Annotated in this window: 94 protein-coding genes, 1 tRNA gene, 1 rRNA gene and 1 other RNA gene (1 of these 97 only partly in view); 60 read left to right on the forward strand and 37 right to left on the reverse strand. The window is 73.1% G+C overall.

Going from position 1 to position 114,153, the window contains the following annotated elements; all coding sequences use genetic code 11:
- Window positions 1–87, forward strand: a 5S ribosomal RNA gene (rrf, locus tag ACIQUQ_RS23985); the annotation flags it as partial.
- 128 nt (window positions 88–215) lie between these two features.
- On the opposite strand, the gene ACIQUQ_RS23990 is transcribed toward rrf, so the two are convergent.
- Genes ACIQUQ_RS23990 through ACIQUQ_RS24010 form a run of 5 tightly spaced genes read right to left on the reverse strand, consistent with a single transcriptional unit; the run spans window position 216 to window position 5,703 of the window.
- Window positions 216–1,526, reverse strand: a complete 1,311-nt coding sequence (locus ACIQUQ_RS23990; protein WP_403979254.1) for a DUF58 domain-containing protein — start codon at window positions 1,524–1,526, stop codon at window positions 216–218.
- The gene (locus ACIQUQ_RS23995) at window positions 1,526–2,509 is read right to left on the reverse strand and encodes an AAA family ATPase (RefSeq protein ID WP_403979256.1); all 984 of its coding nucleotides are present in this window, start codon (window positions 2,507–2,509) and stop codon (window positions 1,526–1,528) included. Before ACIQUQ_RS23995 ends, ACIQUQ_RS23990 begins: the two co-directional genes overlap by 1 nt.
- Window positions 2,506–3,717 (reverse strand): DUF4350 domain-containing protein, encoded by a 1,212-nt coding sequence (locus ACIQUQ_RS24000; protein ID WP_403979258.1) that lies wholly within the window; start codon window positions 3,715–3,717, stop codon window positions 2,506–2,508. The genes ACIQUQ_RS23995 and ACIQUQ_RS24000 overlap by 4 nt, the downstream gene beginning before the upstream one ends.
- Complete coding sequence (locus tag ACIQUQ_RS24005) at window positions 3,714–4,409, reverse strand: DUF4129 domain-containing protein (protein WP_403979261.1); 696 nt, start codon at window positions 4,407–4,409, stop codon at window positions 3,714–3,716. Before ACIQUQ_RS24005 ends, ACIQUQ_RS24000 begins: the two co-directional genes overlap by 4 nt.
- 4 nt (window positions 4,410–4,413) lie before the next feature.
- Complete coding sequence (locus tag ACIQUQ_RS24010; protein WP_403979263.1) at window positions 4,414–5,703, reverse strand: hypothetical protein; 1,290 nt, start codon at window positions 5,701–5,703, stop codon at window positions 4,414–4,416.
- Between the two features lie 268 nt (window positions 5,704–5,971).
- On the opposite strand from ACIQUQ_RS24010, the gene mtrA reads away from it, so the two are divergent.
- From mtrA to ACIQUQ_RS24040, 6 genes are all read left to right on the forward strand, one after another.
- Window positions 5,972–6,661 (forward strand): two-component system response regulator MtrA, encoded by a 690-nt coding sequence (gene mtrA / locus ACIQUQ_RS24015; RefSeq protein WP_399944632.1) that lies wholly within the window; start codon window positions 5,972–5,974, stop codon window positions 6,659–6,661.
- 1 nt (window position 6,662) lies between these two features.
- Window positions 6,663–8,618 (forward strand): MtrAB system histidine kinase MtrB, encoded by a 1,956-nt coding sequence (gene mtrB / locus ACIQUQ_RS24020; RefSeq protein ID WP_403979266.1) that lies wholly within the window; start codon window positions 6,663–6,665, stop codon window positions 8,616–8,618.
- Window positions 8,608–10,530, forward strand: coding sequence for an LpqB family beta-propeller domain-containing protein (locus tag ACIQUQ_RS24025; protein WP_403979269.1), 1,923 nt, complete (start codon window positions 8,608–8,610; stop codon window positions 10,528–10,530). Before mtrB ends, ACIQUQ_RS24025 begins: the two co-directional genes overlap by 11 nt.
- A 273-nt stretch (window positions 10,531–10,803) precedes the next feature.
- Complete coding sequence (locus ACIQUQ_RS24030; RefSeq protein ID WP_403979272.1) at window positions 10,804–11,553, forward strand: ComF family protein; 750 nt, start codon at window positions 10,804–10,806, stop codon at window positions 11,551–11,553.
- 328 nt (window positions 11,554–11,881) lie between these two features.
- Window positions 11,882–12,571 carry a ribosome hibernation-promoting factor, HPF/YfiA family gene (gene hpf, locus ACIQUQ_RS24035; protein ID WP_403979625.1) on the forward strand — a complete coding sequence of 230 codons (690 nt, stop codon included), beginning with the start codon at window positions 11,882–11,884 and terminating at the stop codon, window positions 12,569–12,571.
- 205 nt (window positions 12,572–12,776) lie between these two features.
- Entirely contained in the window at window positions 12,777–13,511 is a 735-nt protein-coding gene (locus ACIQUQ_RS24040; protein WP_399944646.1) for a response regulator, read from the forward strand.
- A gap of 60 nt (window positions 13,512–13,571) precedes the next feature.
- On the opposite strand, the gene ACIQUQ_RS24045 is transcribed toward ACIQUQ_RS24040, so the two are convergent.
- From ACIQUQ_RS24045 to ACIQUQ_RS24055, 3 genes are read right to left on the reverse strand one after another with little or no spacing between them, the layout of a single operon-like run.
- A complete protein-coding gene (locus tag ACIQUQ_RS24045; RefSeq protein ID WP_403979627.1) occupies window positions 13,572–14,732 on the reverse strand; it encodes a winged helix-turn-helix domain-containing protein in 1,161 nt (386 codons plus the stop codon).
- A 53-nt stretch (window positions 14,733–14,785) separates the two neighbouring features.
- Complete coding sequence (locus tag ACIQUQ_RS24050; RefSeq protein ID WP_403979275.1) at window positions 14,786–15,367, reverse strand: GNAT family N-acetyltransferase; 582 nt, start codon at window positions 15,365–15,367, stop codon at window positions 14,786–14,788.
- Window positions 15,368–15,373: 6 nt separating this feature from the next.
- Entirely contained in the window at window positions 15,374–15,955 is a 582-nt protein-coding gene (locus ACIQUQ_RS24055) for a GNAT family N-acetyltransferase (RefSeq protein ID WP_403979278.1), read from the reverse strand.
- Between the two features lie 228 nt (window positions 15,956–16,183).
- Here ACIQUQ_RS24055 and secA point away from each other — a divergent pair, with 228 nt between their 5' ends.
- The gene (gene secA, locus ACIQUQ_RS24060; protein WP_403979281.1) at window positions 16,184–18,973 is read left to right on the forward strand and encodes a preprotein translocase subunit SecA; all 2,790 of its coding nucleotides are present in this window, start codon (window positions 16,184–16,186) and stop codon (window positions 18,971–18,973) included.
- Between the two features lie 71 nt (window positions 18,974–19,044).
- Here secA and ACIQUQ_RS24065 read toward each other — a convergent pair whose 3' ends face one another.
- Complete coding sequence (locus ACIQUQ_RS24065; protein WP_403979284.1) at window positions 19,045–19,458, reverse strand: Rv3235 family protein; 414 nt, start codon at window positions 19,456–19,458, stop codon at window positions 19,045–19,047.
- A gap of 274 nt (window positions 19,459–19,732) precedes the next feature.
- On the opposite strand from ACIQUQ_RS24065, the gene ACIQUQ_RS24070 reads away from it, so the two are divergent.
- The 3 genes from ACIQUQ_RS24070 (at window position 19,733) to ACIQUQ_RS24080 (ending at window position 26,238) form a co-directional block, all read left to right on the forward strand.
- Window positions 19,733–20,233 (forward strand): DUF6912 family protein, encoded by a 501-nt coding sequence (locus tag ACIQUQ_RS24070; RefSeq protein WP_403979286.1) that lies wholly within the window; start codon window positions 19,733–19,735, stop codon window positions 20,231–20,233.
- A 34-nt stretch (window positions 20,234–20,267) separates the two neighbouring features.
- Window positions 20,268–20,942: an HAD family hydrolase gene (locus ACIQUQ_RS24075; protein ID WP_403979289.1), complete on the forward strand. Its 675-nt coding sequence runs from the start codon at window positions 20,268–20,270 to the stop codon at window positions 20,940–20,942.
- Window positions 20,943–21,288: 346 nt separating this feature from the next.
- On the forward strand, window positions 21,289–26,238 hold the full coding sequence (locus tag ACIQUQ_RS24080) for an NAD-glutamate dehydrogenase (protein ID WP_403979292.1): 4,950 nt from the start codon (window positions 21,289–21,291) through the stop codon (window positions 26,236–26,238).
- A 105-nt stretch (window positions 26,239–26,343) separates the two neighbouring features.
- Here the strand turns inward: ACIQUQ_RS24080 and ACIQUQ_RS24085 are convergent, their stop codons facing one another.
- Together ACIQUQ_RS24085 and ACIQUQ_RS24090 are read right to left on the reverse strand one after the other, a co-directional pair.
- Window positions 26,344–27,111 carry an ABC transporter ATP-binding protein gene (locus ACIQUQ_RS24085; protein ID WP_403979294.1) on the reverse strand — a complete coding sequence of 256 codons (768 nt, stop codon included), beginning with the start codon at window positions 27,109–27,111 and terminating at the stop codon, window positions 26,344–26,346.
- Window positions 27,104–27,997 (reverse strand): ABC transporter permease, encoded by an 894-nt coding sequence (locus tag ACIQUQ_RS24090; RefSeq protein WP_403979297.1) that lies wholly within the window; start codon window positions 27,995–27,997, stop codon window positions 27,104–27,106. The genes ACIQUQ_RS24085 and ACIQUQ_RS24090 overlap by 8 nt, the downstream gene beginning before the upstream one ends.
- Before the next feature lie 200 nt (window positions 27,998–28,197).
- Between ACIQUQ_RS24090 and ACIQUQ_RS24095 the strand changes: the two genes are divergently transcribed.
- Window positions 28,198–28,821, forward strand: coding sequence for a TetR/AcrR family transcriptional regulator (locus ACIQUQ_RS24095; protein ID WP_403979299.1), 624 nt, complete (start codon window positions 28,198–28,200; stop codon window positions 28,819–28,821).
- Window positions 28,822–28,970: 149 nt separating this feature from the next.
- Window positions 28,971–30,467 (forward strand): hypothetical protein, encoded by a 1,497-nt coding sequence (locus ACIQUQ_RS24100; protein ID WP_403979302.1) that lies wholly within the window; start codon window positions 28,971–28,973, stop codon window positions 30,465–30,467.
- A gap of 76 nt (window positions 30,468–30,543) precedes the next feature.
- Here the strand turns inward: ACIQUQ_RS24100 and ACIQUQ_RS24105 are convergent, their stop codons facing one another.
- The 6 genes from ACIQUQ_RS24105 to ACIQUQ_RS24130 all read right to left on the reverse strand — a co-directional run bounded on the left by ACIQUQ_RS24105 (window position 30,544) and on the right by ACIQUQ_RS24130 (window position 43,414).
- Window positions 30,544–33,939, reverse strand: coding sequence for a CDP-glycerol glycerophosphotransferase family protein (locus tag ACIQUQ_RS24105; RefSeq protein ID WP_403979305.1), 3,396 nt, complete (start codon window positions 33,937–33,939; stop codon window positions 30,544–30,546).
- Window positions 33,940–33,984: 45 nt separating this feature from the next.
- The gene (locus ACIQUQ_RS24110) at window positions 33,985–36,246 is read right to left on the reverse strand and encodes a CDP-glycerol glycerophosphotransferase family protein (RefSeq protein WP_403979308.1); all 2,262 of its coding nucleotides are present in this window, start codon (window positions 36,244–36,246) and stop codon (window positions 33,985–33,987) included.
- 142 nt (window positions 36,247–36,388) lie between these two features.
- A complete protein-coding gene (locus tag ACIQUQ_RS24115) occupies window positions 36,389–37,315 on the reverse strand; it encodes a carbohydrate ABC transporter permease (RefSeq protein ID WP_403979311.1) in 927 nt (308 codons plus the stop codon).
- Complete coding sequence (locus tag ACIQUQ_RS24120) at window positions 37,312–38,625, reverse strand: carbohydrate ABC transporter permease (protein WP_403979630.1); 1,314 nt, start codon at window positions 38,623–38,625, stop codon at window positions 37,312–37,314. The genes ACIQUQ_RS24115 and ACIQUQ_RS24120 overlap by 4 nt, the downstream gene beginning before the upstream one ends.
- Complete coding sequence (locus tag ACIQUQ_RS24125) at window positions 38,622–40,031, reverse strand: ABC transporter substrate-binding protein (protein WP_403979313.1); 1,410 nt, start codon at window positions 40,029–40,031, stop codon at window positions 38,622–38,624. Before ACIQUQ_RS24125 ends, ACIQUQ_RS24120 begins: the two co-directional genes overlap by 4 nt.
- A gap of 125 nt (window positions 40,032–40,156) precedes the next feature.
- The gene (locus ACIQUQ_RS24130) at window positions 40,157–43,414 is read right to left on the reverse strand and encodes an FHA domain-containing protein (protein ID WP_403979315.1); all 3,258 of its coding nucleotides are present in this window, start codon (window positions 43,412–43,414) and stop codon (window positions 40,157–40,159) included.
- 373 nt (window positions 43,415–43,787) lie between these two features.
- Between ACIQUQ_RS24130 and ACIQUQ_RS24135 the strand changes: the two genes are divergently transcribed.
- Window positions 43,788–45,587 (forward strand): protein kinase, encoded by a 1,800-nt coding sequence (locus ACIQUQ_RS24135; protein ID WP_403979318.1) that lies wholly within the window; start codon window positions 43,788–43,790, stop codon window positions 45,585–45,587.
- Window positions 45,588–45,754: 167 nt separating this feature from the next.
- Window positions 45,755–47,008, forward strand: a complete 1,254-nt coding sequence (locus ACIQUQ_RS24140; protein WP_403979321.1) for a serine/threonine-protein kinase — start codon at window positions 45,755–45,757, stop codon at window positions 47,006–47,008.
- A 201-nt stretch (window positions 47,009–47,209) separates the two neighbouring features.
- Here ACIQUQ_RS24140 and ACIQUQ_RS24145 read toward each other — a convergent pair whose 3' ends face one another.
- Window positions 47,210–48,304, reverse strand: coding sequence for an isopenicillin N synthase family dioxygenase (locus ACIQUQ_RS24145; protein ID WP_403979324.1), 1,095 nt, complete (start codon window positions 48,302–48,304; stop codon window positions 47,210–47,212).
- Between the two features lie 326 nt (window positions 48,305–48,630).
- On the opposite strand from ACIQUQ_RS24145, the gene prfB reads away from it, so the two are divergent.
- Complete coding sequence (prfB, locus tag ACIQUQ_RS24150) at window positions 48,631–49,746, forward strand: peptide chain release factor 2 (RefSeq protein WP_403979327.1); 1,116 nt, start codon at window positions 48,631–48,633, stop codon at window positions 49,744–49,746.
- Between the two features lie 125 nt (window positions 49,747–49,871).
- On the opposite strand, the gene ACIQUQ_RS24155 is transcribed toward prfB, so the two are convergent.
- Window positions 49,872–50,054, reverse strand: coding sequence for a hypothetical protein (locus tag ACIQUQ_RS24155; protein WP_399944708.1), 183 nt, complete (start codon window positions 50,052–50,054; stop codon window positions 49,872–49,874).
- A gap of 245 nt (window positions 50,055–50,299) precedes the next feature.
- Here ACIQUQ_RS24155 and ftsE point away from each other — a divergent pair, with 245 nt between their 5' ends.
- The 5 genes from ftsE (at window position 50,300) to ssrA (ending at window position 54,219) form a co-directional block, all read left to right on the forward strand.
- Window positions 50,300–50,989, forward strand: a complete 690-nt coding sequence (ftsE, locus tag ACIQUQ_RS24160) for a cell division ATP-binding protein FtsE (protein ID WP_365035182.1) — start codon at window positions 50,300–50,302, stop codon at window positions 50,987–50,989.
- Between the two features lie 39 nt (window positions 50,990–51,028).
- Window positions 51,029–51,952, forward strand: a complete 924-nt coding sequence (gene ftsX, locus ACIQUQ_RS24165) for a permease-like cell division protein FtsX (RefSeq protein ID WP_399944710.1) — start codon at window positions 51,029–51,031, stop codon at window positions 51,950–51,952.
- Between the two features lie 67 nt (window positions 51,953–52,019).
- Window positions 52,020–53,201: a S41 family peptidase gene (locus ACIQUQ_RS24170; protein WP_403979330.1), complete on the forward strand. Its 1,182-nt coding sequence runs from the start codon at window positions 52,020–52,022 to the stop codon at window positions 53,199–53,201.
- A gap of 18 nt (window positions 53,202–53,219) precedes the next feature.
- The gene (gene smpB / locus ACIQUQ_RS24175) at window positions 53,220–53,705 is read left to right on the forward strand and encodes an SsrA-binding protein SmpB (protein WP_399944716.1); all 486 of its coding nucleotides are present in this window, start codon (window positions 53,220–53,222) and stop codon (window positions 53,703–53,705) included.
- A 121-nt stretch (window positions 53,706–53,826) separates the two neighbouring features.
- Window positions 53,827–54,219, forward strand: a transfer-messenger RNA (tmRNA) gene (gene ssrA, locus ACIQUQ_RS24180).
- A gap of 110 nt (window positions 54,220–54,329) precedes the next feature.
- On the opposite strand, the gene ACIQUQ_RS24185 is transcribed toward ssrA, so the two are convergent.
- The 4 genes from ACIQUQ_RS24185 to ACIQUQ_RS24200 all read right to left on the reverse strand — a co-directional run bounded on the left by ACIQUQ_RS24185 (window position 54,330) and on the right by ACIQUQ_RS24200 (window position 55,440).
- Window positions 54,330–54,752, reverse strand: coding sequence for a type II toxin-antitoxin system VapC family toxin (locus tag ACIQUQ_RS24185; protein ID WP_403979632.1), 423 nt, complete (start codon window positions 54,750–54,752; stop codon window positions 54,330–54,332).
- Between the two features lie 5 nt (window positions 54,753–54,757).
- Window positions 54,758–54,988 carry a FitA-like ribbon-helix-helix domain-containing protein gene (locus tag ACIQUQ_RS24190; RefSeq protein WP_403979333.1) on the reverse strand — a complete coding sequence of 77 codons (231 nt, stop codon included), beginning with the start codon at window positions 54,986–54,988 and terminating at the stop codon, window positions 54,758–54,760.
- 127 nt (window positions 54,989–55,115) lie between these two features.
- A complete protein-coding gene (locus ACIQUQ_RS24195) occupies window positions 55,116–55,298 on the reverse strand; it encodes a hypothetical protein (protein ID WP_403979336.1) in 183 nt (60 codons plus the stop codon).
- The gene (locus ACIQUQ_RS24200) at window positions 55,291–55,440 is read right to left on the reverse strand and encodes a hypothetical protein (RefSeq protein ID WP_403979339.1); all 150 of its coding nucleotides are present in this window, start codon (window positions 55,438–55,440) and stop codon (window positions 55,291–55,293) included. The genes ACIQUQ_RS24195 and ACIQUQ_RS24200 overlap by 8 nt, the downstream gene beginning before the upstream one ends.
- Window positions 55,441–55,670: 230 nt before the next feature.
- On the opposite strand from ACIQUQ_RS24200, the gene ACIQUQ_RS24205 reads away from it, so the two are divergent.
- Window positions 55,671–56,750: a hypothetical protein gene (locus tag ACIQUQ_RS24205; RefSeq protein WP_403979341.1), complete on the forward strand. Its 1,080-nt coding sequence runs from the start codon at window positions 55,671–55,673 to the stop codon at window positions 56,748–56,750.
- Here ACIQUQ_RS24205 and ACIQUQ_RS24210 read toward each other — a convergent pair.
- Window positions 56,708–57,988, reverse strand: coding sequence for an MFS transporter (locus ACIQUQ_RS24210; protein ID WP_403979343.1), 1,281 nt, complete (start codon window positions 57,986–57,988; stop codon window positions 56,708–56,710). The genes ACIQUQ_RS24205 and ACIQUQ_RS24210 overlap by 43 nt on opposite strands.
- A gap of 85 nt (window positions 57,989–58,073) precedes the next feature.
- Between ACIQUQ_RS24210 and ACIQUQ_RS24215 the strand changes: the two genes are divergently transcribed.
- The 3 genes from ACIQUQ_RS24215 (at window position 58,074) to ACIQUQ_RS24225 (ending at window position 61,927) form a co-directional block, all read left to right on the forward strand.
- Window positions 58,074–59,063 carry a LysR family transcriptional regulator gene (locus ACIQUQ_RS24215; RefSeq protein ID WP_403979345.1) on the forward strand — a complete coding sequence of 330 codons (990 nt, stop codon included), beginning with the start codon at window positions 58,074–58,076 and terminating at the stop codon, window positions 59,061–59,063.
- A gap of 213 nt (window positions 59,064–59,276) precedes the next feature.
- Window positions 59,277–60,638, forward strand: a complete 1,362-nt coding sequence (locus tag ACIQUQ_RS24220; protein ID WP_403979348.1) for a nitrate/nitrite transporter — start codon at window positions 59,277–59,279, stop codon at window positions 60,636–60,638.
- Between the two features lie 119 nt (window positions 60,639–60,757).
- A complete protein-coding gene (locus tag ACIQUQ_RS24225) occupies window positions 60,758–61,927 on the forward strand; it encodes a uroporphyrinogen-III synthase (RefSeq protein WP_403979350.1) in 1,170 nt (389 codons plus the stop codon).
- A gap of 57 nt (window positions 61,928–61,984) precedes the next feature.
- Here the strand turns inward: ACIQUQ_RS24225 and ACIQUQ_RS24230 are convergent, their stop codons facing one another.
- Complete coding sequence (locus tag ACIQUQ_RS24230; RefSeq protein ID WP_403979353.1) at window positions 61,985–62,410, reverse strand: PIN domain-containing protein; 426 nt, start codon at window positions 62,408–62,410, stop codon at window positions 61,985–61,987.
- 2 nt (window positions 62,411–62,412) lie between these two features.
- The gene (locus ACIQUQ_RS24235; RefSeq protein WP_403979355.1) at window positions 62,413–62,631 is read right to left on the reverse strand and encodes a type II toxin-antitoxin system VapB family antitoxin; all 219 of its coding nucleotides are present in this window, start codon (window positions 62,629–62,631) and stop codon (window positions 62,413–62,415) included.
- Window positions 62,632–62,789: 158 nt separating this feature from the next.
- Here ACIQUQ_RS24235 and ACIQUQ_RS24240 point away from each other — a divergent pair, with 158 nt between their 5' ends.
- From ACIQUQ_RS24240 to ACIQUQ_RS24255, 4 genes are all read left to right on the forward strand, one after another.
- Window positions 62,790–63,395 carry a CGNR zinc finger domain-containing protein gene (locus tag ACIQUQ_RS24240; protein WP_403979358.1) on the forward strand — a complete coding sequence of 202 codons (606 nt, stop codon included), beginning with the start codon at window positions 62,790–62,792 and terminating at the stop codon, window positions 63,393–63,395.
- Window positions 63,396–63,429: 34 nt separating this feature from the next.
- Complete coding sequence (locus ACIQUQ_RS24245; protein ID WP_403979360.1) at window positions 63,430–65,724, forward strand: HelD family protein; 2,295 nt, start codon at window positions 63,430–63,432, stop codon at window positions 65,722–65,724.
- A 525-nt stretch (window positions 65,725–66,249) separates the two neighbouring features.
- On the forward strand, window positions 66,250–67,674 hold the full coding sequence (locus ACIQUQ_RS24250; RefSeq protein WP_403979362.1) for an NAD-dependent malic enzyme: 1,425 nt from the start codon (window positions 66,250–66,252) through the stop codon (window positions 67,672–67,674).
- Window positions 67,675–67,992: 318 nt separating this feature from the next.
- Window positions 67,993–68,274, forward strand: coding sequence for an HU family DNA-binding protein (locus tag ACIQUQ_RS24255; RefSeq protein ID WP_030875040.1), 282 nt, complete (start codon window positions 67,993–67,995; stop codon window positions 68,272–68,274).
- 114 nt (window positions 68,275–68,388) lie between these two features.
- Here the strand turns inward: ACIQUQ_RS24255 and murA are convergent, their stop codons facing one another.
- Complete coding sequence (murA, locus tag ACIQUQ_RS24260) at window positions 68,389–69,729, reverse strand: UDP-N-acetylglucosamine 1-carboxyvinyltransferase (protein ID WP_399944751.1); 1,341 nt, start codon at window positions 69,727–69,729, stop codon at window positions 68,389–68,391.
- 275 nt (window positions 69,730–70,004) lie between these two features.
- On the opposite strand from murA, the gene ACIQUQ_RS24265 reads away from it, so the two are divergent.
- From ACIQUQ_RS24265 to ACIQUQ_RS24320, 12 genes are all read left to right on the forward strand, one after another.
- Window positions 70,005–70,565 carry a YqgE/AlgH family protein gene (locus ACIQUQ_RS24265; protein ID WP_403979365.1) on the forward strand — a complete coding sequence of 187 codons (561 nt, stop codon included), beginning with the start codon at window positions 70,005–70,007 and terminating at the stop codon, window positions 70,563–70,565.
- Between the two features lie 283 nt (window positions 70,566–70,848).
- Complete coding sequence (locus ACIQUQ_RS24270) at window positions 70,849–71,133, forward strand: DUF3039 domain-containing protein (RefSeq protein ID WP_150207851.1); 285 nt, start codon at window positions 70,849–70,851, stop codon at window positions 71,131–71,133.
- Window positions 71,134–71,316: 183 nt separating this feature from the next.
- Window positions 71,317–72,948, forward strand: coding sequence for a beta-N-acetylhexosaminidase (locus ACIQUQ_RS24275; RefSeq protein WP_403979368.1), 1,632 nt, complete (start codon window positions 71,317–71,319; stop codon window positions 72,946–72,948).
- A gap of 333 nt (window positions 72,949–73,281) precedes the next feature.
- A complete protein-coding gene (locus ACIQUQ_RS24280; RefSeq protein WP_403979371.1) occupies window positions 73,282–74,160 on the forward strand; it encodes an FAD binding domain-containing protein in 879 nt (292 codons plus the stop codon).
- Window positions 74,157–76,976 (forward strand): 2Fe-2S iron-sulfur cluster-binding protein, encoded by a 2,820-nt coding sequence (locus tag ACIQUQ_RS24285; protein ID WP_403979374.1) that lies wholly within the window; start codon window positions 74,157–74,159, stop codon window positions 76,974–76,976. Before ACIQUQ_RS24280 ends, ACIQUQ_RS24285 begins: the two co-directional genes overlap by 4 nt.
- Entirely contained in the window at window positions 76,973–79,285 is a 2,313-nt protein-coding gene (locus ACIQUQ_RS24290; RefSeq protein ID WP_403979376.1) for a xanthine dehydrogenase family protein molybdopterin-binding subunit, read from the forward strand. The genes ACIQUQ_RS24285 and ACIQUQ_RS24290 overlap by 4 nt, the downstream gene beginning before the upstream one ends.
- Window positions 79,286–79,444: 159 nt before the next feature.
- Window positions 79,445–79,969, forward strand: a complete 525-nt coding sequence (locus tag ACIQUQ_RS24295) for a hypothetical protein (protein ID WP_403979379.1) — start codon at window positions 79,445–79,447, stop codon at window positions 79,967–79,969.
- Complete coding sequence (locus tag ACIQUQ_RS24300; protein ID WP_403979382.1) at window positions 79,969–81,417, forward strand: hypothetical protein; 1,449 nt, start codon at window positions 79,969–79,971, stop codon at window positions 81,415–81,417. The genes ACIQUQ_RS24295 and ACIQUQ_RS24300 overlap by 1 nt, the downstream gene beginning before the upstream one ends.
- Window positions 81,418–81,467: 50 nt before the next feature.
- A complete protein-coding gene (mycP, locus tag ACIQUQ_RS24305; RefSeq protein WP_403979384.1) occupies window positions 81,468–82,610 on the forward strand; it encodes a type VII secretion-associated serine protease mycosin in 1,143 nt (380 codons plus the stop codon).
- A gap of 15 nt (window positions 82,611–82,625) precedes the next feature.
- On the forward strand, window positions 82,626–83,009 hold the full coding sequence (locus ACIQUQ_RS24310) for a hypothetical protein (RefSeq protein WP_403979387.1): 384 nt from the start codon (window positions 82,626–82,628) through the stop codon (window positions 83,007–83,009).
- A 9-nt stretch (window positions 83,010–83,018) separates the two neighbouring features.
- The gene (locus ACIQUQ_RS24315; protein ID WP_403979390.1) at window positions 83,019–85,379 is read left to right on the forward strand and encodes a hypothetical protein; all 2,361 of its coding nucleotides are present in this window, start codon (window positions 83,019–83,021) and stop codon (window positions 85,377–85,379) included.
- A gap of 8 nt (window positions 85,380–85,387) precedes the next feature.
- Window positions 85,388–86,110, forward strand: coding sequence for a hypothetical protein (locus ACIQUQ_RS24320; RefSeq protein WP_403979393.1), 723 nt, complete (start codon window positions 85,388–85,390; stop codon window positions 86,108–86,110).
- Between the two features lie 83 nt (window positions 86,111–86,193).
- Here ACIQUQ_RS24320 and ACIQUQ_RS24325 read toward each other — a convergent pair.
- A tRNA-Cys gene (locus ACIQUQ_RS24325) sits at window positions 86,194–86,265 on the reverse strand.
- 219 nt (window positions 86,266–86,484) lie between these two features.
- Here ACIQUQ_RS24325 and ACIQUQ_RS24330 point away from each other — a divergent pair.
- From ACIQUQ_RS24330 to ACIQUQ_RS24355, 6 genes are all read left to right on the forward strand, one after another.
- On the forward strand, window positions 86,485–87,963 hold the full coding sequence (locus tag ACIQUQ_RS24330) for an MFS transporter (protein WP_403979395.1): 1,479 nt from the start codon (window positions 86,485–86,487) through the stop codon (window positions 87,961–87,963).
- Between the two features lie 62 nt (window positions 87,964–88,025).
- A complete protein-coding gene (locus tag ACIQUQ_RS24335) occupies window positions 88,026–88,223 on the forward strand; it encodes a CopG family transcriptional regulator (protein WP_403979635.1) in 198 nt (65 codons plus the stop codon).
- 1 nt (window position 88,224) lies between these two features.
- Window positions 88,225–88,608, forward strand: coding sequence for a type II toxin-antitoxin system death-on-curing family toxin (locus ACIQUQ_RS24340; RefSeq protein ID WP_403979398.1), 384 nt, complete (start codon window positions 88,225–88,227; stop codon window positions 88,606–88,608).
- 333 nt (window positions 88,609–88,941) lie between these two features.
- Entirely contained in the window at window positions 88,942–90,729 is a 1,788-nt protein-coding gene (locus ACIQUQ_RS24345) for a DEAD/DEAH box helicase (protein ID WP_399944788.1), read from the forward strand.
- Between the two features lie 385 nt (window positions 90,730–91,114).
- On the forward strand, window positions 91,115–91,756 hold the full coding sequence (locus ACIQUQ_RS24350) for an IclR family transcriptional regulator (protein WP_399944790.1): 642 nt from the start codon (window positions 91,115–91,117) through the stop codon (window positions 91,754–91,756).
- Between the two features lie 115 nt (window positions 91,757–91,871).
- Window positions 91,872–92,669, forward strand: coding sequence for a S16 family serine protease (locus ACIQUQ_RS24355; protein WP_403979401.1), 798 nt, complete (start codon window positions 91,872–91,874; stop codon window positions 92,667–92,669).
- Here the strand turns inward: ACIQUQ_RS24355 and ACIQUQ_RS24360 are convergent.
- From ACIQUQ_RS24360 to ACIQUQ_RS24375, 4 genes are all read right to left on the reverse strand, one after another.
- Window positions 92,599–93,942, reverse strand: a complete 1,344-nt coding sequence (locus tag ACIQUQ_RS24360) for an MFS transporter (RefSeq protein ID WP_403979404.1) — start codon at window positions 93,940–93,942, stop codon at window positions 92,599–92,601. The genes ACIQUQ_RS24355 and ACIQUQ_RS24360 overlap by 71 nt on opposite strands.
- Window positions 93,939–94,130 carry a hypothetical protein gene (locus ACIQUQ_RS24365; protein WP_403979406.1) on the reverse strand — a complete coding sequence of 64 codons (192 nt, stop codon included), beginning with the start codon at window positions 94,128–94,130 and terminating at the stop codon, window positions 93,939–93,941. The genes ACIQUQ_RS24360 and ACIQUQ_RS24365 overlap by 4 nt, the downstream gene beginning before the upstream one ends.
- A gap of 231 nt (window positions 94,131–94,361) precedes the next feature.
- A complete protein-coding gene (locus tag ACIQUQ_RS24370; RefSeq protein WP_403979409.1) occupies window positions 94,362–95,003 on the reverse strand; it encodes a helix-turn-helix domain-containing protein in 642 nt (213 codons plus the stop codon).
- 95 nt (window positions 95,004–95,098) lie between these two features.
- On the reverse strand, window positions 95,099–95,575 hold the full coding sequence (locus ACIQUQ_RS24375) for an Lrp/AsnC family transcriptional regulator (RefSeq protein WP_403979412.1): 477 nt from the start codon (window positions 95,573–95,575) through the stop codon (window positions 95,099–95,101).
- Between the two features lie 122 nt (window positions 95,576–95,697).
- Between ACIQUQ_RS24375 and hppD the strand changes: the two genes are divergently transcribed.
- Window positions 95,698–96,843 carry a 4-hydroxyphenylpyruvate dioxygenase gene (gene hppD / locus ACIQUQ_RS24380; RefSeq protein ID WP_403979415.1) on the forward strand — a complete coding sequence of 382 codons (1,146 nt, stop codon included), beginning with the start codon at window positions 95,698–95,700 and terminating at the stop codon, window positions 96,841–96,843.
- Between the two features lie 627 nt (window positions 96,844–97,470).
- On the opposite strand, the gene ACIQUQ_RS24385 is transcribed toward hppD, so the two are convergent.
- Window positions 97,471–99,165: a tetratricopeptide repeat protein gene (locus tag ACIQUQ_RS24385; RefSeq protein ID WP_403979417.1), complete on the reverse strand. Its 1,695-nt coding sequence runs from the start codon at window positions 99,163–99,165 to the stop codon at window positions 97,471–97,473.
- 97 nt (window positions 99,166–99,262) lie between these two features.
- Between ACIQUQ_RS24385 and ACIQUQ_RS24390 the strand changes: the two genes are divergently transcribed.
- Window positions 99,263–100,642: an FAD-binding oxidoreductase gene (locus ACIQUQ_RS24390; protein ID WP_403979420.1), complete on the forward strand. Its 1,380-nt coding sequence runs from the start codon at window positions 99,263–99,265 to the stop codon at window positions 100,640–100,642.
- A 76-nt stretch (window positions 100,643–100,718) separates the two neighbouring features.
- Here ACIQUQ_RS24390 and ACIQUQ_RS24395 read toward each other — a convergent pair whose 3' ends face one another.
- Window positions 100,719–101,195, reverse strand: coding sequence for an SsgA family sporulation/cell division regulator (locus ACIQUQ_RS24395; protein WP_403979422.1), 477 nt, complete (start codon window positions 101,193–101,195; stop codon window positions 100,719–100,721).
- A 283-nt stretch (window positions 101,196–101,478) separates the two neighbouring features.
- Here ACIQUQ_RS24395 and ACIQUQ_RS24400 point away from each other — a divergent pair, with 283 nt between their 5' ends.
- Window positions 101,479–103,044 carry an RDD family protein gene (locus tag ACIQUQ_RS24400; RefSeq protein ID WP_403979425.1) on the forward strand — a complete coding sequence of 522 codons (1,566 nt, stop codon included), beginning with the start codon at window positions 101,479–101,481 and terminating at the stop codon, window positions 103,042–103,044.
- Window positions 103,045–103,133: 89 nt separating this feature from the next.
- On the forward strand, window positions 103,134–103,895 hold the full coding sequence (locus ACIQUQ_RS24405) for an RDD family protein (protein ID WP_403979427.1): 762 nt from the start codon (window positions 103,134–103,136) through the stop codon (window positions 103,893–103,895).
- A 61-nt stretch (window positions 103,896–103,956) separates the two neighbouring features.
- Here ACIQUQ_RS24405 and ACIQUQ_RS24410 read toward each other — a convergent pair whose 3' ends face one another.
- The gene (locus tag ACIQUQ_RS24410; protein WP_403979430.1) at window positions 103,957–104,259 is read right to left on the reverse strand and encodes a hypothetical protein; all 303 of its coding nucleotides are present in this window, start codon (window positions 104,257–104,259) and stop codon (window positions 103,957–103,959) included.
- A gap of 442 nt (window positions 104,260–104,701) precedes the next feature.
- Between ACIQUQ_RS24410 and ACIQUQ_RS24415 the strand changes: the two genes are divergently transcribed.
- Together ACIQUQ_RS24415 and ACIQUQ_RS24420 are read left to right on the forward strand one after the other, a co-directional pair.
- A complete protein-coding gene (locus ACIQUQ_RS24415; protein ID WP_403979638.1) occupies window positions 104,702–107,065 on the forward strand; it encodes an immune inhibitor A domain-containing protein in 2,364 nt (787 codons plus the stop codon).
- 141 nt (window positions 107,066–107,206) lie between these two features.
- Entirely contained in the window at window positions 107,207–107,572 is a 366-nt protein-coding gene (locus tag ACIQUQ_RS24420; RefSeq protein WP_403979433.1) for a hypothetical protein, read from the forward strand.
- A gap of 80 nt (window positions 107,573–107,652) precedes the next feature.
- On the opposite strand, the gene ACIQUQ_RS24425 is transcribed toward ACIQUQ_RS24420, so the two are convergent.
- Together ACIQUQ_RS24425 and ACIQUQ_RS24430 are read right to left on the reverse strand one after the other, a co-directional pair.
- Entirely contained in the window at window positions 107,653–108,249 is a 597-nt protein-coding gene (locus ACIQUQ_RS24425) for a nicotinamidase (RefSeq protein ID WP_403979437.1), read from the reverse strand.
- A gap of 136 nt (window positions 108,250–108,385) precedes the next feature.
- Entirely contained in the window at window positions 108,386–109,714 is a 1,329-nt protein-coding gene (locus ACIQUQ_RS24430) for a nicotinate phosphoribosyltransferase (RefSeq protein WP_403979440.1), read from the reverse strand.
- Between the two features lie 108 nt (window positions 109,715–109,822).
- Between ACIQUQ_RS24430 and clpS the strand changes: the two genes are divergently transcribed.
- The 7 genes from clpS to ACIQUQ_RS24465 all read left to right on the forward strand — a co-directional run.
- Complete coding sequence (gene clpS / locus ACIQUQ_RS24435) at window positions 109,823–110,137, forward strand: ATP-dependent Clp protease adapter ClpS (RefSeq protein WP_399944824.1); 315 nt, start codon at window positions 109,823–109,825, stop codon at window positions 110,135–110,137.
- Window positions 110,137–110,748, forward strand: a complete 612-nt coding sequence (locus ACIQUQ_RS24440) for a DUF2017 domain-containing protein (protein WP_403979443.1) — start codon at window positions 110,137–110,139, stop codon at window positions 110,746–110,748. The genes clpS and ACIQUQ_RS24440 overlap by 1 nt, the downstream gene beginning before the upstream one ends.
- A gap of 336 nt (window positions 110,749–111,084) precedes the next feature.
- Window positions 111,085–112,518, forward strand: a complete 1,434-nt coding sequence (locus ACIQUQ_RS24445; protein WP_403979446.1) for an amino acid permease — start codon at window positions 111,085–111,087, stop codon at window positions 112,516–112,518.
- A gap of 113 nt (window positions 112,519–112,631) precedes the next feature.
- A complete protein-coding gene (locus ACIQUQ_RS24450; protein WP_403979449.1) occupies window positions 112,632–113,051 on the forward strand; it encodes a Mov34/MPN/PAD-1 family protein in 420 nt (139 codons plus the stop codon).
- A 77-nt stretch (window positions 113,052–113,128) separates the two neighbouring features.
- The gene (locus tag ACIQUQ_RS24455) at window positions 113,129–113,233 is read left to right on the forward strand and encodes a putative leader peptide (protein ID WP_399944834.1); all 105 of its coding nucleotides are present in this window, start codon (window positions 113,129–113,131) and stop codon (window positions 113,231–113,233) included.
- Between the two features lie 136 nt (window positions 113,234–113,369).
- A complete protein-coding gene (locus ACIQUQ_RS24460; protein ID WP_403979451.1) occupies window positions 113,370–113,648 on the forward strand; it encodes a MoaD/ThiS family protein in 279 nt (92 codons plus the stop codon).
- Window positions 113,649–113,660: 12 nt separating this feature from the next.
- Window positions 113,661–114,153, forward strand: partial view of a PLP-dependent cysteine synthase family protein gene (locus ACIQUQ_RS24465; protein ID WP_403979454.1) — the 5' portion only. Its footprint extends 458 nt past the window's final position; only the first 493 of its 951 coding nucleotides appear in the window; it begins with the start codon at window positions 113,661–113,663; the stop codon falls past the right edge of the window.

Genomic DNA, 114,153 nt, shown 5'->3' on the forward strand with positions numbered 1-114,153 from the left:
GGTTACATTTCGAACCCGGAAGCTAAGCCTTTCAGCGCCGATGGTACTGCAGGGGGGACCCTGTGGGAGAGTAGGACGCCGCCGAACAATCATTGCGGGAAAGCCCCGCACCTGATTCGAAAGAATCAAGGTGCGGGGCTTTTCTGCGTTTCCGTTTCAGGGTGTGTTGCAAGAAAAAAGGGGGGCCCGCCGTTCGGCGGGCCCCCTTCTGCGTTCTACAGGCGGCCGGCTGCCTTCAGGGCCAGGTACGCGTCCGCCAGGGCCGGGGCCAGGGTGTCCGGGGCCGCGTCGACGACCGTGACGCCGTGGCGGGACAGTTGGTCGGCGGTGCGGTGGCGCTGGGAGCGGGACTGGGTGGCCGCCGCGGACTCGTACACCGCGTCCACCGTGCCGCGTGCCTTGGCCATGCGGTCCACCTCGGGGTCGGCCACCGAGGCGACGAGCACCGTGTGGCGCTGGCTCAGCTGCGGCAGTACCGGGAGCAGGCCCTCCTCGATGGGGGCTGCGTCCAGGCTGGTCAGCAGGACCACCAGGGAGCGGCGCGGGGCGCCGGCCAGGATCGTGGAGACCATCGACCGGGCGTCGGTCTCCACCAGTTCGGGCTCCAGGGTGGCCATCGCGTTCACCAGGGCGGGCAGGACGTCGCCCGCCGACCGGCCCTGGACCTGGACGCGCGTGCGCCGGTCGTACGCGAGCAGGTCCACGCGGTCGCCCGCGCGGGAGGCCAGGGCGGCCAGGAGCAGGGCCGCGTCCATCGCCGCGTCCAGCCGGGGGGCGTCGCCCACCCGGCCGGCGGACGTGCGGCCGGTGTCGAGGCAGATCAGGATGTGCCGGTCGCGCTCGGGGCGCCAGGTGCGGACGGCCACCTTGTTCTGGCGGGCGGTGGCCCGCCAGTCGATGGAACGGGTGTCGTCGCCCGGCACGTAGTCCCGCAGGCTGTCGAACTCGGTGCCCTCGCCGCGGGTCAGGACGCTGGTGCGGCCGTCCAGTTCGCGCAGCCGGGCCAGCCGGGAGGGCAGGTGCTTGCGGCTGGTGAAGGGCGGCAGGACGCGGACCGTCCAGGGGACGACGTGGCTGCCCTGCCGGGCCAGCAGGCCCAGCGGCCCGTACGAGCGGATCGTGACCCGGGCCGCCTGGCGGTCGCCGCGCCGGGTGGGGCGCAGCCGGGTGATGACCCGGCGGCGTTCGCCCGGCGGGACGCGGAGCGTGTGGCGGGAGGCGTCGGTCTCCGTGCCGGGGAGCCAGCTGCTCGGTGGCCACGCGTCGCGGAGCCGGGCGCGCAGCGGTCGGGTGCCCGGGTTGGTGACCGTCAGGTGGACCTCCGCGGCCTCGCCGAGGCGGACGTTGGTGTCGCCGGAGCGGGCCAGGCGGAGGGTGCGTACGGGGGCCGCGAGGGCGTAGTCGCAGGCGCAGGCCAGGGCCAGCGGGCCGTTGACGGCCAGCAGGCCCGTCCAGCTGGGTTCCAGCAGGCCGACGGGAATCGAGCCGAGGGCCGCGATGAGCGCGGCGCGTCCGGTGAGGGCCATCAGCGCGGTACGGGGACGTGGGCCAGGATCGCGTTGATGACCGAGTCCGCGGTGACGCCTTCCATCTCGGCCTCGGGGCGCAGCTGGACGCGGTGGCGCAGCGTGGGCAGGGCGAGGGCCTTCACGTCGTCCGGGGTGACGTAGTCGCGGCCGGTGAGCCAGGCCCAGGCGCGCGAGGTGGCCAGCAGGGCGGTGGCACCCCGGGGGGAGACGCCCAGGGTCAGGGAGGGCGACTCGCGGGTGGCGCGGCAGATGTCGACGACGTACCCGGTGATCTCGGGGGAGACGGCGGTCTTCGCGACGGCGTCGCGGGCGGCCTCCAGGTCGGCGGCGGTGGCGACGGGGCGTACGCCGGCGGCGGCGAGGTCGCGGGGGTTGAAGCCCTGCGCGTGGCGGGTGAGGACGTCGATCTCGTCCTGGCGGGACGGGAGGGGGACGGTGAGCTTGAGGAGGAAGCGGTCCAACTGGGCTTCCGGGAGGGGGTAGGTGCCCTCGTACTCGACGGGGTTCTGCGTGGCGGCGACCAGGAAGGGGTCGGGCAGCGGGCGCGGGGTGCCGTCGACGGTGACCTGCCGCTCCTCCATGGCCTCCAGGAGGGAGGACTGGGTCTTGGGCGGGGTGCGGTTGATCTCGTCCGCGAGGAGGAGGTTGGTGAAGACCGGGCCCGGCTGGAAGGAGAACTCGGCGGTGCGCGCGTCGTACACGAGGGAGCCGGTGACGTCGCTGGGCATGAGGTCGGGGGTGAACTGGACGCGCTTGGTGTCGAGTTCGAGGGAGGCGGCGAGGGCGCGCACCAGGAGGGTCTTGGCGACGCCGGGGACGCCTTCGAGGAGCACGTGGCCGCGGCAGAGGAGGGCGACGACGAGACCGGTGACGGCGGGGTCCTGGCCGACCACGGCCTTGCCGATCTCGGTGCGGAGGGCCTCCAGCGCGGAGCGCGCGCGGTCCGCGGTGGCTGCGTGGTCTGCGGGCTGGGCCGTCATGAGGAGCGGACCTCCCTTTCGAGGGCGTCGAGGTGGTCGGTGAGCGCGACGAGGGCCGCGTCGTCGGTGGGTGCGGGCCCGAACAGCAGGCCCGTCAGGTCGCGTCCGTCGCCGGGAAGTTGGGCGGAGACGGCGGGGGTCAGGGTGGCGGGGTCGTGGGCGCCGGCCGGTGGTACCCCGAGGAGTGCGGCGAGGCGTTCGCGGGTGGCGGCGCGCAGCACCTGGGCGGCGCGGTCGCGGGCGTTGGCCTTGCGGTAGAGGCGGGCGCGGCCCTCGGTGGCCTCGGAGGCGCGGATGACGACCGGCAGGTTCTCGTGGACCAGGGGGCCGAGGCGCCGGGCGCGCCAGGCGGCTGCGAGGAGGGCGGCGACGAGGAGTTGGAGCAGCGCCCAGGACCAGCCGTCGGGGATCAGGTCGGAGAAGCTCTGCTCGGTGCCCTCGCCGGTGGCCGCCGGGTCGGCGAGCGTGGGCAGGTACCACGTCACCTCGGGCCGGGTGCCGAGGAGTTGGAGGGCCAGGGAGGCGTTTCCCTCGTCGGCGAGGTTCTCGTTGAGGAGGGGCGCGGGGGAGCCGAGGAGCACGGTGTCGGCGCCGTCCTGGCCCGGCAGGACGAGGAGGGTGGCGGGGCCGCCGTCCGGGTAGCAGGAGGTCGCTCCCTGACGGGTCGTCGTGTACGCGAGGCCCTCGCCGGTGGTGGCGCGGCCCGCGCTGACCGCCGGGGCGTACGCGCACCGCGGGTCCAGTGCCTCGTCGCCGCCGGTGGCCGAGGCGGTGACGCCCGGGACGAGGCCGGCCAGGGCGGTGGGCCCGGGGGAGAGCAGGACGGTGCGGCCGCCGGAGAGGTCCATGGCCGTCTTGAGGGTCTCGCGCTGGCCGTCGGTGAGGAGGCCGGGCGAGGTGACGACGAGGGTGGTGCCGGGGGCGGCCGCGGTGACGGCTTCGGCGGTGGTGGTGACCACGTGGGTGCGGATGCCGTGGCCGGTGAGGAGTTCGGCTACGGCGCGGGTGCCCTGGGGGTCGGCGGAGCGGGGGTCGAGGCGGCCGTGTGCCTCGCCGGAGTTGAGTGCGGCGAGCACGACGCCGGCCAGGAGGAGGGCCGTGAGGGCCAGGAGGGGGCCGCGGGCGCGGGCCCACAGCTGTGCCGGGCCGGGGGCGGTGGAGGTGCGGCCGGGGGTGGCCGCGGGGGCGGGGGCGGTGGTGCCGGTCATCCGGCGGCTCCCGGGGTGGTGGCGTCGAGGAGGGGGCGGGTCCGCTCCAGGACGAGGTCGAGGTCCCGCAGGCGTACGTAGGCCTCCTGGTCGGCGGTGCGGCCGCCGTAGGTGACGTCGTCGAAGGCGCGGGCCGCGGCGCGGAGGGCGTCGGCGTGGGCGGGGAGGGTGCGGGCGGCCTCGGCGGCCGCCTCGTCGGCGGTGCGGCCGGGGCGCGGGTCGAGGAGGGTGCGTTCCTCCAGGGAGCGGACCAGGGCGCGCATCCGCTCCTGGACGGCCTCGGTCCAGCGGCCCGCCGCGGCGTGTGCCTCGGCGGCGGTGCGGTGTTCCGCGGCGCTGCGGGGGCGGTCGTCGAAGAGGGCGGCTGCGGAGGTGGCGGCGCGGCGGGGGGTGCCGAGCCGCCACCACAGGGCGGCGAGGAGGGCCAGTACCAGCAGGACGACCACGACGAGGCCGAGCGTGCCGCCGGGGGTGACTCCGGAGGCGGCGTCCAGGACCTCGCCCACCCAGTCCCAGAAGGCGTTCCAGGCGCGCTGGAGCAGGCCCGGGTCGTTCTCGTGGTACATCGGCTTGGACAGTTCGCGTTCGGCCGCCTCGCGGGCGGGTACGCGGGGTGTCGTCACCGGTGGTTCGTCCGCGCGGCGGGCCAGTGCGGCCGCCGCGCGGGTGGTCGTGCCCCCCGTGGCCGTCACCGCATCAGCCTCCCGCGGCGGCGGTGCCGGGCGGGGTGCCGCCGGGCCCCTGGAGGCCGGCGGCGCGGGCCAGCTCCAGGTCCAGGGCCTCGCGCCGGATGCGCTGGTCGATGTACAGCAGGACGGTGACGCCCGCGCTGATCGGCATGGTGACGGTCAGGGCGATCACGGAGCCGATCGCGGTGATGACCAGGAAGCCCCAGCTGTAGGTGGCGGTGCCCTCGATGATGCCCTGGAAGCCGTCGCCGCCGAAGATCATGCCGGCGATCGTGAAGGGGAAGACGATGATGCCCGCCACGATGCTGGTGATGATGCCGGTCAGGAGCGTGATCAGGAAGATCCGCCACCAGGCTCCGCGGACCAGGCGGGCCGAGCGGGCGAGCGACTTCAGTACGGGCTGCTTCTCCAGCATCAGGGCCGGCGAGGCCAGGCTGAAGCGGATGTAGAGCCAGAGGGCCACGGGGAAGGCGATGAGCATGCCGCCCAGGCCGAGTCCCCAGCTGCCGGTGAGGATGCCGGGCAGCAGGCCGACGGCGAAGACCGCCACGACCATCAGCAGGAGCAGCAGCGTGAGCCCCGTGAGCTTCAGCAGCCGGGGCCGGGCCTCCTGCCAGGCTTCGGCGACGGTGGAGGTGCGGCCGAGCACGGCCCGGCTGAAGACCATCGTCAGGGTCGCGGTGGCGAGGATCGTGCCGATCAGGGTGATGACCTGGGCGACGGCGCTGGCGGCGATGCTGCCGCCGATGGCGTCGAGCTGCTGGCGCAGCGCGGCCTCGGGGTCGCCGGCGGCGGCCGTGTTGAGGTCGTCGAGCGCGAAGCCCTGGACCAGGGTGATCGCGAGCTGGGTGACCACGGCCACCGCGAGGGTGATCGAGAGGACCGTGCGCCAGTGGGCGCGCATGGTGGAGACCGCGCCGTCGAGGATCTCGCCGACACCGAGGGGGCGCAGCGGGATCACGCCGGGCTTGGGCGCGTACGGCTTGGCGCCCCAGGCCGTGTGGGCGCCGCCGCGGGAGGACGGGTCCCAGCCGCTGCCGGGGGCTCCCCAGCCCTGCGCGGGCCCGCCGGGCCCCGGGGCCGGGCCGCCGGGGTTGACGCCGGTCCACTGGCCCGCGGGGGGCTGCTCGGCCGACCACCGCTGGTCGGCGGGGGGCGTGCCGCCGGTGCCGCCGTCGGGCGCGGGGGCCGGGTCGGGGGCGGGTGCCGCTCCGTCCGGCGTCGCCGCCGCCCCGTCGGGGCGTTCGCCGTCCGACGGGGTGGATCCGGGCGAGGCCCAGCCCGGAGAGTCGTTCATCGTCACTCCTTCACGTGCCCGTACGGGGGCGGGGCGCTGGTCGGCTGCCATCGTGCCATGTGGTTGGGCCGATCGGGCGGGCCCCCGGGGTTGTTTCCCGATCTAGGTCAGGGCCGGGGGTCCCGCGGTCCGGGGGGCTCCCGAGCCTTCTGCCGGCACCGGGGGACGGGGCAGACTGAGGGGCCGGATCACGACGGGTGACCGGGGCGAAACCGCTGGTCGCACCGCTGTGTGCCAGCTCACCGCCGGGTAACGATTGGCTAATGGGATGATGTCAGTCATGAAGGGACGCGTCCTTGTCGTCGACGACGACACCGCGCTGGCCGAGATGCTCGGCATTGTGCTGCGTGGAGAAGGTTTCGAGCCGTCGTTCGTCGCGGACGGCGACAAGGCCCTGGCTGCCTTCCGAGAGGCCAAGCCGGACCTGGTGCTGCTGGATCTCATGCTGCCCGGACGGGACGGCATAGAGGTCTGCCGGCTGATCCGGGCCGAGTCGGGTGTGCCGATCGTGATGCTCACGGCCAAGAGCGACACCGTCGACGTGGTCGTCGGCCTGGAGTCCGGTGCCGACGACTACATCGTCAAGCCGTTCAAGCCCAAGGAGCTGGTGGCCCGCATCCGGGCCCGCCTGCGCCGCTCCGAGGAGCCCGCCCCCGAGCAGCTCACCATCGGTGACCTGGTCATCGACGTGGCCGGGCACTCGGTGAAGCGGGACGGGCAGTCGATCGCGCTGACCCCGCTGGAGTTCGACCTGCTGGTGGCGCTCGCGCGCAAGCCGTGGCAGGTGTTCACCCGCGAGGTGCTGCTGGAACAGGTGTGGGGCTACCGCCACGCCGCCGACACCCGGCTCGTCAACGTGCACGTGCAGCGGCTGCGCTCCAAGGTCGAGAAGGACCCGGAGCGTCCCGAGATCGTGGTGACCGTCCGCGGCGTCGGCTACAAGGCGGGGCCGAGCTGAGATGCCGTCCCGCACGGCCTCCCGGGGCGGCCGGCGGTTCCTGATCGGAGCGTCCGGCCGGCCCCTGCTCCGCCTCTTCGTGCGCTGGGTGCGCCGACCGCTGCTGCCGGCGATCCGGCTGTGGCGGCGCAACCTCCAGCTGCGCGTCGTCGCGGGCACGCTGCTGATGTCGCTGGGCGTGGTCCTGATGCTCGGCTTCGTCGTCATCGGGCAGGTCAGCAACGGCCTGCTCGTGGCCAAGGAGGAGGCGGCCCAGAGCCAGGCCTCCGGCGGTTTCGCGGTCGCGCAGGAGAAGGCCAACGCGCCCGCGGTGACCGGCGCCCAGGACAACGCTGCGGGTGACAACCGGGCCGGCCGCAACGCCAGCGCCTGGATGTCCGACCTCGTCGAGCAGCTCGCCAGCAGCGGCCAGAAGGCGTACTCCGTCGTCGCGCTCGGCGCCGGCGAGGCCGAGGACGCGGCCGGCGACCTCGGCTCCGGCGTCCGCGGCCCGCGCGCCTCCGGCGGCGTCGACCCGACCGCGAGCGTGCCGGCGGCGCTGCGCACGGCCGTCGACAGCGGGGCCGGGCCGTACCAGACCTTCTCCAGCATCGAGTACACGACCAGCGGCAAGGCCCCCGAGCCCGCGCTGGTGATCGGCAAGCGCCTGACGGACATCAACGGCGACCCGTACCACCTGTACTACCTCTTCCCGCTCACGCAGGAGGAGGAGTCGCTGAACCTGATCAAGGCCACCATCGCGACCGCCGGCCTGTTCGTCGTCGCGCTGCTGTGCGCCATCGCCTGGCTGCTGGTGCGGCAGGTCGTCACACCCGTGCGGATGGCCGCAGGGATCGCCGAGCGGCTCTCGGCCGGGCGCCTCCAGGAGCGGATGAAGGTCACCGGCGAGGACGACATCGCCCGCCTGGGCGAGGCCTTCAACAAGATGGCCCAGAACCTCCAGCTCAAGATCCAGCAGCTGGAGGACCTCTCGCGCATGCAGCGGCGGTTCGTCTCCGACGTCTCGCACGAGCTGCGCACCCCGCTGACGACCGTGCGGATGGCCGCGGACGTCATCCACGACGCCCGGGTGGACTTCGACCCGGTGACCGCGCGCTCCGCGGAGCTGCTCGCCAGCCAGCTGGACCGCTTCGAGACGCTGCTCGCCGACCTGCTGGAGATCAGCCGGTTCGACGCGGGCGCCGCGGCGCTGGAGGCCGAGCCGATAGACCTGCGCGACGTCGTACGCCGGGTCATCGACGGCGCCGAGCCGCTGGCCGAGCGCAAGGGCAGCCGGATCCGGGTGCTCGGCGACTCCCAGCCGGTGGTCGCGGAGGCGGACGCGCGCCGCGTGGAGCGCGTACTGCGCAACCTCGTGGTCAACGCCGTGGAGCACGGCGAGGGCAAGGACGTGGTGGTCCGGCTGGCCTCGGCCGGCGGGGCCGTGGCCGTGGCCGTACGCGACTACGGCGTGGGCCTGAAGCCCGGCGAGGCCACCCGCGTGTTCAACCGCTTCTGGCGGGCCGACCCCGCGCGGGCCAGGACCACCGGCGGCACGGGCCTCGGCCTGTCGATCGCCGTCGAGGACGCACGGCTGCACGGCGGCTGGCTGCAGGCCTGGGGCGAGCCCGGTGGCGGCTCGCAGTTCCGGCTGACGCTGCCCCGTACGGCGGACGAGCCGCTGCGCGGTTCGCCGATCCCGCTGGAGCCGGAGGACTCGCGGGCCGCCCGCGCCCGCGCGGCGGCCAAGCTGGAGGAGCGGTCCGGCGACCTGCCCCCCCAGGGCGCGGCCGAGCGGGACCGCGACCCGATACCGCCGCGCAGCCTCGTCGCCACCGCCGTGCCCGCCGACCCCACCGCGCTGCCCGGCAACGGCGCGCGGGTGGTGGCCAGGCCCGGCGGCGACCAGGCGGCCCCGCAAGGACAGACAGCCCGGCCGACGGGCACGGACCGGGAGGACGGCGAAGGTGGACGCTGAGGCCCCGCAGGCCACCGAGACCACGAGCCGGAACGGCCGGGACGACCGGAACGGCCGCGGCACCGGCGGTGTCCGGGGCCGTCGCTGGCGGGCGGCGGGAGCCCTGGGCGGCGGCGCGCTGCTGCTGGCCGGATGCGCCTCGATGCCCGACAGCGGAGAGGTCAAGCAGGTCGAGGCCTCGCAGGGCGTCGACTCGCAGGTGCGGGTCTTCGGCGTGCCGCCGAAGGACAAGGCCACCCCGTTCGAGATCGTCGACGGCTTCCTGGAGGCCATGACCAGCGACGACCCGAAGCTGGCCATCGCGCGCGAGTACCTGACCAAGAAGGCCGCGGCGAAGTGGAACCCGGGCAAGGGGATCACGGTCCTGTCGTCCGAGCTCAACCGCCAGCGCCTCGGTGCCGGCAACGACCAGGACGAGGAGGGGCAGCGCTTCGAGCTGTCCGGCAACCGCCTGGCCCGCGTCGACGAGCGCAGCGCCTACCAGCCGGAGGCCGGGAACGCCTCGTACAAGGAGTTCCTCCAGCTGGTGAAGGAGGACAACCAGTGGCGGATCGACGGGCTGCCCGACGGCCTGGTGCTCGGTGAGTCCGACTTCCAGCGGATCTTCCGGTCCGTCAACAAGTACTACTTCGCCTCGGGGATGCTCGTCGCCGACCCGGTCTTCGTGCGCCAGCGCCCCGACCCGGAATCGCGCATGGACGCCATCACCCAGACCGTGCAGTCCCTGCTCGCAGGCCCCTCGAAGTGGCTGGGCCCGGTGGTCGGTTCGAGCTTCCCGACCGGTACGGCCCTGCGCGACGGCACGCGCACGCTCTCGTACGACGGGGACAACGCGCTGCGGGTGCCGCTCAACGGCAAGGCGGACAACGTCGCCGACAGCCAGTGCCGGCGGATGGCCACCCAGCTGCTGTTCACGGTGAAGGACCTGACCGCCTCGCGGGTGACCAGCGTCGAACTGCTGCGCTCCGACGGCAAGTCGGCCCTGTGCCAGGTCGGCGAGCCCGAGGCCACGGTCACCGCGAACCGCTTCTCCAACGTCTCGCCGCAGCACCAGTACTACGTGGACCCCGAGAACCGGCTGCGCAGGATCCAGCTGATGTCCGACAGCGAGGCCAGGCCGGACCAGGGTGAGCCCGTGGCCGGGCCGCTGGCCACCGCGCAGCTCAAGATCGGCTCGGCGGCCGTCGCGCACGACGAGAAGCGCGCCGCGGTGATCAGCGAGAACGGCCGCGAGATGTACGTCGTCTCGCTGACCACCGGCGGCCCGCTCGGCCAGCCCGTGCTGACCAGCAAGGCGCCCGCCAACGCGGGTACCGGGCACCGGCTCTCCGCCCCCAGCTGGGACGGCCGGGGCGACCTCTGGGTGGCCGACCGCAACCCCGCCGATCCGGCGGTGTGGGTGCTGAACGGCGGCGGGGGCACCCCGCAGCGGGTGGACGTGGCCGGGCTGAACGGCGGGCGGATCGAGTCCCTGCGGGTCTCCTCGGACGGCGTGCGCATCGCGCTGCTCATCGAGAAGGACGGCCGGCACACCCTGCACGTGGGGCGGATCGAGCGCCCCGACGCCCGGGGCGGCAGCGAGGAGACCAGGGTGCTGGTGCGCGAGCTGCGCCCGGCGGCTCCCCAGATGGCGGACGTCACCGCCATGTCCTGGGCCTCGCGCGGGCGGCTGCTGGTCGTCGGCCGGGAGGCCGGGGGCGTGGTGCAGGCCCGTTACATGCAGGCCGACGGGTCCGTCGTGGTCTCCGGCAGCCTGCCCGGTGCCACGGGGCTGAGCGCGATCGCCGCCTCGGAGGACGAGAAGGCGCCCGTGGTCGCGTACTCGGGGACGGACGGCATCGTCTGGCTGCCGCCCGGCGCCCAGTGGCGGACCGTGGTGGACGGCGGTTCGGCCCCGGTCTATCCCGGCTGACCCACGCCTTCCGACCCCACGCCCACGCCTTCCGACTCAACGCCAACGCCTTACGACCCAACGCCTTACGACCCGGGCGTCCCGCGGGCCGGCCGCACCCCGTCACGGCCGGTCCCGGCCACTCCTTCGGGTGAGATCCGGCCGACTTCCCCGGTGTCTGACGGGTGAGGTCCGGCCGGCTTCCGCCGTGCCCGCCGGCCGCGCGGACACGGGCTGTCGGGGTGGTTTTCCACAGGGGTGGCCGGGCCGGTGCGCCGGGGGCACAGTGGAGCCATGCGGGCGTGGTGGCGGGAGCTCTCCGGGCTGGTCCTGCCGGTGGACTGCGGCGGTTGCGGCGCCGCGCGCACTCCCCTCTGCGAGGTGTGCCGCCGGGCGCTGGGCGGGGCCCGGGCGCGCCGGGTGCGGCCGAGTCCCGAGCCGTGCGGGCTGCCGCCGGTGTACGCGGCCGCGCCGTACCGCGACGCGGTGCGCGCCGTGCTGCTCGCGCACAAGGAACGCGGGGCGCTGGGGCTCGCGGAGGTGCTGGGCGGCGCCCTGGCCGGGGCGGTACGGGCCGCCGCGCCCGGTGCCGGGAGAGGGCCGCTCGTACTGGTGCCCGTGCCCTCCGCGCGGCGGGCGGTGCGGGCGCGCGGGCACGACCCGGCCCGGGGGATCGCCCTGGCGGCCGCGCGGGAGCTGCGGCGCGGGGGCCGGCCGGCGCGGGTGGCGGCGGTGCTGGGGCAGCGGCGGGCGGTGGCGGACCAGGCGGGTCTGGGGGCGCGCGAGCGGCGCGCGAACCTGTCCGGGGCCCTGGAGGTCCGGCGGGGTGGTGTGCGGCTGCTGGCGGGTGGGCAGGTCGTCCTCGTGGACGACCTGGTGACCACCGGAGCGTCGCTGGCGGAAGCGGCGCGGGCGGTGCGCGCGGTGCTGCCCGGAGAGGCGTTCCCGGAAGGCGGATCACTTCCCCGAACGGTCGAATCCGATCGGGTGCGAGCGGCCGTGGTCGGAGGACCTTCAGCCTCTTTCGAAAAGAATTGGAACTGACAAGATTGGCGCATCGTTGCAGGTGGTAGGAGGGAAAACACACCTGATCGGAGGTACGTTCCGGTAGCGGGTGCCGACAACCGTCCGAGCGAGATATGTTCGGTTGTAAGCGGTAATGGCGAGCACTTCGGCCCCACCAGCGGATCGCGTACTTCGGAGTTCAGGCGGGTTTCCCTCGCCTCCCGAAGTCGGTGGGGTGGAGATCTTGCCGATGGGGGAGGAGGAGGTGAAAGTCGCCAAGTCCGAGGCTCCGGTGTTCACCGGAGTCTGGTGCAAAAGGGAGACGCTTCGCCCGATGAGGCGGAGCGATCCGGGAACGGAGTTCTGCGTGGACATCGTCGTCAAGGGCCGCAAGACCGAAGTGCCCGAGCGGTTCCGCAAGCACGTGGCCGAGAAGCTCAAGCTGGAGAAGATCCAGAAGCTCGACGGCAAGGTGATCAGCCTCGACGTCGAGGTGTCCAAGGAGCACAACCCGCGCCAGGCCGACCGTTCCGACCGCGTGGAGATCACGCTTCACTCACGTGGCCCGGTGATCCGGGCAGAGGCCGCGGCCGCGGACCCGTACGCGGCGCTGGACCTCGCGCACGAGAAGCTCGAGGCGCGCCTGCGCAAGCAGCACGACAAGCGCTTCAGCCGCAGGGGGACCGGCCGCCTGTCCGCCGCGGAAGTGGCCGACGCGGTGCCCGGCGCGGCGGTGCTGAACGGAAACGGCCACCTGGTCACCGAAGAGAGCGACGCGATCCCGACGACGCGGATCGGCTCGCTCGAAGTACAGGGCGAGGGACCGCTCGTGGTCCGCGAGAAGACCCACGCGGCCGCGCCCATGAGCCTGGACCAGGCGCTCTACGAAATGGAACTCGTCGGTCACGACTTCTACTTGTTCGTCGACTCGGACACCAAGCAGCCGAGCGTGGTCTACCGACGCCACGCGTACGACTACGGCGTCATCCACCTGGACGCCGACAGCCACTCGACCTCGGAAGAGGGCGGCGGAGCGGGCGGGGCGCTCGGCGGCTGACGGCCCCGGTCCCGCGCGCAGGAAAACGTCAGCGAGATGCCCCTGGGAGGCGCTCCACGCGCCCCCGGGGGCATCCATTTGCGGCCAGCGGCCGACCATCGTGTCGGCCGGGCATGGAATCATGGCGGGCAGCCAACGGGCGGCCTCAGCGCCCGGTCAGGCGCGGCACATGTACTTCGGGCCACGGCCTTCAGGGGGAGGAACGATGGCGGACAGCTTCGGACCGGTTCACGAGGACGAGGCGGACTGCTCCGGGACGCCCGGGGCGGGCCACGGCGGGGAACCGATCCGGGTCCTGGTCGTCGACGACCACGCGCTGTTCCGCCGCGGGCTGGAGATCGTGCTGGCCCAGGAGGAGGACATCCAGGTCGTGGGCGAGGCCGGGGACGGCGCCGAGGCCGTGGACAAGGCCGCGGACCTGCTCCCCGACATCATCCTGATGGACGTGCGGATGCCCCGGCGCGGCGGCATCGAGGCCTGCACCTCCATCAAGGAGGTGGCCCCCAGCGCGAAGATCATCATGCTGACGATCAGCGACGAGGAGGCCGACCTCTACGACGCGATCAAGGCCGGGGCGACCGGCTACCTCCTCAAGGAGATCTCCACCGACGAGGTGGCGACCGCGATCCGGGCCGTCGCCGACGGCCAGTCGCAGATCAGCCCCTCGATGGCGTCGAAGCTCCTGACCGAGTTCAAGTCGATGATCCAGCGCACCGACGAGCGGCGGCTGGTGCCCGCCCCCCGGCTGACCGACCGTGAGCTTGAGGTCCTCAAGCTGGTGGCGACCGGGATGAACAACCGGGACATCGCCAAGGAGTTGTTCATCTCCGAGAACACCGTGAAGAACCACGTGCGGAACATCCTGGAGAAGCTCCAGCTGCACTCCCGCATGGAGGCCGTGGTCTACGCGATGCGGGAGAAGATCCTCGAGATCCGCTGACCCGCGGTGCGGCCGGGCCGCGGGCCCGCCCGGCCCCCGGCCCCTTCCGCCGCACGGGTCCTACGCGCCCAGCGCAGCCAGCTCCGCGGTCACCGCGGCGGCCTGCTCCGGGGTGCCGCCCCGCTCCACCCGTACCGCGTCGCAGCCCACCCACTCGGCCGCCTCCCGCAGCGCGGCCGCGACCGCGGGAGCCGACTTCGCGGTCTCCAGGGACAGCTGACGGGCCACCAGGGTCGTCCCCTCGCGGGCCGGGTCCACCCGGCCGACGAGCCGGCCGCCCGCCAGCACGGGCATCGCGAAGTAGCCGTGCACGCGCTTCGGCTTGGGCACGTACGCCTCCAGCTTGTGCGCGAAGCCGAAGATCCGCTCCGTGCGCGGCCGGTCCCACACGAGGGAGTCGAAGGGCGACAGCAGCGTCGTGCGGTGGCGGCCGCGCGGCTCGGTGGCCAGCGCCTCCGGATCGGCCCAGGCCGGCTTGCCCCAGCCCTCGACCTCCACCGGCACCAGGCCAGAGTCCGCGATCACCGCATCCACCTGCTCCCCCTTGAGGCGGTGGTAATCAGCCAGATCCGCGCGCGTCCCCACCCCGAGCGAACGGCCCGCCAGGGCCACCAGCCGGCGCAGGCATTCCGCGTCGTCCAGCTCGTCGTGGAACAGCTCGTCCGGCACCGCGCGCTCCGCCAGGTCGTACACCCGCTTCCAGCCGCGCCGCTCGGTCACGACCACGTCCCCGGCGTCCAGCAGCCACTCCACGGCGATCTTGGTCTCGGACCAGTCCCACCAGGGTCCGCCGTTCTTCGCGCCGCCCAGCTGGGTCGAGGTCAGCGGGCCCTCCGCGCGCAGCCGGTCGAGGACCAGGCGGCACGAGGCCTCCTTGTCCTCCATCCGGTGCCAGCGGTAGCCGTGGGCCCGCTTGACCCGCCGCCGGAACGCGAAGTGCGGCCACTCCTCGATGGGCAGGATGCAGGCGGCGTGGGACCAGTACTCGAAGGCGTGGCTGTCGGTCCAGTACGCCCGCTCGACCGCCTCCCGCCCCACCGCGCCCAGCCGCGCGTACGGGATGAGCTCGTGCGAGCGCGCCAGCACCGAGATGGTGTCCAGCTGTACGGCGCCCAGGTGGCGGAGTATGCCGCGGACCCCCGCGCGCCGGTCGGGGGCCCCGATGAACCCCTGGGCGCGCAGGGCGATGCGGCGTGCTTCGTCGGCGGAGAGCGAGACCATGGTCATGGCCGCACCTTAGGCGGCACCACTGACAACGGGTCCCCGCGCGGTGCTCAGGCCCCGGCGGCCGTCTCCGACTCGTGCGGCAGCGCGCTCGGCAGGCCCAGGTCGGAGGGGAGCAGCGCCGCGGACCAGCAGTCGCGCAGCACGCCGTCGTGCTCCATGCCCGAGCGCTGGACGCCCTCCATCACGAAGCCGACCTTCTCGGCGATCGCGCGCGAGGCGTCGTTGCCGACGCCGGCGCGCCAGACCAGCCGGACCACTCCGGCCTCGGAGAAGGCCCAGTGGGCCGCGGCGCGCACGGCCTCGGTCGTGTAGCCCTTGCCGCGGTGGCCGGGAGCGGCCCAGTAGCCGATCTCGTGGATGTGGTCGTCCAGCCGGTGCACGCAGAGCGCGGCGACGAGCGGGCCGCCGTCGGCCTCGCGGGCCACGAAGTTGTACTGCGAGCCGTCCTTCCACCCGGCCGGCACGGTCTCCTCGACGAAGCGGGCGGCGGCCTCGATCGGGTACGGGTCCGGGATCGTCATCCAGCGCCGGACCTCGGGGTCGTGGCAGGCCGCGTGCATCTCGGCCGTGTCCTCGGTGGTGTGCGGGCGCAGGACGAGGCGTGCGGTGGTCAGGGTGACCATGTCCATCTGCTGTTACTTCGCTTCCGTGGGGTGGGGCAGGTAGGGCTCGGCGGAGGGCAGGCCCAGGTCGGAGGGGAGCAGGCCGCCGATCCAGGCGTCGCGGACGGTGCCGCGCTGGGGGAGGGCGGCGCGCAGCAGCCCCTCGTAACGGAAGCCCGCCTTCTCGGCGACGGCGCGCGAAGGCGTGTTGCCGGCCTCGGCCCGCCACTCCAGGCGGGTGGCGCCCAGGTCCGTGAAGAGCCATCGGGCGATCCGGTCGACGGCCTCGGCCGTGTAGCCGCGGCCGCGGTGCTCCTTGGCGGTCCAGTAGCCGATCTCGTACTTGCCGGGGCCGTGGACGTGGAGGCCCGCGGAGGCCACCAGCAGGCCCGAGTCCGCCAGGCAGACGGCGAAGGTGTACTCGGTGTCCTCGCGCCAGCCGCGCGGGGCGAGCTCGCCCGTCCATCCCTCGGCGTGGTGGCGCTCGTAGGGGGAGGGGACGGCGGTCCAGCGCTGGATGTCGGGGTCCTGGCAGTAGGCGTGCACCTGGTCGGCGTCGCCGGGTGACCAGGGGCGCAGCAGCAGGCGGCCGGTGGTCAGTGTCATGGGCTCCATGAAGGGATTCTCGTCACCCGCAGGTGGCGGGAGCGAACAGTTTTCGGGGAGACCGGCACCTTCCAGGTCCCCCGTACGTTCTCATTCCGGGCGCGCGCCGCCCTGCGGCGACGGCGGACCTCCCGGCGCGACCACGTCCTCGCTTACGATGGCCGTTGCGGTGGGGCCCACCTGCCGTGCCCGTGTACGAACCAGTGCCAGGCCCGACCGGCAAGGAGACCAGCCTCAGTGTCCGTCTTCAACAAGCTCATGCGTGCAGGCGAAGGCAAGATCCTGCGCAAACTGCACCGCATCGCGGACCAGGTCAACTCCATCGAAGAGGACTTCGTCAACCTCTCCGACGCCGAGTTGAAGGCGCTGACGGAGGAGTACAAGGAGCGGTACGCCAACGGCGAGAGCCTTGACGACCTGCTCCCGGAGGCCTTCGCCACCGTCCGCGAGGCCGCCAAGCGCGTCCTCGGCCAGCGCCACTACGACGTGCAGATCATGGGCGGCGCCGCCCTGCACCTCGGGTACGTGGCCGAGATGAAGACCGGTGAGGGCAAGACCCTCGTCGGCACGCTGCCCGCGTACCTCAACGCGCTGTCCGGCGACGGCGTCCACCTGATCACGGTGAACGACTACCTCGCCGAGCGCGACTCCGAGATGATGGGCCGCGTCCACAAGTTCCTGGGCCTGAACGTCGGCTGCATCCTGGCGAACATGTCGCCGGCGCAGCGCCGCGAGCAGTACGCCTGCGACATCACGTACGGCACCAACAACGAGTTCGGTTTCGACTACCTGCGCGACAACATGGCGTGGTCGAAGGACGAGCTGGTGCAGCGCGGCCACAACTTCGCCGTGGTCGACGAGGTCGACTCGATCCTGGTCGACGAGGCCCGTACGCCGCTGATCATCTCCGGCCCGGCCGACCAGGCCACCAAGTGGTACGGCGACTTCGCGAAGCTGGTCACCCGCCTGACCAAGGGCGAGGCCGGCAACCCGCTGAAGGGCATCGAGGAGACCGGCGACTACGAGGTCGACGAGAAGAAGCGCACCGTCGGCATCCACGAGGCCGGTGTCGCCAAGGTCGAGGACTGGCTCGGCATCGACAACCTCTACGAGTCGGTGAACACCCCGCTCGTCGGTTACCTGAACAACGCCATCAAGGCGAAGGAACTGTTCAAGAAGGACAAGGACTACGTCGTCATCGACGGCGAGGTCATGATCGTCGACGAGCACACCGGCCGTATCCTCGCCGGCCGCCGCTACAACGAGGGCATGCACCAGGCGATCGAGGCGAAGGAAGGGGTGGACATCAAGGACGAGAACCAGACCCTCGCCACGATCACCCTGCAGAACTTCTTCCGCCTCTATACCAAGCTCTCCGGCATGACCGGTACGGCCATGACCGAGGCCGCCGAGTTCCACCAGATCTACAAGCTGGGCGTCGTGCCGATCCCGACGAACCGGCCGATGCAGCGCACCGACCAGCCGGACCTGATCTACCGCACCGAGGTCGCGAAGTTCGCCGCGGTCGTCGACGACATCGCGGAGAAGCACGAGAAGGGCCAGCCGATCCTGGTCGGCACCACCTCGGTCGAGAAGTCCGAGTACCTCTCGCAGCAGCTCGCGAAGCGCGGCATCCCGCACGAGGTCCTCAACGCCAAGCACCACGAGCGCGAGGCCGTGATCGTCGCCCAGGCCGGCCGCCGCGGCGCCGTCACGGTCGCCACGAACATGGCCGGCCGCGGTACGGACATCAAGCTCGGCGGCAACCCCGACGACCTCGCCGAGGCGGAGCTGCGCCAGCGCGGCCTCGACCCCGAGGAGCACATCGAGGAGTGGGCGCACGCCCTGCCCTCCGCGCTCCAGAAGGCGGAGGAGGCCGTCAAGGCCGAGTTCGAGGAGGTCAAGTCCCTCGGCGGCCTGTACGTCCTGGGCACCGAGCGGCACGAGTCGCGCCGTATCGACAACCAGCTGCGCGGTCGTTCCGGCCGTCAGGGCGACCCGGGCGAGTCCCGCTTCTACCTGTCGCTGGGCGACGACCTGATGCGCCTGTTCAAGGCCCAGATGGTCGAGCGGGTCATGGCCATGGCCAACGTCCCGGACGACGTGCCGATCGAGAACAAGATGGTGACGCGCGCGATCGCGTCGGCCCAGTCGCAGGTCGAGACCCAGAACTTCGAGACGCGCAAGAACGTCCTGAAGTACGACGAGGTCCTCAACAGCCAGCGCGAGGTCATCTACGGCGAGCGCCGCCGCGTCCTGGAGGGCGAGGACCTGCACGAGCAGGTGCGCTTCTTCATGGACGACACCATCGACGCGTACATCGCGGCCGAGACGGTCGAGGGCTTCGCCGAGGAGTGGGACCTGGACCGGCTGTGGGGCGCCTTCAAGCAGCTCTACCCGATCAAGGTCACGGTGGACGAGCTGGAGGACGCCGCGGGCGACCGCGCCGGCATCACGTCCGAGTTCATCGCCGAGTCCGTCAAGGACGACATCCACGAGCAGTACGAGGCGCGCGAGAAGCAGCTCGGCTCCGACATCATGCGCGAGCTGGAGCGCCGCGTGGTGCTGTCGGTGCTCGACCGCAAGTGGCGCGAGCACCTCTACGAGATGGACTACCTCCAGGAGGGCATCGGCCTCCGTGCCATGGCGCAGAAGGACCCGCTGGTCGAGTACCAGCGCGAGGGCTTCGACATGTTCAACGCCATGATGGAGGGCATCAAGGAGGAGTCCGTCGGCTACCTGTTCAACCTGGAGGTCCAGGTCGAGCAGCAGGTCGAGGAGGTCCCGGTGGCGCCTTCGCTGGAGAAGGAGGACGCCATCCCGGCGGCCCGTCCCGAGATCCGTGCCAAGGGCCTGGACGCCCCGCAGCGCCCGGACCGGCTGCACTTCTCCGCCCCCACGGTGGACGGCGAGGGCGGTGTCGTCGAGGGCGACTTCTCGGACACCCTTCCGGAGGGCGACGGCCTGACGCGGGCCGAGCGCCGCAAGGCGCAGAAGGCCGCGGGCGGCCGGCGCCGCAAGAAGTAGCACCGCCGCGCGGTGCGTACGGCCGGGGCCGGTCACCCTTCGGGGGTGGCCGGCCCCGGCCGCGTTCCGCCTCATCCGCGGGGGCCGATCTCCACCGCCGCGCAGCGCCAGCGGAGGTCCCGGCCGCGTTCCAGGCGGAAGGCCATGGCCGAGAGGCGGTCGCCGGCGGCGATGCGGGCGAAGGCCTCGATGACGTCCGGGGCGGGCATGCCGATGTCGCAGTACCGGACGACCGGGCGGACGCGGGCCGCGGGGCGCAGGGGTGCGCCGGGGGCCAGGACGACCAGCTGCTCGTACGCGTCGCCGATGGTGTGGCCCAGCATCCGGTGCACCGGGCACTGGCCGCTGAGCACGGCCAGCAGGCGTTCCGCGAACCACTGGTGCGGCCGGGGCGCCCGGCCCGGGCCCGCCGTGCCGCCGGGGCGCGCCGCGTCGTGGCGCCCGCGGGGCCTGGTGCGGTCGGTGCTGCGCCTGTCCCTCTGCATGCCGGTCGTCCCCATCCGCCGGGCCCGGGCTATACCGGGCGGTAACTTCGTCGGGGTTCTTCTACGGGCCGGCCGGGGGCCCGGCAATCGTCCACGCGGCTCCGGGCCCGCCGCCGGCCCGTTCACCTATCCGTGTGAGGGTTCCCGCGTACGCCCTGGTCAGAGGCGCCGGGAGAGGTGTGCGGGTGGACGGGTGCGAGACCGGGGTCCGCACCCCGAAGGGGGACCGGCGCACGTATCCTGAGCACGTCCCGACTACGGAAAGCGGCCGCCCATGCGCGTGTACGTCCCCCTGACCCTCCCCGGCCTCGCCGAGGCGCACAAGGCGGGCGAGCTGGGCCCGGCCCCGCTGCTCGCGTACGCCGTGACCCCCTCGCTGCGCGAGTGGTACGTCTCGGACGACATCGAGGAGCTGGAGTACGCCGCCCTCAGCCGGGCCGCGGCCGCCTCCCTGCGCCTGATCGCGACCAGCCCCGGCACCGCCCGCCGCCGCGTCGTCGTGGCCGTGGACGTGGACGACCGGGCCGCCTCGGCCGTCCCCGGCATCGACACCGCCACCCTGGGCGAGGTGAAGATCGACGGGACGGTCCGGCTGAAGCTGGCCGCGGCCGTGCACGTGGACGCCGACGACGCCGTCGCGGACATCACCGCCGCCGCCGACGCCCTGGGCGCCGCCGACCAGGGCGACGACGACGCCCAGTTCACCGTGGACGGCGCCGAGGACCACGAACTGCTCTGGTACGGCGTGCAGGAGATCCCCAACCTGATCTCCTGACCAGGCGGTTTCGGCCAGCGGGTACGGTCTTTCCATGGGGAAGAACGCCGGGAACACCGCACCGCACATCGTCTGGGACTGGAACGGCACGCTGCTGCACGACATCCACGCCGTCATCGACGCGACGAACGCCTCGTTCGCCGAGCTCGGCCTGGAGCAGATCACGCTGGAGCGCTACCGCGACCTGTACTGCGTGCCGGTGCCCAAGTTCTACGAGCGCCTCATGGGCCGCATGCCCACCGAGGCCGAGTGGCTCGTCATGGACGACGTCTTCCACCGCCACTACTGGGCCTTCGCCGAGGACGTGGACCTCGCCGACGGCGCCCGCGAGCTGCTGGCCGGCTGGCAGGACGCCGGACTGACCCAGTCCCTGCTCTCCCTCGCCCCGCACGACCGGCTCATACCGCTGGTCCACACCCACGGCATCGCCCACCACTTCCTGCGCGTGGACGGCCGTACGGGCCCCTCGCACACCGGCAAGGCCGGGCACCTGGTCCGCCACCTGGAGGCCCTGGACGGGGTCACCGCGGCCCGCACGGTCGTCATCGGGGACGCCGTGGACGACGCGGCCGCCGCCGCCCACGTGGGCGCCCTGGCGGTGCTCTACACCGGCGGCTCCCACAGTCGCATCAGTCTGGAGACGGCCGGCGTGCCCGTCGTCGACACCCTCCGGGAAGCGGTCGAGACCGCGCGGGAACTGGCTCGATAGCCACTGGAGCCCGCGTCGCTGTCCAGAGTGTCAAAGTTCCCCCCCAGGTTTTGTACACATACAGCTCATGACGGCCCGGGGGGATGGCGAGATAGCCTTGGACCCGTGATCAGCGCGATATCCCTCGGGGGCAGTGACGCCCCCGGACTGCGCCCGGAGCACCACAGTGCCCGGGCAGTCGCTGATTCCCGCTTCCGGAGCCCGCTGCCGATCTTGGCCGAAACCGCTCCGGTCGCCTCTCCTTACGGCATAGCGTCGAACCCGGCCGGGCACCCCGTGCCGCGGCGCAACGCCATTCCTTCCTTCCCCTACGTCACGCAACGGCGCGCGACAGGAGCCAGAGGACATGCAGACCAAGCTGGACGAAGCAAAGGCCGAGCTGCTCGCACGGGCGGCACGGGTAGCTGAGAACAGCCCGGCCGGGGGGCTACTTCCGACTGGGTCCGAGCAGACGGAGCGTCCGGACCGGGACACCCTGCTCTCGTACCTCCAGCGCTACTACCTGCACACCGCACCCGAGGACCTTCTCGACCGCGACCCGGTGGACGTCTTCGGCGCCGCGCTCTCGCACTACCGGCTCGCCGAGAACCGCCCGCAGGGCACGGCGAGCGTCCGCGTCCAGACCCCCACGGTCGAGGAGAACGGCTGGACCTCCAGCCACTCGGTCGTCGAGGTCGTGACGGACGACATGCCGTTCCTCGTCGACTCCGTCACCAACGAGCTCTCCCGCCAGGGCCGCGGCATCCACGTCGTGATCCACCCGCAGGTCGTCGTCCGCCGCGACGTCACGGGCAAGCTCATCGAGATCCTCGGCCCGGACTGCGACGCGCACGGCCCGCGCACCTCGCGCCCGCACGACTCGCTCGTCGAGTCCTGGATCCACGTCGAGATCGACCGCGAGACCGACAAGGCCGACCTCAAGCAGATCACCGTCGACCTGCTGCGCGTGCTGTCCGACGTCCGCGAGGCCGTCGAGGACTGGGAGAAGATGCGCGACGCCGCGCTGCGCATCGCCGACCAGCTGCCCGACGAGCCCACCGCCCCCGACCTGCGCGAGTACGAGCTCGAAGAGGCCCGGGAGCTGCTGCGCTGGCTCGCCGACGACCACTTCACCTTCCTTGGCTACCGCGAGTACAACCTGGTCGACGGCGACTCCCTGGCCGCCGTGCCCGGCACCGGCCTCGGCATCCTGCGCTCCGACCCGCACCACAGCGGGAAGGAGGACGGCCACCCGGTCTCGCCGTCCTTCAACCGCCTGCCGGCCGACGCCCGCGCCAAGGCGCGCGAGCACAAGCTGCTGGTGCTGACCAAGGCCAACAGCCGCGCCACGGTCCACCGCCCCAGCTACCTCGACTACGTCGGCGTCAAGAAGTTCGACGCCGAGGGCAACGTCATCGGCGAGCGCCGTTTCCTCGGCCTGTTCTCCTCGGCCGCGTACACCGAGTCCGTCCGCCGCGTCCCGGTGATCCGCCGCAAGGTCATCGAGGTCCTGGAGGGCGCCGGATTCGCGCCCAGCAGCCACGACGGCCGGGACCTGCTCCAGATCCTTGAGACCTACCCGCGCGACGAGCTGTTCCAGACCCCGGTCGACAAGCTCCGCGAGATCGTCACCTCCGTGCTGTACCTGCAGGAGCGCCGCCGGCTGCGGCTCTACCTGCGCCAGGACGAGTACGGCCGCTACTACTCGGCCCTCGTGTACCTGCCGCGCGACCGCTTCACCACCGGCGTCCGCCTGCGGCTGATGGACATCCTGCGCGAGGAGCTCGGCGGCACCAGCGTCGACTTCACCGCCTGGAACACCGAGTCGGTCCTCTCCCGGATCCACTTCGTGGTCCGCGTCCCGCAGGGCACCGTCCTGCCCGACCTCACCGACGCCGACGCCGAGCGCATCGAGGCCCGCCTGGTCGAGGCCGCCCGCTCCTGGGCCGACGGCTTCCAGGAGGCCCTGGTCAACGAGCTGGGCGAGGAGCGCGCCGCGGAGATGCTGCGCCGCTACGGCGACGCCTTCTCCCAGGGCTACAAGGCCGACCACTCGCCGCGCGCCGCGGTCTCCGACCTCGTGCACATGGAGCGGCTGTCCGCCAGCGGCCAGGAGTTCGCGCTCTCGCTGTACGAGCCGGTCAGCGCCGGCCCGGGCGAGCGCCGCTTCAAGATCTACCGCCGGGGCGAGCAGGTCTCCCTCTCGGCCGTCCTGCCGGTGCTGCACCGCCTGGGCGTCGAGGTCACCGACGAGCGCCCGTACGAGCTGCGCTGCAGCGACCGCAAGAGCGCCTGGATCTACGACTTCGGTCTGCGGATGCCGGCCGGCAGCGGCAACGGCGACCTGGGCGACGACGCCCGCGAGCGCTTCCAGGACGCCTTCGCGGCCGTCTGGACCGGCGAGGCGGAGAACGACAACTTCAACGCCCTGGTGCTCGGCGCCGGGCTGACCTGGCGGCAGGCCGTCGTCCTGCGCGCGTACGCCAAGTACCTGCGCCAGGCCGGCTCGACCTTCAGCCAGGACTACATGGAGGACACCCTCCGCAACAACGTCCACACCACCCGCCTGCTGGTCTCGCTGTTCGAGGCCCGGATGTCGCCGAGCCGCCAGGCCGCCGGCACCGAGCTGATCGACGCGATGATGGAGGAGCTGGACGGCGCGCTGGACCAGGTCGCCTCGCTCGACGAGGACCGGATCCTGCGGTCCTTCCTCACCCTCATCAAGGCGACCCTGCGGACGAACTTCTTCCAGAGCGCGAACGCCGACGGCGAGCCGCACGCCTACGTGTCGATGAAGTTCGACCCGCAGGCGATCCCGGACCTCCCCGCGCCGCGCCCGGCGTACGAGATCTGGGTCTACTCGCCGCGCGTCGAGGGCGTGCACCTGCGCTTCGGCAAGGTCGCCCGCGGTGGCCTGCGCTGGTCCGACCGCCGCGAGGACTTCCGCACGGAGATCCTCGGCCTGGTCAAGGCGCAGATGGTCAAGAACACCGTCATCGTGCCGGTCGGCGCCAAGGGCGGCTTCGTCGCGAAGAACCTGCCGGACCCGTCGGTCGACCGTGACGCGTGGCTGGCCGAGGGCATCGCCTCGTACAAGATCTTCATCTCGGCGCTGCTCGACATCACCGACAACATGGTCGCCGGCGAGGTCGTGCCCCCGAAGGGCGTGGTGCGCCACGACGAGGACGACACCTACCTCGTCGTCGCCGCCGACAAGGGCACCGCGACCTTCTCCGACATCGCCAACGGCGTCGCGGAGTCGTACGGCTTCTGGCTGGGCGACGCCTTCGCCTCCGGCGGCTCGGCCGGATACGACCACAAGGGCATGGGCATCACCGCCCGCGGTGCCTGGGAGTCGGTCAAGCGGCACTTCCGCGAGCTGGGCCACGACACGCAGACCGAGGACTTCACGGTCGTCGGCGTCGGCGACATGTCCGGCGACGTGTTCGGCAACGGCATGCTGCTCTCCGAGCACATCCGCCTGGTCGCGGCCTTCGACCACCGGCACATCTTCATCGACCCGAACCCGGACGCGGCCACCTCGTACGCCGAGCGCCGCCGCCTGTTCGAGCTGCCGCGCTCCTCGTGGGCCGACTACGACACCGAGCTGCTCTCCGCGGGCGGCGGCATCCACCCCCGCTCCGCGAAGTCCATCCCGGTCAACGCCCAGATCCGCGAGGCCCTCGGCATCGAGGCCGGCGTCACCAAGATGACCCCGGCCGAGCTGATGCAGGCGGTCCTCAAGGCCCCGGTGGACCTGCTGTGGAACGGCGGCATCGGTACGTACGTCAAGGCCGGCAGCGAGTCCCACACGGACGTCGGCGACAAGGCCAACGACGCCATCCGCGTCGACGGCGCCGACCTGCGGGTCAAGGTCGTCGGCGAGGGCGGCAACCTGGGCCTGACCCAGCTGGGCCGCATCGAGTTCGCCCAGCACGGCGGCAAGGTCAACACCGACGCCATCGACAACAGCGCCGGCGTGGACACCTCCGACCACGAGGTGAACATCAAGATCCTGCTGAACGCGGTGGTCGCGGACGGCGACATGACCGTCAAGCAGCGCAACAAGCTGCTCGCCGAGATGACGGACGAGGTCGGCCGCCTCGTGCTGCGCAACAACTACGCGCAGAACACGGCCCTGGCCAACGGCATCGCCCAGTCCGCCAGCCTGCTCCACGCCCAGCAGCGCTTCATGCGCCGCCTCGGCCGCGAGGGCCGGCTGGACCGCGCGCTGGAGTTCCTGCCCAGCGACCGGCAGATCCGCGAGCTGCTCAACACCGACAAGGGTCTGACCCAGCCCGAGCTGGCCGTGCTCCTCGCCTACACGAAGATCACGACCGCCGACGAGCTGATCGTCACCGGCCTGCCGGACGACCCGTACCTGCGCCGCCTGCTCTTCGCGTACTTCCCGCAGGCGCTGCGGGACCGGTTCCCCGAGCAGGTCGAGTCCCACGCGCTGCGCCGGGAGATCATCACCACGATCCTGGTCAACGACACCATCAACACCGGTGGCTCGACCTTCCTGCACCGTCTGCGGGAGGAGACCGGCGCCTCGCTGGAGGAGATCGTCCGGGCGCAGCTGTCCGCCCGCGAGATCTTCGGCCTGGCCGAGGTGTGGGACGCCGTCGAGGCCCTGGACAACCAGGTCGCGGCCGACGTCCAGACCCGGATCCGGCTGCACTCGCGCCGTCTGGTGGAGCGCGGCACCCGCTGGCTGCTGAACAACCGCCCGCAGCCGCTGGAGATCACCGAGACCATCGAGTTCTTCAGCGAGCGGGTGGCCACGGTCTGGGCCGAGCTGCCCAAGCTGGTGCGCGGTGCGGACCTGGAGTGGTACCAGCTGGTCCTGGACGAGCTGACCGGCGCGGGCGTGCCGGAGGAGCTGGCCCTGAAGGTCGCGGGCTTCTCCTCGGCCTTCCCGACGCTCGACATCGTCGCGATCGCCGACCGGACCGGCAAGGACGCGCTGGACGTCGCCGAGGTGTACTACGACCTCGCCGACCGCCTGAACATCACCCAGCTGATGGACCGGATCATCGAGCTGCCGCGCAACGACCGGTGGCAGTCGATGGCCCGCGCCTCCATCCGCGAGGACCTGTTCGCCGCCCACGCGGGCCTGACGGCCGACGTCCTGTCGGTCGGCAACGGCACCTCGACCCCCGAGGAGCGGTTCAAGGCCTGGGAGGAGCGCAACGCCGCGATCATCGGCCGCGCCCGGACCACGCTGGAGGAGATCCACGGGTCGGACGACTTCGACCTGGCGAACCTCTCGGTCGCGATGCGGACCATGCGGACGCTGCTGCGCACGCACAGCTGACGCCGGCGGCAACGCCCGTACGACGGAGCGCCCCGGACCTTCGCGGTCCGGGGCGCTCCCGTCGTGTGGGGCGGTCCGGCCGGTCCGGTCGTGCCGGCCCCGCCGTCACTTCTTCCCGAAGGCCTCGTACGCGTCGCAGACCTCCTTGGTCGGGCCGTCCATGCGCAGCACGCCCGCTTCCAGCCAGATCGCCCGGTCGCACGTCTCCCGGATGGTGCCGATGCCGTGGCTGACCAGGAAGACGGTGCCGGCCTCCTCGCGCAGCTCCTCGATCCGCCGCCGGCTGCGGCGCTGGAAGCGGGCGTCGCCGGTGGCCAGGGCCTCGTCGATCATGAGCACCTCGTGGCTCTTCGCGGCGGCGATGGCGAAGCGCAGCCGGGCGGCCATGCCGGAGGAGTAGGTGCGCATGGGCAGCGAGATGAAGTCGCCCTTCTCGTTGATGCCGGAGAACTCCACGATCTCCTCGTAGCGCTCCTGGATCTGCTGCCTGGTCATCCCCATGGCGAGGCCGCCGAGCATGACGTTCCGCTCCCCGGTCAGGTCGTTCATCAGGGCCGCGTTGACACCGAGCAGCGAGGGCTGGCCGTCGGTGTAGACCCGTCCGGCGGCGGCCGGGAGCAGGCCGGCGATGGCCTTCAGGAGGGTGGACTTGCCCGAGCCGTTGGAGCCGATGAGGCCGATGGCCTCGCCCTTGTACGCGACGAAGCTGACGCCCCTGACGGCGTGCACCTCGCGGACGCCGGGCCGCTCGCGGCGGGAGAAGATGCGGCTCAGGGCGGAGGTGGCGCTGCCGCGGCCGCCCCCGGCGCCCTGCACCTTGTAGACCACGTGGACGTCGTCCGCGATCACGGTGGGAATCCTGGGTTCAGCCACGGCCGTACTCCTCTTCCGCCTTCCAGAACCAGACGTAGCCGCCGATCCCCGCGAGCAGCGCCCAGCCGGCGGCGAGCGCCCAGGCGTGGGGCGGCAGCTGGTGGGCGTGGTGGCTGTCGAGCAGGGCGAAGCGCACCAGGTCGATGTAGAGGGCCGCCGGGTTCCACTGGAAGGCCAGCATCACCGCGTGCGGTACGTGGTGCTTCTCCAGTGTGGGCCCGATGTTCCACATCACGCCCGAGGAGTACATCCAGGTGCGCAGCAGGAACGGCATGAGCTGCTGCACGTCCGGGGTCCGGCTGCCGATCCTGGCCATCACCAGCGCGCAGCCGGCGCAGAACACCGCGAGCAGTGCCAGGGCGGGCAGGGCGAGCAGCCAGGACAGCCGCGGCGGCTGGCCGAACGCGAGCAGGATCAGGACCAGCGCGCCCATGGTGACCATCAGCTGCTGGAAGAGCTGGACCACGGCGGAGACGGGCAGTGCCGCGCGCGGGAACTGCAGGGCGCGGACCAGGCCGAGGTTGCCCGAGACGGCTCGGGTGCCGGAGTTGAGGGCGCTGGAGAAGAAGTCCCACACGAACACGCCCGTCACCAGGTACGGGATGAACTGGGGTGTGCCGCTCCGGGTGTTGAGGATGACGCCGAAGACGAAGTAGTAGACGGCCGCGTTGAGCAGCGGGGTCATCAGGTGCCAGACCTGGCCGAGCCTGGCCGTGCTGTACGTGGCGCTCATCCGGGCGGTGGCGAAGGTGGCGATGAACTGCCGCCGCCGGCACAGCTGCCGGGTGTAGGCGAGCAGGCCGGGGCGTTCGCCGCTGATGCGCAGGCCGTGCGCGGCGGCCAGCCGGGCGGCCTCCGGGTCCGGGGGGACGGCGGGGAGTGTCACGGTGCCGCCCGGCCGGCCGGCCGGTTGCGGGGCCGGTTTCGGGGGCGCGGTCGTCAGGCTCACGGGGGAGCTCGCTTTCGAGGGGGAGGCTCGGTCGGCGATGGGACGGACCCGTATCGTCGCTACGTCGAGAGTAGGATGCCCGGACGTCGGAACGCAACCGTATCGTCGTGACGCAGCCCACCGCTATGCTCGTGTGCATGACCAACGAGCCCGCCGCCGCCTCGCCCTCCCGACGCGCGCCCGCCGGAGCGGCCGTGCTCCGCGAGGACGTCACCGAGGCCATCCGGGCCGCGGTCTTCGAGGAACTCGCCACGGTCGGCTTCTCGAAGATGTCGATCGAGGCCGTCGCCCGCCGTGCCGGGGTCGGCAAGACCGCCGTCTACCGCCGCTGGCGCTCCAAGCTCCACCTCGTGCTCGACCTGGTCTCCGCCTTCGCCGCCCAGGGACTGCCCGCTCCCGACACCGGCTCGCTCCACGGCGACGTCCGCGCCCTGCTGGAGGTCACCGCCCACCTCCTGCGCCACCCCGTGGCCTCCCAGGTCATCCCGGACCTCCTCGTCGAGGCCGCCCGCAACCCCGAACTGGCCGAGGCCGTGCGCGGGGTGCTCCTCCAGGGCCAGGAGGGCATCGCCGGGGACATCGTGCGGGCCGCCGTGGCCCGGGGCGAACTGCCGGAGGGCACCGACCCCGAGCGGGCCCTCGACCTCGCCATCGGGCCGCTGTACTGGCGGCTCGTCGTGATCCGCGCCGGACTGCCGGACTCCTACCTGGACGACCTCGCCCACGCCGTGGTGGCCGGCCTGCGGGCGCCCGGCGCCTGACGCGCGGCGGGGGAGGCCGACGCGGTCGCGCCCCGCTCCTGACGGGCCCGGGACACGGGCCGGCCCGAGGGCGCCCGGTGCCTGAGGCGCGCCCCCGGGCGTCACGCGGGATTCACCCGGCCGCCGCCCGGCACCCCGAAACTGGCGCCGTGAGTCTCACCAGACGCTGCGCCCTCGCGGCCCCCGCCGCCGTCGCGCTCGCCGTCGGGGCGTGGGGCCTCGACCGCGGCACCCTGTGGCGCGACGAGGCCGTCACCTGGCAGGTGGCCCGGCGCACCCTCCCGGAGATCTGGCACCTGGTGGCCTCCGTCGACGCCGTCCACGCGCTCTACTACGCCCTGGTCCACGCCCTGTTCGCGCTCGACCCGCACCCCGGCGAGGTCGTGCTCCGGCTGCCGTCCCTGCTGGGCGCGGCCGCCACCGCCGCCCTCGTGGCGGAGCTGGGGGTGCGGCTGGCCCGGCCGCGCGTCGGACTCTGGGCGGGCCTCGCGTACGCCGTGACGCCGCTGGTGAGCCGTTACGCCCAGGAGGGCCGCTCGTACGCCCTGGTCGGCGCCCTCGTCGCCCTCGCGACCGTGCTGTTCACCGCGCGCCGCTGGGGCGGGTACGCCGTCGTGCTCGCCGCCGCCGGGCTCCTGCACGTCTTCGCGCTGCTCGTGGTCCCGGCCCACCTGCTGAGCCTCCGGCTCGCCGGGTACCCGCCGGCCGACCGGCGCCGCTGGGCCGTGGCGACCGGTGCGGCCTGTGCGGCGGTCGTCCCGCTGCTGTGCCGGTCCCGGGGGCAGAGCGGCCAGGTCGGCTGGCTGGAGCGGCCCGGTGCCGAGGCCGTGGGGCAGCTGGTGGCCGCCTTCGCCGGGCCGGTCCCGGCCGTCACCGCCGTGGTGCCGGCCCTGGCCGCCGCCGGGATCTGGGCCGCCCCGCGGGTGGCCGCCGTCGCGGCGCCGCTGCTGCTGGTGCCACCCGCGCTGCTGCTCGGCGTCTCGCAGCTGGAGCCGCTGTACTACGACCGGTACGTGCTCTTCGCGCTCCCCGGGCTGCCGCTGCTGGCCGCGGCGGGTTTCGACGCGCTGCCGGCTGCCCTGTCGGCAGTGCCGTCGCGGTGGCGCGCGGCACGGTCCGCCGAGGCCGCCGCGCCGCCCGCGCGCCGCCCGGCCGCCGTGGCGTACGGACTGGCCGGTGTGCTGCTGGTCGCCGCCGGGTTATGGGCGCAGTACGCCGTACAGGTCCGCCTGCGGACCCCCGAGTCCCGCGGCGACGACTTCGCCGCCGTGGCCCGGGCGGCACGGACGCTGGTCCGGCCCGGGGACGCGGTGCTCTACGTGCCCGACATGGGACGGCGCATCGCCCTCGCCTACCCCGACGGCTTCCGCGCCGCCGCGGACGTGGGCCTGGCCGTCCCCGGACCCCGGTCCGCCACGCTGTACGGGACCGAGACGGACGCAGCCACCCTCGGCCGGCGCCTCGCCCGTCACGACCGCGTCTGGCTCGTCCTCACCAACGAGGCGGCCAAGGACCCGGGCCGGCCGCCGGCCACCCCCGCCGAGCGCGCCAAACGCGCCCTGCTGCGGGCCGAGTTCGCCGAGACGGGCCGCCGCCGGCTGGTGCACGGGCGCGTCGTGCTCGTCCGGTACGAGCGCCTGCCGTGACCCGCGGCCGCCCTGCGTTGACCCGCGGCCGCCCTGCCGTGACCCGCGGCCGCGGTGCCCCGCCCCGCGGCTGCGGTCAGCCCTGCAGCAGCCGGTCCGCCACCCGCTGCGCCGCCCGCCCGTCGTCCAGGTCGCAGTACGCGGCCCGGAACCCCGCGTACGCGTCCGCGTGCCGCGCCCGCACCGCACCCGCCTCCCGCACGGCCGCGCACAGCTCGGCGGTCGTCTTCAGCAGGGGTCCCGGCGCCGTGCGCTCCAGGTCCAGGCTCAGCCCCCGCACCAGGTCCCGGTAGTCCTCCAGGTCGTGCGTGTGCAGCAGCACCGGCCGCCCGGTCAGCGTGAAGTCGCACATCAGCGACGAGTAGTCGGTCACCAGCACGTCCGCCACCAGCATCAGCGCCGCCGGGTCCGGGTGCCCCGACACGTCCCGCACGAACGGCGTACGCGGCAGCGCCGGGCCCGTGGCCAGCGGGTGCCGGCGGACCAGCAGCACGTGGCCGGCGCCCAGTTCGCGCTCGGCCAGCTCCAGGTCCAGGTTCCGCCCCGGATCGAAGCCGAACCGGCCCTCCGCGTGGGCCAGGTGGTCCCGGAACGTCGGCGCGTACAGCACCGTCCGCGCCCCCGGCGGCAGCTCCAGCGCCCGCCGCAGCTCCTCCGCGGCCTTCTCCCGGTCCGGCGCCAGCAGCAGGTCGTTGTGCGGCGAACCCGCCTCCAGCACCTCACCCGTGTACCCCAGGGCCCGGCGCAGCACCCCGGTCGCGAAGGTGCTCGGCGAGACCAGCACCGACCACTGCCGGGTCTGCCGGGGCAGCGCCTCCAGCCTGCGGTGGTCGGCGTACACCCCGCCGGTCAGGTCCGTGCCGACCCGCTTCACCGGCGTGCCCTGCCAGATCCGTACGACCGTCTGCCCGGGGCGCCGCTCGAACCAGTCCGGCAGGTCCGCCGCCGTCACGATCCGGCGGGACCGGGCCAGCGCCTCGTACCAGGCCGAGCCGTGCAGCTCGACGGGGGTGGCCGTGGGCGGCACCGGGGTCCGCTGGTCGTGCGTCACCCACAGGTGCTCCACGTCGGTGCCCCGCCGCAGCAGCTCGGCGTGCACCGCGCGGGCCGCGGGCGAGTCGCCGTACAGCACCGTCTCGCGCAGCGGGCGGGCCAGGTGGGCCGGGTAGTGGGCGGTCTGGAGGATCTGCCGCCGGTATGGGCCCCGCTCGGCCCGCGGCAGCATCGACCCGGAGGTGAGGTGCAGCCGGTCCCCGTGCCGGCGGCTGACCGTGAACTCCCGCCCGGCCGCGGTGAACCGCAGCGGCAGCTCCTGGGCCGGGGCGGCCAGCAGCCGCAGCGTGTGCTCGGTGCCGTTGGCCTCGCGCAGGTACGCCGCCCACTCGCCCTCCCGCAGGGCCCCGCCGCCCGGACCCACGCGCACGGCGAACCGGCCCTCCCGCGGCGTGACCGGCGTGACCAGCTCCTCGTGCAGCGTGGTGTGCCGCAGCACCAGCTCCGCCCCCGCCTCCAGGGCGCAGCTGCCCTCCAGGCACAGCACCGCCCCGTCCGGATCCCAGGAGACGGCCGACAGCAGGGGCCGCTCGGTCAGCTCCAGGGTGAGCCGGCCGTACGGGTCGGTCAGCACGCACAGCGGGTGGCGGCCGGGCGGCAGGGCGGGCGAGGAGGCCAGCTCGGCGGTGGTGCCGTCGGGCAGGACCAGTTCCGCGGCCCACACCTCGCCGTCCGGGGCGCCGACCTCGGCCGGGTCGAGGTGCGGGACGCCGGGGGCCTCGTACAGCAGCGCCGGGTCGACCGTCACGGTGAAGGAACGCCCGTCCGCCGACAGGGGGAAGAGGAAGCCGTCGCCGCCGCGGCGGCACAGCCGCAGGTGGGACGGGACGGTGTCGCCGAAGAGGGTGCCGGAGAGGGTCAGCGCGCCGCCGTCCGGCAGCTCGTGTCCGGTCACCAGCGCCGCGTACGGGCGCACCCGCAGCACCGCGCGGCCCTCGGCGAAGTCCAGGGTGACCCGCGTGCCCAGGCCCCGGTCGAAGACCAGCGGCTGCGCCTGCCCCTGGTCCAGGGCGCGGACCGCCGCCCGGCGCAGGCCGCTGACCACCGAGACGTCCCAGTCGCCGGGGCGCAGGCCGTGCGGGTCCACGGTCATCTCGAAGCCGGAGCCGTCGTAGTCGTGCCGGTTCTGGCCGGACTGCTCGGTGGCCTCCGTGGCCGTCGTGCCGCGGGTGGGGACGAGGCGCAGCGCGCGTCCCGACCGCAGCACCCCGGTGCGCAGCGGCAGCCGGGGGGCGGCCGCGCCGAGGTTGCGGATGTACGCGTAGCCGGTCATCCGCAGCCGGCCGTCGGGGCCCCAGGCCGCGGACAGCAGCCTGGCCACCACCGGCAGGTCGGAGCCGCGCAGCCGGGTCGTGGCGGACGGCAGCGGCACCCCGGGGAAGACCGCGTGCCGGCGGCGGACGTCGAAGGCCGGCCCCTCGGCGATCAGGTCCAGCAGCTCGGGCACCCGCCCTTCCCGGACCAGCTGGTACTGGGCCCGCAGGTCGACCGGCAGGTCCTCGGTGACCGTGGGCCCGGCCCGGTCGAGGAAGGCGGCCGCGCCGGCCAGCAGGGTGTCGCGGAAGTCGGGGCCGCCCGCCGGGAGCCGGCGCATGAAGAACACGAAGTCGTCGCGCAGGCAGGACACGTCGTACGTGCGCCGGTGGCCCGTGGAACCCCCGGCCCGGCCCCTGCGCCCCGCGGAGCCGGGACCCAGCCGCGCCAGGAACTCGCTGATCTCCTCGCAGGCCGCGATCCGGTCCCGCACCCCTGCCACGTCCGTGCCCCGCCGGGTGACCGAACCCCCGCGCACCCGCCAGTAGTAGACGTGCCCGTGGAGCACGTCCACGGAGTCCGCCAGGAAGTGCGCGGGGATGGTGACCGGCGCGTCCTCGTACAGCCGCCCCTCCGGGAAGGCGAGCTGGTGCCGGTCCCAGAAGGACCTGCGGAACACCTTGTTCCAGGCCGTCCGGTCCGTCAGCAGCTCCCACCTGCGGGTGATGTGCGTGCCCTCCAGGTCGCCGCCCAGCCACCGGTAGCGGCGGAACTGCTCGCGCTCGCGGCCCCGGAGCCGCCACACGTTGCCGGTGGCGAAGTCCGAGCCGGTCCGCTCCAGGCTGGCCAGCATCCGCTCGTACGCGTCGGGGGCGACCAGGTCGTCGCCGTCGACGAAGGTCAGGTACGGGACGCCCGGGCTCGTGTGCCGCACCCCGGAGTTGCGGGCCGCCGCCAGGCCCGCGTTGGGCTGCCGCACGTACCGGAAGCGCCGGTCGCCCGCCGCGAACGCCTCCGCGATCCGTCCGCTGCCGTCCGTGGACCCGTCGTCCACCAGCACGGCCTCCAGGTCGGAGGCCGTCTGCGCGGCGACCGACCGCAGGCAGGCGAGCAGGTACGGCTCGACGTCGTGGACCGGGATGACAACGCTCAGGCGGGGCTTCACAGGTGGCGCCTTCCGGGACGCGGGTGACGGGTCGTGCGCAACGGCTCAGTCCAGCGTGAGCCGGTCGAAGTCCCGGGGGCCCCGCCGCTGCGGGGGCGCCGTCACCGAGGCGGCGGGGGCGGCCGGGGCCGGGCGCCGCTCCTCCGGCGGCACGAAGGCCGGCAGCCCCGCCGGCTGGTCCAGGAACACCCGGCGCACCACGCGCTCCGCCGCGTGCCCGTCGTCGTACGTGCAGAACCGGGCCCGGAACGCCGCGCGCAGCTGGGCCGAGCGGGAGCCCTGCCAGTGGCCGGTGGCGAAGATGTCCACCAGCTCGTCCTCGGTCTTCGCGATCGCGCCCGGCGGACAGGACCGCAGGTCGAAGTACGTGCCGCGGGCCGCCTCGTACGCCTCCCAGTCGTCCGCGTGGATGACGATCGGCCGGTCGAGCGCCGCGTAGTCGAACATCAGGGACGAGTAGTCGGTGACCAGCGCGTCCGAGGCCAGGCACAGCTCCTCGACCGACGGGTGGTCCGAGACGTCGACCAGCCGCGGGTGCGGGTCCCGGCCGAACGGGCCGCCGTACGTGTGGTGGGCGCGGGCCAGGATGGTGAAGCGCGGCCCCAGGTCCCGCAGCACCTTCTCGAAGTCCGGCTCGTCGGGGCGGCTGCGCCGGTAGTCGCGGTGCGTCGGCGCGTACAGGATGGCGGTGGTGCCGGGCGGGATGCCCAGGCGCTCGCGGATCTCCAGCACCTCGGCCGCGCCCGCCCGGTGGAAGACGTCGTTGCGCGGGTAGCCGTACTCCAGCGTGGTGTAGCGCGCGGGCAGGGCCTTCTCCCACACCAGGGTCGAGTGCCGGTTGGCCGACAGGAGGTAGTCCCACTGGTCGGCGCCGTGCAGCAGGCCGGCGAAGTCGGCGGTGGGGGTGGCGGCCGGGCGGTCGAGCAGGTCCAGGCCCACCCGCTTGAGCGGCGTGCCGTGCTGGGTCTGGAGCAGCACCTGGCCGGGCCGCTTGCGCAGGCCCCGGTCGAAGTTGACGTTGGTCACCAGGTACTTGGCCCGGGCCAGGGCCGTCCAGTACGCGAGGGTGTCCGGCCGGAGCCGGGCGGTGGCGGCCGGCACGGTGGCGTCGTGGGCCGGTCCGCAGATCCAGGCGGTCCTGATGCGGGGGGCCAGTTCCCGCAGCTTCTCCTCGACGGCCGCCGGGTTGCAGGCGTAGCCGCCGTGCCAGTACGCGGAGAACACCGCCAGGTCGGGGCGGAGCGGCAGCCGCCGCTGGAGGCGGTAGTGGAGCAGCAGCAGCCCGGAGCGCACCGCCGCCCAGGCGGCCCGGGCCCGCGCCCGGCCGCGCAGGGCGGCGCGGTACAGGGCGGCGACGGCGCCGTACGTACGCGGCGTGCCCAGCCGCATCAGTGCGTGCCGGGCCCGTGCCGCCGGGGCGGGGGCCGCTCCCCGGGCCCGGTGGCGGCGCAGCCGGGCGCGGGCCTCGCGGAAGAACTCGGCCCGGGCGCCCCGCGGCAGGCGGCCGGGGAGGGCCAGCAGCCTGGAGTGGTGGTCGGCCATCCGGCGGTAGAGCAGCGGCCGCCAGCGGTCCAGCTCGGGGTGCTCGCCGAGGAAGGCGAACAGCCGGTCGTACTGGCCGGAGAGGTCGAGGTGGCGGCGGCTGGTGGTGGTGAGGACGGAGCCGGTGCGGCGCTGCCGGTAGTGCACGCACACCCGGTCGAGGACGGCGATGGACCCGGCCGTCAGCAGTGCCGGGTAGCTCCAGGGGATGTCCTGGTAGTAGCCGGGCGGGAAGGCGAGGCCCGAGCGCTCGGTGAACTCGCGGCGGTAGGCCTTGTTCCACGCCACCGCCAGCAGGCCGAGGAGGGCGGGCCGGTCGGCGATGCGGAAGCTGGCCGGGCCCTCTTCGGAGAGGCGGTCGGCCAGCTGGTTGCGCACGGTCTCGCCGGACCAGTACGTGCGCGCGTAGTCGTACACCAGGACGTCGGGGGAGCCGGTGGCCTTGAGCCGGTCGGCGATGGCCTGGAGGCCGCCCGGGGCCAGCGTGTCGTCGCCGTCGAGGAAGATCAGGTAGTCGCCGGTGGCCCGGGCGGCGCCCGCGTTCCGTGCCGGGCCGGGACCCGTGTTGTGCGGCAGGTGGACGGCCGTGACACGGGGGTCGCGGGCCGCGTACCCGTCGATGATCGAGCCGCAGGCGTCGGGGGAGCAGTCGTCGACGGCGATCAGTTCGAGGTCGGTGTACGACTGGGCCAGGACGGAGTCCAGACTCTCCTGGAGGTACGCCTGGACCTTGTACGCGGGCACGATGACGCTGAACCGGGGCACGGCACATCCAGGGGTCGGCGCGGGCATATTGCCCGTGAACCCCGGGCGCGGCGGGCGGGTTACGCGGTTCGTGGCATCCGGGTCATAAGCGTGATTACTCGATCATCGAGGGGTGGGCCCGGGCGCCCGCCCGATCCCGGGCCTACTTGATCGCCCCGGCCAGCACGCCGGAGACGAACTGGCGCTGGAACGCGAAGAAGACGACCAGCGGCACCACCATCGAGATGAACGCGCCCGGCGCGAGCACGTCGATGTTGTTGCCGAACTGCCGTACCTGCTGCTGGAGGGCCACCGTGATCGGCGGCCGCGTGGAGTCCGCGAAGACCAGCGCCACCAGCATGTCGTTCCACACCCACAGGAACTGGAAGATGCCGAGCGAGGCGATGGCGGGACCGCCGAGCGGCAGCACCACCCGCGTGAACAGGCGCAGTTCGCCCGCGCCGTCCAGGCGGGCCGCCTCCAGCAGCTCCCGCGGGATCTCGGCGAAGAAGTTGCGCAGCAGGAAGACGGCGAAGGGCAGCCCGAAGGCGGTGTGGAACAGCACCACCCCGGCCGTGGTCTCGAACAGCCCGACGGCTCCGAAGAGTTCGGACACCGGGATCAGGGCCACCTGCACCGGCACCACCAGCAGCGCCACGACCACCAGGAACAGCGCGTCCCGGCCGGGGAACTCCAGCCAGGCGAACGCGTACCCCGCGAAGGCCCCGAGGGCGAGGACGAGCAGCGTCGCCGGGACCGTGATCAGCACCGTGCTGACCAGGGAGGTGGTCACCGCCTCGTTGGACAGCAGCGCCGAGTAGTTCTCGGCGGTCAGCCGGGCCGGCGCGGTCAGCGCCCGCCACCAGCCGCCGGACGCGAGGTCGGCGGGGGAGAGCAGCGAGGAGACCAGCAGTCCCACGGTCGGCAGCAGCCAGAAGGCGGCCGCCAGCACCAGGAACACCCGCACCGCCCCCGACGCGGCCCGCGCCGCGAGACGGGAGACGAGCGGTACGGCGGCCCGCGGACCGGCCGCACCCGCTCCGGCGGGAGCGGTGCGGGCGGCTGCGGCGTGCGGGGCGGCCCCGTTCATCGTGCGGCCTCCTTCCTCATCCGGCGGATGTTGAACCACATCACCGGCACCACCAGCACCAGCAGCAGCACCGCGATCGCCGAGCCCAGGCCCTGGTCGGCATCCGTGCCGAAGGAGGTCCGGTACAGCTGGAGCGCCAGCACGTTCGCGTCGTCCTGCACGGCGCCCGGCGCGATCACGAAGACCAGGTCGAAGATCTTCATCACGTTGATCACGAGCGTCACCAGCACCACCGCGAGCACCGGCGCCAGCAGCGGAACCGTCACCCGCCGGAACACCTGCCACTCGTTCGCACCGTCCACCCGGGCCGCCTCCAGCAGCTCCCGAGGCACCGCGGCCAGGCCCGCGCCGATCAGCACCATGGCGAAGCCCGCCCACATCCACACGTACGCGCCGATCACCGACGGGGTCACCAGCGCCGGCCCCAGCCAGTCCACCCCCGCGTACGGCTCCCGGAAGTTCTCCGCGGGCAGCCGCAGCAGCGCCCCGTCCGCCGCAGCCGGCAGGACGAAGGTGCCGTCCGGCCGGGCCCGCGCCGAGGCCACCACCCGACCGTCCCGCACGGCCTCCACGCGCATCCCCGCGTACCCCGGCTCGCGGGCGTCCACCGCGCCCCGCTCCCCGCCGCCGCCCCGCGCGAAGTCCTGCCACACGACGCCCGTCACCCGGCCCGGCTCCGCACCGGCGGCCCGCGCGGGCGCGGTCCCCTCCGGCAGCTCCTCCGGCCGTACGCCGACCAGCGGCAGCGCCACCGGCACGCCCGCCCGTACCGGCGCGCGGGTCACGTAACCCCCGCTCCCGTCCGGCGCCAGCGGCGCGTCCGGGCGCGGACGGGCACGCGGGAACGCGGAGGACTCGGCGAAGGTGTCGTGCACCCCGACCCACACGGCGTTCGCCACGCCCCGGCCGGGGTCCTGCTCGTACACCAGGCGGAAGATGATCCCCGCCGCCAGCATCGAGATCGCCATCGGCATGAACACCAGCAGCTTGAACGCCGTGCCCCAGCGCACCCGCTCCGTCAGGACCGCGAAGACCAGGCCCAGCGCGGTGGCGGCGGCGGGCGCGGCCACCACCCAGACCGCGGTGTTGGCCAGCGCGGTCCGCACCGCGCCGTCCGAGAACAGCGTCGCGTAGTTGTCCAGCCCGGCGAAGGAGCGGCCGCTGCGGTCGAAGAGGCTGCGGTAGACCGAGTAGCCGATGGGCTGGACGACCAGCGCGCCCAGCAGGAGGAGCGCGGGCAGGAGGAAGACCGCCGCGACGGTTCCCCTCCGGCGCGCGGCGCTGCGGGAGGGCCCGGCCACCGGGATCAGCCCTTCCCGTACGCCTTGACCGCGTCGGCCTCCAGCCGTTCCTGGACCCCCGCGACGTCCTCCGGGTTCTTCAGGAAGTCCTGGAGCGCCTTCCACTCGCCGGCACCCGGGGTGCCGCCGAAGGCCGCCGGGGCCTGGTCCGACATGTCGAAACGGAAGTCGTCGCCCGCCGCGACGAGCGCCTTGGCGATCTCCCGCTGCACGTCGTCCGGGTACACCGACGGGCTGACCGCCTTGTTGGGCGAGACGAAACCGCCCTGGGCGGCCCAGATCGAGGCCGCGTCGGGCGAGGCGAGGAAGGTCAGCAGCGCCTGCGCGCCCTTCGAGGGCTTCAGCGCCACGGCCACGTCACCGCCGGACACCACCGGCGCCTTGTCGCCCACCGCCGGGAACGGGAAGACCAGGGCGTCCGTGCCGATCTCGGCGTCCGTCTCCGCGATGTTGACGGCCACGAAGTCGCCCTCGAAGACCATCGCGGCGGCCGGCCGGTCCCCGCCCGCGAAGGTCTGCGTGACGGACTTGGGGAACTCGGTGGCCAGCGCCCCGGTCTGACCGCCCGCCAGGTAGTCCTTCCGGCCGAAGAGCTGGGCGAGGGTGCCCAGTGCCTGGGCGACCGTCGGGTCCGTCCACTTGATCTCGTGGCGGGCCAGCTTGTCGTACCTTTCGGGCCCGGCCTGGGAGAGGTAGACGTTCTCGAACCAGTCCGTGAGCGTCCAGCCGTCCGCGCCGCCCACCGAGACGGGGGTCGTGCCCGAGGCGGACAGGTCCTCGGCGGTCTGGAGGAACTCCTTCCAGGTCGCCGGGGGTTCGGAGATCCCGGCGTTCTCGAAGGCCGCCGCGTTGTACCAGACCAGGGACTTGTTGGCGGCCTTGAAGTACACCCCGTACTGGGTGCCGCCGACCGCGCCGAGGTTCTTCCAGCCGGCGGAGTAGTTCTTGTCGAGCTGCGCCCGCGCCTCCGGGCCCACCGGCTGCGCCCACTTCTTCTCCACGGCCTGCACCAGCGCGCCGACCTGCGGGAGCATCGCCACGTCCGGCGGCTGACCGCCGGCGATCTTCGTGCCGAGGAAGGTGACGATCGGGTCCTGTGCCGGCACGAAGGTCACCTTCACGCCCGTGCGCTTCTCGAACTCCTTGAGCACCTTGGTGAAGTTGGCCTGTTCCGGACCCGTCCAGACGGCGGCCACCGACACCGACTGCCCGGCCAGGGAGGGTAACTCCACGGTCCGGCCGGCGGACTTCCCCGGTGTGGGGCCGCCCTCCGGGGCCGCCTCGGGGTCGCTGCTGCAGGCGCTCAGTGCGAGCGCCCCGGCGGCCGCGACTGCCGTCCAGGCGTACGCGGTACGGCGCTTGGCCGGGCCGCGGCGGTGCGGTGTGCTGCTCCGGTTGCTGAGGGTTCCGTGCATGCGACTGCCCCCGTCTCCCTGTGTCCCGATCCCACAGGTCTACGCCCGCCCCGCCGCCCCCCGCAATACCGCGTACGGGCCCCGCCGGGCCGGACCGGGGCGGCGGGGCGCTACCGCGGACGCGGTCAGGGAGCGGGCGGGAACAGCACCGGAACCGCCGAGACCAGCTGCGACGCACGGTCCAGCGCGCTCGCGAGCAGGGCCAGGTCGGTGGGGCCGTTGCCCAGTTCGCGCACCGGCCGGCGGGCCGGCGGATCACCCATCCGCTCCCACTCCACGGGCACCACCGTCGGCCGCAGCGTGGCCGTGCGCGGGATCCGGCCGGTCACCCGGCCGCCCTGGAAGGGGGTCGTACGGCCGTCCGCGTGGCGCAGCAGTCCCCGGCCCGGCGAGGGCTGGTCGGGCCCGGTGCCGGCCGGGGCCGGCTCCAGCTCGACCCGTACCGTCGCCGCGCGGGCCAGCTCCGTCTCGGCCGTACGGTCCGGGCGTGCCGTCGAGGCCACCAGGTGGACGCCGAGCCGGGCGCCGTCCCGGGCCACGGCCTCCAGGGCGCGTACGACCGAACCGGCCGCCGGCCGGCCCGTACTGCCCAGCGCCGGGGCGACCAGCGCGTCGAGGTCGTCGACCACCACCACGAGACGGGGCAGCGGGCTCGGCCCGGCCGGCTCCGCCCGGACGGTGGAGGACCGCAACCGGAGCGTGCCCGTCCTGGCCGGGTCGAGGTCGCCCCGGAGCTCTGCGGGCGACGGCTGCCGGGGTGCGACGACCCGGCCCGGCGCCGCACCGGCCACCGCGGGGGACGCCTCCCCGAGGCGCGCGTGCCACTCGGCGAAGGCGGTGCCGTCCAGCAGCTCCGACCGGCGCTTCAGCTCGGCCCCCAGCGCCTGCGCGAACTCCCTCATCCGCAGCGGGTCCGAGGCCACCAGATGGGCGGAGACGTGCGGCAGTTCCGTGCACGGCGCCAGCCCCTCGCCCCGCTCGCCGCCCGCGCCGTCCAGCAGCACCAGCCCGAGCCGGTCCGGCCGGGACGCGGCGGAGAGGGAGGCGGCGACGGCGCGCAGCAGCTCGGTACGGCCGCTGCCCGGAGGCCCCTCGACCAGCAGGTGCGGGCCCTCGGCGACCAGTTCGACGCCGACCGGCCCGCGCCGGCCGGTGCCCAGCACGACCTCGGCGTGCCCGCCGACCGTCTGCCCCTGGTCGGTGGCCGCGGCCCAGCGGGCCATCAGGGAGGCCGGAGTGGCCCGGGCCAGGCCCAGCTCGTCCAGCAGCCGGGCCGAGTGCGGCAGCGCCGCGGCGGTCCGGCGCTGCGGCTCCTGGCCGCCCGCGTCCGCCCGCAGCGGGGCCAGGGCGCGGGCGAAGCGCTCGGCCCAGGCGGCGGAGACCGCGTCGGCGGTGACGAGCTCGCCGTGGCCCGCGGGGCGTCCGCCGCGCACCGGCAGCACCCGCAGCGCGGTCGCGACGTCGCCGCTGAGCAGCCCGGCCGTGCCGCACTCGCGGAAGGCGGGCGAGGCGGCGCAGGCGGTCTCGTACGTCTCGGAGACGGGCGACGCCGGGGAGGCCGTGGGCGCCTCCGCCAGGCAGAGCAGGTGGATGCCGACGGCGGGGCCGTGGCCGGCCAGCCGGGCCACCGTGTCCCGCAGCGGGCCCGGGCCGGGGTCGCCGTCGAGGACCAGCACCGTGTACGGGCCGGAGTACGCGGCGGCCGCCTCCGCCACCGCCTCCCTGGGCTGGGAGGCCCAGTGCCGGCCCAGCGGGCCCTCGTCGAGGCGGCGGGTCAGCTCGGCCGTCCGGGCCGTGGCCTGGTCCTTGTCGTACGCGAGGAGCAGCCGGCAGTCCTGGCCGTGCGCGGGGCGTACGTGGGGCAGCCAGCCGAGCCAGGACCACTCGGCCCGGCGGTCCGCGAGGGGCCGGGCCCGGTCGGTGCTGACCAGGACGATCTCCAGGCCGCCGGGCGCGTGCAGGGCGGCCAGCTGGGCGAGGACGGACCGGGCCAGGCCCGAGAGGCGGGTGCGCGGTCCGGCGAGCGCGAGGGAGCCGGTGGCGCGCAGCCGGACGGCCGCGCCCTGCCCGAGCCGCACCTCCAGGGCCTCGGGGTGGGCGGGGTCACGCTCCCAGAGCCGGGGGCCGGGCCCGAGGGCGGCCAGCAGGAGTTCCGCGGGGTCGGGGCGGCCGTCCGCGGCGGGGGTGCGGGGGGCCGCGGGGTGTCCGCTGCCGCCGCCGGCCGTCTGCTCCTCCTGCCCGTCCCGGCCGGCCCAGCGGCGGGCCCAGGCCCCGATGCCGCGACGGCGTCGGGCGCCGGGGGCGGGGGCGGGGGCGGGGGCGGGGTTCGGGCCAGCGGTGGGGTCGTACGGGCCGGGGGCGGCGGGGGCCGCGGGGGCGGCCGGGGCTGCGTACGGGGCCGGGACGGCCGGCGCCTGGGCGTGCGGGCCGGCCGCGGCGTCGTACCGGCCCGGGGCGTGCTGCGCCCCGGCGGGCGCGTACGGGGCGGCGGTGGCCTGCGGGCCGGTGCCGGGGGCCGGGTGGCCGGCCGGGGCCGAACCCTCCGGCGCGGGCTCCACGTGGTGCGTGGGCGAGCTGACCGTGCCGTACAGGGGGCGGACGTGCCCGTCGGGCTCCGCCTCGGGCGCGGGGCCGGTGTCCGGGTGCCGGCGCGCCGCCGGTACGTAACCCTCCGGGCCGCGTGCGGAGCCGTGCCCCTCGCCGGGCGGTGCGGGTACGGGCGACCGGACGGCGGCGGGGGCGCCGCCGGGTGCGGCGAGCCGCAGGTGCCCCTCCGAGTCCGGGGTGACCGCGCGGGTGCCGGCGGGGCCCGCGGGGCGCAGGCGCAGGGTGGACTCGCCGACCCTGAGCAGCGCGCCCGGCGGCAGCGGGACGGGGCGCGTGCCGAGCGGGGTGCCGTCGACGGTGGTGCCGTTCGTCGAACCGAGGTCGGCCACGGCCACCCGGCCGTCCTCCGAGACCGTCACCGCGCAGTGCAGCCGCGAGACGTCGGGGTCGTCCAGCGGCACGTCCGCGTCCGCGGACCGGCCGATCCGGATCTGCCCGCCGTGCAGCAGGTGGACGCCGCCCGCGTCGGGGCCCGCGACCACGTGCAGCTCGGCGGCCGCGCCGGCCGCCGGGTCCTCCTCCGCCACCGGGGCGTGCAGGGAGAGCACCGCCCCGTCCACGAGGGGCGGCTCGCCGAGTATCCGGCGCTGGAGGTCGAGGCGCTCCTGGCCGGCGTAGAGGATCACCGTGCCGCCCGTGTCGGGGCCGCCGACGGTCGAGGCCAGGCCGGAGGCGACGGCGGCCAGCGCCGTCCCGGCCGGGGCCGTCACGAGCACGTCACAGGTCGCGGTCTGGTGGCCGCTGCGCGGCCCGAGGACGGTCAGCCGGATCTGCATCGCCGTCAGCGGTCCCTTCTGCGCGGTGCGCCCGGCAGGGAGGGGGCCCCGTGTGCCGCCCTGACGTCCCCCCGCCCGGCACGGACGCGTCGCCCGGTCAGGTCTGCCGGACCGAGGGGCTCCCGTCCCCGCGGTTCCGTGCTGGGTGCATCCTCGCACCTGTCGCCGACAACACGCCCGGCACCCACCCAGAAGTGATCTTGATCGATCGCGGGGCCGTCCGAAACCGTACGCAAATCACCTTGCGGGCGTCCCCGCGCGACCCACCCGTCGCACGAGTGTGCGGCAACCATCCCTCCGAGGCCCGCGTCTTCCCCGTAGCCACCCCCTAGAGTGGGCGGAACGAGGAAATTGACAGCAGGGAGCTGGTGACGTGCGGCCAGTCGGCAGCAAGTACTTCCTGGAGGAGCCGCTCGGCCGCGGCGCCACCGGGACCGTCTGGCGCGCCCGCCAGCGGGAGACGGCGGGCGCGGAGGCGGCCGTCGCCGGGCAGCCCGGCGAGACCGTCGCCATCAAGGTGCTCAAGGAGGAGCTGGCCCACGACGCCGACGTCGTGATGCGCTTCCTCCGCGAGCGCTCGGTCCTGCTGCGCCTCACCCACCCGAACATCGTGCGCACCCGCGACCTCGTCGTGGAGGGCGACCTCCTCGCCCTGGTCATGGACCTGATCGACGGCCCGGACCTGCACCGGTACATCCGCGAGAACGGCCCCTTCACGCCGGTCGCCGCGAGCCTGCTGACCGCCCAGATCGCCGACGCGCTCGCCGCCAGCCACGCCGACGGCGTGGTCCACCGCGACCTCAAGCCCGCGAACGTGCTGCTCGACGAGAGCGGCGGCCAGATGCGCCCGATGCTGACCGACTTCGGCATCGCCCGCCTCGCCGACTCCCCGGGCCTGACCCGCACCCACGAGTTCGTCGGCACCCCCGCGTACGTGGCGCCGGAGTCCGCCGAGGGCCGCCCGCAGACCTCGGCCGTGGACATCTACGGCGCCGGCATCCTGCTGTACGAGCTGGTCACCGGCCGCCCGCCATTCGCCGGCGGCACCGCCCTTGAGGTCCTGCACCGGCACCTCAGCGAGGAGCCGCAGCGCCCCTCGACCATGCCGGAACCGCTGTGGACGGTCATCGAGCGCTGCCTGCGCAAGGAGCCGGACGAGCGCCCGAGCGCCCAGAGCCTGGCCCGCGGCCTGCGCGTGGTCGCGGCCGGCATCGGCGTGCACTCCAGCCCCACCGAGGTCGAGGCCGCCCTCGGCGTCGGCGCGCTCCTCGCGCCCGACCCCTCCCCGGCCCCGGTACCCGAGACCCCAGGCGCCGCCGACCCGACCCAGGTGCTGCCCAGCACCGCCCCGGCCGGCGCGTACGACCCGAACGCGGCGACCAGCGTCATGCCGCCCGTCTCCGCCCATGGCCCGGCCGGCGCGGAGGACGCCACCTCGGTGCTGCCGCCCGTCGGCACCCAGGGCGGACCGGGTGCCGCGGACCCGACCGCGGTCATGCCGCCCGTTCAGCAGCCGGACGCGCCGCACCCGTGGCAGTCGCAGCTCCAGGGCGTCCGGGACCGGAACGAGCAGACGCAGATCCAGTACCTCGACCCGAGCGAGGACCCCCTGCGCCGCCGCCCGCAGCGTCAGGCCCCGCCGCCGGCACCCCCGGTGCAGCCGCGCCGCCAGCCGCAGCAGCAGCCGCAGCCCCAGCCCCAGCCCCAGCAGTACCGCCAGGCCCCGCCGGCCCAGCCGTACCAGCGGCCGGCCAACCCGCAGCAGCCGTATCCGCAGCAGCCGCCGCACTACCAGGCGCCGCCCGCGCCGTACCAGCAGCCGGCGTACCAGCAGCCGCAGCACCAGCCGCAGCCGTACGCGGCCCCGCCGCAGCAGGCCCCCGCCCGCCCGGCGGCGCCGCAGCGCGAGCCGCGCGAGCGCGAGCCCCGGCGCCGCAGCGCGAACCCGATGCGGATCCCTGGCCTGGGCTGCCTCAAGGGCTGCCTGTTCGTGATCGTGCTGTTCGTCGTCGCGGGCTGGATGATCTGGGAGCTCACCCCGGTCGGCGGGTGGGTCACCGACGGAGCCGAGACCACCAAGAGCTGGTGGGACCAGCTCTGGTCGTGGGGCGAGGCCATCACGGACTTCATCGGCGACATCGGCGGCGGCTCGGGCGGCGGGGGTGCCGCGTAGCGCCCTCCCGGGGGCCCGATAGCGCCGACCACGTGGATTTGTCGACTTCTGGGGCACGATTTCGCCCACAGAAGTGAAGGTCACCGAGAAGTGGGCCCCCTAATGGCCCTCACAGCCCTCCCGGCCGCGTACTTTTGTGCCGTACGCCAGCCGCTGAGGGAGCAGTCGTGGCACGGAAGATCGGCAGCCGGTACACCGCGCACCAGATCCTGGGGCGCGGCAGCGCGGGCACGGTGTGGCTGGGCGAGGGGCCGGACGGGCCCGTCGCCGTCAAGCTGCTCCGCGAGGACCTCGCGTCCGACCAGGAGCTGGTCGGACGCTTCGTCCAGGAGCGCAGCGCCCTGCTCGGCCTCGACCACCCGCACGTCGTCGGCGTGCGCGACCTCGTCGTGGACGGCAACGACCTCGCGCTCGTGATGGACCTCGTGCGCGGCACGGACCTGCGCACCCGGCTCGACCGCGAGCGCCGCCTCGCCCCCGAGGCCGCCGTGGCCATCGTCGCCGACGTGGCCGACGCGCTGGCCGCGGCGCACGCGGCCGGGGTCGTGCACCGGGACGTGAAGCCCGAGAACGTGCTGCTCGACATGCAGGGGCCGCTCGGGCCGGGCGGGTCGCACCCCGCCCTGCTGACCGACTTCGGCGTCGCCAAGCTCATCGACACGCCGAACCGGTCCGGCGCCCCCGCCTCGGGGGCCCGTACGCGGATCATCGGCACCCCGGACTACCTCGCCCCCGAGATCGTCGAGGGCCTGCCCCCGCGCGCCGCCGTCGACATATACGCCCTGGCCACGGTGCTGTACGAGCTGCTCGCGGGGTTCACCCCGTTCGGCGGCGGGCACCCCGGGGCGGTCCTGCGCCGGCACGTGACGGAGACCGTGGTGCCGCTGCCCGGCATCCCGGACGAGCTGTGGCAGCTGATCGTGCAGTGCCTCGCCAAGGCCCCGGCCTCCCGGCTGCGGGCCTCGGAACTGTCCGCCCGGCTGCGGGACCTGCTGCCGATGCTGGCGGGCATGCCGCCGCTGGACGTCGACGAGCCCGACGACCTGGACGCGGAGGAGCCGGAGTACGAGGAGACCCCCGCGGCGGACCGGGGCGAGCCGGTCCGCCGGCGCGGGGCCGTGCCGCTGGTACGCGGCTCCGCCACCGACTCCAACCGGGACACGCACACCTCGATGCGCGTGCCCGGCCCCGACGAACTGGCCGGCGGCGCGCTCGGCACCGCCCGCGTCCCGCGCCCGACAGGCGCACCCCGCCCCGGATCCGCCCGGCACCGCTCGGAGGCGGTCCGCAAGCGGCGCCTGGTGCTCGGCACGGCCGCGGTGGCCCTGGCGGCGGCGGTGGGCGTCGGCGGCTGGCTGGCCGCGGGTCCGGACGACGCGCCGCCGCAGGACTCGAAGCAGACGGGGCAGGTCGCCCCGTAGCGCCCTCGGCGGGTCCCCGGCCCGGGGAGGTGCCCAGGGCCGGTCCGGCACGCCTCCGCTGGAGGCGTGCCCCGAGCCGTCCACGCCTCCGCGCGGGCGGTCGAGCCCGGCACGCCTCCGCGCCGGCGGTCGAGCCCGTCACGCCTCCGCGCAGGCGCCCCGAGCCGTCACGCCTCTACCGAGGCGCCCCGCCCGGTCCCGTCAGGGGACGATCAGCTCCGGGTGCCAGCGGCGGGCCACCGCCGGGTGGGCCCGTACCCAGCCCTTGAGCTCGTTGCGGCCGTACTCGGCGTGCAGCGGGTTGGAGGCGTCGTGCGCCACCCCCGGCGCGTCCTCCAGGTACGCGCCCGGCACGGTGTCGATCACCGCGTCCAGCCGCGGGTTGTAGAAGAACGGCACGGAGAAACGTTCCACCGCACCGGGAGGACTGACCACCCGGTGGTCCGTGGCAGTGAGGTACCCCTCCGTCGCGATCTCCAGCAGCTCGCCCAGGTTCACCACGAACGCACCGGGCATCGGCGGCACGTCCACGAAGCCGCCGTCCTTCACCACCTGGAGCCCGCCCACCGAGTCCTGCAGCAGCAGGGTCAGGAAGCCGTAGTCCTTGTGCGCGCCGACGCCCTGGTCGGCCCCCGACGGCGCGGACCCGGGGTAGCGGATCAGCTTCGTGTGCAGGTGGGGCCGGTCGAAGGCCTCGTCGAAGAAGTCCTGGGGCGCCCCGATGGAGGCCAGCAGCTCCTTCAGCAGCCGGTGCGCCACCGCCGCCAGCCGCCGCTGCCACTCCAGCACCACCGTGCGCAGCTCGGGCAGGGCCTCCGGCCACTGGTTGGGCCCCTCCAGCCACAGGTAGGCGGGATCGCCGGGGCCCACCGCGGGCGCCGGGCGCTCGGCGCCCACGTCGAGCTGGTCGCGCCAGTCGGAGGCGCCGCCGGTCAGCTCGTGGCCGATCCGGGTGTACCCGCGGAAGTGCGGGGAGTTCAGGTTGCTGACCGCCAGCCGGTCGGCCTCGGGAAGGGCGAAGAACGCCCTGGTCACATCGAGGATCCGGGTCATCTCGGCGGGGCTGATCCCGTGGCCCGTCAGGTACAGGAAGCCGGTCTCGCGGGCGACGGCGTGCAACTGCTCGCGGAAGGCGTCGCGGGTGGCCGGGTCGTCGGCGCCGCTCAGGTCCAGCACGGGCAGCGCGGGTGCGGCGGGCGCGGAGGGGGCTCCGGTGGGCGCGGAAGATGCGGACGACGCGGAAGATGCGGAGGAAAGGGACTTCTCGGTGGTGGACGTGGGGTGCGCGGACGTCATGACGGCTCCGTTTCGGATGTCACGGGGCCCTGTTCCCCCAAGGGTGGAGGGGCGCGGGTGGGAGGGACCGACGGCGGAAGGGTGGGCCGTGGCCTGCGAGCCGCTGAACAGGACCGAAGCAGACGGAAGGAATGCTGGGGAATCAGTCCGGCGGCCGACAGCTCATGGTGGTGACGCGCATGTAATCCACGTGGCGTCGCATCACGAGCAGAAGAGTCATAAGCGAAAGGGTACGCCGGACGGCCCGGCTCGTCCGCAGGCCCCGATCCGTCCCCTACGGGGAACTCCCGGGGAACGCCGGGCGCCGCAGCCGTTACGCTGGACCCGTGGCAGTCGTCGATGTATCCGAAGAGCTGAAGTCCCTCTCCTCGACCATGGGGTCGATCGAGGCCGTCCTGGACCTCGACAGGCTGAGGGCAGACATTGCCGTGCTCGAGGAGCAGGCCGCGGCCCCGTCCCTGTGGGACGACCCGGAGGCGGCCCAGAAGATCACGAGCAAGCTTTCCCACCTCCAGGCCGAGGTCCGCAAGGCCGAGACGCTGCGCGGCCGCATCGACGACCTCGCGGTCCTCTTCGACCTCGCCGAGGAGATGGACGACGCGGACACCCGCGCCGAGGCCGAGACCGAGCTGGCCGCCGTCCGCAAGGCGCTGGACGAGATGGAGGTCCGCACCCTCCTGTCCGGCGAGTACGACGAGCGCGAGGCCCTGGTCAACATCCGTGCCGAGGCCGGTGGCGTCGACGCCTCCGACTTCGCCGAGCGCCTCCAGCGCATGTACCTCCGGTGGGCCGAGCGCCACGGCTACTCGACCGAGGTGTACGAGACGTCGTACGCCGAAGAGGCCGGCATCAAGTCCACCACCTTCGTGGTGAAGGCGCCGTACGCCTACGGCACCCTCTCCGTCGAGCAGGGCACCCACCGCCTGGTGCGCATCTCGCCCTTCGACAACCAGGGCCGCCGCCAGACCTCCTTCGCGGGTGTCGAGGTGCTCCCGGTCGTCGAGCAGTCCGACCACGTCGACATCGACGAGTCCGACCTGCGCGTCGACGTCTACCGCGCCTCCGGCCCCGGCGGCCAGGGCGTCAACACCACCGACTCGGCCGTGCGCATCACGCACATCCCGACCGGCATCGTGGTCTCCTGCCAGAACGAGCGCTCGCAGATCCAGAACAAGGCGAGCGCGATGAACGTCCTCCAGGCCAAGCTGCTGGAGCGCCAGCGCCAGGAGGAGCGGGCCAGGATGGACGCCCTCAAGGGCGACGGCGGCAGCTCCTGGGGCAACCAGATGCGTTCCTACGTCCTGCACCCGTACCAGATGGTCAAGGACCTGCGCACCGAGTTCGAGGTCGGCAACCCGCAGTCCGTGCTGGACGGCGAGATCGACGGCTTCCTGGAGGCCGGCATCCGCTGGCGCAAGCAGCAGGAGACCGTCGAGAGCTGATCGCCCCGCGGAGGCCGGCCCCCCGGCCCGCCGAGGTGACGCACACGACATGAGAAGGGCCCGGAGCCATGCTCCGGGCCCTTCTTCCTTACGGGCATACGATCGGGACGCGGCGGCCTGCGGGCTCAGCGTGCGAGCAGGGCCACGGCGGCCACCAGGACCACGAGGAGCGCAGCGAGCGCCATCGGGTTGAAGCCGGCGAAGGGGCTCTCCTGCTGGAGGCGCTCCCGGTTCGCCCGGCAGACGGGGCAGCGGCCCTGAGCGACGGGTGCCGCGCAGTTCGCGCACACGAGCCGGTCATATGTCATGCGCTCTCCTCCTCTCGTCCCTCCAGAGAACGCCGACGGGAACAGGACGGTTCCCACTACCACTGTGCCAGCTCCGCCGACATTCGGCGCGGCCCGTCGGGGCAATCGCCCCCACGTGCGCCCCCGACGGCCCGGAAACCTCGCGACAACGGGGAGATATCGGGCATCTCCGGTCACCGACTGCCGCCCTCGCGCCGGGTCGCGTATGGTCACGCACACCTACTCCCGGCGACCGTGGTGCACCCGTGATCCGATTCGACAGCGTCTCCAAGTCCTACCCGAAGCAGAACCGGCCCGCTCTGAGGGACGTGTCCCTCGAGATCGAGAAGGGCGAGTTCGTCTTCCTGGTCGGCTCCTCCGGCTCCGGCAAGTCCACCTTCCTGAGGCTCCTCCTCCGCGAGGAGCGGGCGAGCCACGGCCAGGTGCACGTCCTCGGCAAGGACCTCGCCAGACTCTCCAACTGGAAGGTGCCCCAGATGCGCCGCCAGCTGGGGACCGTCTTCCAGGACTTCCGCCTGCTCCCCAACAAGACGGTGGCGCAGAACGTCGCCTTCGCCCAGGAGGTCATCGGCAAGCCGCGCGGCGAGATCCGCAAGGCCGTGCCCCAGGTCCTCGACCTGGTCGGCCTCGGCGGCAAGGAGGACCGCATGCCCGGCGAGCTCTCCGGTGGTGAGCAGCAGCGCGTGGCCATCGCCCGCGCCTTCGTCAACCGGCCGAAGCTCCTCATCGCGGACGAGCCCACCGGCAACCTCGACCCGCAGACCTCCGTCGGCATCATGAAGCTGCTGGACCGGATCAACCGGACCGGCACCACCGTGATCATGGCGACGCACGACCAGCAGATCGTCGACCAGATGCGCAAGCGCGTCATCGAACTCGAACAGGGCCGTCTCGTGCGCGACCAGTCGCGCGGCGTCTACGGCTACCAGCACTGACGCGCGGCGTCTGAAAGCCACCAGCACTGAAAGGACGCCATGCGCGCCCAGTTCGTCCTGTCGGAGATCGGCGTCGGTCTCCGCCGCAATCTCACGATGACCTTCGCGGTCATCATCTCCGTCGCCCTGTCGCTGGCCCTGTTCGGCGGTTCCCTGCTCATGCGGGACCAGGTGAGCACCATGAAGGGCTACTGGTACGACAAGGTCAACGTCTCCATCTACCTCTGCAACAAGAACGAGGCGGAGTCGGGGACGAGCGCGACCTGCGCCAAGGGCGCGGTGACCAACGACCAGAAGAAGCAGATCGAGTCCGACCTGAAGAAGATGGACCTGGTCGAGTCGGTCCAGTACGAGTCCGCCGACCAGGCCTACAAGCACTACAAGGAGCAGTTCGGCGACTCCCCGCTGGTCACGTCGGTCACCCCGGACCAGATGCAGGAGTCCTTCCGGGTCAAGCTCAAGGACCCCGAGAAGTACAAGGTCATCACGACCGCCTTCGCGGGCCGGGACGGCGTCCAGTCGGTCCAGGACCAGCGCAGCGTCCTCGACAACCTGTTCCGGCTGCTGGACTACCTGAACAAGGCCGCGCTCGGCGTCATGATGGTGATGCTGATCGTCGCGCTGCTGCTGATCGTCAACACGGTGCGCGTCTCGGCGTTCAGCCGTAGGCGCGAGACCGGCATCATGCGGCTGGTGGGCGCCTCCAGCTTCTACATCCAGATGCCGTTCATCATGGAGGCCGCCTTCGCCGGCCTGATCGGCGCCGTCATCGCCTGCGTGATGCTGATGGCGGGCCAGTACTTCGTCATCGACCACGGCGTGGGGCTGGCCAAGCAGCTGGAGCTGATCAACTTCATCGGCTGGGACTCCGTGATCACCAAGCTGCCGCTGGTGCTCGCCATCGGCCTGCTGATGCCCTCCATGGCGGCGTTCGTCGCGTTGCGCAAGTACCTGAAGGTGTGACAAGCGCCCCGGGAGCGGAACTGCCAACCGCCGGTTCCGCACCGGGGCTTGTCCTAGACTCGGCGCCATGCCGGGTCGTCCCGTCTCTTCCCTCCGGCCCCGTGACCTGCGTCGCGGGGCCGCTCTGACGTTGGTTTTCCTCGGCGTGCTGGGCACGGCCGCGGCCACCGGCTGCTGGGATCGCGGGGACGCCCTCGCGCCACCGGCGCGCGCGGAGGGCCGTACGGGCGCCGTGGGCGCGGGCTACCGCGAGGCCGTCGAGCGGGCGGCCGCCGAGGCGGTGGCCGACGGGAAGTCGGGCAAGCAGGCGGCCGAGGAGGTCGTCAGCCGCAGCGGGGACCGCTGGGCGGTGGTCTACGACCAGACCGAATACGCGGAGTTCGAGGCGGCCCTCGACGGCCACTACACGGGTGTCGGGCTGTGGGTCGAGGCCGGCCGGGACGGCCGCATCCAGGTGTCCAGGGTCCAGCGCGGCGGGCCCGCGGACCGGGCCGGCATCCGCGAGGGCGACCTGCTGCGGAGCGTCGACGGCCACCGGGTGACCGGCCTGGGACCGGCCCGCGTCGTCGGGCTGCTGCGCGGCGAGGCGGACCGCGCCGTCGCCGGCACCCCGGTGGTGCTGGTGCTGGAGCGCGACGGCCGGACCCGTACCGAGACGCTGCGGCGCGAGCGGCTGAGCACGGAGCCGGTCACCGTGGAGCGGCTGCCGGACGGTGTGCTGCTGATCAAGGTCTCCGCCTTCACCAAGGGCTCGGGGGAGCGGGTGCGCGCCGCCGTGCGCGAGGCGCCCCGCGGCACCGGAGTGATGCTCGACCTGCGCGGCAACCGCGGTGGCCTGGTCACCGAGGCGGTCACCGCCGCCTCCGCCTTCCTGGACGGCGGGCTCGTGGCCACGTACGACGTACGGGGTGACCAGCGCGCCCTCTACGCCGAGCGGGGCGGCGACACCGGGCGCCCGCTGGTGGCGCTGGTGGACGGCGGCACCATGAGTGCGGCCGAGCTGGTCACCGGCGCGCTCCAGGACCGGGGCCGGGCCGTGACGGTGGGCACGCGCACCTTCGGCAAGGGCGCGGTGCAGATGCCGACGGAGCTGCCGGACGGTTCGGTCGCCGAGCTCACGGTGGGCCATTACCGCACGCCGGCGGGCCGCAGCCTGGACGGCCGCGGCATCAACCCGGACCTCGTGGCGGCCGACGGCGCCGAGGAGCGGGCCCGTGGAGTATTGGGTGGCCTCGGGGTGGCCCCGTAGTGCGAAAATGACCGCACTATGGCTAAGGAAAAAGGGCGCAAGCTGATCGCCCAGAACAAGAAGGCGCGGCACGACTACACGATCCTCGACACCTACGAGTGCGGTCTGGTGCTGACCGGCACCGAGGTGAAGTCGCTGCGCCAGGGCCGGGCCTCGCTGGTGGACGGCTTCGTGCAGATCGACGGCCACGAGGCGTGGCTGCACAACGTGCACGTGCCGGAGTACAGCCAGGGCACCTGGACCAACCACAGCGCCCGGCGCAAGCGGAAGCTCCTGCTCCACCGGGTCGAGATCGACAAGCTGGAGTCGAAGTCCCAGGAGACGGGTCACACGATCGTGCCCCTGTCGCTGTACTTCAAGGACGGCCGGGCCAAGTGCGAGATCGCGCTGGCGAAGGGCAAGAAGGAGTACGACAAGCGGCAGACCCTGCGCGAGAAGCAGGACCGGCGCGAGACGGACCGGGCGATCTCCGCGGCCAAGCGCAAGGAGCGGGCCACGCTCTGAGCCCCGGCCCGCCCGCCCCCGGGGCTGACCTGGACCGGAATAGGCTGGCACGGTCGTGCGTTGTTCCCGTACGATGTGCCCGTACCCCACGGAACTGGGGTGCACATTGATAAATCAACATGGGGATGATCGGTTTCGACAGCGGATGTCGAAGCAGGGGAAGCGAGCCGAGGAAGCGGCAATGATCTCGTAAACCATATGTCGCAACCAATAATCGCCAACACCAAGAGCGATAACTCCCGCTTCGCCCTCGCTGCCTAATTTTAGGTAACGAGCAGAAGCCTCTGTGAGGAGCGTCAGCCCGGGGGTGATCCCGACCCGGATCCTGGCGTCATCAAGGGATCTAAACCTCTAGCCCCGGTCACGGGGGTTGGAGGGAAACCAAACAGTGACTGAGCCCGTCGGAGACTTGTCCGCGTGATCTCCGGGGCTGAGAAAATCGCAGCGGACTGCGCTCGGAGAAGCCCTCCTTTTGCACCGTTGGACGCGGGTTCGATTCCCGCCATCTCCACTCATCCCATGTGGGCGAAGGCCCCGCAGCCCTTACGGGCGGCGGGGCCTTCGTCATGTGGGAGCACGACGGCAGCACCGCCCTTCAGGGGGCGTGACGGATGCGGCGGTGTGTCAGGTGCCTGGGCGCGGAGGCTGATCGCTGTTGGCAGTGATGACCTCGATTTGGCAACGCGGCTTCTGGACGCCTCGTTTGATGCGCACGTCCGCCGTCAGCAGGGCGACGCCCAGTGCCTCGGCGAGGGCGACGTACGTGGCGTCGTAGGCGGAGAGGTTGGCGTACAGCTTTCGGATCCGGGGGAGCAGGGGGCCTGTCTCGTGCCGCTGTACGCGCAGCCCCTGGTAGGTCTTGAAGTGCTCGTCGAGGCTGGCGGGGGCGATTTTGGAGCCGCGCGCCATACCCAGAAGGGCGGAGGCGATCTCAGTGTCGAGCAGGTAGGGGGCGGCGAGAAGGTCTTCCTCGCCGATGCGCCGGCGGGCAGCTGCGCCCCTGGAGCCCCTGTCCGTGAGGAACAGGACCAGGGTGGAGGAATCCACGACGATCAACGGCCTGCCCTGCCCGAGTCGATGGCATCGAGGACGTCCTGGATGTCGATGTCCTCCGTGGCGTAGCGCTCGGCGCGGTCGGCCATTTCGGCGAGCGTGGGCTGGGTGGCGTCTCGGGTGACGAGGCTCAGCAGGTAGCTCTGGAGGGACTGTCCGGCCTCGGCGGCCCGGACCTTTATGCGGCGGGCGATGTCATCGGGGACTTCCCGGATCGTGAATGCAGTCATGACTGCATTTTATCGTCGATGCAGTCACTTTGCAGTCAATGCAGTCGCTCGACAGCCGAGCCCTCCGATCGCCTGTTGGCGGAAGTGACTGCGCAGGCCGTGGGCTCCTCGGCCGAAGCGGATGCTTCTACTTCTCGGCCGGCAGGTCGTGCGGCTCCTCGTTGGTCTTGGTGACCGGGGGCGCGGAGGCGCGGTCGCGGGCGACCGCTGCCATGAGGCGGCGGGCGTTCGCCGGGGAGCGCAGGAGGTGGACGGTCTCCCGCCACGCTTCGTTGTCGGGCGGCGTCGCGGCCGCGTTTCCCTCAGTCACTGCTGCCCGTGTCCGAGCCGCAGCTGCTCCAGCTGTTCGAGCTGCCGCTCTTCGACTTGTTGCCGGAGGCGAGGATCTTCAGCAGGACGTCCGCGACCGTGGAGACGATGCGCATCCAGCGGGGGGTCTCGGTGGTGGTCAAGGGGGGGCTCCTCTCGGCAGGGGGAGGGGCAGGTGTGCCCGGGGTGCGGGCCCGGCCGTCCCATGGGCCGCGTCCCGCGTTCGTCGTACGCAGGCTACGACGCCCGCGCGCTGCCGCAGGTTGCCCGCGCTCTTGCAGGCTTGGTATGGACCTGCCACTCTGCTGGGCGGCCGCCACCCCCCACGCCGGCCGCTCCCGCCCCGGAGGCATTGATGCGTCACGTGCGCCGCATGCGTCACAGAGTGCTCGGTGTGCTCGTCCTGCTCCTCGGACTCCTCCTCCCGCTGCCCGCCACCACCGCCCACGCCGCCACCGGGCCCCAGATCTACGGGGCCTGGCACTGCAGCGACGACGCCTGCACCTGGGGCAGGGTCCGCACCGTCGCCGAGTTCGACGCCATGAACCACTGGCTCGTCGACCGCGGCGACGGCCGCCCGTCCGTCAACCTCGTCGTCCTCAGCTTCGTCGAACCGCAGAAGCTGCTCAGGAAGACGAACGACGCCACCACCGTCGACGGCGTGCCCCGCGGCATGACCCCCGAGATCGTCGACTACTTCACCTCCCGCGGGATCCGCGTGATGCTCTCCATCGGCGGCATCACCTACACCGACGAATGGGACGCGGCCCTCGCCGAGGACGCCACCCGCCTCGGCCTCAACGCCGCCGACCTGGCCACCCGCCTCGGCGTCGGCATCGAGATCGACTACGAGCAGAACACCGGCCCGAACCTCGTGGGCCTCCAGGCCTTCATCGACGCCTACCGTTCGCGCCACCCGTACGACGCCACCGGCGCCGACCACACCGCCCGGCTGACCATCGACACCGCCGCCGGCGACCGCTGGCTCATCGGCATCAACCGCAAGGCCACCGCCGACTGGCTGCGCACGGACACCCCGGTGCTCGACTACGCCAACGCCATGGTCCCGGCCCGCCAGCCCTCCACCACCAGCGCGATCGCCAACTGGCAGGAGCACGTGGACGGCAAGCCCACCTACGCCCCGCCCGTCCCGCCGCTGGCGCCCGCCAAGTTCACCGGCGGCCTCTACATCAGCGACCAGACCAAGTCGCTTCCGGAGTGCACCGCCTTCGCCAACTCGCTCCAGAAGTCCACGGGTCCGTTCACCCAGTCCGTGGCCCCGAACGGCGCCGGAACGACCTCCGGCATGCTCGGATACATGTTCTGGGCCGCCGAGCGCCCGTCCACGCGCGGTACGGGCACCCAGCCGCCGAACACCTGCGAGGGCGGCGTCGGCGCGGGCGCCACGGCCTACTCCGTGCCGCTGCCCATGCCGCCCCTGCGCCAGAGCTGAGCCGAGGAGGCGACCAGCGCGGCGACCGCGGCCGCCGGAGGTGCCAGGTACGCGACGGCGGGGCCCACCTGCTCCACCGCCCAGCCCCCGGTGGCCGCGCCCGCGGCGATCCCCGCCAGCATCGCGGTCACCGCCAGGGTCATCCCCTCGTTCAGCCGCCCGGCCGGGGTCACCCGCTGCACCAGCGCCATCGCGGTGACCATCGCCGGGGCCGTGGCCATGCCCGCCGCCAGCAGCGCGCAGGCCAGCACCGGCACCGCGCCCGTGGCGGCGGCCGCCAGCGGCAGGCTCATCAGCACCGTCATCGCCGCCACGCACGCCACCAGACGGCGCCGTACCGAACCGGCCGGGCGCAGCGTCCCGTACACCAGCCCGGCCGTGCAGGAGCCGAGCGCCTGCAGGGCCAGCACCGGACCGGCGGTGGCGGTCAGCCCGTGCTCGTCCAGGAAGGCGATGGAGACCACCTCCATCGAGCCGAACACCGCGCCCATCGCGAGGAACATCACCAGCAGCTCCGGCATCCCCGCCGCCCGCAGCGGCCCCGGGCCCCGCACCGCCGCGGCCGGCGCCACCGGCGGCTCGGTGGCGCGCTGGGCGCAGAACACCAGCATCCCCGTCAGCAGCAGGAAGGCGCCGGCCAGCGTGCCGGCCTCGGGGAAGAGCGTCCCGCACAGGAAGGCCGCGAGCACCGGCCCGAGCATGAAGCACAGCTCGTCGGCGGCCTGTTCGAAGGAGTTCGCGGTGTGCAGGGCGGCGGCGTTCCGCGGGTCCCCGCCCAGCAGGTGCGCCCAGCGGGCCCGGGACATGCCGCCGATGTTCGGGGTGGTCGCGGTGGCGGCGTACGCGGCGAAGAGCGTCCAGTCCGGCGCGCCGGTCCGTACGCACACCACCAGCGCCAGTGAGCCCAGCACCGCGAGCACCGTGGCAGGCACGGCGATCCGGGCCTGCCCGTACCGGTCCACCAGCCGCGCCGTCCACGGCGCCACCACCGCGGTCGCGGCCAGGCCCGTCGCCGTGACCGCGCCGGCCAGGGCGTACGAGCCGCGCTGCCCGGCGATCATCATCACCGCGCTCACCCCGAACATGCCCATGGGCAGCCGGGCGATCAGGTTCCCGGCGGTGAAACCGCGGGCGCCCGGGGTGCGCAGCAGCCGCCGGTAGGGCCCGGCGGGGCGCGCCGGGCGGACGGCGGGGGAGGCGATGACCAGGGTGGATCCGGTGACGGTGAGGAGCGGCATGGAGATCACCTTCGCCCGCGCCGCCGCCCGTGGTCCAACACCTGTTCGGTGCCCATTCACGCATCCGGATTGTTAGTCTCCTGCGGTGACCGGGAACCCCAGGGCGGACGACATCGAACCGCGGCTGCTCCGCGGCTTCCTCACGGTGGCCGAGGAGCTCCACTTCACGCGCGCCGCCGCCCGCCTGTACGTGGCCCAGCAGGCCCTCAGCCGCGACGTGCGCCGCCTCGAAACCGCCCTGGGCGCCGAGCTGTTCGTCCGCACCACCCGGCAGGTCGCCCTCACCCCCGACGGCGAGCGGCTGCTGCCGTACGCCCGCCGGGTCCTGGAGGCCCAGGACGAACTCGCCGCCGCCTTCGGCGGGGCGGCCGCCCGCCCCCTGCTGGTCGACCTCAACACCGACGGGCCCAGCTCCGCCCGCCTGGTCCTGGAACGCGCCCGCGAACTCGCCCCCGGCCAGGAGCTGATGGCCCGCTTCGAGAGCGGCCTCACCCACGCCGCCGCCGAGATCGCCGCCGGCCGGCTGGACGTCTCCTTCGGCCGCTTCGCCGGCCTCGACCCCGCGCTCCGGGCCCGGCTGGACCACCAGCCCGTCCGGTTCGAGCCGCTGGCCGTGCTGCTGCCCGAGGACCACCCGCTGGCCGGTGCCGGCGCCGTGCCCCTCGACGCGCTCGCCGGAGAACGCGTCTACGCGGGTGCCGGGAACCCCCGCACGCTGGAGTGGACCGACTACGCGCGCCGGCTGTTCGACGGCCGGGGCATCTCCCTCGCGCCGCCCGCCCCGGTGGCCGTCGGCAAGGAGGAGTTCCGCCGCGTGATGGCCAAGACCCGGACGCCGGTGCTGGTGACCGTGGACTTCGTCGACATGCCCGGTTCCGTGAAGGTGCCGCTCGTGGAGCCCGTACCGCTCTCCCCGCTCTCCATGGTGTGGCGCCGGGGATTCGGCCACCCCGGGATCGACGCCCTCCGGACCGCCGCCGCGGAGCTGGCCGCCGGGCGCGGCTGGCTGCGGCGCCCACCGGGAGGCTGGCTGCCCGGACCGGACGAGGAGCTGATGGGTACGGGCGGCCGCTGACCCGTACGGGCTCCGCCGACCGGTACGGGCGCACCCCGGGGCCGTACGCGCGGCCGCCCGCCCGTACGGCCCGCCGTCCTCCCGCACCCCTCACATCCCGCCGCCCGCCCGGGTGAGAGCAACGTTCCGCGGCGGTCATCGCGCGGGCACGGGGGCCGAAACGCGCCATCCCTAGCGTCTGGCAGCACGGACACCAGAGCAGTGGAGGGCGTGATGGGCGCAGGGCGCACCGGGGGCCGCTGGATCGAGCAGTGGGACCCCGAGGACGAGGTCTTCTGGAAGCAGACGGGCGAGAAGACGGCCCGCAGGAACCTGATCTACTCCGTGCTCTCCGAGCACATCGGCTTCTCCATCTGGTCCGTGTGGTCCGTGATGGTGCTCTTCATGGGCCCGCAGTACGGGATCGACCCGGCCGGGAAGTTCTTCCTGATCGCGACGGCCACCCTGGTCGGCGCCTTCGTCCGCATCCCGTACACCTTCGCCGTCGCCCGCTTCGGCGGCCGCAACTGGACGGTCTTCAGCGCGCTGCTGCTGCTGGTCCCCACCGTCGCCGCTTTCGCGGTGATGGAGCCCGGCACCTCGTACGGCACCTTCCTGCTGGTGGCCGCGCTCACCGGGGTCGGCGGCGGCAACTTCGCCTCCTCGATGACCAACATCAACGCCTTCTTCCCGCTGCGGAAGAAGGGGTGGGCCCTCGGCCTCAACGCCGGCGGCGGCAACATCGGCGTGCCCGTGGTCCAGCTCGTCGGCCTGCTGGTCATCGGCACCGCCGGCGCGGCCCACCCGCGCATCCTGCTCGGCGCGTACATCCCGCTGGTGCTCATCGCCGCGGTGCTGGCGGCGGTGAAGATGGACAACCTCGCGCCGGTGAAGAACGACACCGGCGCCGTGAAGGAGTCGGTGCGCCAGGCTCACACCTGGATCATGGCCTTCCTCTACATCGGCACCTTCGGGTCCTTCATCGGCTACAGCTTCGCCTTCGGCCTGGTGCTCCAGACGCAGTTCGGCCGCACCCCGCTGCAGGCCGCCTCGCTCACCTTCATCGGCCCGCTGCTCGGCTCGCTCATCCGGCCCGTGGGCGGGTCGCTGGCCGACCGGTTCGGCGGCGCGCGGATCACGCTCGGAACCTTCGTGGCCATGGCCGTGGCCACCGGCGTGGTGATCCTCGCCTCCGTGCGGGAGTCGCTGCCCGTCTTCCTGGTCGGCTTCATCGCCCTGTTCATCCTGAGCGGACTCGGCAACGGCTCGACGTACAAGATGATCCCGGGCATCTTCCAGAACCAGGCGCTGGCCCGCGGCATGGCCGGCGAGGCCGCCGACGCGTACGGGCGGCGGCTGTCCGGCGCCTCGATGGGCCTGATCGGTGCGGTCGGCGCGCTCGGCGGCCTCGGCATCAACCTGGTCTTCCGGGAGGCCTTCCTCAGCTCCGGGTCCGGCACAGGTGCCTTCGTCACCTTCCTCGGCTTCTACGCGCTGTGCTGCCTGGTCACCTGGGCGGTATACCTTCGGCGGCCCGCCCCGAGCCGGGTCGTCGCCTCGCACACCGAAACGGAGCCGCAGCTCAGCACCGTCTGAGCGGGCCGCGCGGCACCCTTGTTACGACGGTGAAATACCGGTGAACCGAGCCTGACACGCCACGTTGGCAGGCTCGGTTCCCGCCGTACCGCCCCTTTGCGCAAGGCAGGGACCCCGCCATGGACGACACCACACCCCACCCCCCAGCCGGATCCGGAACCACCACCGGGCCCCTGGCGGGCTTCACGGTCGGCGTCACCGCCGCCCGTCGCGCCGACGAACTCACCGCCCTGCTCCGCCGTCGCGGCGCCGCGGTGCTGCACGCTCCCGCCCTGCGGATCGTGCCCCTCGCCGACGACAGCGAACTGCTGGGCGCCACCAAGGAACTCATCGGCAACGCCCCCGACACCGTGGTCGCCACCACGGCCATCGGCTTCCGCGGCTGGATCGAGGCGGCCGACGGCTGGGGCGTCGGGGAAGACCTGCTGGCCCGGCTGCGCGGCGCCCGGCTGCTGGCCCGCGGGCCCAAGGTCAAGGGCGCCATCCGGGCCGCCGGCCTCACCGAGGAGTGGTCCCCGGACTCCGAGTCGCTGGCCGAGGTGCTGGACCGGCTGCTCGCCGAGGGGGTGGCCGGCCGCCGGATCGCGCTCCAGCTGCACGGCGAGCCGCTGCCGGGCTTCGTCGAGACGCTGCGGGAGGGCGGAGCCGACGTCGTGGTCGTGCCGGTGTACCGCTGGATGCCGCCCGAGGACCTGGCCCCGCTGGACCGCCTGGTGGACGCCGTGCTCGCCCGCTCCCTCGACGCGGTCAGCTTCACCTCCGCCCCCGCCGCCGCCTCCCTGCTGTCCCGGGCCGCCGAGCGCGGGCTGCTGCCCGAGCTGCTGGACGCACTGCGCGGGGAGGCGCTGGCCGCCTGCGTGGGGCCGGTCACCGCGCTGCCGCTCCAGGCCCACGGCATCGAGACCGTCCAGCCCGAACGCTTCCGGCTCGGGCCGCTGGTCCAGCTGCTCTGCCAGGAGCTGCCCGCGCGGGCCAGGACGCTGCCGCTGGCCGGGCACCGGGTGGAGATCCGCGGCCACGCGGTGCTGGTCGACGAGGACCTGCGCCCCGTACCGCCCGCGGGCATGGCACTGCTGCGCGCCCTGGCCCGGCGCCCCGGCTGGGTGGTGGCCCGCGCCGAACTGCTCCGGGCCCTGCCGGGCGCGGGGCGCGACGAGCATGCGGTCGAGACGGCGATGGCCCGGCTGCGGAGCGCCCTGGGCGCGCCGAAGCTGATCCAGACCGTGGTCAAGCGCGGCTACCGGCTCGCCCTGGACCCGGCCGCCGACGCGAAGTACGCGGACGCGTAGCCGTTGCCCCGCGGCCCGGCCCCGGGCCCGTGCGCTTCCCTGCCACCGGCTCGGGGGCTACGTCCCGGCTCGTCGTACGTGGTGCACGTTGTGCTCCTGGACGTCGGTGAGGAGGCTCGCCGCCGTGGTGAAGTCCTTGTCGTCGTGGAGTACGACGAGGCCGTGGTGGGCCGCGGTCGCGCAGACGAGCCAGTCGACGACCGACAGGCTCTGGTGGCGGCCGCGTTGGGCCAGCCGGCCCTGCGCGGTTTCGATCCACTGCCAGGCGGTCTTGGGGATCGGGACGTCAGGGTAGAGGTCGTCGAACATGTCCGTCATCGCCTCGTACTCGTCGAGGCTGCGCGCGGAGCGGCGGAACTCCGTGCGCTGCGGTCGGCAGGAGCCGATGTTGCCCGCGTCGACCTCGTGCGCCCACGCCTCGGTGAGGGACTCGTCGCGCCGTAGTCGCCAGAGGGCGGTGGAGTCGATCAGATACCGCAGCACGATCAGGCAGTGCCCTTCTCCGCTGCGTGCAGACGCCAGAAGCTCTCGTCGTCCCAGTCCTGCGATGCACGGAAGTGGCGGAGGCGGGCCTCGCTGCGCCGCTGACGCTCGTTGTACTCCCGGAGCGCGAGGTTCACCATCTCCTTCTTCGTCCTTATCCCCGACCTGCGCATGGCCTCGGCCAGTGCCTCGTCATCGATGTCGATCTGCGTCGCGGACATGAAGCCTCCCGGGTGGCGTCTACTTCATACAAAGGTAGCGGACATCGCATACAAAGCGCCGCCGGAACGGACGCGGTGTCGGCGGGGTTCCCGTCCGGCTCGGGGCGCGGCACTCTGGAGTCGGCACCCACCGGTCGCTTCGAGGCGGTGACACGCGCATGACTGCGGGCGCGGGCTCGTACGGGCTGTGGTTCGACTCCGGGCGCGTCTGCCTGGACCTGGTCGCCACCGCCGGCCCCGACGAACGGCTCGGCGAGGCCTTCCGGCTGAGGCAGTGGCTCATCGGCACCGGACTGGTGCCCCTGGGCACCCCGCTCGACCGGGTCGGGTACGACTGGCTGCCGCAGTTCTGGGCGCTCCGCGACGACCTCGCCGACCTGCTGGCCGCCGCCCTGCGCGGGCTCCCCGCGGGCGAGGCGCTGGAGCGCGTCAACGCCCGGGCCCTGGCCGCGCCGCCCGGCCTGTGCGCCGTACGGGAGCCCGACGGCGGTCTGGCCCGGCGGCTGCACGGCGCCGACTGCGCCGCCCTGCTGGCCGCGGTGGCCCGCGACGCGGTGGTGCTGCTCACCGACCCCGGCGCGGTGGCGCTGCTGCGGGCGTGCGACGGAGAGGGGTGCACCCGGGTGTACCTCGACACCTCGCGCGGCCACCGCCGGCGCTGGTGTTCCAGCGAGACCTGCGGCAACCGCGAGCGCGTCGCACGCCACCGGCGCCGCTCCCTGGCCTCGCGTGAGGACTGCCCCCAACCGGAGGGGGTACCTTAGACGGTCGCCCAGAACGACCAGAAGGGGGCCCTTGGTGGCCGCGCAGGAAGCCACGGAAGAGACCGTCCGCGATCGGGAGATCGCGGTCGAACAGACTCATCTGGACCAGGTGTACCGCCGCCTCGAGGAGAAGATCCACGAGGCGGAGTTCCTGATGAACGACGCGGCCAAGCGCGGCCAGGTGGGCACGCCGGGCGCGCTCGCCGAGCGTGACGCCCAGGTGTTCCGGGCCGGCATCCACCTCAACCGGCTCAACAACGAGTTCGAGGACTTCCTCTTCGGCCGGATCGACCTCGTGCTCGGCAAGGACGGCGAGCGCGGCCCGGACGGCGCGTACACCTCCGTCGAGCCGGCCGACGACGCCATCCGCGAGGACCTCACCGCCGACATCGCGGAGACCCTGCACATCGGCCGCATCGGCGTCCTCGACTCCGACTACTCCCCGCTGGTCATCGACTGGCGGGCGCCGGCCGCCGCGCCGTTCTACCGCTCCACCCCCAAGGACCCCGGCCGCGTGGTCCGCCGCCGCGTGATCCGCTCCAAGGGCCGCAAGGTGCTCGGCGTCGAGGACGACCTGATGCGCCCCGAGATCACCGCCCACCTGGACGGCCGCGAGCTGCCCGCCATCGGCGACGGCGCACTCATGGCCTCCCTCGGCCGGGCCCGTACGCACTCCATGCGCGACATCGTGTCGTCCATCCAGGCCGAGCAGGACCTGGTCATCCGGGCCCCCGCCGCGTCCGTGGCCGAGGTGTCCGGCGGCCCCGGCACGGGCAAGACCGCGGTGGCCCTGCACCGCGCCGCGTACCTCCTCTACCAGGACCGCCGCCGCTACTCCGGCGGCATCCTGATCGTCTCCCCGACCCCGCTGCTCGTCGCCTACACCGAGGGCGTGCTGCCCTCCCTCGGCGAGGAGGGCCAGGTCGCGATCCGCGCGCTGGGCTCGTTGGTCGACGGGGCCGAGGCCACCACGTACGACGAGCCGGCCGTGGCCCGGATCAAGGGCTCCTCCCAGATGCTCAAGGTGCTGCGCAAGGCCGTCCGGGGCGCCCTGGAGCTGGGCGGCGCCCCCGAGCGGCTGCGCGTGGTCGCCTTCAACCGCCGCCAGGAGCTGGAGGCCGAGGAGCTCGACCGGATCCGCCAGACCGCCCTCGGCGGCACCGCGCCCGTCAACCTGCTGCGCCCGCGCGCCCGCCGGCTGCTGCTGGACGCCCTCTGGGCGAAGTCCGGCGGAGCGAGCCGGCACACCGACCCCGAGCTGGCGGCCGAGCTGCGCGCGAGCTTCGACGAGGACGTCTCCACCGAGGACCCGTTCATCGAGTTCCTGGACGCCTGGTGGCCCGAGCTGACCCCGCGCCGGGTGCTGGCCGCCATGGCCGACGAGCGGAAGCTCTCCCGTTGGAGCCGCCGGGTGCTCAACCCCCGCGAGACCCGCCAGCTGGCCCGTTCGCTGCGCCGGGTGGGTCCGGACGGCTCGGGCCCGCTGTCGGTGCACGACGTCGCGCTGCTGGACGAGCTCCAGGGCCTGCTGGGCGCCCCCGCCCGGCCGAAGAAGAAGCGCGAGCTCGACCCCCTGGACCAGCTCTCCGGCCTGGAAGAGCTGATGCCGCGCCGCGAGGAGACCCAGCGTGAGCGCGCCGAGCGGCTCGCCGCCGAGCGCACCGAGTACGCGCACGTGATCGTGGACGAGGCCCAGGACCTGACGCCCATGCAGTGGCGGATGGTCGGGCGGCGTGGGCGGACGGCCACCTGGACGGTGGTCGGCGACCCCGCGCAGTCCTCCTGGACCGACCCCGACGAGGCGGCCGAGGCCCGTGACGAGGCGCTGGGCAGCCGGCCGCGGCGCCGCTTCACCCTCACCGTGAACTACCGCAACCCGGCCGAGGTGGCCGAGCTGGCCGCCAAGGTGCTGGAGCTGGCCATGCCGGGCATGGAGTCGCCCACGGCGGTCCGCTCGACCGGCCTCCGTCCGCGGTTCGCCGCCGCGGGCGAGGACCTGGGCGCGGCGGTACGGGAGGAAACGGTCCGGCTGCTGGGCGAGGTGGACGGCACGGTCGGCGTCGTGGTGGCGATGGACCGCCGCGAGGAGGCCGCGGGCTGGCTGGCGGGCCTGGGGGACCGGGCGGTCCCCCTCGGCAGCCTGGAGGCCAAGGGCCTGGAGTACGACGCCACGGTCGTTGTGTCGCCCGCCGAGATCGCGGCGGAGTCGCCGGCCGGCCTGCGGGTGCTGTACGTGGCGCTGACGCGCGCGACCCAGCAGCTGACGGTGGTCTCGGACGCCCGCGACGAGCCGGACGCCGACGGGGTGCCGGGGCTGCTGCGCGGCTGACCGCACACCGGGGTGCCCGGCCTGTGGCGCGGCCGGCGTGTGGCGCCCGGCCTCCGGGCGCCGCGCCGCCTCCGGGTGCCGCGCCGAGATCGTCCGTGAGCCGTTCGGCTCGCGGCCGAGCGGGCGGCATGTGTCCAGGTCGTGGGCAACTCGGCGGAGGGGGGATCAGTTCCGGGCAACCTTTGTTAGCCTGGGTGAGGCACCGGCTCGATCCAAGCCCCCGGGCCCAACCTTCGTCGCTTAGAGCGACCACTTGCCGCGAGGCGAGCATGGCGGGTCGGTGTCATAGACGTTCATACAGGTCCGCGTCCTTCTCCAGGGAAGGGCGCGGACCTTTTTTGTGCCCGGGCACACTTCCTTCACGTCAAGATATCTCGTATGGTGGAAGTGTTCTTCCGAAGTTTGTAGCTGGTTACCTGCTACCGGCTGGTAGGTGGGACGATCGGACAACACGTCCTGTCGCGTTCGCGCGCAATGTCAGGGGGGCGTGTGCAGCGAAGCAAGGGAAAGCAGAGGAACACGGCCATGGCAACGGCGCCCAGCGTCTCGTACTCGATGACGGTCCGCTTGGAGGTGCCCGCGAGCGGAACCGCGGTCTCCCAGCTCACCACGGCCGTGGAGTCCTCCGGCGGATCCGTCACCGGCCTCGACGTGACCGCCTCCGGTCACGAGAAGCTCCGTATCGACGTCACGATCGCCGCGACCTCCACCTCGCACGCCGACGAGATCGTCCAGCAGCTGCGCGAGATCGACGGCGTGACGCTCGGCAAGGTCTCCGACCGTACGTTCCTCATGCACCTCGGCGGCAAGATCGAGATGGCGTCCAAGCACCCCATCCGCAACCGTGACGACCTGTCCATGATCTACACGCCGGGCGTGGCCCGCGTGTGCATGGCGATCGCCGAGAACCCCGAGGACGCGCGCCGCCTCACCATCAAGCGCAACTCCGTCGCAGTCGTGACGGACGGATCCGCCGTCCTGGGCCTGGGCAACATCGGCCCGAAGGCCGCGCTGCCCGTGATGGAGGGCAAGGCGGCCCTCTTCAAGCGCTTCGCCGGCATCGACGCCTGGCCGATCTGCCTGGACACCCAGGACTCCGACGCCATCGTCGAGATCGTCAAGGCCATCGCCCCCGGCTTCGCGGGCATCAACCTGGAGGACATCTCCGCGCCGCGCTGCTTCGAGATCGAGGCCCGTCTGCGCGAGGCCCTCGACATCCCGGTCTTCCACGACGACCAGCACGGCACCGCGATCGTCGTCCTCGCCGCCCTCACCAACGCACTTCGCGTGGTGGGCAAGGGAATTGGCGACGTGAAGGTCGTCATGTCCGGCGCCGGCGCCGCCGGTACGGCCATCCTGAAGCTGCTCATCGCGGCGGGCGTCAAGCACGCCGTCGTCGCCGACATCCACGGCGTCGTGCACGCCGGCCGCGCCGACCTGGTCGACGCCGACGCCGAGTCGCCGCTGCGCTGGATCGCCGACAACACCAACCCCGAGGGCTACACCGGCACCCTGAAGGAAGCCGTCGTCGGCGCCGACGTGTTCATCGGCGTCTCGGCCCCGAACGTGCTGAACGGCGACGACGTCGCGGCCATGGCCGAGGGTGCGATCGTCTTCGCGCTCGCGAACCCGGACCCCGAGGTCGACCCCTCGATCGCCCGTGAGACGGCGGCAGTTGTGGCCACCGGCCGCTCCGACTTCCCGAACCAGATCAACAACGTGCTGGTCTTCCCGGGCGTCTTCCGCGGTCTCCTCGACGCCCAGTCCCGCACCGTGAACACGGACATGATGCTGGCCGCCGCGACCGCGCTCGCCGACGTGGTGACCGAGGGCGAACTGAACCCGAACTACATCATCCCGTCGGTGTTCAACGACAAGGTGGCCGGCGCCGTCGCGGGTGCCGTCCGCAACGCGGCCAAGGCGGCCGGAGCCTCCGCGAACGGGCTGTGACGGGCCCCACGTCCGCCTGACACCCGGCGCGTCGCGGGATGCGGGGCCGACGGGGCCGCTCTAGGGTTGCGGGGATGCCCGCGGCGGCACCGCGGTCCGCATCCGCCGGCGGACGGAGCGTCACCGCGGCGTGACCGTGGCGCTTTTCGTGTGACCCTGGCGGGTGCCGGATTGGCTTTCCCGCCGCTGGTGGGGGCAGGATGCGTAACCGGGCGAGAGGGTCTGACGTCAGACCCGGGTCCGGGGACTGTCCTAGGGCCCTGGCAGCATCGGCTTCGATCTCACGCCTCAAAGGCAAGTTGAACACGGGAGTACAACATGAACCGCAGTGAGCTGGTGGCCGCTCTGTCCGAGCGTGCCGAGGTGACCCGCAAGGACGCCGACGCCGTTCTGGCCGCCCTCGCCGAGACCATCGGCGAGGTCGTCGCCAAGGGCGACGAGAAGGTCACCATCCCCGGCTTCCTGACCTTCGAGCGCACCCACCGTGCCGCTCGCACCGCGCGCAACCCGCAGACCGGCGACCCCATCCAGATCCCGGCCGGCTACAGCGTGAAGGTCTCCGCGGGCTCCAAGCTCAAGGAAGCCGCCAAGGGCAAGTAGGTCCTGGTCGGCCTCCGGCCGGGCGTAGTGCGCCGTGAGGCGTCCTCATACGCAGAAGGGCGGCCACCCCCTCGGGGTGGCCGCCCTTTGGCGTTCCTGCGTGCTTCTGGAGCGTCAGACGAGCGCGCCGTTCGGCAGCTCGACCTTGGCGCCGAGCTCCACGAGCTTCTCCATGAAGTTCTCGTAGCCGCGGTTGATCAGGTCGATGCCGTGGACGCGCGAGGTGCCCTCGGCCGCCAGGGCCGCGATCAGGTACGAGAAGCCGCCGCGCAGGTCGGGGATGACCAGGTCGGCGCCCTGCAGCTTGGTCGGTCCCGAGACGACCGCCGAGTGCAGGAAGTTGCGCTGGCCGAAGCGGCAGGCCGAGCCGCCCAGGCACTCGCGGTACAGCTGGATGTGAGCACCCATCTGGTTCAGCGCGGAGGTGAAGCCCAGCCGGGACTCGTACACCGTCTCGTGGACGATCGACAGGCCGGCGGCCTGCGTCAGGGCGACCACCAGCGGCTGCTGCCAGTCGGTCTGGAAGCCGGGGTGCACGTCCGTCTCCAGCGCGATCGCGTTCAGCGGGCCGCCCGGGTGCCAGAAGCGGATGCCGTGGTCGTCGATCTCGAAGGCGCCGCCGACCTTCCGGTACGTGTTCAGGAAGGTCATCATCGAGCGCTGCTGGGCGCCGCGCACGTAGATGTTGCCGCCGGTCGCCAGCGCCGCGGACGCCCAGGAGGCCGCCTCCAGGCGGTCCGGGAGCGCCTTGTGGTTGTAGCCGCGCAGCTTGTCGACACCGGTGATCCGGATGGTCCGGTCGGTGTCCATGGAGATGATCGCGCCCATCTTCTGCAGGACGCAGATCAGGTCCTCGATCTCGGGCTCCACGGCGGCGTTCGACAGCTCGGTCACGCCCTCGGCGAGCACGGCCGTCAGCAGCACCTGCTCGGTCGAGCCGACCGAGGGGTACGGCAGGCGGATCTTGCAGCCGCGCAGCCGCTGCGGGGCCTCCAGGTACTGACCGTCCTCGCGCTTCTCGATGGTCGCGCCGAACTGGCGCAGCACGTCGAAGTGGAAGTCGATCGGCCGGCCGCCGATGTCGCAGCCGCCGAGGCCCGGGATGAAGGCGTGGCCGAGGCGGTGCAGCAGGGGGCCGCAGAAGAGGATCGGGATGCGCGAGGAGCCCGCGTGCGCGTCGATGTCGGCGACGTTCGCGCTCTCGACGTGGGTGGGGTCCAGGACCAGCTCGCCCGGCTCGTCGCCCGGGCGGACCGTCACGCCGTGCAGCTGGAGCAGGCCGCGGACCACGCGGACGTCACGGATGTCCGGGACGTTGCGCAGACGGCTGGGTTCGCTGCCGAGCAGAGCGGCGACCATGGCCTTCGGCACGAGGTTCTTCGCGCCGCGGACCCGGATCTCGCCCTCGAGCGGGGTGCCGCCGTGGACAACAAGGACATCGTCTGTGCCGGTCATGAATCTCGCGTTCCGAGAGAGGTGGGCAGGGGGCCAGAGAAAAGGGTAAGGGGCAGACTCCCCGGATCCGTATGCCCGACGGGCCCCCGGGAATGTCATGAATTGGCCACAGCACCCTCCGTGCCCGCCGCATGGCGGAGGGTTGCGTTCCGGATCCCCTTCCGTATCCCGCTCCGCGGTGCGCGCCCCGCGCTGCCGCGATGCGCCCGAAGTGCGGTGCCGTCCGATCCGTCGCCCGCTCCCCCTTCAGGGCGAATATGCGGGATCATGTCCGCATGACCGAGGTGTCCTCGCTCACAGGGCGACTGCTCGTCGCCACTCCCGCACTGGCGGACCCGAACTTCGACCGCGCGGTGGTGCTCCTCCTCGACCACGACGAGGAGGGCTCGCTCGGCGTGGTCCTGAACCGGCCCACCCCCGTCGGCGTCCGTGACGTCCTGCTGCCCTGGGCGGGCCTGGCCGGGGAACCGGGCGTGGTCTTCCAGGGGGGTCCCGTCTCGCTCGACTCCGCGCTCGGGATCGCCGTCATACCGGGCGACGAGGGCCCGCTCGGCTGGCGCCGGGTGTACGGCGCGATCGGCCTGGTCGACCTGGAGGCCCCGCCCGAGCTGCTGGCCAGCGCCCTCGGGTCCCTGCGGATCTTCGCCGGCTACGCGGGCTGGGGTCCGGGCCAGCTGGAGGCCGAGCTGATCGAGGGCGCCTGGTACGTGGTGGAGTCCGAGCCCGGGGACGTGTCCTCGCCCGATCCGGAACGGCTCTGGAGGTCGGTGCTGCGCAGGCAGCGCAGCGAACTGGCGATGGTCGCCACCTACCCGGACGACCCGACCCTGAACTGAGGCGGCGCCGGAGTCCCCGCGGTCGCGGGCCCGGCGCGCGAGGTCCGGGGCCCGCCGCGTGCCGCCCTGGTCCCGGCGCCGGCCGCCCCGGGCCCGGCCTCCGTGGTCGTGGGCGGGGTGCCCGTGGATGTGGGCGGGGCGTCTGTGGCCGTGGGCGGGGCGTCCGTGGACATGGGCGGGGTGCCCGTGGTCGTGGGTCCGGCGCACGCGGTCGTGGGCCGGGCGGACCACCCCCGCCCGGGCGTGCTCCTCGTGGCGCCGCGCGGCCCAGTACCCTAGCGGCATGAGCACTCTTGAGCCCGAGCGCGGGACTGGCACGGGGACCCTCGTAGAGCCGACGCCGCAGGTTTCCCACGGCGACGGCGACCACGAGCGCTTCGCCCACTACGTCCAGAAGGACAAGATCATGGCGAGCGCCCTCGACGGGACCCCCGTCGTGGCGCTCTGCGGCAAGGTCTGGGTGCCGGGCCGCGACCCGAAGAAGTACCCCGTCTGCCCCATGTGCAAGGAGATCTACGACTCCATGGGCGCCGGCGGCGACAAGGACAAGGGCGGCAAGGACAAGTAGTCCCTGCCGCGGCCGGAAGGCCCCCGGGGTGTGCGTGCCGCGCCTCCCGGGGGCCTTTCGCATGCCGGTAGGGTCCCCCGCGTAAGCACTCCGTGAAACAGCCGTTGCGCAGGGTGCAACGGCATGCGGGTACCTCCCGGCGTCGGACCGGGAGCGACCGCCCCGACCGCGAAGGGCCGACGCATGGACCTCATCCCGGCACCCGTCCGCTGCCACGTCGACGACGGCGCCCCCGGACACACGCTCGACGCGACCACCACCCTCACCGCCGGCCCCGGCGCGGAGGCGACCGCCCGCTGGCTGCGCGGTGAACTCGGCGCGGCCACCGGGCTCCCCTTCCCGCCCGGCAGCGGCCGCTCCGGCATCCGGCTGCTGACCGACGGCCGCGTCCGTGCCGAGCTGGGCGAGGAGGGCTACCGGCTCACCGTCGGCCCGGGCGGCACCGCCGTCGTCGGCGGCGGCCCCGCGGGCGTCTTCTGGGGCGCCCAGACGCTGCGTCAGCTGCTCGGCCCCGACGCCTTCCGCCGCGCCCCGCTGCCGGGCCGCGTCTGGCGGCTGCCGCACGCGCGGATCGAGGACCGGCCGCGCTTCGGCTGGCGCGGCATGATGCTCGACGTCGCCCGCCACTTCCTGCCCAAGGACGCCGTCCTGCGGTACGTCGACCTGCTCGCCGCCCACAAGCTGAACGTGCTGCACCTGCACCTGACCGACGACCAGGGCTGGCGCGTCGAGATCCTGCGCCACCCCCGCCTCACCGAGGTCGGCGCCTGGCGCCCCCGCACCCGCCGGGGCCACCGGGCCTCCCCGCTGTGGGACGACACCCCGCACGGCGGCTTCTACACCCAGGACGACGTCCGCGAGATCGTGGCCTACGCCGCCGCCCGGCACGTACGGGTGGTCCCCGAGATCGACGTACCCGGCCACTCGCAGGCCGCCATCGCCGCGTACCCCTGGCTCGGCAACACCGACGCGGCCGACACCGCGGCCCTCGGCGTGTGGGACGACTGGGGCATCAGCGAGAACGTCCTCGCCCCCACGGACGAGGTGCTGCGCTTCTACGAGGGCGTGTTCGAGGAACTGCTGGCGCTCTTCCCCGCGGAGACCTCGCCGTTCGTGCACGTCGGCGGTGACGAGTGCCCCAAGGAGCAGTGGCGCCGCTCGCCCGCCGCCCAGGCGCGGATCCGCGAACTCGGCCTGGCCGACGAGGACGAGCTCCAGTCCTGGTTCATCCGGCACTTCGACCGCTGGCTCGCCGACCGCGGCCGACGGCTCATCGGCTGGGACGAGATCCTGGAGGGCGGGCTCGCGGACGGCGCGGCGGTCTCCTCCTGGCGCGGCTACGCGGGCGGCATCGCGGCCGCAGGGGCCGGGCACGACGTGGTGATGTGCCCCGAACAGCAGGTCTACCTGGACCACCGTCAGGACGGCGGCCCCGACGAGCCCGTGCCCATCGGCTACGTGCGGACGCTGGAGGACGTGTACCGCTTCGAGCCGGTGCCGCCCCAACTCGACGCGGCCGCCGCCGCGCACGTGCTGGGCGCGCAGGCCAACGTGTGGACCGAGGTGATGGAGGACCAGGGCCGGGTCGACTACCAGGTCTTCCCGCGGCTGGTCGCCTTCGCCGAGGTCGTGTGGTCGGCGCTGCCCGGGCCCGCGGACCGCGACTGGCCCGGCTTCCGCGACCGGATGACCGGGCACTTCCGGCGCCTTGACGCGCTGGGCGTCCACTACCGGCCGCCCGGCGGGCCGTTGCCGTGGCAGCGGCGTCCGGGAGTGCTGGGACGCCCGGTCGAGGGGCCGCCCCCGAACGTGTGAGGAGGCGGGTGGGGTGACCGGGGTGCGCGGCGGGCGCGGGACGGCGCGCGCCGGCTCCCGGACGCGGGGGGCGCCGCCGGGGGCGGCGGGGGCGTGCGGGGCCCGGTTCGCGGCGGGTGCGGGGGCGCGGACGGGCGGACCGGGGGCAATCGGAAGTCTGTGCCCAAGCAGTGCCAAATCGGGCGAACTGCCTTGTCGGGGGTGAACGGTCACCGGCGGACCCTCGCGTCGACCGGCTTGGAAGATGTGCCAGAGTTGCCACGTCCCGGCAGTGAAGACGTACCGTACGGCGGACAGCTGTGAGCGCCGGGACATCGGGAAGGGGCAGCTGGGTTGACCACGCACGCACCGCAGACGGCGCAGTCCGTGATGCTGCCGTCCTCGCTCGACGAGGCCGTGGCGGCGCTCGCCGCCATGCCCGCCGCCGTGCCCGTCGCCGGGGGCACGGACCTGATGGCCGCGGTCAACTCCGGACTGCTCCGGCCCGCCGGCCTGGTCGGCCTCGGCCGCATCAGCGAGATCCGCGGCTGGCAGTACCAGGACGGCCACGCCCTGCTCGGCGCCTGCCTCACGCACGCCCGCATGGGACGCCCCGACTTCGCCGCGCTGATCCCGGCCCTGGCCGCGGCCGCGCGCGCCGCCGGACCGCCGCAGATCCGCAACGCCGGCACCCTCGGCGGCAACATCGCCACGGCCGCGCCCACCGGCGACACCCTGCCGGTGCTGGCCGCGCTGGAGGCCGAGCTGCTGATCGCCGGGCCCGGTGGCGCCCAGCGCGAGATCCCGGTCTCCCACCTGCTCGCGGGCCGCGAGATGCTGCACCCCGGCGAGCTGATCGGCTTCGTCCGCGTGCCGCTGCTGCACGCCCCGCAGGTGTTCCTCAAGGCCACCGGCCGGACCGGCCCCGGGCGCGCGGTCGCCTCGGTGGGCCTGGTGCTCGACCCGGCGCGGCGCGGGGTGCGCTGCGCGATCGGCGCCGTGGCCCCGATGCCGCTGCGGCCGCTGGAGGCCGAGCGGTGGGTGGCCTCGCTGATCGACTGGGACAACGGCCGCGCGCTGGCCCCGGAGGCGCTGGAGGCCTTCGGCGAGTACGTCGCCATGGCATGCGTACCGGACCAGTCGCCTGAGCCCGCCTCACCGGCGGTGCTGCAACTGCGTCGGACGGTGGCCGTACTGGCCCGGAGGGCACTGGGGAGGGCGCTGACCTCATGAGTGGGAACGACAACGTGACGGGGTCCGCGCAGGGCTCCTGGGGCTGGCAGCCGGTGCCGCACGGCGGCGACTACGACGCGGACGCCACGGCCTTCGTGAAGCTGCCGGACGAGATGCTGGGCGGCGCGGGCACGGGCGAGCCGCTGGAGGCTCCCGGGCACGGGTACGTGCCTCCGGTGATCGTGACCTCGGGCGCCGGTACGGATCCGGCCGCCACGGGGACCTGGTCGATCCCGGTCGACTGGCAGGGCGACGCCGGCACGGGTGGCGTTGCCGTGACCGGTGCCGGTGCTGCCGGGGGCGTGGCGGATGGTGCCGCGGGCCTCGCCGGTGCCGGTGCGGACCAGGCCGGTTCTGATGCGGGTGGCGCGTGGGGCACGGGCGGCGCGGAGCCGTCGGGTGCCTGGAACGCGGTGCCGTCCGCGGAGTGGCCCGAGGCGGGCGCGGGTGCCGTGGGCGCCATGGGTGCCGTGGGTGCCGGGCAGGCGGACGCGGGTTCCGCGGGTGCCGGGGCCTGGGGCGCGGTGCCGGCCGCCGACTGGCCCGAGGCGGGCGGGCTCGCGCACGGCGACACCGCCGAGTGGCGGTTCCCCGACGCCGACGGAACCTCCGGCGGGGCCGCGCTGACCGGCCAGTGGTCGATCCCGGTGGCCCGGGGCGACCTGCCCGAGGAATCGGGGGAGTACACGCGTTCCACCCTGGCCCCCGAGTGGGCGCACCAGGCTCCGGCGACCCTGCCGGGCGGTGCCGCCGCGCCCTGGGCGGAGCAGTTGCAGCAGTGGCCGGTGCCGTCCGCCGAGGCGGTCGCCGAAGCCGCTGCCGAGCACACCGAGGGCTCGGGCACCGCGTTCGACGGGGTGCGGGGCTACGTGGCTCCCCCCGCCGACTACACGGGCACCGCGGTACGGGTGCCCTACGCGGGCGCCGACGACTCCGACGCTGGTGCGGGGGCCGGTGCGGCCGACGCGTACGCGGGGGACGCGGGGCACGGGGCCGAGCTGTTCGGGACGGACGGGCGCGGTGTGGCCCTGGGCCACGGCGGTGCCGGGCACGGTGTCGCCGGTGCGGGGCACGGCGTGGCCGCCGACGACGCGGCCGGAGCGGTCGCCGGCGGGGCTGCCGCCGGGCCCCGCGTGGCCTCGTGGGGTTCCGACGCCGCCGGGCAGGTGCCCGGTGGGCACCCGGAGGGCGCCGTCGCCGCCGATCTGCTGACCGGCCTGGAGGCCCAGCGCGACTACCCGGCGGGTGCCGGCCACGTGCGCGCGCCCGCCGGCGACGACGCGGCGCGGGAGCGCGCCGGGCGGGCCGGGGTGCGGGAGGCCGCGCCCGCGCACGCCGCGAGCGGTGCCGCCGTACCGGCCGTACCCGCTGGACTCCCCGAGGGCTTCGAAGCCGCCGGGGACCAGGACACCGCTGCCGGGCGCGCCCCGCTCACTGCCGGGGCCCCGGGCCTGCCGGACCACGGTCCCGCGGGCCACGAGGGCGCCGGCCAGGGCGGGCCCGCGCACGGCACGCCGCCGCACGGCACCTCCGCGTACGGGCTGCCGGACCACGGGACGCCCGCGCACGGCACCCCCGCGTACGGCACGCCGACGACGTACGGGCTGCCCGACCAGGGGTTCCCTGCCCAGGGCACACCGCCGCACGGCACGCCGGCCCCCGGCACGCCGCCGCACGGCACCCCCCTCCACCCCGGTGCGGCCGACGGCTTCCCCGCGGACGCCGAAGCGAACGCGGACGCCGTACGCGGCTCCGCCGGCCCGGACCACGCGGCGCGCGGCGGCCACCCCGCCCCGAAGCCCACCGCCGAACTCCCCCCGACCGCCCCGCGCGGCTCCCGCGCGCTGCGCCGCGGGCTCGGCACCGGCGTCCCCGCGGCGGCGCAGGCCGCGGCCGCGGCTCCGGCGGGCGACGAGCCCGTCCAGCACTCCGCGGCCCCGGACGACGAGGCCCGCGTACCCGGAGCGCGCGACGGCGCCCAGCAGACCGAGGCCCCCCGAACCGAGGCCGGCGAAGGCACGGACACCCCCGCGGCCGGCACCCCGGCCGACGCGGCGGACCCCGCGGCCGTGCCGTCACCGGAAGCGGCCGAGGCCCCCGAGCCCACGGACGGCGCGGACTCCCGCGCAGCCGAGCCACCCGCGGAAGCCGGAGACGGCACCCCGGAGCCCCGTACCGAGGCCCTCGCCGCGACCCCGGCCGCCCACCCCGAGGGCGCCGGTCCGGCCGACGCCCACCACGAGCACCCGCACGCCTCGTACGTGCTGCGCGTCAACGGCGCCGACCGGCCCGTCACCGGCGCCTGGATCGGCGAGTCGCTGCTCTACGTGCTGCGCGAGCGCCTCGGTCTGGCCGGCGCCAAGGACGGCTGCTCCCAGGGCGAGTGCGGCGCCTGCGCCGTGCAGGTCGACGGCCGCCTGGTCGCCTCCTGCCTGGTGCCCGCCGCCACCGCCGCGGGCAGCGAGGTCCGCACCGTCGAGGGCCTGGCCCAGAACGGCCGGCTCTCGGACGTGCAGCAGGCCCTGTGCCGGTCCGGCGCCGTCCAGTGCGGCTTCTGCGTCCCCGGCATGGCCATGACCATCCACGACCTGCTGGAGGGCAACCACGCCCCCAGCGAGCTGGAGACCCGGCAGGCGCTCTGCGGCAACCTCTGCCGCTGCTCCGGCTACCAGGGCGTGATCCAGGCGGTACGCGAGGTCGTCGCCGAACGCGAGGAGGCGGCCGCCGCGCACGCCGACCCCGCGCCCGAGGCCCGCATCCCGCACCAGGCGCCCCCCGGCGCCGGCGGCATCCACCACGACGGAGGCATGGCGTGACCAACGACGCGGCCACGGCGACCGCCGAAGCCACCGCCGCGGAGCAGCCCGCCCTGGGCCTCGGCGCCTCGGTGGCTTCCGCCGACACGCGTGCCAAGAGCGAGGGCACCTTCCCGTACGCGGCCGACCTCTGGGCGGAGGGCCTGCTGTGGGCCGCCGTGCTGCGCTCCCCGCACGCGCACGCCCGCATCCTGTCCGTCGACACGTCCGCCGCCCGCGAGATGCCCGGCGTCCGCGCCGTCGTCACGCACACCGACGTACCCGGCGCGACCACCCACGGCCGCCGCATCTCCGACCGGCCCGTCTTCGCCCACGACGTGGTACGTCACCACGGCGAGCCCATCGCCGCCGTCGCCGCCGACCACCCCGACACCGCGCGCCTGGCCGCCGCCGCGATCACCGTCGAGTACGAGCTTCTCGAACCGGTCACCGACCCCGAGCAGGCCTTCGGCGCCGAGCCCTTGCACCCCGACGGCAACCTGATCCGCCACATCCCGCTCCGCTACGGCGACCCGGACGTCACCGGCGAGATCGTGGTCGAGGGCCTGTACCGGATCGGCCGCCAGGACCCCGCGCCCATCGGCGCCGAGGCGGGACTCGCCGTACCGCGTCCCGACGGCGGCGTCGAGATCTACACCGCCTCCACCGACCCGCACACCGACCGCGACCTCGCCGCCGCCTGCCTCGGCCTCGAACCGGACCGGGTCAAGGTCGTCGTCACCGGCGTGCCCGGCGCCACCGGCGACCGCGAGGACGGCGGCTTCCAGCTGCCCCTCGCGCTGCTCGCCCTGCGCACCGGCTGCCCGGTCAAACTCGCGGCCACCCGCGAGGAGTCCTTCCTCGGCCACGCCCACCGCCACCCCACCCTGCTGCGCTACCGCCACCACGCGGACGCCGAGGGCCGCCTGGTCAAGGTCGAGGCGCAGATCCTGATGGACGCGGGCGCCTACGCGGACGCCTCGTCGGAATCGCTGGCCGCGGCCGTGGCCTTCGCCTGCGGCCCGTACGTCGTCCCGCACGCCTTCGTCGAGGGCTGGGCCGTACGCACCAACAACCCGCCCTCCGGCCACGTGCGCGGCGAGGGCGCGATGCAGGTGTGCGCGGCGTACGAGGGCCAGATGGACAAGCTCGCCGCCAAGCTGGGCCTGGACCCGGCCGAGCTGCGCATGCGCAACGTGATGGCCACCGGCGACCTGCTGCCCACCGGCCAGACCGTCACCTGCCCGGCGCCGGTCGCGGAACTGCTGCGCGCGGTGCGCGACTTCGAGCTGCCCGGCCTGCCGAAGGACGAGCCCGAGGACGAGTGGCTGCTGCCCGGCGGGCCGGAGGGCGCGGGCGAGCCCGGCGCCGTACGCCGCGGGGTCGGCTACGCCCTCGGCATGGTCCACATGCTCGGCGCCGAGGGCACCGACGAGGTGTCCACCGCGACGGTCAAGGTCCACGACGGCACCGCCACGGTCATCTGCGCCGCGGTCGAGACCGGCCAGGGCTTCGCCACGCTGGCCCGCCAGATCGTCCAGGAGGTCCTGGGCATCGAGCACGTGGCCGTGGCGCCGGCCGACACCGACCAGCCCCCGGCCGGGCCGGCCACGCACGGCCGGCACACCTGGGTGTCGGGCGGCGCGGTCGAACGGGCCGCGAAGATGGTCCGTACCCAGCTGCTCCAGCCCATGGCGCACAAGCTGGGCATGTCGACCGAGCTGCTCCAGATCCAGGACGGCAAGATCACCTCGTACGACGGCGCCTTCACCACGACCGTCACCGAGGCCATGGCGGGCAAGGAGCTCTGGGCGACCGCCCAGTGCCGCCCGCACCCCACCGAGCCGCTCGACGAGTCGGGGCAGGGCGACGCCTTCGTCGGCCTCGCCTTCTGCGCGATCCGCGCGGTCGTGGACGTCGACATCGAGCTGGGCGCGGTCCGGGTGGTCGAACTGGCCGTGGCCCAGGACGTCGGCCGGGTCCTCAACCCCCGCCAGCTGGCCGCCCGCATCGAGGCCGGCGTCACGCAGGGGCTGGGCGCGGCGCTCACCGAGAACCTGCGCACCGGCGGCGGTCTGGTCCGCCACCCGGACCTGACGGGCTACGCCCTGCCCACCGCGCTGGACGCCCCGGACATCCGCATCGTCAAGCTGGTGGAGGAGCGGGACGTGGTCGCGCCCTTCGGTGCGAAGGCGGCGAGCGCGGTGCCCGTGGTGACCTCCCCGGCGGCGGTCGCGTCGGCGGTACGGGCGGCCACCGGCCGGCCGGTCAACCGCCTCCCGATCCGCCCCCAGGCGGCGGTGGTCCAGCCGGCGACGACAGCCGGCTGAAGCCAACTGGTGCCCGTGTGACGTGCATTGCACCTCCATTGCACGTGCAACCCGGAGTTTGGTCTGTCGGTCCTGCTCGCTAGAGTGATCTCCCGTCCGCGTGCGAACGGATGCGAACGGGGCCGGGGCACACGCGGGTGACACACGGGGAGGGCCAACGTGGCGGTGGACGACGGAGCGGGCTCCTTCGGCCTGCTCGCGGGCGGGGTCTTGGCGGGCGGTCTCGCGGGCGCGGTTGCCGCGCAGGCGAAGGCCATGTCCGTCGAGGTCGAGTCGATGCAGAAGTTCAAGACGCGCGTCGACGAGCTGCTGACCAAGCTGGAGGGCTCCCAGGCGGCGCCCAAGGCGATCGCCGACGGCACGCTGCCGTCGGGCGACCTGGGCAAGGGCTTCCACGAGGCCGACGGGCTGTACGGCGCGTACAACAAGGTCCACGGCGAGCTGACCAGCCTCTCGAAGGCGCTGGCCGGCCAGATAGAGGCGCTGAGCATCGCGGTCGAGGGCTCCCGCGTGGGCTACGAGAACGTCGACGAGGACATCAAGCAGCGCATGCGCCGCCTGCACGCGGACGCGGAGAAGCGGTACGACCGGAGCCGCGACCCGGCGGCCAAGGAGCGCGAGGGCGCGCACGCCGAGGCTCCGCAGACGGGCGATGACGGCGGCTCGAAGGAGGGCTCCTTCTGATGGCGACGAACTTCGAGGGCCACTCGCACGACGCGCTGCTGGCCATGCTCGCCTCGGCGGACGCGGCGACGGCCAAGAGCCTGGGCACGCAGCTGACCGAGGCCGCCAAGACCATCAAGGAGATCGGCGAAGACCTCAAGGCCCATGCCCCGAAGGTGGCGTGGGAGGGCGAGGGCGGCGACGCGTTCCGCGAGTGGGTCAACGCCACAGGCAACGCGACGCTCCGGCTGGGCGAGTACAGCGCCACGGGCGGCACCTGGATGACCAACGCGGCCCAGACGATCGTCGAGGTCAAGGCCAACATGCCGCAGCGCGACAAGGCCGCGGCGGCCAACCTGGAGGCGGCCAACGACGCCCCGAACGACCCGGACTCGGACCAGATCGCCCGCGACGCCCGCACGAAGCTGAACGGCGACCACGCGACGGCGGTCCAGCAGATGACGAAGCTGGCGCAGTCGTACGAGGCGTCGTCGCTGGAGATGAACAGGGCGGAGCCGCCCACGTTCCCGCCGCCGCCGGACCGTTTCGTACCGACTGACTCTCGTGGCTTCCAAGAGGTCCAGCGGCCTGGCGGCTCGTACGGGGGCGGGACCGGTGGCAATGGTGGCACGGGAGGCTCCGGCTACGTACCGCCGAAGAACGACGGTGGCGGCGACACGCCCCCGCCGCCGGTGCCGGAGTCCCCGACCCCGTCTCCGCAGCCGAACGCTCCGACTCCCGTGACCCCGGACGCCCGTACCCCCGTGATCCCGGATCGAGACAACGATCCGCGACTCGACAGCGTGGCCCCGCCGATCGAGCGGAAGGCTCCGCCGGTCACGACGCTGCCGCCCGTGGTCAATCCGCCCAACGGGGGCGGTCCCCTGCCGAACGTACCCACGCCCCCGCCGCTGGTACTGCCCCCGAACGGGATCAAGCCCGGTGGCGGCGGCCCCGGCCTCCCGCCCGGCGGGGGAATCCGGCAGACCCCGCCCCCGGTCATGGGTGGCGGCCCGGGCGGCCCCGGCGGCCGCTTCGGTGGACCGGGGCTGACTCCCGGACCCAGGGACCCGGGCATCATGGGCGGCCGTCAGGTGCCGGTCAGCAGGACGCCGGCCGCCGGCATTCCGCGTGGCACGGTCATCGGTGAGACGGGCGGCGGCCAGACCGGGCGTTCCCCGGGAGGCTTCATGGGGGGTGCCGGCGGGCACGGCGGCGGGCAGGGTGCCTCACCTGTCGGGCGTCGGCTCGCCAGTGAGCCCGGTGGCGTCTACGGGCGCCAGCAGGCGGCCGGTTCGGCCAGCGGCCGTCCGTTCACCCAGGGCGGCTCCGGTCTCGTACGAGGCCAGTCCAACGGACAGCCGGACGAGCGGGAGGAGCGTCGGGGGCACCGTCCCGACTACCTTGCCGAGGACGAAGAGACCTGGCAGTCGGGCAACCGCCGCGTTGTCCCGCCGGTGATCGACTGAGCGAACGGAACCTGCACGTGATGCGCATGCGTAGAGCTACGTCAGCCCTGGTGGGCCTGCTGCTGGCCGGGGTCGTCGCCACTCCGGCACATGCGGACACGGTTCGCTCCGATCAATGGCATCTCGATTCCATGCGGGCTGATGAGATGTGGAAGGTCAGTACCGGCAAGGGAGTCATCGTCGCTGTGATCGACAGCGGCGTCGGCCATGTACCGGAGCTGGAGGGGCAGGTTCTCCCCGGCAAGGACTTTTCCAAGGCCAAAGGCGACGAGCGCGTCGACTACTTGCATCACGGTACGGGCATGAGCTCCACCATCGCCGGCACGGGCAAGGGCCACGGAGGCGATGGCGTGTACGGCCTGGCGCCCGGCGCCAAGATCCTTCCCCTGCGTGTGTCGCAGGGCGGGGGTGGGCGTGGGGCGGGTGAGTCGTATTCCGAGGCCATTCGGTTCGCAGCCGATTCGGACGCGAAGATCCTGAACATTTCAATGTCGGGCGTCGACGAAGGCGAGCAGCTGCGCGATGCCGTGAAGTACGCCCTCACCAAGGGGAAGCTCATCTTCGCGGCGGTGGGCAACGAAGGCGACAAGGAGAACCGGATCGAGTATCCGGCTGGTACGCCCGGTGTGGTGGGCGTGGCGGCGGTCGACCGCAATGCCAACGCCACGAAGTGGTCCCAGCATGGCCCGCAGGTCGACCTGGCGGCTCCCGGCGACGGGATTGTTTCCGGATGCGACCGTGGCTCCCAGGTCTGTGAGCGCAAGGGAACCAGTGACGCAACGGCACTGGTTTCGGCCTCCGCCGCCCTCATCTGGTCCGCCCACCCCACCTGGACCAACAACCAGGTCCTCCGCGTCATGCTGAACACGGCCGGCAAGCCGAGCGACGGGAAGGAGCGCAGCGACTACATCGGCTACGGCGTCGTCCGCCCCCGCGTCGCCCTGACCGACCCCGGCGACCCGGGCCCCGCGGACGAATACCCGCTCCCCGACCTCGCCGCCGCCGAACCGAAGCCGCAGCAGGACCCCTCCAAGACCCGGGCTCCGCAGGCCAACGGCCCCGCCAACGCCACGCCGATCGACGACGGCTCCGGAGGCGACGAGCCGTACATCGCCCTCGGCATCGGCGCGGCCGTGCTGATCGGCGGGGCCGTCGCCGTGGTCGCCGTACGTTCCCGCCGCCGGAACCAGTAGGAAGCGAGACGCGACGTGTCCTTCGAGAAGGAATGGGCCTCCGCGCGCACCACCGCAGCCCACAGCACCAGCCCCACGGCCGACCTCAGCGTCGACCCGGACGCCCTCGGAGCCGTCGGCGGCGACGCGTACGACCTCTACCAGCGGCTCTCGCGCGACGGCGACCACGCCCGCCCGGCGACCTTCGACGCGTCGATCGCGCTCACGAACACGAACTTCCGGAGCGGTCCGGCCCTGCTGACCGTCCACGACCGCTGGAACACGCAGCTGCGCACGCTCCTCGACGCCTGCGCGAACGTCTCCAACCACCTGGACTACTCCGCGGCCTCGCACGCCAAGGAAGAGGCGGACATCACCGCCGCCCTGTCCGCATCCAAGATCAACGAGTACCTCAAGTAGGGCAACGACATGACCAGCGCGCTGACGTTCGCCGACATCTACACCCTCCAACTCGCCAAGCTGCACGACGCGGTGACCGACTGGGGCGCGATGGCCGGGAAGCTGGAGACCCTCTCCGGCGACGCGAGAAGCGGCATGCTGGCCAAGGCGAACGCGGCCGACTGGCGCGGGGTCAACGCCGACGTGACCAAGCCGTTCATCGGCAAGACGGCCAAGGAGTTCGGCGACGCCGCCGCGGCCGCCAAGGGCATCGGGACGATCCTCGGCCAGGGTTACGCGGCCTTCAAGCACGCCCAGGACCAGCTGAAGAAGATTGTCTCCACGGAGGCTCCCGCCCAGCAGCTCGTGGTCGACGTCGACTCGGGCAAGGTCAGGGCCGCCGACCCGCTGAGCAACCACCCCGAGGGCCGGCACGACCCCGACTACGACGACCTGGTCCGCAAGGAGGGCGCGGCCATCAAGGCCCTCCAGCGGCGCATCGACGCGATCGTGGAGACCTGCGACGACGCCGACCAGTCCATGGCCCGCGCGCTGCGGGCCAACATCACCGACGACGCCCACAACTTCAGCCCGCCGAAGTACGACAGCCTGGACGCCGAGGAGGCGCAGCGCGCGGCCGACCTCGCGAAGAAGGGGCGCGAGCTCACGCACGAGGAGCTGGTGCAGCTCAACGAGCTGCTGAGGGACAACCACGGCGCGCCGGCCTTCTCGACGCACTTCTACGAGACCCTCGGGCCGCGCAAGGCCCTGGAGCTCTTCGGGCAGTTGTCGACGGACACGTACGACTACACCGAGGTGAACGAGCAGCGGCTGAAGGACGTGCAGGAGCTCCAGCGCAACCTCGGCCTCAACCTGGCCACGGCGACGGACCCGGACCACAAGCCGCACCTGCCGGCGTCGTTCGGGCAGGAACTGCGGAAGCTGGGCACCGAGCGGATCATGCTGCACGAGTACGACCGCAGCGGCGCCTTCGGCTACCAGCTGCTGAGCGGCATCATGCGGTACGGCGACTACGACCCCCGCTTCCTGAACCCCATCGCGGAACACGCGGCCCAGCTGCACGCCGAGGACCCCTACCGGTGGGCGGACACGAAGCCGCTGGGCGGGTACCCGAAGAACATGTTCAACCCGTCCGGGCTGAACGGCGCCGGCTTCGACCCGATGACCGGCTTCCTGGAGGCGCTGGGGCACAGCCCGGAGGCGGCGAAGCAGTTCTTCTCGCCGGACAACCCGATGACCGCGTACAACGAGGACGGCACGGTCAAGGAGGGCAAGACGGCGGACCTGGGCAAGGACGCCGACGGCAAGCCGATCGGCAGCTACCTCGACTTCTTCGGGAACGACAAGTACAAGACCTTCCCGGACATCGAGATCTTTGACCCGGAAGAGGCGAAGAAGGCCCTCAAGTTCATGCCGGACGCGTTCGGCCACGCCCTTGAGGCGGCCACGCTGGGGCACGCGTGGGACGACCCGAACCCGAAGCTGCTGCGCGACGAGGGTTCGGCGCGGATCATGGAACTTGTTGCCGCGAAGTACGGCGGGGACGCGGGACTTCTGAAGGACCGGGAGATTCTGGCGGACAGCCTGGGCCGCATGACGGCGGGTTACATCGACGATGTGAATTGGGCGCTGGACGAGAACCGGGACCAGAGTGTCTTCACCCCCCAGTCCAAGGATGCACTGCACGCGAGGTTCGGCCGGGAAGGAGTGCGAGACCTGCTGAGCGCGTTGGGCCAGCATCCGGACGCCTACGCATCGGTCTCCGCAGCGGATCGGGTCTACTCGTCCAGCGTGCTGGAAACGACCGTGGGCCCGGACGGGTCCATCGACGAAGGACGTGCCCGCGCGACGATCCGTGCTACCGCCGAAGTACAGGGAATGCTCGACGAGTCCCGCGCCGGGCAACTCCGGGGCGAGGCGGAGGAGAAGCACAAGGAGTACGAGCGTGCTCAGGCGCAACGCGCGGCCTGGATCGAGTTCGGCACAGGAGCCGCCGTCGCTGCGGGTGTCGCCTTCCTCCCGGCTACGGCAGCGGCGGCCGGAGCCGCGGCGATCCTCGTCCCCCTGGCAGTCGACACCGGCAGCGGGGCCATCGAGCAGGTGGCCGGGCAGGTGATCGGCGACTGGTCGGACGAAGCGGTGGACAAGCACCAGGACGACATCGACGGAGAGACCCACACCAGCACCAAGACGATGTTCCAGGCGGGTGAGCGCAGCGCCGAGGCGCCGATGGAGCGCTTCATCGAGGCGCATAAGGTCGACCGGAACAGCAACTTCGGCAACGATCTGATCGAGTCCATGCGGGACGGCTACCAGACCGGAAACTCCCGTGCGGCCCAGCAGGGACACGAGGCGGAGACCGGCAAGTGAAGCAGGACATGAGGACGCGCACCCGGACGATCGGGCTGGGCATAGCCCTGACGGCGTTGGTCGTCTCCGGGTGCGGTACGTCGGACGAGGGCGAGCCGGAACCCTCGCGGCCGCAGAGCTTCTCCGCGACTCAGGTGTGCGGTGGGTCGGTCGTGCTGCCGTCATCGGCGAAGGCGCTGGAGCGCCTCACCGGCGCCGTTTCCTTCGTGCCGGGGAAGGAGAAGCAGGAGCTGGGAATTCCCGCTTCGGCACAGGTCCTCGAGGACGCGTACAAGGCCGGCTACAAGGTCCGTGACATGCCGGGTGCATACTGCGTCATCCGTGGTGACGTGCCGTCGGCCAAGCGCTATTCCACTGTGAAGCTGGAGTTCACGGCTTACAGCGAGAAGGCAGACCTCCCCGACTACGCCAAAGGCCGCCTCGAACATGGCAAGGGGACGATGACGGGACTGTACGGGTCCCGCACCTCGATCTCCTTCGACTGTGTCAGCTCCCGCGTCGGGTCCACACCAGCCATCCCCCTCCGCGTCAACGGGCGGATCACCGCATTCGCCGACCCCGAACCGCCCCACGCCGCCGAAGACCGCATGCTCATCCTCCACACGGCCTCCCTGAGCCTCGCCAAGGAGCTCGGGTGCCGGAACAACGGCGGGCTGCCGGACGCCGTGTCCGGGCTTCCCGAGCCGCTGCCGCCCCTCGACCGCGACGCATCTCCTTCTCCCTCCCGCTGACGGGAAAGACAAACGGCACGGCGCCCGGAACCGCAGGGTCCGGGCGCCGTGCCGTGTCGCGCCGTGCGCCGTACGGCGCGCAGAGACCGCGACCGGAATCGAACCGGCGTAAACCGCTTTGCAGGCGGTTCCCTCAACCACTCGGGCACGCGGTCGTGCTGTGGTGCTCCGACCGTATGCGCGGGCGCCGCCGGGCCGGAAGGGATCCGGCGGGGACGCAACGCGACTGCCACAGCGCGTTCACAGTCCCCGGTTCGGCGGGCCGCCGCGCTCGGCGGACCGGGGTCCTAGGGCCCGCGGACCAGACGGGATCCGCCTCATTGACCCCTTCCCGGACAGGGACGATTGCCAGGGTTGCCCCTTACCCTGAGGCGATGAGCGCCACCGAACCGCAGACCTCGTCGTCAGCGACCGCCGCCCCGCCGCCCGTGCCCGAGCCGCAGGGCGGTGTTCTGGGTTCCGCGCACCGGGCGCTCACCATCGGCATCGTCACCGTCGTGCTGCTGATCGCCTTCGAGGCCACGGCCGTCGGCACCGCGATGCCGGTCGCCGCCCGCGAGCTGGACGGCGTCGGGCTGTACGCCTTCGCCTTCTCCTCGTACTTCACCACCAGCCTCTTCGGCATGGTGCTGGCCGGGCAGTGGTGCGACCGCCAGGGCCCGCTGCGTTCGCTCACCACCGGCATCGGCGCCTTCGCCGCCGGCCTGGTGCTCTCCGGCACCGCGGGGGCCATGTGGCTGTTCGTCCTCGGGCGGGCCGTGCAGGGGCTGGGCGGCGGGCTGGTGATCGTCGCGCTGTACGTGGTGGTCAGCCGGGCCTACGACGAGCGGCTGCGGCCCGCGATCATGGCGGCCTTCGCCGCGAGCTGGGTGGTGCCGTCGATCGTCGGTCCGCTCGCCGCCGGCACGGTCACCGAGCACCTCGGCTGGCGCTGGGTGTTCGTCGGGATCCCGGTGCTGGTGGTCTTCCCGCTGCTGATCGCGCTGCCCGCGATACGCCGTACCGCGTCCGGTCCCGCGGACCCGGCCGCCCCGCCCGTCGCCTTCGACCGGCGCCGGATCAGGCTCGCCTTCGGGATCTCCGTGGGGGCCGGGCTGCTCCAGTACGCCGCCCAGGACCTCCGGTGGCTCTCGCTGCTGCCGGGTGCCGTGGGCGCCGCGCTGCTGGTGCCGGCCGTGCTCGGGCTGCTGCCGCGCGGCACCTACCGGGCGGCCCGCGGGCTGCCGGCCGTGGTGCTGCTGCGCGGGGTCGCGGCCGGGTCGTTCATCGCCGCCGAGTCGTTCATCCCGCTGATGCTGGTGACCCAGCGGGGGCTGAGCCCGACGCTGGCCGGGTTCTCGCTGGCCCCGGCCGGGCTGACCTGGGCGCTCGGGTCCTGGGTACAGGCGCGGCCGTGGGCAGAGAAGTACCGCGAGCGGCTGGTCGTCGGCGGGATGGCCGTGGTGGCGGTGTGCATCGCCGCCGTGCCGCTGGTGCTGATCGAGACGGTGCCGGTGTGGCTGCTGGCCGCCGTGTGGGGCCTGGCCTGCTTCGGTATGGGCCTGGTGATGGCGGCGGGCAGCGTGCTGCTGCTGAAGCTGTCGGCGCCGGAGGAGGCGGGGGCCAACTCGGCCGCCCTCCAGATCTCCGACGCCCTCGCGAACGTGGTGCTGCTGGCCGGCGGCGGCGCGGCCTTCGCCGCCCTGGGCGGCGGCTCGGTGGGCATGGCCCACGCCGCGGCCTCCTCCGACGCGGCCGCCTCCCACCCGGGGGCCTTCGCCGCGGTCTTCCTGCCGATCGCCTGCGTTGCCGCGGTCGGCGTCTGGGTGGCGTCCCGGCTTTCTCCGCGGGCGGAGGCTCCCGTTCAGGCGTAGCCGGGAGCCGGGGCTATCCGGTACCAGTTCGGTACCGCCCCTGGTACCGTTTTGGTATGGCTATGAACCTGCGTCTCCGTGACGACCAGCAAGAGGCCCTCAAGCTCCGTGCCGAGGAGGAGGGGCGCAGCATGCACGCCATAGTGCTGCTGGCGATCGACCGGTACCTGGAGCAGGAGGCCGATCGCGCCACTGTCAGCCGCCTCGGTGAGAAGTACGCCAAGGCGCACGCGGACCTGCTGAGGCGTCTGGGGGAGTGACGTGAAGTACCTGACGGTCCAGGAAGTCCTGGACCTGGCCGAGCTTGCCTGCGGCGGGCAGGAGGTGGCGGTGCGCGATCTGGGGCTGCTCAGCTCCGCCGTGCACCGGCCCCAGTCGCAGATGTTCGGCGTCGAGGCGTACACGGACCTGTTCGAGAAGGCCGGCGCCCTGCTGCAGTCGCTCGCGGTGAACCATCCGCTGGTCGACGGCAACAAGCGGATGGCCTGGATGTCGACGGTGGTGTTCCTCGACTTCAACGGGTTCGAGATGCTCGGCGTCGACCAGGACGCGGCCTACAAGCTGGTCATCGAGGTGGCGTCCGGCGTGCTCGACGACGTGGGCGAGATCTCGCGGCGTTTGCGCGGGCTGCACGACGACATGTGAGCCGGTCGGTCCGCCTGCCCCGGTGCCCCGCGCCGCCCGGCGCGGGGCACCGGTGCGTCCGGCCCGGCCCCCCGGCCCGGGCACTCGTATTCCCCCGCGCCCCCGGATGTGAGTCTCGCCGCACCCCCCGAGGTCACGGCCTCGTCTGCCCGCACGTGGGTCGGCGGCACCGGTAGGGTGGCCCGGTTGTCCTTACGTACGACCGCCCTTGAGCCCGCACGACGTGCCCGTCCCGCACGTGCCGGCGGGCCCGTCACCGCCCGTACGACCGCCCGTACGCCCGTCACTGCGCGTGCGACCGCCCGTACAGCCGAGAGCCCCGAACCGGAGACCGTGACTACTACCGCCTCCCACCACCTCTCACCCGCCTTTCCCGGCCGTGCCCCCTGGGGTACCGCCAGCAAGCTGCGTGCCTGGCAGCAGGGGGCGCTGGACAAGTACATCCAGACGCAGCCCCGCGACTTCCTCGCCGTCGCGACGCCCGGCGCCGGCAAGACGACCTTCGCGCTCACCCTCGCCTCGTGGCTGCTGCACCACCACGTCGTGCAGCAGGTGACCGTGGTCGCCCCCACCGAGCACCTGAAGAAGCAGTGGGCCGAGGCGGCCGCCCGGATAGGCATCCGGCTCGACCCGGAGTACTCCGCCGGACCGCTGAGCAAGGAGTACCACGGCGTCGCCGTCACCTACGCCGGTGTCGGCGTGCGCCCGATGCTCCACCGCAACCGCTGCGAGCAGCGCAAGACGCTCGTCATCCTCGACGAGATCCACCACGCCGGTGATTCGAAGTCCTGGGGCGAGGCCTGCCTGGAGGCGTTCGACCCGGCGACCCGCCGCCTCGCGCTCACCGGAACCCCTTTCCGTTCCGACACGAATCCCATTCCTTTCGTCACGTACGAGGAAGGGAATGACGGAATCAGGAGATCGTCCGCCGATTACACGTACGGATACGGGAACGCTCTCGGCGACGGGGTGGTTCGTCCCGTCATTTTCCTGTCCTACAGCGGAAACATGCGGTGGCGCACGAAGGCCGGCGACGAGATCGCGGCCCGCCTCGGCGAACCCATGACCAAGGACGCCATCTCGCAGGCCTGGCGCACCGCGCTCGACCCGCGCGGCGACTGGATGCCCAACGTCCTGCGCGCCGCCGACCAGCGGCTGACCGAGGTCCGCAAGGGCATCCCGGACGCCGGCGGTCTGGTCATCGCCTCCGACCAGGACTCGGCCCGCGCGTACGCCAAGCTGATCCGCGAGATCACCGGAACCAAGGCCACCCTCGTGCTCTCCGACGACGCCGGGGCGTCCAAGCACATCGACACCTTCAGCGGGAACGACGACCGCTGGATGGTCGCGGTCCGCATGGTGTCCGAGGGCGTCGACGTACCGCGCCTCGCCGTCGGCGTGTACGCGACGACGATTTCCACCCCGCTGTTCTTCGCCCAGGCCGTCGGGCGCTTCGTGCGCTCGCGCAGGCGCGGCGAGACCGCCTCCGTGTTTCTTCCGACGATTCCCTACCTCCTCGGCTTCGCCAACGAGATGGAGGTCGAGCGCGACCACGTGCTCGACAAGCCCAAGAAGGAGGGCGGGGAGGAGGACCCGTACGCCGAGTCCGAGAAGGAGATGGACGAGGCGAACAAGCAGCAGGACGAGGACACCGGCGAGCAGGACATGCTGCCCTTCGAGGCGCTGGAGTCCGACGCCGTCTTCGACCGCGTCCTCTACGACGGCGCCGAATTCGGCATGCAGGCCCACCCGGGCAGCGAGGAGGAGCAGGACTACCTCGGCATCCCGGGCCTGCTGGAGCCCGACCAGGTGCAGCTGCTGCTCCAGAAGCGGCAGGCCCGCCAGATCGCGCACAGCAAGCGCAGGCCCGACGCCGAGGCCGACCTGCTGGAGCTGCCGGCCGAGCGGCGTCCCGTCGTGTCGCACAAGGAACTGCTGGAGCTGCGCAAGTCGCTCAACACCATGGTCGGCGCGTACGTCCACCAGAGCGGCAAGCCGCACGGCGTGATCCACACCGAGCTGCGCCGGGTCTGCGGCGGCCCGCCGAGCGCGGAGGCCACCGCGGGACAGCTGCGCGAGCGCATCAAGAAGGTCCAGGAGTGGGCCACCCGGATGCGCTGATCCGGTTTCGTACGAAACGTGGACGAGGGCCCGTGCGGAGGAACGCACGGGCCCTCGCCGTTGACCGTGAAGTGCGGTCGACCATACCGATGGTAATGAAACGGTAAATCCCTTTCGGGTCGTATAAGGTCCCCGGTGTCAAAGGCCTTGGTCCCGAAACGGCGCAAATTGCTTGCTACCGCCCGGATTCTGGACGAGGGCTTCCGCTCAGCGGACCCGCTCGCTACATTTCCCCGCATTGAAACGCCCCGTGGCAGCGCCGCCGCGGAGCGCAGCCGGTGCTCATGGCCTTTATCCGGCGGCCTCTCCGTGCGTCGCCGATGGGACCGGCAGCGCTACCGCCCCGTGAGAGATCACCGCCGCTCACCACAGAGGGAGAGGCGTCGTGACCGCGGAAACCTCCCAGACTCTCGACAGAGGACTTCGAGTCCTCAAACTCCTTGCCGACACCGACCACGGTCTGACCGTCACCGAGCTCTCCAACCGGCTCGGCGTCAACCGCACCGTGGTCTACCGCCTCCTCGCCACGCTCGAACAGCACGCGCTGGTACGCCGTGACCTGGGCGGCCGCGCCCGCGTCGGGCTCGGCGTGCTGAGGCTGGGCCGTCAGGTCCACCCGCTCGTCCGCGAGGCCGCTCTGCCCGCGCTCCGCTCGCTCGCCGAGGACATAGGCGCCACCGCGCACCTGACCCTCGTGGACGGCACGGAGGCCCTCGCGGTCGCCGTGGTGGAGCCGACCTGGACCGACTACCACGTCGCCTACCGGGCCGGCTTCCGGCACCCGCTGGACCGCGGGGCCGCCGGACGCGCCATCCTGGCCGCCCGCCAGAACGCCCCCGACGACCCGGGGTACACGCTCACCCACGGCGAGCTCGAAGCCGGCGCCAGCGGCGCCGCAGCGCCCCTGGTCGGCATCACGGGCCTGGAGGGCAGCGTCGGCGTCGTCATGCTCGCCGACGCCGTGCCCGAGCGCGTGGGCCCGCGGGTCGTCGACGCGGCCCGCGAGGTCGCCGACGCCCTGCGCTGACGGCCCGCCCGCGTACGCACTCCCCCCACGCGCGTACGTGCACGACCGCCCCACCGGCTCCGGGCGCACAGCCGCCCGGAGCCGTCCCGAGCACCCGGCCCGCTAGATTGGCCGGGTGCTCTCACGCCTCACTCGTCTGCCCCGCCCCACCGCCCTCGGCATCTGTGCGGTCCCCGTGCTCGCGCTGCTCGCCGTGGCGGCCTTCGCCCCGCTGCCCTTCGCACTCGCGCGTCCGGGGCTGACGGCGGACGTCCTGGGCTCCCAGAACGGCAAGCCGGTCATCACCGTCACCGGCGCCCCGACCCGCAAGACCGAGGGCCAGCTCAGGATGACCACCATCCTCGCCACCGGCCCCTCCGTCGACGTGGGCCTCGGCGAGCTGGTCGGCAGCTGGTTCCGCACGGACCGGGCGGTACTGCCCAAGGAGGCGGTCTACCCCACGGGCGGAAACGACGAGGAGATCGAGCAGCACAACCTGGAGCAAATGCAGAAGTCCCAGGACGCCGCGACCGCAGCCGCCCTCGGCTACCTGAAGAAGGACCCGAAGACCGTCAAGGTCGACCTCTCCCTCGCCGACGTGGGCGGCCCCAGCGCCGGCCTGCTGTTCTCCCTCGGCATCGTCGACAAGATCGACGGCGACGGCAGCGGCGGCGACCTCACCGGCGGCCGCGTGGTCGCGGGTACCGGCACCATCACCGACACCGGCGAAGTGGGCGCGGTCGGCGGCGTGGCCCTGAAGACCCAGGCCGCCAAGCGCGACGGCGCGACCGTCTTCCTCGTACCGAAGGCGGAGTGCTCCGACGCCAAGGCCGAGCTGCCCGAAGGGCTGCGGCTGGTTCCGGTCACGACCCTGTCGGGTGCGGTGTCCGCCCTGAAGGCGCTGGAGAAGGGCGGCTCGGTCCCGAGCTGCTGACCGGCTCCGCGGCCACCACGGCGTACTCCGGGCCCATCGTCCGCCAGGACGGGAACACCAGCGGCGAGAGCGTCGCCAGCAGGTACGCGGCCCCGAACGCCAGCAGCGCGCCGGTCACCCCGGCCCCCTCGACCAGCAGTCCGGCCGCCAGACCGCCCAGCGGCATGGCCAGCTCGCACCCCGCCGTGGACACCCCCGCGACCCGGCTGCGCAGCTCCTCCGGGACCCGCTCGAAGACCATCGTGGTCAGGATCGGGTTGAGCATCCCGGCCCCCAGGCCCGCCAGCGCCATCGTCACCGCCAGCGGCGTCACCGTGTCGGTCGCCGCCGCCACCGCCCACCGGGTCGGCCCGCTCACCAGGAAGGCCGCGGCGAACACCGCCCGGCGCGGGAAGCGCTCGCCGACCGCCCCGTACAGCAGCGCGCCCAGCAGCGCGGCCCCGCCGAACAGGGCCACCAGCAGTCCCAGCTGCGCCGCCCCGCCCAGCTCCTGGCGCGCGTGCACCGGCAGCAGCACCGCGCTCCACGCCTGGTCCAGGCCGTTGGTGACCATGACCATCACGGTCACGCCGAGCAGCAGCCGGCTGCGGACGAGAAAGGCCCAGCCCTCGCGCAGCTCGGCACGGTACGACGCGAGGGAGACGGCCCCCGCAACGCGCCGCGGCTCGGCCGCCGGCACCCCGCGCACCCCGAAGGCGACCAGCGCGGCGGACACCAGGAACGTGCCCGCGTCCAGCAGCAGCACGGACTCCGCGCCCAGTACGGCGATCAGTACGCCGGCCAGCGCGGCGCCCAGCATCCGGGCGCCGCGCGAGACCCCGTCGTACAGGCTCGCGGCCCGGGTGACGGTGGTCCCGGCGTGCAGGGCGAGGTTCGGCAGCAGCACGCCGCGGGCGGTGAGCCCGGGGGTGTGCACCAGCCCGCCGACGGCCATCAGCGCGCACAGCGTCCAGAACTCCAGCAGCCCCGCGTGGTGGAGCAGCGGGATCGCCCCCACCGACGCTCCGCAGACCAGGTCGGACAGCACCGACACGCGGCGCCGGCCGATCCGGTCGATCACCGGGCCGCCGGCCAGGGCGGCCACCACGATGGGCAGGGTGGCGCAGAAGGCCACCACCCCGGCCCGCGCGGCGCTGCCGGTGGTCTGGAGCACGAACCACGGCACCCCGATCAGGGTGAGTGAACTGCCCGCTATGGAAACGGTGTTGGCGGCCAGCAGGGCCGTGAGCGGCCCCCTGCGGGAGGGGGCGTGCGGGTGCGCGGTACCGCTCATGCCGCGGGCGCGGCGTGCATGAGGCGGGTGCCGGCCCCGACCAGCGCCTCGCCGAGACGGTTCCGCAGGCCGTGGGCCCGGCCGGCCCGGCCCGCCTCGTGCGCCAGCTGCCAGTCGCGGGCCGCGGCGCGGAGCTCGGCGGCACGGGCGCAGTGCGCCTGGGTGTGGGTGTCGCTGAAGGTGTGCATGGCAGGACTCCTTCTGTGGGGTGTGGGTGCGCGGGCCGGGGCCCGGGCAGGGGAGGGCACGCCGCAGCCCGGGTGGGGGCGCGGGAGCCCGTACGCCGCGGTGGACGCGCGGCGGTGGGACACGGCGGGTCGAGCGCCGTGGGGGAGGGTCGCCGCCGTGCGGGCACGGCGGCGCCGCGGGCGGCGGGTCAAGTGCCGCCCGGTGTCAGGGTGTCGGGAAGGAGGAGCGGGCTAGTCGGCGGTGCCCTGGTCCTGGGTGCGGGGCAGGGCGTGCACGTGGAAGCGGACCATCCGGGCGTCCTCGGCCGGCTCGGTCCGGTCGTAACTGTTGATCACGTCGTGGAGCTTCCGGACCAGCTCGGCGGTCTCGGCGGCGGTCAGCCGCAGCGTGAAGTCGCTGAGGTCCGACGCCAGTTGCCATTCCTGCGGCCAGTCGTGCGAGTTCGCGATCCAGGTGCTCGCCTCCTGGGCGTGGATCGTCGCGACCTCGTGCCGGAACAGGTCCACCGCGCCCCGGACCTCGGGGTTGGGGTCGATGGCCACCGATTCCGGCAGCCGGGTGCCGTAGTGGGCGGACTTCCACCACCGCTCGCGGCCCTTGCCGTGCTCGGGTGCGTCCTCGACGAACCCGTACGCCGCGAGCTGGCGGAGGTGGTAGCTGGTGGCTCCGCTCGACTCGCCCAGCTGCTCGGCGAGTTGGGAGGCGGTGGCGGGGCCGTTGGACCGCAGCGCCTTCAGCAGGCGCATGCGCAGCGGGTGCGCGAGCCCCCGGAGGGTCCGGGCGTCCAGCTCGTGGACGGTCCGGTCGGGCCGGTCGGACGGGGCCTGTGCGGCCTCGGCGTCGGGCGCGGGGCCTTCGGGATTCTCGGGCATGGCACCACCTTAGAGTTGCAAAGAAGTCTGTGCAAGGGTTTCTTTGCAACTACTCCTTTGCATCTCTCGGAGACACCCCCGGCCGGTCCCTCCCGCTACTCCTCGGGGTCCTCCGCGGCCTGCTCGACGAGCGGGATGATGCGCAGTGGCACGGGGTTCTCCATCACGATCGCCGTGGACGCGCGCACGATCCCCTCGAAGCCCACGACCCGGTCGATCACCCGCTGGAGGTCGGCGTTGGAGCGCGCCACCAGCCGGCACAGCATGTCGCCGTGCCCCGTGGTCGTGTGGAGTTCCAGCACCTCGGGAACGGTGGCCAGGTGGGCCCGTACGTCCGCCCCCTGGCCCTGCTTGATCTCCAGCGTCGCGAAGGCGGTCACCGGGTAGCCGAGCGCCGCCGGGTCCACCTGCGGCCCGAAGCCGCGGATCACCCCGTTGGCCTGCAGGCGGTCGAGGCGGGCCTGCACGGTGCCGCGCGCGACCCCCAGGCGGCGCGAGGCCTCCAGTACGCCTATGCGCGGTTCGCGGGCGAGCAGCACGATGAGCCTGCCGTCGAGGCGGTCGATCCCCATGAGCCCTCCTGGGCTGGTCATCCTGTACAGAGCGCCCGCCGATCCTGCCACCACGCTGGTCATATTGCACAGCGAAACAAGAAACTATTGCGCAGCTTGTGGAACAGCGGGAATCTGCGCTCATGACTGAGACCCTGGATCACACCCCCGACACCGAGCGCGAGGCCGACCCCTTCCCGGTGAAGGGAATGGACGCGGTGGTGTTCGCCGTCGGCAACGCCAAGCAGGCCGCGCACTACTACTCCACGGCCTTCGGCATGAAGCTCGTGGCGTACTCCGGCCCGGAGAACGGCAGCCGCGAGACCGCGAGCTACGTCCTCACCAACGGCTCCGCCCGCTTCGTCCTGACCTCGGTCATCAAGCCGACGACCGACCACGGCCGCTTCATCGCGGAGCACGTCACCGAGCACGGTGACGGCGTCATCGACCTCGCCATCGAGGTGCCGGACGTCCGCGCCGCGTACAAGTACGCCGTCGAGCAGGGCGCGCGCGGCCTGGACGAGCCGTACGAGATCGCCGACGAGCACGGCACCGTCGTGCTGGCCGCGATCGCCACGTACGGCCAGACCCGCCACACGCTGGTCGAGCGCGCGAACTACACCGGCCCCTACCTGCCGGGCTACACCGCCGTCGACCCGCTGGTCGCGCCGCCGGCCAAGCGGACCTTCCAGGCGATCGACCACTGCGTCGGCAACGTCGAGCTGGGCCGCATGGACGAGTGGGTCGGCTTCTACAACAAGGTCATGGGCTTCACGAACATGAAGGAGTTCGTGGGCGACGACATCGCGACCGAGTACTCGGCGCTGATGTCCAAGGTGGTCGCGGACGGCACCAAGAAGGTGAAGTTCCCGATCAACGAGCCGGCGATCGCGAAGAAGAAGTCGCAGATCGACGAGTACCTGGAGTTCTACAACGGCCCGGGCGTCCAGCACATCGCCCTCGCCTCGAACGACATCGTCAACACCGTGCGCAGCATGCGCGCGGCCGGCGTCCAGTTCCTGAGCGTGCCGGACACGTACTACGACACGCTCGGCGAGTGGGTCGGCGACACCCGTGTGCCGATCGACGAGCTGCGCGAGCTGAAGATCCTCGCGGACCGGGACGAGGACGGCTACCTGCTGCAGATCTTCACCAAGCCGGTGCAGGACCGCCCGACCGTCTTCTTCGAGATCATCGAGCGGCACGGCTCGATGGGCTTCGGCAAGGGCAACTTCAAGGCCCTGTTCGAGGCGATCGAGCGGGAGCAGGAGAAGCGCGGCAACCTGTAGCCGTGCGGCGCTGTTCAGGTACCGGTCTGCCGTGCGGCGCTGTTCAGGTACCGGTCTGCCGTGCGGCGCGTGTCGGATACCGGCCCGCCGTAGCCAGTGGTGGGCCGGTACCCCCGCGCCCACCACGGGGGCTCCGCCCCCGCACCCCCGCGCCTCAATCGCCGGCGAGGCTTGATTTCCCCCCCGGCGCCTGATCCGTGGCCCCGGAGCGCAGTGCCCAGACCGCGGAGGCCGGAGCCCGGAGCCCAGTGCCCAGACCCCGGAGGCCGGAGCCCGGAGCCCAGTGCCCAGACCCCGGAGCCCGGAGCCCGGAGCCCAGTGCCCAGACCCCGGAGCCCGGAGCCCGGAGCTCGGAGCCCGGAGCCCGGAGCCCGGGGTGCCGAGGCGCGCGGCGCCGCCGTGATACCCAGCCTCGCCGGCGTTTGAGGCGCGGGGTCTGGGGCGGAGCCCCAGTTCGGGAAGGGGCGGGGTGGGGGAGAGCTTCGCCTCGGCCCGGCAGCGCCGGGCCGGCCGACCGGAGCCGCGGACCCGGGCGCTGGTGGGGGGCGCCCGGGACCCGCGGCTCCGGCTTCCGGCACCAGCACCGGCACCGGCAACCGCCAACGGGCAGGCGGCTCCCCGCCACCGCTACGGCTTCGGTGCAGCCCCCGCCCGCTTCGGCACGGTGCCGGCCGCCTCGCGCTCCGGCACCGCGGGAGCCCGCTTCGGCTCGGCGGGAGCCGGCTCCGGCTGGGCGGGAGCCCGCTTCGGCTCGGCGGCAGCCCGCGGGGCCCGCTTCGGCTCCGCAGGGGCCGCACGCTTCGGCCGAGCCGGATCCGGATCCGTACCCGTATCCGCACCCGCACCCGCACCCGCGTCCCCACCCGCAGCCGCCCCCACAGGCTTCGGCTTCGGCATCTCCGGCGGCACCCATGGAGTGACCGGCCGCACGTGCTCCGGCCCACCCGCCGCCGGCTGGCCGATGGCCTCCAGGGCCGACTTCGCCAGCGGCGCCCGTACCGGCGAGAACACCGGATTCGTCCGCAGCGCCTCCTGCAGGTGCCGCCGCGCCGCGGCCTCGTCGCCCAGCGCCCGCTCGATCTCCGCCCGGTGGTACGCGAACTCCGCGCTCCGCAGCCCGGGATCCGTGGCCTTCGTCGCGTACTCCAGCGCCGCCGCGTCGTCGCCCGTCCGGTGCAGCGCCCACCCCAGCGCGTCCGCCACCTGCACGCTCTTCGCCCGGCCCCACTCCGCCCGCAGCACCCGCACCGCCGCCGCCGGGTCGCCGTGGTCCGCCTCGAACAGGCCCAGCGTCACCGTCTCGTTCACCCCGTGCGCGGCCTCCCGCGCCACCAGCCCCCGCAGCACCGCGTACGGCTCCGCCGCCTCCTCCCGCTGCCCGGACGACTCCAGCAGCTCGCCCAGCTCCAGCGCGAAGCCCGCCTCGGGCACCTTCTCCAGCGCCTTCCGGTAGTCCGCGACCGCCTCGCCCGTACGCCCCAGCGCCGCCAGCACCCGCGCCCGGCCGCCCAGCGCCCGGGCCTGCGCCGGATCCGTGCGCAGCGCGGCCTCGTACCGCGACAGCGCCTCCGCCGTCTCGCCGCGCTCCCAGAACAGCTCGCCCGTCCGGTACAGCACGTACGCCTTCTCGGCGGGCGTCTTCGCCGCGCCCGAGGCCTGCTCCATCGCGGCCATCGCGTCCTCGCGCCAGCCGCGGTCCCGGTACACCTGGGCCGCCCGCAGGTACGCCGCCAGCCCCGGCCGCAGCGAGACCAGCTTCTCCATCGCCTTCTCGGCGGCCTTGTAGTCCCCGATCCCCGAGTACGCGTCCACCAGCACCGGGTACGCCGTCCACCGCCCGGGCGACTGCGCCCGGACCAGCTCGCCCCACCGCTTCCCCGTGGCGAAGTCCCGCCGGGCGTTGGCCAGGGCCCCCATCCCGACCATCGCCTCCAGGTTCCCCTTCCCCGCGGGCCGCAGCTCCAGGGACCGCTTCAGCGCCTGCTCCGCCCGCGGGAAGTCGCCCGAGTCCGCGGTGCGCCGCGCCTGCTCCAGGTACGCCGTGCCGAGCACCGCCCACGAGCCGTCGTCCCGCGGGTGGGCGCGCAGCCACCCCTCACGGTCGGTGATGAGCGTGCCCAGGTCAGCCGCGGCCGCCGGGGCGCCCATTCCCACGGCCGCCATGGCCCGCAGCTCGGCCCGGGGCGGGCGGTGGTCCACGGCGTCCGGCCGGGCGGGCCGGATCACGAGGGCACCGGCGATCAGCACCACCGCCGTGGCGGCGGTCAGCGCGGTCCTGCGCCGGCTGAAGGTCACGGGCGGTCGCTGGGATTCCTCTTCCATGCGCTCACTGTGCGTCAATATGAAGAGCTTTCCGGGGCTGTCCGAACCGGTTCGCCGCCGGGTTCACACCGATGGCCGCGGGTGCCAGGCTGAGGCCATGGACGATCTCCGCGCCGCTCTCACCGGCAGGCTCCTCGAAGGCCTCCCCGCCGAGGCCGTGCTCACCGACCCGGACGTCACCGCCTCCTACGCCACCGACATGGCCAGCTTCTGCGCCGCCGGCAGCCCCGCGGTGGTCGTCCTGCCGCGCACCGTCGAACAGGTCCAGCACGTGATGCGCACCGCCACCGCGCTGCGCGTCCCGGTCGTCCCGCAGGGCGCCCGCACCGGGCTCTCCGGCGCGGCCAACGCCTCCGACGGCTGCATCGTGCTCTCCCTGCTGAAGATGGACCGGATCCTGGAGATCAGCGCGGTCGACCGGATCGCCGTGGTCGAACCCGGCGTCGTCAACGCCGCGCTCTCCCGCGCGGTCGCCGGCCACGGACTGGCCTACCCGCCCGACCCCTCCAGCTGGGAGCAGTGCACCATCGGAGGCAACATCGGCACCGCCTCCGGCGGTCTGTGCTGCGTGAAGTACGGGGTCACCGCCGAGTACGTGCTCGGGCTCGACGTGGTGCTGGCCGACGGACGGCTGCTGCGCACGGGCCGCCGTACCGCCAAGGGAGTCGCGGGGTACGACCTCACCCGGCTCTTCGTCGGCTCCGAGGGCAGCCTCGGCGTCGTCGTACGGGCCGTGCTCGCCCTGAAGCCGGCCCCGCCCCGGCAGCTCGTGCTGGCCGCCGAGTTCCCGTCCGCGGCCGCCGCCTGCGCGGCGGTCTGCGCGGTGATGGAGCGCGGGCACACCCCCTCCCTGCTGGAGCTGATGGACCGTACGACCGTCCGGGCCGTCAACCGGCTCGGGAAGATGGGGCTCCCGGAGACCACCGAGGCGCTGCTGCTCGCCGCCTTCGACACCCCCGACCCGGCCGCCGACCTGGCCGCCGTGGGGGAGCTCTGCCTCGCGGCCGGGGCCACCCGGGTCGTCCCCGCCGAGGACGAGGCGGAGTCCGCCCTGCTGCTCCAGGCCCGCCGGCTCGCACTGACCGCGCTGGAGACCCTGCGCCCGGCCACGATGATCGACGACGTGTGCGTGCCCCGGTCCAAGCTGGCCGAGATGCTGGCCGGCACCACGGAGATCGGCCGGAAGTACGGGCTGACCATCGGCGTCTGCGCGCACGCCGGGGACGGCAACACCCACCCCGTGGTCTGCTTCGACCCGGCGGACGAGGACGAGGCGCGCCGGGCCCGCGAGTCCTTCGACGAGATCATGGCGCTGGGGCTCGCCCTGGGCGGGACCATCACCGGCGAACACGGCGTCGGGGTGCTGAAGAAGGAGTGGCTGGCGCGCGAACTGGGGCCGGTGGGCGTCGAGATGCAGCGCGCGGTGAAGCGGGCCTTCGACCCGCTGGGCCTGCTGAACCCCGGCAAGCTCTTCTGACCGGCCCTGCCGGTCCTGCCGACGCGGGCGGCCGGGCCGTTGCGCCCGCCTCGGCCGTCCCGGCCCTGCCGGCCGGTCACTCGCCCTCGGCGGACTCGTCCGACGGCCACGGGTCGCGCAGCCACAGGTCGTCCGCCGGGGTGGGCGCGAGCAGTTCGGCCAGCGCGTCGTCCAGGCCGAGCCGCTCGGACTCCGTACCCGGCGGGACCGCGCGCAGGGTGCGCTCCAGCCAGGCCGAGACGGACGTGGCCGGCGCCTCCAGGAGGGCGTCGCCGTCGGGGGAGCTGAGGGCCACGCAGATCACGTTGTGCGCGTCGACCTTGGTGGGCCAGATGCGCACGTCGCCGTGGCCGCAGGGCCGGAACACGCCCTCGACCAGCAGCTCGCGGGCGAAGGTCCAGTTGACCGGGGCGCTGGAGCCGACGTGGAAGGTGATGTGGACGGCGTACGGGTCGTCCGCGCGGTAGGTCAGGCGGGCCGGGACCGGAATGCTGCGCTCGGGGGACAGGACCAGCTTCAGTTCGAGCTCTCGCTCCACGACGGTGTAGTGCATGGGACTTCCTCTCTGGGTGTGCGGCGGGCGGTGGCACGTGGCCCGCTACCCCGAGAGAGCACGGTGACGGCCGGGTATGACGCGACTTCCGTGAACCAGCGCGAGGTTGGCTGAAATCGGTCGGTTGACCGGAACCCGTCGCCGCGGCCCGAGGTCGCCCGATGGCGGCCTTTCTCCCGTTCCCGGTCCTGGAGGGCGGTGCTTCTTGGCTAAGGTCTCCTCCAGGCACAAGCGGAACGGCACGCGGCACGAGCGGCACTGGCGGACGATCGGAGTTGGGGACATGACGGCCTCCCCTGGTGACGGAGAGACGGCGCCCCGAGAGGGCTACTACCCGGACCCGTCCATCCCGGGCTTCGTCCGGTACTGGAACGGCTCCTCCTGGGTCCCGGGTACGAGCCGCCCGGCCGCATCCGCCGGCGCGCCCGGTGCCTCCGCGCGCCCCGCGCCGGCGCCCGCGCCCCCCACGACGCCCCGCACGCCCCAGACCGAGGACGTCCCCGCGGTTCCGGCGGCGGAGGAGACCGGGCCGGTCTTCTTCGACGAACTCCCGGAAGCGGAGGCATCCGAGGGCGGTGCCGAGGACGGCGCCGGGGCTGCCGCCCCCGCGGCCCGTACCGAGGACGCCGTGCCCGAGGACCGCCGTCCCGGGGACCCGCGGGCCCGTGACCCCCGCACCGGACCCGAGCCGGACGACGCCCGCCCCGAGTGGAAGGCCGACGCGGCCCAGCAGTCGGGCTTCGGCGGCGACCGCGACCGCAAGGTCACCTGGGGCGAGCCCGCGGCTGCCGCGGCCCCGACCGTCGCCGGCCCGGACGCGGAGCCCGCGGAGCGGACCCCCGCGGCCGCCGCGCCGGGCCCCAGCCCGTCCGTACCCGCCCAGGCCTCGCCCGCCGCCCCGGCCCCGGCGGTGGCCCTGGCCAAGTCCGGTCGTGCCACGTCCGACGGGCCGGCCGCCCCCGCGTCCCTCTCCAAGGCCGGACCCGGCACGACCACCCCGGACCGCCCCGTCTGGCCGGAGGCCGGCAGCGCCGCGGCCGCCCCGGTGGCCGGCGCGGGCTCCCTGGCCTCCCCGGCCTCCCCGGCTCCCGCGAAGTCCGCCGTGCCGAGCACCTCCACCGCGGCGGCCACCGCCCCGGCCGCCGCCCCCGCGGCCCCGACCGCGGCCGACGCCCCCGCCGTGACCCCTTCCCCGGCCGCCTCGGCCTCCCCGGCCGCCTCGCCGGGTGCCGCGGCCGACGGCCCCGCGCTGCCGGCCGGCTGGCCCGCTGCCGGCGGGGTCCCCGCCCAGGCCGGTGCCCCCGGCCAGGACGCGGCGGGCTGGCGGCCCCCCACCGACGAGCTGTTCCGGCGCATGGCGGAGGAGTCGAGCCGGCCCGCCGGACTCGGCCGCAGACTCGGCGCCCGGATCGTCGACTCGCTCGTCACCGGCGCGGTCACCGCCGCAGCGGCCCTGCCGTTCGTGACCCCCGTGACCGAGCACGTCGAGGACAAGATCGACGCCGCCCGGCTCAGCGGAGAGACCGTCACCGTCTGGCTGCTGGACGGCACCACCGGCGGCTACCTCGCCGCCGTCCTCGGCGTCTACCTCGTCTTCGGGGTCCTCTACGAGGCGGTCCCCGTCGCCCGCTGGGGCCGGACCCTGGGCAAGAAGCTGTTCGGCGTGCGCGTTTGCGGACTGGAATCCCGGCAGCCGCCGTCCTTCGGCGCGGCACTCGGCCGCTGGCTGGTGTACGGGGGCCTCGGGATCCTCGGCATCGGCCTGTTCAACGCCCTGTGGTGCCTGGTGGACCGGCCCTGGCGGCAGTGCTGGCACGACAAGGCGGCGGGCACCTTCGTGGCCCGCTGAGGCACCCGGCGACGCCTCCTGCGGCGGCCGTTCCCCCGAACGGCCGCCGTCCCGTTGCGGGGCCGGACGGCCCGGGTTCTGCTCGGGCCATGAGTACCGACCAGCCGCCGCCCGGCCAGCCGCCGGAGGACGATCCGTTCCTCAAGAAGCCGCAGCCGCCCTCGGGCGGCGACCCGTACGGCACGCCCCCGCCCCCGCCCGGCGGTTCGTCGGGCGGCGCCGGGGGCGGGGGCGAGTACCCGCCTCCGCCGCCACCCCCGTACGGCGGAAGCGGTGACCCTTACGGTGGTGGCGGCGGCGGCCCGTACGGCGGCGGGGGCCCGGGCGGCCCCTACGGGGGAGGGGGCTACGGCGCCCCGGACCCGCTGGCCGGCATGCCCCCGCTGGCCGACTTCGGCAGGCGGCTCGCCGCCCGCGTCATCGACCTGCTCCTCATCGCCATCCCGCTGGCGCTCCTCCAGATCCCCTTCAACACCGACCGCTGGGTGGTGAAGACGGACGAGGGCGAGGACGCGACCGAGATCATCACCAAGGCGTACCAGGGCACCGGCCTGGTGTGGCTGATCATCGAGATCGCGGCGTACGTCCTCTACGACTGGTACATGACGAAGAAGAACGGGCAGACCCTCGGCAAGCGCCTGCTGAACCTGCGCGTGGCGATGCTCAACGACGGCAGCGTTCCCGGCAGCAACGCGGCGCTCTCCCGCGCGGCCGTGCTCTGGATCCCCACCCTGCTCTGCTGTGCGTGCCTCTGGCCGCTCGTACTGATCATCACGATGCTCACGGACAAGCCCTACCGGCAGGGCCTGCACGACAAGGTCGCCAAGACCGTGGTGGTCACCACGACCTAGACCACGCCCCGGCCCCGTGCCCCGCCCCGGACCCGGTCCGTACGGGCGGCACGCACAACGGCTAGTGGTGTACGGGAGCTTCGGCGGGCAGCTGCTCCGCCGTACGCGGCTCCGGCACCCTGGCCCCCGCGCCGGCCCCGGCGTCCCCGGAGAGGGCGGCCGCGGAGCTCCTCCGAGCCCCGCGCGCCGCCCTCTTCGGCGCGGGGACCGTGACGGCGACCAGGAGCCCCAGCAGCAGCGCGGCGGCCGAGATGACGGCGACCCCGAGCCCCGTGCTGGTCTGCGACAGCAGCAGCATGGCGATGGTCGAGGCGATGACGGTGGCGGACCCGTAGGCGAGCTGTGCGGCAGTAGGACGCGGCATGGCGGTATCCGTCCTCAAGGCATCGGAGGGGGAGTCTGCTCAACTGGGCACCGTCAAGTGACTCTACGACGGTGGATGCCCGGAGGGAACGCCCGGTAAGCGTGACCTAACCCACGGTGCCGGAGCATGGGGGGCGCACGGGGTCACTCCGCACGCCGTCGGCCGGGCGGGCGCGCCCTGCGAAACGGAATGATTCGGACCTATGGGGAACGTCCGAAATGCGGAACGGCTGTCCCGCATAGTGCACTTGACCAGAGCAAGTCAAGGTCTGTCTTTTCTCGCGTTACTCCGGTCAAATGTCGTCACTTGAGACGCGTGCTGCGCCGGACCGACCCCTCACTTTCGCTCCGTGCCTGCGGCCGCGGGAGGGGAACAACATCAAGTGAGCAGGAACACCTCGTCCAAGCGACGAGTCATTCGCGCTGCCGCGGTCACCGTGACCATGGCCGCCTGCGCGGCGACGATGTCCGTCTACACCATGGCCCAGGCCGACGACCAGTGGACCACCGCTGCCGCCGCCGACAAGGTCGCGGACCAGAAGGACCCGTCGGCGAAGGCGCTGAAGACCGACCACGAGCTCGAGGGTCCGTTCAGCAAGCAGCAGGAGCAGGCCCGCCGGGCCGCCCTGGAGGCCGTCGCGTCCGGTGAGAAGCCGGTCGAGACCCGCCGCGGCGGTTCCAAGGTCGTCAAGCTCGACGACCGCAAGTACGTCGAGCTGAACCGCGAGCGCACGGACAAGATCTTCACGATCCTGGTCGAGTTCGGCGACAAGGTCGACAACACGACCATGTTCGACCCGGACGGCGACGGCCCGCTGGAGCCCGTCAAGAAGTACGGCGGCGCCCCCGGCCCGCTGCACAACAAGATCGCGAAGCCGGACCGCACCCAGGACAACAGCACCGCCTGGCGCTCCGACTTCAACCGTCAGTACTTCCAGGACCTGTACTTCGCCCCGGCCTCGTCGGGCAAGCACTCCCTGAAGACGTACTACGAGAAGACCTCCTCGGGCCGCTACTCGGTCTCCGGCACGGTCACCGACTGGGTCAAGGTCCCGTACAACGAGGCCCGTTACGGCTCGAACTACTGCGGCCAGTCCAACTGCGCCAACGTCTGGGACACCGTCCGCGACGGCGTCACCGCGTACTACAAGAAGCAGAAGGCCGCCGGCAAGACCGACGCCGAGATCAAGACCACGCTGCAGAAGTACGACGTCTACGACCGTTACGACCACGACGGCGACGGCGAGTTCAACGAGCCCGACGGCTACATCGACCACTTCCAGATCGTCCACGCGGGCGAGGACGAGTCGGCCGGCGGCGGCGTCGAGGGCGAGAACGCCCTGTGGGCCCACCGCTGGTACGCCTACGGCACCGACGCCGGTTCCACCGGCCCGTCGGGCAACAAGGCCGGCGGCACCCAGATCGGCAAGACCGGCATCTGGGTCGGCGACTACACGATGCAGCCCGAGAACGGCGGCCTCGGCGTCTTCGCCCACGAGTACGGCCACGACCTGGGCCTCCCGGACCTCTACGACACCTCCGGTGGCGGCGAGAACTCGGTCGGCTTCTGGTCCCTGATGTCCGCCGGCTCCTGGCTCGGCATGGGCAAGGACTCCATAGGCGACATGCCCGGCGACATGACCGCCTGGGACAAGTACCAGCTCGGCTGGCTGAACTACGACGTGGCCAAGGCCGCGACGAAGTCCACCCACAAGCTGGGTGTCGCGGAGTACAACACCAAGGACAAGCAGGCCCTCAAGGTCACGCTGCCCAAGAAGAAGGTCACCACCACCGTCGTCAAGCCCGCCGCGGGCGCGAAGCAGTGGTGGAGCAACATGGGTGACGACCTCAAGAACACCCTGTCCCGCAAGGTGGACCTCACCGGCAAGGCCAAGGCCGAGCTGACCCTCAAGGGCTGGTGGGACATCGAGAAGGACTACGACTACCTCTACACCGAGGTGTCCACCGACGGCGGCACCAACTGGACCGCCCTCGACGGCACGGCGGGCGGTGTCGCCATCCCGCGCGACGCGGCCAACAAGCCGGCCCTGACCGACGTCTCCGGCGGCTGGAAGAACCTCAAGTTCTCCCTGGACGCCTACGCCGGCAAGAAGATCGACGTCCGCTTCCGCTACCAGACGGACGGCGGCGCGGGCGGCAAGGGCTTCACCGCCGACTCGGTCAAGGTCGTCGCCGACGGTGCGACCCTGTTCTCCGACGGTGCCGAGAACGGCCTGAACGGCTGGACCGCCAAGGGCTTCTCCGCCATCGGCGAGTCCTTCTCGAAGTGGTACTCGCAGTACTACTTCGCCGAGAACCGCCAGTACGTCTCGTACGACAAGACCCTCAAGGTCGGCCCGTACAACTTCGGCTTCGCCGCCTCGCGCCCGAGCTGGGTCGAGCACTACAGCTACCAGACCGGTCTGCTGATGTGGCTGTGGGACACCTCGCAGAAGGACAACAACACCAGCGTCCACCCGGGCGCCGGTCTGATCCTTCCGATCGACTCGCACGCCAAGCCGATGAAGTGGAAGGACGGCTCGGTCATGCGCAACAAGATCCAGCCGTTCGACGCGCCGTTCTCGAAGTACGACTCGAAGGCGTTCACCCTGCACAAGGCGGACGTCGCGACGGTCATCGGCGCCCACAAGGGCATCCCGGTCTTCAACGACCGGACCGGCACCTACTGGTACTCGTCGAACCCGACGGGCAGCGTCAAGACCGCTGACACCAACACCAAGATCTCGATCGTGGACCAGCCGCTGAGCGGCAACACGATCACGGTCCAGGTGGCCCCGGCCTCCTAAGGCCAGGTAAAACCGCAGGTCAAAGCAGCATCGGCCGTCGCCCTCTAGCGGGCGGCGGCCGATCGCGTTTAGATGCCTGGTGCGGGGTGCTTATTGACACCTTGATCAACAGAGTCCATCTCGACGGGGGAGATGAAAGGGATGCCAGGCGGAGGTTTCGTCAAGTTGCCCGGCGGCAGCGTGGTGGTCGCGCTCACGCTGCCCAGACCATCGGGCGGGCCGTCCGGAGCGGACGGCAAGGTGCGCGTGCTGGTGCACGCCGCGAACCGGGCCCGCGCCCTGACCAGGCTGCGGAACCACGGGATGCGGGCGGTGTACCTCCGCGGGAACGCGGAGCCGCCCACGCCCGACGAGGTGACCGCGGTGCTGCACCACCCGGACGGCCTGCTGTGGCGGGGCGCCCCTGAGGACCCGCCGTGCCCCGCCCGGGCCGCCGGCGCCTGGGGACAGCCCGAGGAGCTCTGGCACCCCATACGGGCCCTCCTGCGGGGCACCCCGGCGAGCTGAGGCCATGCCGTTTCGCCACTGCCGGTCCCGCCGCGGGCGGGGCCGGCAGCGGCGGGACCGGCAGCGGCCGACGGACCGGCCTACCGGACCACCGGCTGCCCCGAGAGCTTCACGCCCGCCTCCCGCAGCTCCTCCAGCGCGGTGGCGGTGGTGTGGGGGGCCACTCCGGCGGTCAGGTCCAGCAGCACCTGCGTGGTGAAGCCCGCCCGGGCCGCGTCCAGGGCCGTGGCCTTCACGCAGTGGTCGGTGGCGATGCCGACCACGTCCACCTCGGTGACCTCACGGGCGCGCAGCCAGTCGGCCAGGCCCGTGCCGTTCTCGTCGGCGCCCTGGAAGCCGCTGTACGCCGCCTCGTACGCGCCCTTGTCGAAGACCGCGGCGATGGCACCGGAGGCGACGGCGGGGGCGAAGTTGGGGTGGAAGCCCACGCCCTCCGTGCCCGCCACGCAGTGCACCGGCCAGGAGCGCTCGTAGTCCGGCTCGGCCGGCGGGCGGGCGAAGTGGGAGCCGGGGTCCACGTGGTGGTCCCGGGTGGCCACGACGTGCCGGTAGCCCGGGGTGGCCTGGCCGATCAGCTCGGTGATGGCGGCGGCGACGTCCGCGCCGCCGGAGACCGCGAGACTGCCGCCCTCGCAGAAGTCGTTCTGGACGTCTACGACGATCAGTGCCCTGTGCATGGCGCGGTCCTTAGTGAGAAGTGACGGATGTGGTCGGTGGCGGCTCCCCTGGAGGCCTTTCCCCCACCCGGTGGGTGGGGGAAACCCGGGCGGGCCGGGGGTCCGGGGCGGGCGCCGCCGCCGCGCGCCCGCGCGGTCAGGCGTATTCGGTCGGGATGACCGCTTCGCCCCGCGAGAGCTGCAGCGCGGACATCGGCAGCCCGCCGAGCGCGGCCCGGTGCCGGGTCCGGGCGGCCTCCAGCGGCTCGCGACCGGTCACCTCGCCGCCCTTGACCAGCTCGACCAGCAGCTGCCGGCCGGAGAGGGCCGCGGGCACCGGGCCGGTGCCCACCACCTCGGCCTCGGCGACGCCCTGCTCGTCCAGGCGGCGGGCCGCCCACTTGCGGCCGCCGTGGGACACCTTGCCGCCGCTCGACTTCTTGGCCACCGGCTGGAGCGCGGCCTTCGGGTCCGCCGAGGTGGCCCTGGCCACCAGCTTGTAGACCATCGAGCAGGTCGGGTGCCCGCTGCCGGTGACCAGCTGGGTGCCCACGCCGTACGCGTCGACGGGGGCCGCCGCCAGGGAGGCGATGGCGTACTCGTCCAGGTCCGAGGTGACCACGATCTTCGTGTTGACCGCGCCCAGCTCGTCGAGCTGCTGCCGCACCCGGTGGGCCACCAGCAGCAGGTCGCCGGAGTCGATGCGGACCGCGCCCAGGTCGGTGCCGGCCACGTCCACGGCGGTGCGGACGGCCTCCGCCACGTCGTACGTGTCCACCAGGAGGGTGGTTCCGCGGCCCAGGGACGCCACCTGCGCGGTGAACGCGTCGCGCTCGGTGTCGTGCAGCAGGGTGAAGGCGTGGGCGCTGGTGCCGACGGTCGGGATGCCGTACCGGAAGCCGGCCGCCAGGTCCGAGGTGGAGGTGAAACCGCCGACGTACGCGGCGCGCGAGGAGGCCACGGCGGCCAGCTCGTGCGTGCGCCGGGCGCCCATCTCGATCAGCGGCCGGTCCCCGGCGGCCGAGGCCATCCGGGAGGCGGCGGCCGCGATGGCCGAGTCGTGGTTGAGGATCGACAGGATCACGGTCTCCAGCAGCACGCACTCGGCGAAGCTGCCCTCGACGCGCAGGATCGGCGAGCCGGGGAAGTACACCTCGCCCTCCGGGTAGCCCCAGATGTCACCCGAGAAGCGGTACGAGGAGAGCCAGTCCAGGGTGCGCATGTCGACGACGGCGCGCTCGCGCAGGAACTCCAGCACGGCGCCGTCGAAGCGGAAGTTCTCCACCGCGTCCAGCACCCGCCCGGTGCCCGCCACGACTCCGTAGCGGCGCCCCTCGGGCAGGCGGCGGGTGAAGACCTCGAAGACCGAGCGGCGGTCGGCCGTGCCGCTGGCCAGCGCGGCCTGCAGCATCGTGAGCTCGTAATGGTCCGTGAAGAGCGCTGTCGACGGCACGTCCACCGGCAGGCCCAGGTCCGCAGGGTTCATGTCAGGGATGCTACTCCACATCTCGTCAAACTGACGAGATCTCCTGTGTGCCGTTGCGCCGTCAACCGGGCGGCCCCCGCTCGGCGGCGGTCCGGGCGAGGTGGCAGCATGGGACGAGTGAGTGTTGCTCCCATTGAGATCGAACGCACCGAATCGGCCGAGGAGACCCGCGCGGTCCCTGAACCGGACGTCCCCTGGGTCACCCTGGTGCACAACGACCCGGTCAACCTCATGAGCTACGTGACCTACGTCTTCCAGGCCTACTTCGGCTACTCGAAGGACAAGGCGCACAAGCTGATGCTGGACGTCCACCACAAGGGGCGGGCGGTGGTCTCCAGCGGGACCCGCGAGGAAATGGAGCGCGACGTGCAGGCCATGCACGGCTACGGCCTGTGGGCGACCCTCTCGCAGGACCGCGGCTGATGGCGGCGCGTCCGGGCACCTTCGTGCCCCTCAAGGGCGGCGGCGCGGCCGTCGCGCTCGACGAGATCGAGATCTCCATCCTCCGCTCCCTGGCCGTGCAGCTGCTGGAGCTCATCGGGCCCGGCGACGAGCCCGCCGAGGACGCCGACCCACTCGCCGCCCTCTTCGCCGAGGGCCCGAGCGAGCCCCCCTCCGACCCCGCGCTGGCGCGCCTCTTCCCCGACGCCTACGGCGGCCCCGAGGGGCCGGCGGACGGCGAGGACCCGGAGCAACTGCGTTCCCGGTCCGCGGAGTTCCGCCGCTTCACCGAGAACGACCTGCGGACCCGAAAGCGCGAGGACGCGCTGGCCGTCGTACGCAGCCTGGACGCCCTGACCCCCGCCGGGGACGGCGGCGCGGTGCTCGAACTGACCGGCGAGCAGCCGCTGCGCTGGCTCGGGGCCCTCAACGACCTGCGCCTGACCATCGCCGCCCGGCTGGAGATCGCCCAGGACGACCAGGTCGAGGAGCTCTACCGGCTGCCCGACGAGGACGTGCGCAAGCCGATGGTGATGGCCTACCTGTGGCTCGGCGGCCTCCAGGAGACGCTCGTCGACACGCTGACGGCGTGATGTCCTGAGGGCCCCGGTTTGAGCATCCCCTGAGGTGTTCGCTCAGAGGACCCTCAAATCCGGATAACGATCAGATCACCGCGATGCGGTGATCTGATCTTTTTGTGCGCCCATGTCCCGAATTTCCTGTGACCTGTGTCCCATTTCGTACCGCGGATCATCGTTTCGACCGTGATAGATCTTCACGACCGCCGCGGGCACCACCCCTGCTCCGGGCGGCGCTTTGGGCCGACTGACCGTCGGCGTGCACTCCATCCGTATCCGGGGGGATCGAGGACCCGATCCGCAGCCATTCCTGATGGCGCGGGTCGGCAAATGGAGAAAGGCGCACCAACCATGACCTCAGCGCAGGTCGAAAAGCAGCACGACGGCAATGAGGCCGAGGGTTCCGCATCCGGCGAGGGATACCACCGCGCGCTCGGCGCCCGCCAGATCCAGATGATCGCGATCGGCGGCGCCATCGGCACCGGCCTCTTCCTGGGCGCGGGCAAGGCCATCTCCAAGGCCGGCCCCAGCCTGATCCTGGCGTACGCGATCGCGGGCCTGGTCATCTTCTTCATCATGCGGGCGCTGGGCGAACTGCTCATGTACCGCCCCGTGTCGGGCTCCTTCTCGGAGTACGCCCGCGAGTTCGTCAGCCCCTTCGCGGGCTTCGTCACCGGCTGGACGTACTGGCTCTTCTGGGTGGTCACCGGCATCACCGAAGTCACCGCGGCCGCCCAGTACATGGCCTTCTGGACGCACGACAGCTTCCCGCAGTGGGCCTACGCGCTCATCTTCACGGTGATCCTGTACGGCGCGAACCTCATCTCCGTGAAGCTCTTCGGCGAGCTGGAGTTCTGGTTCTCCATGGTCAAGGTCACCGCCATCGTCGGCATGATCCTGATCTGCGCCGGCATCCTGACGATCGGCTTCTCCGACGCCGCCGCCACCGCCTCGGTCTCCAACCTCTGGAGCGACGGCGGCTTCTTCCCCAAGGGCCTCGGCGGCACGCTGATGACCCTCCAGATCGTGATGTTCGCCTTCCTCGCCGTCGAGCTGGTCGGCGTCACCGCCGGCGAGTCCAAGGACCCCGAGAAGACCCTCCCCAAGGCCATCAACACCGTGCCGTGGCGGATCGCCGTCTTCTACGTCGGCGCGCTGATCATGATCCTTTCGGTCGTCCCGTGGACCCACTTCCAGCCCGGCGTCAGCCCCTTCGTCGCCGCCTTCGAGAAGATGGGCCTCGGCATCGGCGCCGCGATCGTCAACTTCGTGGTGCTCACCGCCGCCCTCTCCTCCTGCAACTCGGGCATGTACTCCACCGGCCGCATGCTGCGCGACCTCGCGCTCAACGGCCAGGGCCCGAAGTTCTTCACCCAGCTCACGAAGAACGGCACCCCGCTGGTCGGCACCACCTTCTCCGCCGCCCTGATGCTCGTCGGCGTCTGGATCAACTACGTCGCCCCCGGCAAGGCCTTCGACTACGTCGTCTCCTTCGCCACCATCTCCGGCATGTGGGCCTGGATCATGATCCTGGTCTGCCAGATCCGCTACCGCGCCAAGGCCGACCGCGGCGAGCTGCCCACGTCGCCCTTCCGGGCGCCCGGAGCCCCGTACACCAGCTGGTTCGCCCTGCTCTTCATCGGCATGGTCATCGTGATGATGGGCGTCGACAAGGACGCGCGCGTCTCGCTCTACTGCGCGCCGCTGTGGGGCCTGGTGCTGTTCGTCTCGTACCAGTTCCTCAAGAGCCGCAACCCCGAGAACGCGGCCTTCGCCAAGCGCTGAGCCGCCCGGACCGGAGCCCTTCGCGGGCCCTGAAACCGGCCTCGTGTCCAGCATCCGGGCCCTTCCGTACCATCCGTCGGTACGGAAGGGCCCGTCTGCTTATCCTGTCGCTCATGCTGACCCTCACCCAGGCCCTGTACGACCAGATCGTCGCGCACGCCCGCGCGGACCACCCCGACGAGGCGTGCGGAGTGGTGGCGGGGCCGGTGGGCACCGGACGCCCCGAGCGCTTCATCCCGATGCTCAACGCCGCACGCTCGCCCACGTTCTACGAGTTCGACTCCACGGACCTGCTCAAGCTGTACCGCGAGATGGACGACCGGGACGAGGAGCCGGTGATCATCTACCACTCGCACACGGCGACCGAGGCCTACCCGTCCCGCACCGACGTCACCTACGCGAACGAGCCGGGCGCCCACTACGTGCTGGTCTCGACCGCGGACACCGACGGCGGGGAGTTCCAGTTCCGCTCGTACCGCATCGTCGAGGGCGAGATCACCGAGGAAGAAGTGCAGGTCGTGGCCTCCTACTGACCACATCGTGAGCGGTTGGCGTCCACGATGCGGGATCACACTCCAAACGTCAGACCGGGAATCGTTAACATGACCGCATGGTTTCCCACGACGTGAGCATCGAGACGCCCAGCAGGACCCTGCTCGTGGCGCGGCTGCACGTCGACCTGTGCCGCCTCGCCAGCGCGATCTGTCCCGCCTGAACCCCGCCCGGACCCCGCGTCCGGCACCCCGGAGCCGCACGTTCCCCCCGCGCGGGGGCCCGTAGCCGCGCGCACATCCGGCGCTCCGCCGCCGCCCACCGACGCCGCCCGTCACACCGATCCCTGGAGCCTTGCCATGGCCATCGAGGTCCGCATCCCGACCATCCTCCGCACCTACACCGACGGCCAGAAGGCCGTCGAGGGCAGCGGAACCACCCTCGCCGAGCTCTTCGCGGACCTCGAGACCCGCCACAAGGGCATCGAGGAGCGCATCGTCGACGGCGGCCAGCTCCGCCGATTCGTGAACGTCTACCTCAACGACGAGGACGTCCGCTTCCTCGACGGCATCGCCACCAAGGTCGCCGACGGCGACAACGTCACGATCCTCCCGGCCGTGGCCGGCGGCTCGAAGTAAGCGGCACGCCCGATGCGATACGACTCCCCGCTGGCGGCGGTCGGCAACACCCCGCTGGTCCGGCTGCCCCGGCTGTCCCCCTCCGAGGACGTCCGCATCTGGGCCAAGCTGGAGGACCGCAACCCGACCGGCTCGATCAAGGACCGCCCCGCGCTCCACATGGTCGAGCAGGCCGAGAAGTCCGGCCGCCTCCACCCCGGCTGCACCATCCTGGAGCCCACCTCGGGCAACACCGGCATCTCCCTCGCCATGGCGGCCAGGCTCAAGGGCTACCGCATCGTGTGCGTCATGCCGGAGAACACCAGTCAGGAGCGCCGGGACCTGCTGGCCATGTGGGGAGCCGAGATCATCTCCAGCCCGGCCGCGGGCGGCTCCAACACGGCCGTCCGGGTCGCCAAGGAACTCGCCGCCGAGCACCCCGACTGGGTGATGCTCTACCAGTACGGCAACCCGGACAACGCCGGCGCGCACTACGCCACCACCGGCCCGGAGATCCTCGCCGACC

The sequence above is a fragment of the Streptomyces sp. NPDC101118 genome, from assembly GCF_044759445.1.
Lineage (GTDB): Bacteria > Actinomycetota > Actinomycetes > Streptomycetales > Streptomycetaceae > Streptomyces.

Bases quoted from the DNA above. Each gene is read 5' to 3' on its own strand.
- ACIQUQ_RS24370 (WP_403979409.1), bottom strand. From the start codon at position 95,003: ATGCCCGAGAATCCCGAAGGCCCCGCGCCCGACGCCGAGGCCGCACAG.
- mtrA (WP_399944632.1), top strand. From the start codon at position 5,972: ATGATGTCAGTCATGAAGGGACGCGTCCTTGTCGTCGACGACGACACC.
- ACIQUQ_RS24040 (WP_399944646.1), top strand. From the start codon at position 12,777: ATGGCGGACAGCTTCGGACCGGTTCACGAGGACGAGGCGGACTGCTCC.
- ACIQUQ_RS24000 (WP_403979258.1), bottom strand. From the start codon at position 3,717: ATGACCGGCACCACCGCCCCCGCCCCCGCGGCCACCCCCGGCCGCACC.
- ACIQUQ_RS24075 (WP_403979289.1), top strand. From the start codon at position 20,268: ATGGGGAAGAACGCCGGGAACACCGCACCGCACATCGTCTGGGACTGG.
- ACIQUQ_RS24270 (WP_150207851.1), top strand. From the start codon at position 70,849: ATGAGCACTCTTGAGCCCGAGCGCGGGACTGGCACGGGGACCCTCGTA.
- ACIQUQ_RS24235 (WP_403979355.1), bottom strand. From the start codon at position 62,631: ATGTCCGCGACGCAGATCGACATCGATGACGAGGCACTGGCCGAGGCC.
- ACIQUQ_RS24065 (WP_403979284.1), bottom strand. From the start codon at position 19,458: ATGCAGAGGGACAGGCGCAGCACCGACCGCACCAGGCCCCGCGGGCGC.
- ACIQUQ_RS23990 (WP_403979254.1), bottom strand. From the start codon at position 1,526: ATGGCCCTCACCGGACGCGCCGCGCTCATCGCGGCCCTCGGCTCGATT.
- ACIQUQ_RS24080 (WP_403979292.1), top strand. From the start codon at position 21,289: ATGCAGACCAAGCTGGACGAAGCAAAGGCCGAGCTGCTCGCACGGGCG.
- ACIQUQ_RS24360 (WP_403979404.1), bottom strand. From the start codon at position 93,942: ATGAGCGGTACCGCGCACCCGCACGCCCCCTCCCGCAGGGGGCCGCTC.
- ACIQUQ_RS24190 (WP_403979333.1), bottom strand. From the start codon at position 54,988: ATGACTGCATTCACGATCCGGGAAGTCCCCGATGACATCGCCCGCCGC.
- ACIQUQ_RS24425 (WP_403979437.1), bottom strand. From the start codon at position 108,249: ATGCACAGGGCACTGATCGTCGTAGACGTCCAGAACGACTTCTGCGAG.
- ACIQUQ_RS24405 (WP_403979427.1), top strand. From the start codon at position 103,134: ATGAGTACCGACCAGCCGCCGCCCGGCCAGCCGCCGGAGGACGATCCG.
- ACIQUQ_RS24365 (WP_403979406.1), bottom strand. From the start codon at position 94,130: ATGCACACCTTCAGCGACACCCACACCCAGGCGCACTGCGCCCGTGCC.
- ACIQUQ_RS24285 (WP_403979374.1), top strand. From the start codon at position 74,157: ATGAGTGGGAACGACAACGTGACGGGGTCCGCGCAGGGCTCCTGGGGC.
- ACIQUQ_RS24455 (WP_399944834.1), top strand. From the start codon at position 113,129: ATGGTTTCCCACGACGTGAGCATCGAGACGCCCAGCAGGACCCTGCTC.
- ACIQUQ_RS24320 (WP_403979393.1), top strand. From the start codon at position 85,388: ATGAGGACGCGCACCCGGACGATCGGGCTGGGCATAGCCCTGACGGCG.
- ACIQUQ_RS24335 (WP_403979635.1), top strand. From the start codon at position 88,026: ATGAACCTGCGTCTCCGTGACGACCAGCAAGAGGCCCTCAAGCTCCGT.
- clpS (WP_399944824.1), top strand. From the start codon at position 109,823: ATGGGACGAGTGAGTGTTGCTCCCATTGAGATCGAACGCACCGAATCG.
- ACIQUQ_RS24385 (WP_403979417.1), bottom strand. From the start codon at position 99,165: ATGGAAGAGGAATCCCAGCGACCGCCCGTGACCTTCAGCCGGCGCAGG.
- ACIQUQ_RS24045 (WP_403979627.1), bottom strand. From the start codon at position 14,732: ATGGTCTCGCTCTCCGCCGACGAAGCACGCCGCATCGCCCTGCGCGCC.
- ACIQUQ_RS24125 (WP_403979313.1), bottom strand. From the start codon at position 40,031: ATGCACGGAACCCTCAGCAACCGGAGCAGCACACCGCACCGCCGCGGC.
- ACIQUQ_RS24410 (WP_403979430.1), bottom strand. From the start codon at position 104,259: ATGCCGCGTCCTACTGCCGCACAGCTCGCCTACGGGTCCGCCACCGTC.
- ftsX (WP_399944710.1), top strand. From the start codon at position 51,029: ATGCGCGCCCAGTTCGTCCTGTCGGAGATCGGCGTCGGTCTCCGCCGC.
- smpB (WP_399944716.1), top strand. From the start codon at position 53,220: ATGGCTAAGGAAAAAGGGCGCAAGCTGATCGCCCAGAACAAGAAGGCG.
- ACIQUQ_RS24420 (WP_403979433.1), top strand. From the start codon at position 107,207: ATGCCAGGCGGAGGTTTCGTCAAGTTGCCCGGCGGCAGCGTGGTGGTC.
- ACIQUQ_RS24210 (WP_403979343.1), bottom strand. From the start codon at position 57,988: ATGCCGCTCCTCACCGTCACCGGATCCACCCTGGTCATCGCCTCCCCC.
- ACIQUQ_RS24315 (WP_403979390.1), top strand. From the start codon at position 83,019: ATGACCAGCGCGCTGACGTTCGCCGACATCTACACCCTCCAACTCGCC.
- ACIQUQ_RS24300 (WP_403979382.1), top strand. From the start codon at position 79,969: ATGGCGACGAACTTCGAGGGCCACTCGCACGACGCGCTGCTGGCCATG.
- ACIQUQ_RS24240 (WP_403979358.1), top strand. From the start codon at position 62,790: ATGACTGCGGGCGCGGGCTCGTACGGGCTGTGGTTCGACTCCGGGCGC.
- ACIQUQ_RS24130 (WP_403979315.1), bottom strand. From the start codon at position 43,414: ATGCAGATCCGGCTGACCGTCCTCGGGCCGCGCAGCGGCCACCAGACC.
- ACIQUQ_RS24275 (WP_403979368.1), top strand. From the start codon at position 71,317: ATGGACCTCATCCCGGCACCCGTCCGCTGCCACGTCGACGACGGCGCC.
- ACIQUQ_RS24055 (WP_403979278.1), bottom strand. From the start codon at position 15,955: ATGGAGCCCATGACACTGACCACCGGCCGCCTGCTGCTGCGCCCCTGG.
- ACIQUQ_RS24255 (WP_030875040.1), top strand. From the start codon at position 67,993: ATGAACCGCAGTGAGCTGGTGGCCGCTCTGTCCGAGCGTGCCGAGGTG.
- ACIQUQ_RS24415 (WP_403979638.1), top strand. From the start codon at position 104,702: ATGGCCGCCTGCGCGGCGACGATGTCCGTCTACACCATGGCCCAGGCC.
- ACIQUQ_RS24460 (WP_403979451.1), top strand. From the start codon at position 113,370: ATGGCCATCGAGGTCCGCATCCCGACCATCCTCCGCACCTACACCGAC.
- ACIQUQ_RS24170 (WP_403979330.1), top strand. From the start codon at position 52,020: ATGCCGGGTCGTCCCGTCTCTTCCCTCCGGCCCCGTGACCTGCGTCGC.
- ACIQUQ_RS24395 (WP_403979422.1), bottom strand. From the start codon at position 101,195: ATGCACTACACCGTCGTGGAGCGAGAGCTCGAACTGAAGCTGGTCCTG.
- ACIQUQ_RS24030 (WP_403979272.1), top strand. From the start codon at position 10,804: ATGCGGGCGTGGTGGCGGGAGCTCTCCGGGCTGGTCCTGCCGGTGGAC.
- ACIQUQ_RS24205 (WP_403979341.1), top strand. From the start codon at position 55,671: ATGCGTCACAGAGTGCTCGGTGTGCTCGTCCTGCTCCTCGGACTCCTC.
- ACIQUQ_RS24220 (WP_403979348.1), top strand. From the start codon at position 59,277: ATGGGCGCAGGGCGCACCGGGGGCCGCTGGATCGAGCAGTGGGACCCC.
- ACIQUQ_RS24330 (WP_403979395.1), top strand. From the start codon at position 86,485: ATGAGCGCCACCGAACCGCAGACCTCGTCGTCAGCGACCGCCGCCCCG.
- murA (WP_399944751.1), bottom strand. From the start codon at position 69,729: ATGACCGGCACAGACGATGTCCTTGTTGTCCACGGCGGCACCCCGCTC.
- ACIQUQ_RS24445 (WP_403979446.1), top strand. From the start codon at position 111,085: ATGACCTCAGCGCAGGTCGAAAAGCAGCACGACGGCAATGAGGCCGAG.
- ACIQUQ_RS23995 (WP_403979256.1), bottom strand. From the start codon at position 2,509: ATGACGGCCCAGCCCGCAGACCACGCAGCCACCGCGGACCGCGCGCGC.
- ACIQUQ_RS24095 (WP_403979299.1), top strand. From the start codon at position 28,198: ATGACCAACGAGCCCGCCGCCGCCTCGCCCTCCCGACGCGCGCCCGCC.
- ACIQUQ_RS24265 (WP_403979365.1), top strand. From the start codon at position 70,005: ATGACCGAGGTGTCCTCGCTCACAGGGCGACTGCTCGTCGCCACTCCC.
- mtrB (WP_403979266.1), top strand. From the start codon at position 6,663: ATGCCGTCCCGCACGGCCTCCCGGGGCGGCCGGCGGTTCCTGATCGGA.
- ACIQUQ_RS24115 (WP_403979311.1), bottom strand. From the start codon at position 37,315: ATGAACGGGGCCGCCCCGCACGCCGCAGCCGCCCGCACCGCTCCCGCC.
- ACIQUQ_RS24250 (WP_403979362.1), top strand. From the start codon at position 66,250: ATGGCAACGGCGCCCAGCGTCTCGTACTCGATGACGGTCCGCTTGGAG.
- ACIQUQ_RS24375 (WP_403979412.1), bottom strand. From the start codon at position 95,575: ATGGGGATCGACCGCCTCGACGGCAGGCTCATCGTGCTGCTCGCCCGC.
- ACIQUQ_RS24010 (WP_403979263.1), bottom strand. From the start codon at position 5,703: ATGAACGACTCTCCGGGCTGGGCCTCGCCCGGATCCACCCCGTCGGAC.
- ACIQUQ_RS24430 (WP_403979440.1), bottom strand. From the start codon at position 109,714: ATGAACCCTGCGGACCTGGGCCTGCCGGTGGACGTGCCGTCGACAGCG.
- ACIQUQ_RS24050 (WP_403979275.1), bottom strand. From the start codon at position 15,367: ATGGACATGGTCACCCTGACCACCGCACGCCTCGTCCTGCGCCCGCAC.
- ACIQUQ_RS24390 (WP_403979420.1), top strand. From the start codon at position 99,263: ATGGACGATCTCCGCGCCGCTCTCACCGGCAGGCTCCTCGAAGGCCTC.
- ACIQUQ_RS24225 (WP_403979350.1), top strand. From the start codon at position 60,758: ATGGACGACACCACACCCCACCCCCCAGCCGGATCCGGAACCACCACC.
- ACIQUQ_RS24440 (WP_403979443.1), top strand. From the start codon at position 110,137: ATGGCGGCGCGTCCGGGCACCTTCGTGCCCCTCAAGGGCGGCGGCGCG.
- ACIQUQ_RS24400 (WP_403979425.1), top strand. From the start codon at position 101,479: ATGACGGCCTCCCCTGGTGACGGAGAGACGGCGCCCCGAGAGGGCTAC.
- ACIQUQ_RS24145 (WP_403979324.1), bottom strand. From the start codon at position 48,304: ATGACGTCCGCGCACCCCACGTCCACCACCGAGAAGTCCCTTTCCTCC.
- ACIQUQ_RS24155 (WP_399944708.1), bottom strand. From the start codon at position 50,054: ATGACATATGACCGGCTCGTGTGCGCGAACTGCGCGGCACCCGTCGCT.
- ACIQUQ_RS24450 (WP_403979449.1), top strand. From the start codon at position 112,632: ATGCTGACCCTCACCCAGGCCCTGTACGACCAGATCGTCGCGCACGCC.
- hppD (WP_403979415.1), top strand. From the start codon at position 95,698: ATGACTGAGACCCTGGATCACACCCCCGACACCGAGCGCGAGGCCGAC.
- ACIQUQ_RS24070 (WP_403979286.1), top strand. From the start codon at position 19,733: ATGCGCGTGTACGTCCCCCTGACCCTCCCCGGCCTCGCCGAGGCGCAC.